A 112,302-nucleotide genomic window follows, 5' to 3' on the forward strand; every position below is an offset into this window, starting at 1 on the left:
CCATCTGCCGGGCTGAGCTCCAGCCCAGGGAGTGAGATGACGGCAGCCTTGTGATGGCTTTCTGTAACCGGGCATGAGGGCGCCCGGCCCGGAGGTCATGGCCAAGCACTTGGGCCGGCAGATGAGTTGTAGGCAGCGGCGAGGCAAACGCCATCCGCTCGTTCAGGATGCTGTTGACGGAGGAATGCTCGCCCGAGAGGGGCTCTCGCACCTTGGCGTGCACAATCACAGCCGCCAGCACCTCGTCTTTCACCCGCCGGATCAGCCACAATGGATGGCGGGGCGATCTCGGTTCTTCAACGAAACGCATCGGAATGCCCCAGCTTGGTCCGACCGATGCCCCAGAATTCAGCGTATGACGCGGAGAGTCATACGACGGTATCCGGATTCAAAGGTGTCTTCAGCTACTGAGTTGATAACTCAGTATCGCCTGCCACTTCCCGTCATCTGCAACCTCGGCAACAAGGCGCTCAACCCAACTTCTCGAATAAGTGTAATCGCCATGCGCCGAGTGGTAAACACAATATTCCTTTTTGGTATTTTGAGGAAAAGAATCGCCCTTACGCGGCCTTACTTCATGCAAGCGCCAAGCTTGGTTATGATTATGCAAGCTAAAAGCCCGCCCGGTTCGTCGCGAAACTTCCTCGCACACCACCTTAGGCTTATAAGGATGGGTTTCGTCCGCGGGTCGAAATTTGACCAAGACATTTCGAATCTCTTTGGCCTCAGCCGATTCCGACTGTACGAATTGGAAATGTGAGCGGCTCTTTGATGCGCTGTCCAGGGTATAGATCACACGGAACTGGTAATCCAGGTCGGTCAACTCCTCCTCGGTCAGACCGTCCCGCAGGCGGGCGTCGAGAGCCTCTATATGTTCGGGAATATCGTGCTTTTGGAGTTCGGCCACTTGGCCAAGGCTCAGTTTCGAGAATTGCAGGGCAAAGGCCAAATCGCCTTGCAGCGAGAGAGACTCACCAAACAGATCACGGATTATGCGGTCAAAATTCAAACAGCAGGCTTGAAAAAGGGGCAGCCACTTTGAATCGGCCTTACCCAGGATGTTGTGTTCGACAGCGTCCCGAATATCCTTGAGCGCATTCAAATTGCGTTTCATGCCATCAGAAAGTGGGCAGTCGTCACGCTTAACCATGTAGCTCAACGACCACGTCTTCCCTTCGGCATCGGTGATTGTACCCCGCTTCCGAATGTAGTGTTCGTGCAGGAGGTAAGTCCAAGCCACATTCGCCAAAATTGCGAACATTTCTGTCTTGAAAATTACGGTCGGACTGTTGAAAACTTGAACAGCAACAATCATTGCCTCTCGTGCCCGCACCAACCTCTCATCTTCGAAGGCATTCAAGCCGGTACGCGGGTCAAACGCTTTCTTTCTGGCGATGAATCCCTCGACAACCTCATCTGACGCGGCAACAATATTGTCAGACCTCTTAACCTCGGTAATGCGCGCGCTATTGACCGTTGCTTTGCGACCAACGTTCAGCATTGCCTGAATATCCTGATTGCGATACCCTCTATTCAGCAAGGCCTTCACTACCGGCTTTTCATTAGCAGTCAAAGAACCATTGCGGTTTCTTACGACCATGCCGCCAACCTTTCAGTCGTTGTGCATGGCAAGCATACTTCGGCAGGAGATTTGGATCAAAGGCATATCACCACACCTTGCATCACTCGACTTTCTGCCTATCGGGGCATACGATTTTTATGCCTACGGTGCGGCTTAGTCCATCTCAGGGCTCGCTTGGAAAGCCTTGAAGCCGGGTTGGTGGTAGGTTCAGGTGGGACATTAACCAGAGCTAGATTCTGTCAGAGACTTTCCGGACCGCCAGCAAAGATGGCGGGGACCCGCCCTGCCCTCGCCCCGATCGTTCGGCTATGCTCGGGGTCCCAACGGTTTGGCCGGGACGGTCGGACATGCGGATCGGATACTGGACGGCAGGCGCGGCGATGGCCGCCTTTTTCCTTCTGCCCGGCCCCGCCCGGGCACAGGGCACGCCGCCGCCGGCCGGCCCCCCGCAGGACGCGGGCTCCAACGCGGCAGAGGAGCCGCCGGAGGAGATTGTCATCATCGGCCGGCGGCGGCCGACGCCCGACTTCCAGGAGCAGTACGAATTCCACAAGGCGGAGTTCGAGCGGCTGCGGCAGATCTATGAGGAACCCCCACCCCCGCCCCGCTATTCGCCCGGGGAGCGGAAGCTGCGGGTGCAGGAGAGCATCTCCTCCACCCTGCCCGGCAAGCCCACCCTGCTGGACCGCGCGAACTGAGCGGCCCTCCCGCGAACAGGAACGGCCCCGATGCGGACATCGGGGCCGTCCTGACGGATGCGGGTCCTTGCCGCCTTACGGCAGCCTGGCCGTGAACGAGATGCCGACGGTCATCGGATCGTTCACGACGGCGGCGAGATAGTTCTCGATCACGCCCTTGACGTTCTTCTCGTTGGTGATGTTGCGGCCGAACAGGGCCACCTCGTAGGTCCGGTCCGGATTCTCGTAGCCGATCTTCAGCCCGCCCTCGAAGTCGCCCTTGCTGTAGAACTCCTCCGACTCGTACAGCACGAAGTTCGTGCGGCCGGTCATGTTCCAGTCGGTGAACAGGAACAGGTTGCTGCCGTCGGCCAGCGGCATGTTGTACCGGGCGGTCAGGCTGAGGATGTATTCCGGCGCGTTCGGGAACGGGTTGCCGTCGATCTTCGCGCGGCCGTTCACCAGCGGGTCCTTCACCGTGCAGACGCCGCCCGAGCAGATCGACGTGGTGACCTGATCGTCCTTGATCTCGGTATCGGTGTAGGTCAGGCCGGCGGTGATGATGAAGTCCGGCGTCAGGAAGGCTTCGGCATCCACCTCAAGGCCGTAGGCGACGCCCTTGTCCGCGTTCAGCAGACGGGCGGTGCCGTTGCCGTCGAAGGCGGTGAGCTGGATGTCGTTGACCGTGTAGGTGTAGACGGCGCCGTTCAGGCGCAGCCGGTCGTCCAGCAGGCTGCTCTTCAGGCCGGCCTCGTAGGAGAGGATCGTCTCCGAGGTGGCGGTCGTCGGGGCGCCGTTGAAGGAGACCGTGCGGCCCTGGATGGTCGGGCCGCGGAAGCCGCGGGCGATGCGGCCGAACACCGACACCTCGTCGGTCAGGTCGTAGAAGGCGCTGGCGTCCCAGCTCAGCTCGTCGTCCTTCAGCTCGACATGGCGGATGCCGGTGTAGGACGCCTGCGTGATCCGGCGGCCGTCCTCCACGCTGGTGAAGGTGCCGGCCTGCAGGGCGCGCAGGACGTTCATCTCCTTCTTGTCCTCGGTCCAGCGCAGGCCGCCGGTGAGCTTCAGGTCGTCGGTGATCCGGTAGCCGGCCTGACCGAACAGGGCCCAGGACCTGTTCTCGTTGCCCAGCGTGACGAAGCCGCTGGCGCCGCCCGTCTCGAAGAAATTGTACGGACGGAAGGTGAGCTGCTCGTCGGAATCGAAGTAGAAGCCGCCGACCTGCCAGTTGAGCGGGCCCGTCGTGTCGCTGGCGAGGCGCAGCTCCTGCGTCCACTGGTCCAGATCGTCGATGTTGCCCTGGGACTCGGCGAAGTTGCCGGCGGTGCCGTCGGTGTCGCCGCGGCTGTAGCCGTTCGTCGTCTCGTAGGCGGTGATCGAGGTCAGGACGACATTGCCGAAGTCGTGATCGACCTTCAGCGAGCTGCCCCAGCCCTCATAGGACTGGTCGTTGGCGTCGCCGTCGTTGTAGGCGACCTTGTCCTTGTCGTAGTTGCCGTTCAGCTTGTGGCTGCCCTTGGTCAGGGCGTAGCCGCGGAACAGGGTGGAGGTGGCGTCGAGATCGCGGCCGTGAACGTTCAGCAGGACGTCGGTGTCCTCGCCCGGGGTCAGCAGGAACTGGACGCGGGCGGCCTTGTCGTCGTAGCCGCCCAGCTTGGTGCCGTCGGCCGTGTTGTCCACCCAGTCGCCGCGGTGCTGCACCATGGCGGAGGCGCGGATGGCGAGCACGCCGTCGATCAGCGAGCCGCCGACACCGGCATCGGCCGTCACCGTGCCGAAGGTGCCGTAGGTGACGGTGCCGCGCCCCTGGGTCTCATGGCTCGGGGCGATCGAGTCGAACTTGATGATGCCGGCCGTGGTGTTGCGGCCGAACAGGGTGCCCTGCGGCCCGCGCATCACCTCGACCTGCTGCGTGTCGAACAGCGGCGAGCTTTTCAGCACCACGTTCTCCATCACCACATCGTCGATGATGATGGAGACGGGCTGCGAGGCGCCCAGGTAGAAATCGTTGTTGCCCAGGCCGCGGATGTAGAAGCGCGGGAAGATGCGGCCGGTCGAGGTCTCCGCATAGAGGCCCGGCACGCGGCCCGACAGCGCCAGCACGTCACCGCCGCCGGCCAGATAGTCGCGGAAGGTGTCGCCGGAGATGGCCGCCACGGACACCGGCACCTCCTGGAGGTTCTCGCTGCGCCGCTGCGCGGTGACGATGATCTCCTCCAGGGCCGGTTCCGCCGGCTGGGCGGTCTGGGCCGCGACACCGGCCGGCACGAGCAGCGCCAGGGCGGAAAGCCCGGCGTTCAGAGCATGCTTGAGCTGCACTTGGGTCCTCATCAGTCGGTTCAGGCGGCTGGACATCCAGGCCTGCAAGGCGGGCGGCCGCACGTCCGGGGGATGCCCTTTGCCCCGAACGCGGACGTGGACGGGCCGCCCCGCCGTTGGCGGCCCGGTTACTCCCGATCCGCGACGGAGCGATGACGAAAATGTTACAGCGATGAAAGTGGCGACGGGGTGTGGCTTCCGCACATCACCCCCGGCCGGGACAGCAGGCCTTCCCCCCTCAGCCCTGTCCCTGCCGTTCCGTCCGCAGCCGGGCCCAGTAGTCCAGGCGCTTGCGGATCTCCCGCTCGAAGCCGCGTTCGACGGGGTTGTAGAAGACCTGCCGCTCCATCCCGTCGGGGAAGTAGTTCTGCCCGCTGAAGCCATCCGCCGTATCGTGGTCGTAGGCGTAGCCGTGCCCGTAGCCGAGCTGCTTCATCAGCTTGGTCGGGGCGTTCAGGATGTGCATGGGCGGCATCAGGCTGCCCGTCTCCCGCGCCGCGCGCAGGGCCGCGCCATGGGCCTTGTAGGCGGCGTTCGACTTGGGCGCCGTGCCCAGATAGATGACGAGCTGGGCGATGGCGAGGTCGCCCTCCGGGCTGCCCAGCCGCTCATAGGCTTCCCAGGCGGCGATGGCCTGGGTCAGCGCCTGCGGATCGGCAAGCCCGACATCCTCCACCGCGAAGCGGCAGAGCCGGCGGGCGATGTAGCGGGGGTCCTCCCCGCCCGCCAGCATGCGGGCGAACCAGTAGAGCGCCGCATCCGTGTCGGAGCCGCGCAGCGACTTGTGCAGCGCCGAGATCAGGTTGTAGTGGCCTTCCTGCGCCTTGTCGTAGAGCGGCATCCGCCGCTGCACCGCCGCCGTCAGCCCCGTCGTGTCCAGCGCCGTGCCGTCGGGAAGCTGGAACAGCTCCTCGCACAGGTTCAGGCAGTAGCGGCCGTCGCCGTCCGCCATGGCCTTCAGCGCCAGCCGTGCATCCTCGTCCAGCGGCAGGGGGCGGCCCGTCTCCGCCTCCGCGCGTTGCAGCAGCTTCTCCAGCGCCGCCTCGTCCAGCCGGTTCAGGACGAAGACCTGGGCGCGGGACAGGAGTGCGGCGTTCAGCTCGAAGCTGGGATTCTCCGTCGTGGCCCCGACCAGGGTGACGGTGCCGTCCTCGACATAGGGCAGGAAACCGTCCTGCTGGGAGCGGTTGAAGCGGTGGATCTCATCGATGAACAGCAGGGTCCCCTGCCCCATCGCCCGCCGCGCCTTGGCCGCCTCGAACACCTTGCGCAGGTCGGCCACGCCGGAGAAGACGGCGGACAGCGGCTCGAAATGCAGGTCGGTGGACTGGGCCAGAAGCCGGGCGATGGTGGTCTTGCCGCAGCCAGGCGGCCCCCAGAGGATCATGGAGGTGAGGCGCCGCGCCTTGACCTGCCGGCCGACGGGCCCCTCGGGGGCCAGCAGATGCTCCTGCCCCACGACCTCCTCCAGCCGGCGCGGCCGCAGCCGGTCGGCCAGGGGGCGGGGAGCCTGATCCTCGAACAACGTACCCGACATGATCCTCACCGGGCGGCGGAAGGCAGCCGGGCCCCAGCATGCCCGCCCCGCCCGCGGGCGGCAAACGCCATTGCGTCAGCCGCCGATGGTGGTGGTCAGGACCTGATCGCCGCGCTGCACGTCGATGGTCCAGGCCCGCGCCCGGCGGGCCAGTTCGGCCGACAGATCGCGCACCCGCTCAATGGCCGTGCCGTTGATCCGCAGGATCACGTCGCCCGGACGCAGCCCCGTCATGGCCGCGGGCGAGCCACGGGCGACCTGGAGCACCACCACGCCCTCCTGTGCGCCGGAGAAACCGATCTCCTCGATCAGGGCGGGGTTCAGGTTGCCGACCTCCGCCCCGGCCAGCGGGTTCCGGCCCTGCAGGGTCGTCACCTCCCGCGGCGGGTCCTCCGGCGGGGCGATCAGCCCGAGCGTGAGCTGCTGTTCCTTGCCGCCGCGCAGCACGGTCAGCGTCGCCTTGCCGCCGATCGGCAGGGTGGCGATGCGGTAACGCAGGGCGTCGGGACCGTCCACCTCGCGCCCGTTCACGCCGGTGATGACGTCGCCGCGGCGCAGCCCCGCCTTGTCGGCCGGGCCACCCGGCCGGACCTGGTTGATCAGGACGCCACCGGGCCGCGCGAGATTGAGTCCGGCCGCGAGGTCGGCGGTGACCGCCTGCCCGTCGGCCCCGATCCAGGGCCGGACCAGCTTGCCGCCGGCGGCCACCGCGTCGATCACGGTGCGGACCATGTTGGAGGGGATGGCGAAGCCGATGCCGATGGAGCCGCCGTTGCGGGAATAGATCGCCGAATTGATGCCGACCAGCCGGCCGTCCATGGTGACCAGGGCACCGCCCGAATTACCCGGATTGATGGCCGCATCGGTCTGGATGAAGAAGTTGTAGTCCGACACGCCGACCGCCGTGCGGGCCACGGCGGAGACGATGCCGCTGGTCACCGTCTGGCCGACGCCGAACGGGTTGCCGATGGCGAGCACGAGGTCACCGACCTCCAGATCGTCGGAGTCCCGGAGCTGCAGGAAGGGCAGCCGTTCGCCCTTGGTGTCGATCCGCAGCACGGCGAGGTCCACCCGCTCGTCCTGGCTGACCAGCTTGGCCGGGAACTCCCGCCGGTCGGCCAGGACGACCTGGATCTGGTCGCTGTCCTGGATGACGTGCGCGTTGGTGATGATCAGCCCGTCGGCGCTGACGATGACGCCGGAACCGAGCGACGCCTCCATGCGCTCCCGCGGGACGCCGCCGAGGGCATCGCCGAAGAAGCGGCGGAACAGCGGATCGTCGAACAGGGGCGAGACCCGCTGGCGCACCGTGCGGGTGGTGTAGATGTTCACCACCGCCGGGATCACCTGCTTCACGACGGGCGCGAAGGAGAGCTGGATCTGTTCCCGGTTGTCCGGGACCGCGCGCTGCGCCGAGGCCGGAGCGGGAACGAAGCTTGCCGCGAGGAGGAGTGCGAGCGCGACACCGCCGCGGCCGAGGGGGGAGAGGAACCTGGGCATCATGGCCGCAATGTAGGCAACCGATCGCGGCCGAAAAAGGGCGATCCTTTCCGGTCGGGAGCGACCCCGGTCAGCGCCCGCCGCAGCGGTTCAGGCACGACTTCATCTCGGCCTGGCAGGTGGCGCCCATGCCGTAGGTCGTGTTGCCGTCCTGCGCCGATCGCTGGTCGAAGCAGACATCGGCCTCGCGGTTGCACTGGGCGAGACAGGCCTGATGGCCGTCGGTGGCGCCCTGCGCCTCCCGCCGGGCCGGGGGAGCCATGCAGGCCGTCAGCAGGACGGGCAGGAGAGCGGCAAGGGCGATCTGGCGCGGGCGCATTGGCGGAACCCCTCAAGGACTGATAGCGTCCCCGATACCGCGCCGGGCCGGGCCGCCGCAAGGCTGCTGTCCGGCACGGGCGCGCATGCCGCGGACCCGCCCGGGCGCGGATGACCACAGACCCGCGCCCGGATGCGCGGAAAGGAGCCTTGCATGCGTACCCTGGGCCTGATCGGCGGCATGAGCTGGGAGAGCACGGCCGTCTATTACCGCCTGCTGAACGGCATGGTGCGGGACCGGCTGGGCGGGCTGCATTCGGCCCGCCTGCTGCTGCTGTCCGTGGACTTCGCGGAGATCGCCGCCCTCCAGGCGGAGGGGCGCTGGAGCGTGCTGACGGAGCGGATGGTCGATGCCGGCCGCCATCTGCGGGCCGGCGGGGCCGAGGCGCTGCTGATCTGCACCAACACCATGCACCTGATGGCCGCGGCGGTGGAGGAGGCGGCAGGCCTGCCGCTGATACACATCGCCGACACGACCGCCGCAGCCTGCCGCAAGGCCGGAGTCCGCCGTCCCCTGCTGCTGGCGACCCGCTACACCATGGAGCACCCGTTCTATGCCGAGCGGCTGCACCGCCACGGGCTGGAGCCGCTGGTGCCGGGTCCCGAGGACCGCACCACCATCCACCGGATCATCTACGAGGAGCTGTGCCGGGGCGAAATCCGCGAGGACAGCCGCGCCGCCTACCGGGCCGTGATCGAGCGGATGCGGGCGGAAGGGGCGGACGGCGTGATCCTGGGCTGCACCGAGATCGGCCTGCTGATCCGCCAGGAGGACAGCCCCCTGCCCGTCTTCGACACGACGGAGATTCACTGTGCGGCGGCCGTGGACTTCGCGCTCGCCCCCGGCCCCTGACCGGACAGGTTCCGAGCGTGACGGGCACGCCCTGTTCCTGTTTTCCAGGCACGACCCCGGGCCGATGCCCGGAAGACCATGGAGGGGAGCATGATGGCGGACAGCCGCGACCGGCCGGGAACCCTGGGCAACGAATCCCCCGCCGACGTCGCAGAAGAGCAGTTCCGGGCCCGGCTGAGGTCACCCGACGGAAGCTCTCCGGCCGGTACGGCCTCCTCTACAGGCACGGTCGCGGCCGACACCCCCGTCCCGTCAGGGGCGGGGACCGGACAGCCGGAGACGGAAGCTGGCGGCGGGAAGACTTCTTCCCGACAGCCGACTTATCGCAGCGAGAGCGGCTTCGCCCAGTCCCTGAGCTGACGGCGGGAGACCGCGCCGGCCGCAAAGAGCATGGGACGCGGCTTTCTAGGTGCCGTCGGTCCGCAGCCGGTAGCCGACGCCCGGTTCGGTGACGATCAGGGCGGGCTGCCCCGGATCAGGCTCCAGCTTCTGGCGGAGCTGGTTGACATAGACCCGCAGATAGGCCGTGTCCTCGACATGCGCGGGTCCCCAGACTTCCCGCAGAATCTGCTGGTGCGTCAGCACATGGTCGGCACTGCGGGCCAGGACGAACAGCAGGTCCTGCTCGCGCCGCGACAGGCGGACCTCACCTCCGTCGCGTTCGACGACGCGGCGGTCCAGATCGATCATGACGCCACCCGCGACGACGACGGCCGGCCGGGGATCCTGCGGCGCACGGCGCAGCGCCACCCGGACCCGCGCCATCAGTTCGGCGATGCCGAAGGGTTTGGCGACATAGTCCTCCGCCCCGCGGTCGAGCGCCTCCACCTTGTCGGTCTCCCCCGTCCTGACCGAGAGCACCAGGATCGGAACCCGGCCGATCTCCCGGATGGCGCTGACCACCTCCTGCCCGTCCATGTCGGGCAGGCCGAGATCCAGGATCACGAGGTCGGGCGCTTCGGCCCGCACCAGGGCCACGGCCTCCGCTCCCGTCTCCGCCTCCAGGACCGCGTGTCCGTTGGCGGCGAGGCTGATGCGCAGGAAGCGCCTGATCTGTGCCTCGTCATCGACCACGAGGATGCGGCTCATGCAGGCCCACCTCCCGCCGGCACCGCTACGGCCACTTCTGCCGACATCTCGGCCGGCGCCGGCGGTGCCTCCTCCGGCACGGGCAGGCGCAGGACAAGGCAGGCGCCCACGCCATGCATGCCGTCCAGCACGCCGATGCTGCCGCCGTGCGCCTCCACGATGCCCTTGGCGATGGCGAGCCCGAGGCCGGTGCCTGCCGTCTGCTGGTCACCCCCGGCCACGCGGTAGAACATGTCGAACACCCGGTCCCGGTCCGCCACCGGGATGCCGGGACCCTGGTCACACACCTCGGCCACCACCCTGTCACCCCGCCGCCGTGCCCATACCGTGATGGCGCCCTGCGCCGGACTGTATCTGGCGGCATTGTCCAGCAGGTTGAAGAGGACCTGCTCCATCAGGACGGGGTCGAGCTGGAGCAAGGGCAGATCCGGGGCCAGATCCACCTTGATGCGCCGGCCCTTCAGCAACGGCTTCGCCCGCGCCAGCGCCCGGCCGACGATGTCCGCGAGGTCGGTCCAGTCCGTCTTCGGCTTCAGCCCGCCGCTGCCGAGCTTCGTCATGTCCAGCAGGTTCTGCACGAAGCGGTTCATCCGCTCCGCCTCCTCCTGGATGGTGCGGGCGAGTTCGCGCCGCGCATCGTCGTCCAGCTCGTGCTCCAGGGTCAGCAGGCTGCTGGCCGATCCCAGGATGGAGACCAGCGGCGTGCGCAGATCGTGCGAGAGGGAGGACAGCAGGGCGGCGCGGAGCTGCTCCTTTTCGCCGGCGATCTGGGCCGCCTCGATGTCCCGGACGAGCTGGGTGCGTTCCAGGACCAGGGCCGCCTGGTCGACCAGCGCGTCCAGCAGCCGGGCCTGATCGGCAGAGAGGCGGCTGCCGCCCTCGTACCCCTGCACGCCCAGCACGCCGACGGTGCCGCGCTGGGTCTTGAGCGGCAGGAACAGCCATTCGGAAGCGGGCAGCGTGTCGGACCCGCGCCCGGCCCGCTCGCCGTTGCTCCAGGCCCATTGGGCCGCGGCGGCGGCCCGCTGGTCCAGCCTGTCCTCCGGCGGATAGCCCGCGCGGATCGCAAGCTCACCGTCCAGCGGCAACAGCACGAGCGCCTTTGCCTTCAGCGTCGCCGCCACGTGATGCACCACGGCCCAGAGCACGTCGTCCTCGCTGGCGGCGGAGGCGACCTTGCGGGCGAAGTCGTAGAGGTTGGCGGTCCGCCGCTGACTGGTCCGGGACAGCTCGATCTGGGCGCGCAGCCGGGACGCCAGATGGCCGGTGAACACGGCAGCAACCAGGAAGAACCCGATGGTCAGCAGGTCCTCCGAGGTGTTGACCAGGAAGGTCTGCCGGGGTTCGGTGAAGAAGAAGTTGAAGGCGAAGAACGCCAGGACCGCCGTGACGATGGACGGGACCAGCCCGAACCGCGTGGCGATCAGGAGCACGGCGAGCAGATACACGAGACTGACATTGGCCACCGGCAGAACGCTGAAGACACCCCAGGACAGGGCCGTGGCCAGGATCAGCGCCACTCCCGCCCAGGCATAGGCCCGCCAGCCCCGCCGGTCCGATCCGGCCGGCCCCGCGAGCGCCTGTCCTGCCGCCCCCTGCCCCGACGGTTCCGGTTTCTCCTCCGTTCCGCCGACCAGAAGCAGGTCGTAGGCCGTGGCCCGCTTCAGCATGTCGTCCGTCGATGTCAGGCCGAAGCGGCGGCGCTGGCGGCTGCGCCCCAGCACGATCTGACTGACGTTGTTGGCCCGGGCCCAGCCGATCAGTTCTCCGGCGATGTCGTCGCCCGGCAGGACCACCGTCTCGCCCCCGAGCTGATGCGCCAGCCGCAGCGCCTCCGTGACATGGGCCTTCCTGGTTTCGGACAGGGTCTGGTGTCGGTGTGTCTCGACATAGGCGACGGTCCAGGGCGCCTGCCGGCGGTCCGCCATGCGCCGGGCCGACCGCACCAGGGTCGCCGCGTTCGGCTCCGGCCCGATGGCGACCAGGATGCGGTCGCGGGTCGGCCAGGGGCCGGCGATGCCGTTGCGGCGCATGTAGGAGAGCATCTGGGCATCGACCCGCTCCGCCGCCTGCCGCAGCGCCATCTCGCGCAGCGCCGTCAGATTGCCGACGGAGAAGAACTTCTCCACCGCCATGCGGGCCTGCGCCGGCACATAGACCTTTCCTTCCCCCAGGCGCTTGCGCAGCTCCTGCGGCGGCAGGTCGATCATCTCGATCTCGTCCGCCCCGCGCAGGACGCTGTCGGGCACCGTCTCGCGCACCTTGATCCCGGCGATGCGCTCGATGACGTCGTTCAGGCTGTCGAGATGCTGGACGTTGAGGGTGGACCAGACATCGATGCCGGCCGCGAGCAGCTCTTCGACGTCCTGCCATCGCTTGAGGTGCCGGCTGCCGGGAATGTTGGTGTGGGCCAGTTCGTCCACCAGGACCAGCGCCGGCCGCCGGACCAGGATGGCGTCCAGGTCCATCTCCTCGAAGGAGCGGCCACGATAGTCGATGCGGCTGCGCGGCACGACCTCCAGGCCGTGGACCAGCCGCTCGGTCTCCGCCCGGCCATGTGTCTCGACGATGCCGACGACCAGAGCGACGCCATCCCGCCGGGCGGACTGGGCCGCCTCCAGCATGGCGTAGGTCTTGCCGACGCCGGGGGCGGCGCCCAGGAAGATCTTCAGCTTGCCGCGCTGCTCCCGCCGGGCGTGCTCCAGCAGGGCATCGGGGGACGGGCGGTCCTGGTCCTCAGGTCTGGCCATGCATCTTCTCGGGGAAAGAAAAGGCGGGCGGAACCGGGTTCCGCCCGCGACACCGTCATCGGACCTCCGGACGGCCGGGTTCCGGATGGCCGGGTTCCGGCTGGCGGGGCGTCGGCGCCTGGGCATCCAGCGCGAGGTTGAGCTTTAGCACGTTGACGGACGGCTCGCCCAGGAAGCCGAAGACGCGGCCTTCCGTCGCCTGCCGGATCAGCTCCACGACCCGGCCGGTCTCCAGCCCGCGCGCGGCCGCCACCCGCGGCGCCTGCCAGAGGGCGGCGGCGGGAGAGATGTGCGGATCGAGGCCGCTGGCGCTCGCGGTCACCAGATCGACAGGGACCGGCCCGACGGCGTCCGGATTGGCTGCCTTGAGCGCCTCCACCCGTGCCTGCACGGCGGCGACGAGGGCGGTGTTGGACGGCCCGAGATTCGTGCCGGAGGAGTTGGCGGCGTCATAGCCGTCGCCGGCCGCCGAGGGCCGCGACCAGAAGTATTCCGGCCGGGTGAAGGTCTGACCGATCAGGGCGGAGCCCAGCACCGTACCATCGGCACGGTGGATCAGGCTGCCCGCCGCCTGCTCGGGAAAGGCCAGGCGGGCGACGGCGGTGACGGCCAGCGGATAGGCCAGCCCCGTCAGCACGGTCAGGGCCAGGATCATGGTCAGGGCGGGGCGCAGATGCGTCAGCATTGTCTCTCTCCTCAGACGAGGCCGAGGCTGGTGATGGCGAGGTCGATCGCCTTGATGCCGAGGAACGGCACGACGAGGCCGCCCACGCCGTAGAGGGCGAGGTTGCGCGCCAGCAGGGTGGCTGCCGGGGCCGGGCGGTAGGCGACACCCCTCAGCGCCAGCGGGATCAGGAACAGGATCACCAGGGCGTTGAAGATGATGGCCGACAGGATGGCGCTGGCCGGGCTTTCCAGCCCCATGATGTTGAGCGCCTGGAGCGGCGGGTAGGCCGCGACGAACAGGGCCGGAATGATGGCGAAGTACTTCGCCACGTCGTTGGCGATGGAGAAGGTGGTCAGCGCTCCGCGGCTCATCAGGAGCTGCTTGCCGATCATGACGATCTCGATGAGCTTGGTGGGATCGCTGTCCAGATCGACCATGTTGCCGGCTTCCCGCGCGGCCTGGGTGCCGGTGTTCATGGCGACACCGACATCGGCCTGGGCCAGGGCGGGAGCGTCGTTCGACCCGTCGCCGCACATGGCGACCAACCTGCCTTCCGCCTGATACTGCCGGATCAGCTCCAGCTTCTTCTCCGGGGTGGCTTCCGCCAGGAAATCGTCCACCCCGGCCTCCGCCGCGATGGCGGCGGCGGTCAGCGGGTTGTCGCCGGTGATCATCACGGTACGGATGCCCATCTCCCGCAGGGTGGTGAACCGCTCGCGGATTCCGGGCTTCACGATGTCCTTCAGGTGGACGACGCCCAGCACACGGGCGCCGTCCGCCACCACCAGCGGCGTGCCGCCGGACCGGGCGACCTGTTCCACCCGCTGGGCCAGTTCACGGCCCGGTGCGTAACCGATGGAAGACTGCGCCTCCACCCAGGCCCGCATGGTGTCCACCGCTCCTTTGCGGATGCACCGCGGACCGATGTTCACCCCGCTCATCCGCGTCTGGGCGGTGAAGGGGATGAAATCCAGACCCCGCGGATCGAAGGAATCCGCGGAGAAGCGGAACTTCTGGCGGGCGAGCGCCACGATGGAGCGGCCCTCCGCCGTGTCGTCGGCCAGCGAGGCGAGCAGGGCCGCTTCGCCCAGCTCCCGCTCATGCACCCCGCCGAGCGGCAGGAACTCCGTCGCCTGGCGGTTACCCAGGGTGATGGTTCCGGTCTTGTCCAGCAGCAGCACGCCCACGTCGCCGGCCGCCTCCACCGCCCGGCCGGACTTGGCGATGACATTGAACTTCACCAGCCGGTCCATGCCGGCGATGCCGATGGCGGACAGCAGCCCGCCGATGGTGGTCGGGATCAGCGTGACCAGCAGCGCGATCAGGAAGACGACCGGGATCAGGAAGCCGGAATAGCCGGCGAACCCTTGCAGCGTGACCGTCACCAGCAGGAAGATGATGGTCATGCCGACCAGCAGGATGGTCAGGGCGATCTCGTTGGGTGTCTTCTGCCGCTTGGCGCCTTCGACCAGCGCGATCATGCGGTCGAGGAAGCTCTCCCCCGGGTTCGCGGTGATGCGCACGACGATGCGGTCGGAGACCACCACCGTACCGCCGGTGACGGCGGAACGGTCGCCGCCCGATTCCCGGATCACGGGAGCGGACTCCCCGGTGATGGCGCTCTCGTTCACGGTGGCGATCCCTTCCACCACCTCCCCGTCGCCGGGAATGGTGTCGCCGGCCTCCACCACCACGAGGTCGCCGGCGCGCAGGGCCGTGGCCGGAACCTCTTCCCAGAAGGCGCCGTCCGCCGTGGTCGCACGCCTGGCCGTGGTCTCCGTCCGGGTCCGGCGCAGGCTGGCGGCCTGCGCCTTGCCGCGCCCTTCCGCCACGGCTTCGGCGAAGTTGGCGAACAGCACGGTGAACCAGAGCCAGGCCGCGATCTGGCCGGTGATGGAGGGATCTCCGCCGGTCAGCAGCAGCCAGGAGGCAATCTCGCGGGAGGCGAGGGCGCTGCCCCCTGTGACGAGGTCGCGGACGAAGATCAGGGTGGTGAGCAGGGCCACGACGGCGGTGACGAACATCACCGGATTGCGGACCAGCCGGCGCGGGTCCAGCTTGAGGAAGGCCTCTCCCAGCGCCTGCCGAGCGATCCGTCCGTCCAGGAGCGTCGCCTGGGTGGAGTTGAGGACGGGGGCGCTGTTGTCCTTCATGTAGCGCCGCCAGACGCGCCGGTGCGCGGCTTCGGCTCGTTTCACAGGGTCGGTCATGGGACGGCTCCGAACAGGGTGCCGGCGGTCAGGCTCAGATGCTCGGCAATGGGGCCGAGGGCGAGCGCCGGGAAGAAGGTGAGGCCACCGACGATCAGGATCGTGGCGATCAGCAGAGTGATGAACAGGGTGCCATGGGTCGGCAGGGTGCCCGGCCCGGCGGGTGCGGCCCGCTTGGCGACCAGCGATCCGGCGATGGCGAGGGTCGGCACGATCACCGCGAAGCGGCCGAGCAGCATGGCGAGGCCGAGGCCCGTATTGTGCCAGGGCGTGTTGGCCCCGAAGCCGGCGAAGGCCGACCCGTTGTTGCCGGTGGCGGAGGTGTAGGCGTAGAGGATCTCCGACAGGCCGTGCGGACCCGGATCCTGCACGCTGGCCAGCATCTGCGGCACGACGGTCGTCAACGCCGCCCCGCCCAGGATGCCCAGCGGGAAGACCAGCACGGCGATCACGGCCAGCTTGATCTCCCGCGCCTCGATCTTCTTGCCGAGATATTCCGGCGTGCGGCCGACCATCAGCCCGGCGATGAAGACGGCCAGGATGACGAAGACCAGCAGGCCGTAGAGCCCGGCGCCGACGCCGCCGTAGATCACCTCGCCCAGCATCATGTTCAGCATCGGCACCATGCCGCCGAGCGGCATGAAGCTGTCATGCATGGCGTTGACGGAACCGTTGGAGGCGGCGGTGGTGGCGACGGCCCAGAGCGCCGAGAGCGCGGTGCCGTAGCGGACCTCCTTGCCTTCCATGTTGCCATCGGTGGTCTCGACGCCCAGGGCGGTGACGGCGGGGTTGCCCTGCGCCTCGGCCCACCAGGTCACCGCCAGGCCGGCCACGAACAGGATGAACACAGCGGTCCAGAGGGCGCGCCCCTGGCGGGTATCCCCGACCATGCGGCCGAAGCTGTAGATCAGCGCCGCGGCGATCATCAGCAGATAGAAGCTCTCCAGCAGGTTCGTCAGCGCCGTCGGATTCTCATAGGGATGGGCGGAGTTGACGTTGAAGAAGCCGCCGCCGTTGGAACCCAGTTGCTTGATGGCGATCTGGCTGGCCGCCGGACCCTGGGCCAGAACCTGGTTGCCGCCCTCCAGCGTGGTGGCGGTGACATAGGCGTCGAAGTTCTGCGGCACCCCCTGCCAGACGAGGACAAGCGCCCCCAGGAAGGCGAGAGGAAGCAGGACGTAGAGGGTCGCCCGCACCAGATCGGCCCAGAAATTGCCGACGGTCTTTCCCGCACGCCGGGCGAACCCGCGGATCAACGCGACGGCCACGGCGATGCCGGTGGCGGCGGAGACGAAGTTCTGCACCGTCAGGCCCAGCATCTGGGAGAGGTAGGACAGCGTCGTCTCGCCCCCGTAGGACTGCCAGTTCGTGTTGGTGGTGAAGCTGACGGCCGTGTTGAAGGCGAGGTCCGGCCCGACCGGCCCCAGTTCCGCCGGATTCAGCGGCAGCAAGGCCTGGAACCGCAGCAGGGCGTAGAGCAGCAGCAGCCCCAGCAGGTTGAAGGACAGCAGGGCCAGCGTGTAGCCGGTCCAGTGCTGCTCCCGCGCCGGGTCGATCCCGGCGATGCGGTAGAGCCCGCGTTCCAGCGGTCCCAGCACGATGCCCGGCAGGGTGCGTTCGCCTTCGAACACCCGCGCCATGTAGCGGCCGAGCAGCGGCGTCACCGCCGCCAGCAGGCCGAGATAGAGGAGGATCTGGAGAAGTCCTTCCGCGGTCATGGCGTCAGAACTCCTCGGGGCGCAGGAGCGCGTAGACGAGGTACGCGAGCAGGCCGGCCGCCACGAGGCCGCCGGCGATCAGATCGACGATCATCGGGCGCCTCCGTCAGAGCCGGTCGCAGCCGTAGGTCAGCCCGGCGAAGGCGGCGAAGGCCGCCAGCACGAGGCCCAGAAAGATGATGTCAGCCATGGGATTCCCCCCTTGCGTGGTCTCACACGGGGGCAGGATCGGCGAGGGGCGCATAAAGGATCGAGACGGACTTCGCGCGGCCGCATAAAGGCGGCATAAAGACGACCCGAGGGGCAGGCGCTGCGGATGTCTGATCCGGATCAGCAGCGGCAGGACCGCGTGCCCTCGGCCAGATGGCCGGCGAGCCGCTGGAGATCAGCCTCCCGCACCGAACCGCGGCGCCAGACGAGGCCGACACGACGGACCGGCACGGGGGCCACGAAGGGCCGCAGCACGACCTGCCCGGCCGCCGTCAGCAGCGGGGCCGCCCGCGCCGGCAGAAGCGTGAGACCGAGCCCGCCGGCCACCATCTCCACCAGGGTCGGCAGCGAGGTGGCGGCGAAGCCCGGATCCTCCCGCGCGCCGGAAAGGCGGCAGACATCCAGCGCCTGATCGCGGAAGCAGTGCCCGTCCTCCAGCAGCAGCAGGACCTCTCCGGAGAGGTCGGACTGCCGCACCGCGGTACGCTCCGACAGGGGATGGTTCTGTGGCAGCGCAACCAGGAACGGCTCCTCGAAGAGGTCCACCGTCTCCAGTCCCGGCTCCGCCACCGGCAGGGCCAGAACGGCTGCATCCAGATCGCCCGCGCGCAGCCGGTCGAGCAGCCGCTCGGTCAGATCCTCGCGCAGATAGAGGCGCAGGTCCGGGTAGTCGCGCCGCAGGCCGGGCAGGACGCCCGGCAGCAGGTAAGGGCCGATGGTGGGAATCACGCCCAGCCGGAGGGCGCCGCACAGCGGCCGGCCCGCGGCCCGCGCCATCTGCGACATATCGTCCACGGCCGCCAGGACGTCGCGCGCGCGCCGGACCGTATCCTTGCCGGCCGGCGTCAGCAGCACGCGGTGCTTCGTCCGCTCCACCAGCGCGGTCCCGAGAAGGGATTCGAGCTGCTGGATCTGGGCCGACAGGCTGGGCTGGCTGACATGGCAGGCGGCCGCGGCCCGGCCGAAATGCAGCGTGTCGGCCAGGGCGACCAGATAGCGGAGCTGGCGCAGCGTGATGGCGGTCATCGCTTCTTCCTATCACGGCCAACGGAAATTTCGATTGGCAATTCCGCAGCGCAACCGCCAAGTTTCGAACGGTTCTAAAAACACGCTGCTTTGCAGCACGCGGAGCCTCGTTTCCAGATCCCCCTCTTTTCCCGACCTGAAATTGGAGCGTGAGATCATGCTGACCGTTGGTGACAAGTTCCCCGCCTTCGACCTGAAGGCCGTCGTGTCCACCGACCCGAAGACCGCCTTCACCCAGATCAACAACGAGACCTACAAGGGCAAGTGGCTGGTGGTCTTCTTCTGGCCGAAGGACTTCACCTTCGTGTGCCCGACCGAGATCGCTGCCTTCGGCAAGCTGAGCGGCGAGTTCGCCGACCGCGACGCCCAGGTCCTCGGCGCCTCCACGGACAGCGAGTTCGTGCATCTGGCGTGGCGCCAGCACCACGCCGACCTGAAGGATCTGCCGATCCCGATGCTCGCCGACATCAAGCGCGAGCTTTCCGGTGAACTTGGCATCCTGCACAAGCTTGAAGGCGTCGCTTTGCGCGCTACGTATATTGTGGACCCGGAAGGCGTGATCCGCTTCGCCTCGGTCCACGACCTCTCGGTCGGCCGGAACGTCAACGAGGTTCTCCGTACTCTTGACGCTCTTCAGACCGATGAGCTTTGCCCCTGCAACTGGCAGAAGGGCGACGAGGTTCTCAAGGCGGCCTGAGCCTCCTGACAGGCCACCAGCAGGCGGGCGCCCATCGGCGCCCGCCTGCGAACCTCCGAAATTCCGTCTCCATCCGTCAAGCCTGCGGTCTTCCGGCGCCTCTTCCGGTGCGCGTCCAGCGAAGGGCCGGGGCCGACGGATCATCAATCAAGGGGAACTGACCCATGTCGATCGAAGCGCTGAAGGCGCGCCTGCCCGATTACGCCAAGGACCTCCGGCTGAATCTCGGTTCCGTGCTGACGACCTCGTCGCTGAAGCCGGGGCAGGTCTGGGGTGCTGCCATCGCCGCCGCCTATGCCGCGCGCAACGACGACGTGACCCGGGCCATCGTGGCCGAGGCCGCGCAGCACCTGGACGCCGCCGGTCTGACCGCCGCCAAGGCCGCCGGCGCCATCATGGGCATGAACAACGTCTATTACCGCACCGTCCACCTGTCCGGTAACGCCGACTTCAAGAAGATCCCGGCGCGGCTGCGCATGAACGTGATCGGCAACCCGGGCGTGGAAAAGGTGGATTTCGAGCTGTGGTCGCTCGCCGCCAGCGCCGTCAACGGCTGCGGCATGTGCATCGAGGCGCATGAGCGCGAGGTGATGCACAAGGGCATGTCCACGGAGAACATCCAGGATGCGGTCCGCATCGCCGCGGTGATCCACGCCGTGGCCACGGTGCTCGACGCCGAGGCGGCGCTGTCCGGTCAGGACGGCTCCACCGCCGTAGCGGCCTGAGCGGACGGGAGGCGGCGGGTTCCCCCTTGTTCCCCGCCTTTCGTCCTCGACAACTCCGGGCCCCGGACGCACCCCGCGTCCGGGGCTTTCCTTTGCCCTCACGGCGTCCGCCGGCTCAGGCGGACAGGCGGGTGATGTCCAGCACCGCCTGTTCCGAGGTCAGGCGCAGTTCGGGCAGGCCCGGCAGCATCTCCTGCCGCAGCCAGTCGATGCGCTGACCGGGCGAGCCCGGCACCTCACCGAAGCGCTGTTCCCAGGCGGTCAGCTTGGTCACCAGCCCGCAGAGCATGGCCCCGATGGCGCCCTGGTAGGCGGACAGCACCCGCTGGCCCTGCGCGCCCGTGAGCGGGGTCGGCTGCCGCCAGTAATGCTGGAGATGCCGCTCCAGGTGGCGAAGACAGTCGTCCAGCCGCAGGGTCAGTTCCGCCAGCGCCCCCTGCACCTCCTGCACCAGCCGCATGTTGGCCGGCGTGCCGGTGACGACGGCGATCGCGGTCAACGCCCCCAGCCAGGCGGAGAAGTCCCCCAGAAGGTTCCGCAGGCCGCGGTCACAGCTCTGGTAATAGGCCAGCGACAGGGCGGCGTCGGCGTAGCGGGTCAGCAGCTCGGGCAGCGCCTGCCGGTCGATCCGGAGCCGGCGGGCGATGGCATCCAGGTTGGCGCGGACCGCCGCGCGGTGAAGCTGGACCAGCCCGTCATCCAGCGGCACCCCGGCCGGAACCGTGGCGCCGAAGACCCCGTCGGTCAGGGCGCGGGTGTAGGGGCGCAGATGGCCCGCCAGCTCCCGCCGCTTGCGCGGCGACAGCCCCACCCCTTCCCCCCGGGGCGGCGCGACCCGGAGTTCGCGGAGCGCCGTGCAGAGATTGAAGACATCGAACGAGGCCATGCGGGAGACCGCCTGCAGGAGCTTGGCGTCGCGTTCCATGGCGTCGGCCGGACCTGCCATGGCGCCGACCGCTGCCGCGATCTCCCGCCGGCCGCTGCCCGCACCGCCGGAATCGAACACCTCCACCAGGCTTTCCAGGCGGGCGGTCTTGACCAGCCGGGCCCCGGCGAGGCCCGCCGTCTCCAGCGGCAGCATGGCAAGCGGCAACACGTTCAGCGCGTCACGCGCCGCCTCCTGTGCGGACGCGGAGGCCGCGACTCCGTCGGCACGGAGCACCGGCACATCGCCATGCGGACCAAGCACCACAGGCATCGACAGGAGGGCTCCGCCAGACAGGGATCAGAGGGTGGCCTATACACCACGCCAGAAAAAGTGGATTTAAATCTGCGCACACGCTCCCGACGGGCGCAGGGCGCCGCGTGGTGTTCCAGGTGGCAATCCCGGCATGTCATGCAAGCGCGACACGCTGTCCGCGTTCCGGCGCCTGGGGGCGTCCCCTCAGCCGACCAGCCAGTTCCAGCCGACCCCGCCCAGGGCCCAGACGCCCAGGGCGCCCAGCATGATCCCGGTTCCCCGGTTGATCCAGAGCACCGAACGGCGGGTGATGCGGTGGCGCACCAGAGTGACGCCCCCGCACAGGATGAACCACCAGATGCCCGATCCGACGAAGATGCCGGCCACCAGCGTGACCGCCTGATAGGTCTCCAGCCCGCCGCTGAATCCCACGACCAGGGCCGTGATGCCCAGGATGGTGACGGGATTGCCCATGGTCAGGGCCAGACCGCTGCCCGTCGCCCCCAGCAGATTCCGCGCCTCCGGCTCCTGCGCCGGGGGGCGCGGCTCACGCAGGAAGCTGTGCAATGCCACCCCCAGCAGGAACAGCCCGCCGAACACCCGCAGCTCGCCCTCGTGCCCGATCACCAGCTCCAGGATGGCGTTGACGCCGAAGGCGGCGATGGCGCTGAACAGGGCGTCCGCGATGGCAGCCCCCATGCCCGTGGCGATACCGACGGCGATGCCGCGTTCCAGCGTCCGCCGGATGCAGAGCAGTCCGATGGGGCCGACCGGGGCGGCGATGGCGATGCCGAGTATGATGCCCCGGAGGAAGACACCGATCTCTGCAAGCAAAAGGTGAACTCCGTCTGGCCTGGACCTGATGCCGACTATGCCCTACCGGCCGTTGCGGCAGAATGGCGGACTGGGGGCGCGGCGATATAGAATTACGCGCATGGACGCTCCGTCATCCCCACCCGGACACTCTGTCGCCGGCTCCCGCCCTCTGGACGCCACGGGATGGCGAATCCTGCAGGAGCTGCAACGGGATGCCCGTCTGCCCTTCGCCGAACTGGGCCGCCGCGTCGGGCTGACCGCACCGGCCGTCGCGGAACGGGTACGACGGATGGAACTGGCCGGGCTGATACAGGGCTACCGGGCGGAGGTCAACCGCGCCGCCCTGGGGGCTGCCCTGACGGCCTTCGTCCGCATCCGGGCCTTTCCCGGGCGTGACGGCGCGATCGAGTCGTTCGCCGCGACCCGCGGCGAGGTGCTGGAATGCCATGAGGTGACGGGAGAGGACAGCTACCTGCTGAAGATCGCAGCCGGCAGCGTCCGCCAGCTCGACCGCGTGGTGACCGACCTCGCGCCCTTCGGCACGACCCATTCCCTGCTGGTGCTCAGCACCAAGGTGGCCGGCAAGCCTGTGTCCGGCGGCTGAACCGCTCCGGAGAGAACAACCCCGGCGATCTCATTTTCGGATGAATGCGCGCACAGCGGGTTGACTCTTTTCCGCGCACTGAAAGATAGTCACCTCCACCATCACTGGCGATGGTCATAGAACAACCGGTCGGGCGGCCTGGATGCCGTCACGCTCCGGAACGGAGGAACCCATGAACACCTGGAACCCCATGAGCCCCTGGAAGAGCGTTGCGAGCGGCCTCGCCCTTCTCTCCCTCACGGCCCTGCCCGCCGTGGCTGCGGAACAGTCGGGCACCAGCACGGTGAAGCTCACGAACCTCTACGGCGTGGAACAGACCGGCAGCCGCAACCCCGGTGCGGACGCTGCCTGCAAGAAGGCGTTCGGCAGCTTCGTCGGCAGCAGCATGACGACGACCTGGAAGGTCGATCCCAGCTCGATGATGATGTCGGCGGAAGCCACCTACGAAGGCGCGCAGGTGCGGATGTTCCCGCTGGGCATCGCCGGCACCTACAATTTCATGTCCGACGGGGTGCCGGAGTCGCTGGCCGCCAAGAAGATCAACCGGCTGATCTTCGCGCTGGACACCAGCTTCCAGAATCCCGCCGGCACCGTGCTGTTCCTGATGGACGAGAAGGACAACTGCGTGCTGTCGAGCCAGCCCGCCTCCTGACGCGGGCCTGACGGCACGGATGGCGCCCCGGCCCCGGGCGCCGTCCGTGCCGGTTTCCCTGGCCGCCCTCGCCGGCCGGCCCGTTCAGCCGACCACCAGATCGTCGCGGTGGATCACCTCGTCCCGGCCACGGTAGCCGAGCAGCGCCTCGATCTCTGCCGAGCGGCGCCCGGCCAGCCGGCGGGCATCCTCGGCCGAATAGGCGGACAGGCCGCGCCCGACCTCGCGCCCGTCCGGTCCCAGCACCTGGACCAGATCGCCGCGCTCGAACTCCCCCTCCACCGCCCGCACGCCGGCCGGCAGCAGGCTGCCGCCGCGGGCCAGCGCCGCCACCGCACCGGCATCCACGGTGAGCCGGCCATGCGGCTTCAGCGCCCCGGCGATCCAGCGTTTGCGCGCCGTCAGCGGCTCCGCCTGCGGCAGGAACCAGGTGGCCGGCGCCCCGCCCGCAGCGGGCGGTTCCAGCAGGGCGGCCAGCGGGTTCAGGCGCTTGCCCTTGGCGATGGCCATGCGGCAGCCGGCCGCCATGGCGATCCGGGCCGCCGCGATCTTCGTCACCATGCCGCCCGAGCTGTAGCCCGGCGGCGGTTCACCGGCCATGGCGGTGATCTCCGGCGTCACCTCTGTCACCACCGGGATGTGGCGGGCGTCGGGGTCCTTGCGCGGGTCGGCGGTGTAGAGCCCGTCGATGTCGGACAGCAGCACCAGCGTGTCGGCGCTGATCATCTGGGCCACGCGGGCGGCCAGCCGGTCGTTGTCGCCGAAGCGGATCTCCGCCGTGGCGACCGTGTCGTTCTCGTTGATGACGGGGACGGCGCCGAGCTTCAGCAGCGCCTCGATGGTGGCGCGGCCGTTCAGGTGGCGCCGCCGCATCTCCGTGTCATCGAGTGTCAGCAGCACCTGCGCCACGGTGATGCCGTGGCGCGCCAGCGTCTCCTGGTAGACGGCGGCAAGGCGGATCTGCCCCGTGGCGGCGGCCGCCTGCTTCTCCTCCAGCCGCAGCGGACGGCCGACCAGGCCGAGATGCTCCCGGCCCACGGCGATGGCGCCGGAGGTGACGACCACCACCTCCACCCCGCGGGCGCGCAGGACGGCGATGTCGTCGGCCACGCTGTCCAGCCAGTCGCGGCGGATATTGTGGTCGTCCACCAGCAGGGCCGAGCCGATCTTGACGATCAGCCGCCGCGCCCCGGCCAGGGGAGCGTCGGTGGAGACGGCGGGAGACTCGGCGGGAGCGGACATGGCGGCACGCGGGCAGGCTGGGGAGCCTCCGTTATCGGCGCGGAGTTCCCCGCCGGTCAATGCCGGCGATCGGGGGCCGTGCCGCCGCCGGCCCTATTCCTCGATCGGCGCGTAGCGGATGCGGCGCTCGATCTCCTCCGCCGCCTCGGCCTCGGCGCCGCGCGCCTCGCGGATGTGCCGCAGCAGCTCGAACAGCATCTCCTGCACGCCCTGGCCGGTGGCGCCCGACAGCAGCATCACCGGCTTCTTCGCCGAGCGGCGCAGCTTGGTGCGCTTGAACTCCAGCTCCTCCGGCGTCAGCGCGTCGATCTTGTTCAGGGCCACGATCTCCGGCTTCTCGGCAAGGCCGCCGCCGTAGAGCCGCAGTTCCCGCCGGATGGTGCGGTAGGCGAGCTGGACATCCTCCTGCGTGCCGTCCACCAGATGCAGCAGCACGCGGGTGCGCTCGACATGACCCAGGAAGCGGGTGCCGATGCCGCGTCCCTCGTGCGCGCCCTCGATCAGGCCGGGGATGTCGGCCAGGACGAACTCCTCCTCCCCCGCCTGCACGACGCCCAGGTTCGGGGTCAGCGTGGTGAAGGGGTAGTCGGCGATCTTCGGCCGGGCGCGGCTGACAGCGGCAAGGAACGTGCTCTTGCCGGCGTTGGGCAGGCCGACCAGCCCGGCGTCGGCGATCAGCTTCAGGCGCAGCCAGACCCAGCGCTCCTCCCCCGGCCAGCCGGGGGTGAACTGCCGCGGCGCGCGATTGGTGGAGCTCTTGTAGTGCTCGTTGCCGAAGCCGCCGTCCCCGCCCTTCAGCAGCACGATCCGCTGACCGACCTCCGTCATGTCGGCCAGCACCGTCTCCTGGTCGTCATCCAGCACCTGGGTGCCGACCGGCACCCGCAGCACCGCGTCCTCGCCCTTGGCACCGGAGCGCGACCGGCCCATGCCGTGGCCGCCGCGCTTGGCCTTGAAGTGCTGCTGGTAGCGGTAGTCGATCAGGGTGTTGAGACCGTCCACAGCCTCGATGATCACATCGCCGCCACGGCCGCCGTTGCCGCCGTCGGGTCCGCCGAACTCGATGAACTTCTCACGCCGGAAGGCGACGGCACCGGGACCGCCGTCGCCGCTCTTCAGGTAGATCTTGCACTGGTCGAGGAACTTCATGGTCGGGACTTTCGGGACGCGCGGGCAGAGGAACTGGATAGGCGGAACCGGACCGGGCCGCTGCCCCAGCATAGCGCAGGCCCGGCCGGAGGGGAGACGGCACGGACGGAAAAGAGAGACGGAAGCGATGGGGCGGCAGGGGCCGGGGGACGCCGCCGGAGCGACGCGCACCACGGACGCTGCCTGCCCCGCAAACGCAGATCGGGGGAACGGTTGCCCGCTCCCCCGACCGCAAGTCCCGTGATCCCCGAAGGGGACAGGCGTTACTCGGCGGCGACCGCCGGAACAGCCTCGTCCGCCCCAGGGACGATGGAGACGAAGGTACGGCCCTTGAGGCCGGTATGGAACTTCACGGTGCCGTCGGCGGTGGCGAAGATCGTGTGATCCTTGCCCAGGCCGACATTGGCGCCCGGATGGTACTTGGTGCCGCGCTGGCGGATGATGATGTTGCCCGACAGCACCTGCTCGCCGCCGAACCGCTTCACGCCCAGACGACGGCCCGCACTGTCGCGGCCGTTGCGGGAGCTGCCGCCTGCCTTTTTATGTGCCATGGATTGGTACTCCTGCTTTCCTGGACGGCGGTCAGGCCTGGATGCCGGTGATTCGCAGCACCGTCAGGTCCTGGCGGTGGCCGTTCTTGCGGCGGTAGTTCTGGCGCCGCTTCTTCTTGAAGATGATGATCTTCGGGCCGCGCGACTGGGCCACGACCTCGGCCGTGACGGCAGCGCCCTGGACCACCGGGGTGCCGATGGTGGTCTTGCCGGCGTCGCTGACCATCAGCACGTCGTCGAGCGTGACGGTGGCGCCGGCATCGGCGACCAGCTTCTCGACCTTGATCACGTCGCCGTTGGCGACCTTGTACTGCTTGCCGCCGGTGCGGATGACTGCGAACATTGTGCCCACCACTGATCGGATCAGGTGCCTGACCGATCACCCGTGACCGGCGGCCGCCTTCCATAAATACGAACGACCGGGCTCCCCTGCCGGCAGGCAGCGGTCCGACCCGTTTCCAGAGGGAGCGGACTATAACGTCCCCCACCGCCTTGTCAACGCCGATCCAAGAAGTCGATCCACAGGGTCGATCCACCGGCCCGATCCATGGAACCGATACAGGGCCAGGAACGGGCACGGCGGCGCGCGCCGGCCCTCTCCGGGGCGGTCGCCCTATGCCGGTTGCAGCAACGGCGCCAGCGCATGGACCCGGAGCTGCCGGGCCGGCACGGCGTCCCGCGCCGCTTCCACCACGTAGCGATGGTGCGTGAACAGGATGACCTGCGTCCGCCGTCCCAGTTCGGCCAGGGCCCGGATGCCCGGCGCCGTCCGCTCCTCGTCGCTGGTGATGAAGAGGTCGTCGGCGATGAAGGGCAGCGGCTCCCGGTTCTCGATGTGGCGCTCCACCGACGCGATCCGCAGGGCCAGATAGAGCTGGTCCCGCGTCCCCTCGCTGAGCCCCGTCACCGGCACCCGGCGGCCGTCGCGGCGGTGGGCGATCGGCACCGGGTGGGCCTCGTCGGCATAGTCCACCGAGAGCCGGACGATGGGGTCGTCCCCGGTCCCGGCCACCGCCGCGAAGATCGCGCTGGCCCGGCTGATGAGCGGATGCTCGTTCTCCCTCCGGTAGCGCTCGATGGCCCGGTTGAGCAGCATTCCGGCCGTGCGGGTGCGCAGCCACTGCTCGACCAGGGCGCCGATCTCCGCCGCGGCGTTGTTCATCTCCCCCGCGGCGTCGGCGGCTCCCTCGCTCTTCTCCAGGGTCCGCTGGTCCGCCCTGGCGGTCGCCAGCTCCTGCATCGCGGCCTCAAGCTCCGCCTGGAGGCGCGCGATCTCCGGCTCCAGCCGCTGGCGTTCCGCCATCGCGGCATCAAGATCGACGGTGGCGGCCTCGGTGCGGAGCCTGGCCCCGTCCAGCCCGTCCCCCGCCTCCAGCAGCCGGCCGGTCAGATCGGCGATCTCCCGGCGCAGGCGGCGCCGCTCCGCCGCGGCGCGGGTGGCTGCGATCACGTCCAGCGCCGGGTCCAGCCCGTGCCGCTCGCGCAGGGCGACGACGGCATCGTCGGCGTCGCGCGCCGCCAGCTCGGCCTTGCCCGCCTCCTCCTCCGCCGCGGCGAGCCGGCTCCGCGCCTCGGCGATCCGGATGCCCAGGTCCCGGTTCTCGGCCAGCCGCTTCTGCATCAGCGGGACCAGCTCGGTCGGGTCCGCCGCCGGGTCGATGTCGCCGGCGGCCCCGCCCAGGTCGTGCAGCAGGGCGGCGACACGGGTCCGGTAGGCGTCCGTCGCCTCCTGCATCTGGTCGCGGCGGTGGCGCTGCTCCACCTGCCCCTTCTCCTCCAGCGCCACCTGCTGCCAGAGCGCGAGCGCGGCTTCCGCCTCCTCCGCCGTGGCCGCCGGCGACAGGCCCAGCCGCGGCGCGGCCTCGGCCCAGAGCGTCTTCCAGTCCTCCAGCCGGCGCTGCACGTCCTCCAGGGCGCGGCGGCGCTCGGTCTCTTCCGTCCGGGCATCGGCCAGCGCCTTGCGCGCGGCGGCGGCCTCGGTCCAGGCCGCCTTCGCCCGGCCGACCGCGGCCTTCACGGCGTCGCGCAGTTCCGGTGCCGTCAGCCGTCCGGCGTCGGCCAGGGACAGCCGGTCCGCCAGGACCAGCAGCCCGCGGTGCAGATCGCTCTCCGCACGGCGCCGCGTCGCCAGCGCCGCTTCCGCCTTGCGGACGCCGCCCAGCCGATCCAGCGCGGCCTGCCGCCGCTCCAGCCAGCCCCTCATCTCGTCGGGCGATCCGGGACGCAGGCCGGTCGGCAGCCATGCCGCCTCCCACCCGGCCGCCCAGGCGGCCAGGGCGTCGGTGGTCTCCGCCGCCGTGGCGACGACCGTCCGCAGTTCCGCCTCCGTCTTCTCCAGCCGGCCGCGGAGCTGCCGGTCCCGCTCCACCCGCGCGGCCTCGCGCTCCTTGCGGTCCACCAGACCGTCGGCGTGGCGCACCGACGCCTCGTAGGCGTCCGCCAGCGGCGTGCCGGCGCGGAAGGCGTCGATCTCCTCCGCGGCGACCGGGCCGCCCTCGACATGGTGGCGGCGGATCAGGCGCCAGCCGGTGTCCCGCCGCTCCCGCGCGGCGGCGACGGCCGTCTCCGTCGGCACCTCCCCCCCGGCCTGGAGGGTCCGCAGGTCCAGGGCGATGCCGTCCAGCTCGGCCTGGAGCCGGGCGCGGGCCTCCTCCAGCTCGTCCCGCCGGCGGGCAAGCGCGCTCCGGCGCGCCTCGACCTGGTGGAGGGTTTCCAGGGACGGGGGCGCCAGCGCCAGCAGCGTCTCCGGCTGCCAGTCGCCCCGTCCCACGGCCAGCAGGGCGTCCGCCAGCTCCCGCCGGGCCAGATCGAGCGCGGCGTCCGCCTCGCGCAGCGGGGTCCAGACGTCGCCCATCTCCCGCAGCCGCTCGAAGCCCGCCTCAAGGTCGGCCGGGTCGGCCGGGGTTCCGGCCGCCTCCAGGGCCGCCGTGGCGCGGGCCGTCCGGCGTTCCGCCTCGCGCAGTTCCTCGGCCGCGTTCCTGTGGTCGGCGTCCAGGGTGGTGCGCCCGGTGCGCAGCGCCTGGATGCGGGCCACCGTCGCCGCGTCCGGCAGCAGTGCCGCGACGCTGGCGGGATCGCGGCCCGGCAGCCCCAGCCGGCGCAGCAGGTCGGCGATCCGCTCGGCGCCGGCGGCGAGGTCGCGCTTCCGGTTCGGGATCGACTCCATGAAGCTGCGGTACTCGCCCAGGCCGGAGACCAGTGCGTTGATCGTCTTCTCGTGCTGCGCCCACGGGCCGATGCCGCCCAGCGCGTCGAGCGCGGCCTTCGCGGCCTCGCGGTTCTCCCGCCGGGCGCGGAGCTGGTCGGCCCGGGTCCGCTGCGTCTCCAGCGCCTGCCGCCAGTCGGCCTCGAATCCGTCATCGAGGTCGGGGCCGTCCCCCAGGGTGCCCAGCAGTGCCTCCAGCGCCTCGATCCGGCGGAGCAGGGGCAGCACGCGGCACAGGCGCTCGATCCGGTTGCGCTCGGCCTGGAGGGCGGAAAGCTCCGCGGCGATGCGGTCGCGCCGGGCCTGCGCCTCATCGGCGGCGCGGACCGCCTTCGTCCAGTCCTCCGTCCGCAGCCCGTCGTTGCGGCAGCGCCGTTGCGCGTCCTCGAAGCGGGCGAGGGCGGCGAAATAGGGCTTCTTCGCGGAGGCGCGGGCGTTGGGGGCGCCGATCTCGTCGGCGGCCGTCTTCAGCGCCTCCGCCACGGCGGAGAGACCGGCCGTGCCGCTGCCCGCCTCGAACAGGCTGCGGCCGATGTCGCCCCGGGCGTCGAGCATGGCGTCACCGCCTTCGCGCAGGCGGCGGTGGTCCAGGCCGAACAGCCGCTCGAACTCCTCCCGCGTCGTGCCGCCCAGGAACGGGGCCAGCACCGCTTCCGGCAGGGCGGCACCGTCGGCGGACAGGATGGTGTCGCCCCGACCCTTGCGCCGGCGGAAGCTGATGGCGCGACCCTCCCGGTTCACCAGGGTGGCGCCGATCCGCAGGCTGCCCGTGTCATGGCGGAAGGCGTAGTCGGTGGTGTGCCCGAAGCCGAACAGCAGGTCGTAGATCGCCTGCAGGGTCGTGGACTTGCCGGCCTCGTTCGGGCCGTGGACGACGTGCAGCAGCACGTCCGGCCCGGAGAGGTCAAGCTCCCTGTCCTCGAAATGGCCGTAACGCTCCAGAGCGAGCCTGTCGATCCGCACCGTCGCCTCCCTACCGCGACCCGTCCAGCAGATGGTGCAGCAGCGTGGCCGCCGCGCCATCGAGCACCGAGGCCAGACGCGCCTCGTCCAGGTCCTCCAGCCCGACCAGCCGGCGCGCCGGCGCCGGCACCTTCGCCAGCGCCTGTTCCAGGTCCTGGCGCAGCTCGGCCATCTCCAACGGATCGGCCTTGATGGCCTCGACCGTGCGCAGCAGCTCCGCGAAGGCATCGGCCGAGGGGGGGCCGTCGCGGCCCGGCTCCGCCGTCTCCACGACGACGCGCTCGATCCAGACGTCGCCGGCCCGCTCGGCCAGGGCGGCGCATTCCGCACGGGTGCGCTCCAGGTCGCCGGCGATCCGGCGGTGCGCCGCGGTGCGGCCGGAGAGCGTCAGCCGGACGGCCAGGGCCCGGCCGTCCGCCGCCTCCAGCTCCGTCACCAGCCCCCTGCCGATCCGCCCGCAGGCGTCGTCGAACGTGTCGCAGCCGGTCAGATCCGCCGTCACGCGGGCCCAGCGGACCACATCCGCCGTCACGGCCTCCGCCGACCGGATGGTCTGCCCCTCCGCCGTGACCAGGGTGAAGCCCTTGGCCCCGGTCTCGTTCGCATGGCGGCCCTGGAGGTTGCCGGGATAGACCACCCACGGGCTCTGCGACACCACCTCGCGCCCATGCACATGGCCCAGCGCCCAGTAGTCGTAGCCGCGGGCGGTCAGATCGCGCAGCGCGCACGGCGCGTAGGCCGCGTGCCCGGGCCGGCCGTCCAGCGAGGTGTGCAGCAGGCCGATGTTCAGCAGGCCGGGCCGCGGCGCCGGATAGTCCAGCGCGATGTTCTCCGGCACCGCCCGGTTCGGGAAGCTCTGGCCGTGGACGGCGACGCCCAGCCCCGGCGGCTCCCAGGTTTCGGGCCGGGCGCTGCCGAAGAGGTGCACGTTCGGCGGCAGGTTCAGGGTCCGCGTCACGACGCTGACGGCATCGTGGTTGCCCTTGATGATGCCGACCGGGATGCCCGCCCCGTGCAGCCGCGCCATCTGCGAGACGAAGAAGAGGCCGGTGGAGAAGTCCCGCCAGTCACCGTCGAACAGGTCGCCGGCGATCAGGAAAAGGTCCACCCGCTCCCGCAGCGCATGGTCGATCAGGCGCTCGAAGGCGCGGCGCGGGGCCTTGACGAAATCGTCGGCGCGATGCTCCGCCCGCAGGCAGAGACCCGCCAGCGGGCTGTCGAGATGGATGTCGGCCGCGTGGATGAAGCGGAGCATGGTTCAACCCTGGGGGAACATGGCCGTCCGGTACAGCCCGCAGTCTCTGAAAAATACCGCCCGCCGCAAGTCTTTCCTGCAGGGGCGCGGCGTGCCGCCGCCCGGGCGCCGTCTCACCCCGCGTCCGGGGCGTGGGCGAGGCGGTCGGCGGCGGCCAGATCGTCGGGGGTGTTGACGTTGAAGAAGGGGTCGATGCCGCCCCCGGGACCGACGTCGAGGGGGGCGAAATCGACGGGGATCACGGGACAGCGCGCCAGGAACGCGCCGACGCTGCGTACCCCTTCCCGGTACAGGGCCCGGCGCAGGTCGGAGCGGAGGGTCACCGGCCAGCGCGCCACCACGGGATGCAGCCGGGGCGGAATCCACCCGCTGCCGTCCGGACAGGAGCGGGCGACGGCCACGATGCGGGGGGCCACGGCACCGGAAGCCTGCGCGCCGGCAGAGGCCGCGGCAAGGCGGGCGACGAGGTCCGCCGGCAGGAACGGGCAGTCGGTGGGCACGCTCACCAGATGCGTCGCGTCCAGCCCCTGCGCCGCGATCCAGTCGAGAGCGGCCAGGATGCCGGCCAGGGGGCCGGCCCCGTCTTCATCTCCCGCCGCTGGCGCTCCGTCCGCGCCGGCATCGGGCAGCACCGGCAGTCCGGTCAGCGGCGGGCGGCTGCGGAAGCGCCCCGGATCGCCGTTGGCGCTCAGCACCAGCCGGTCAACCTGGGAGCCGAAGCGGGCGACGATCCGCTCCAGCATCGGGGTGCCGCCGACCGCAACCAGCCCCTTGTCGCCGCCGCCCAGGCGGCGGGCCCGCCCGCCCGCCAGGATGACGCCCACCGTTCTCACGGGCGCGCGTCTCACGGGGGCGCGGCGCCCACCGGCCCGTCCCCCACGGGTGCCAGGGCAACCCGCAGGTCGAGGGCCTGCCGGCGCAGCGCGTCCAGACCGGGCAGGGCCTGCGCCGCCGCTGCGCGCAGCGCCGGGTCGGACGCCTGCGCGGCGAGCTTCTCCAGCGTGTTCACCTGCCGCATCAGGCCCTGGGCACGGTCGCGCAGGAAGCCGTCCTGGAACGCCGGGTCCTCCAGGGTGGCGAGCCGGTCCTGCACCGCGCGGTCCTCCGGCAGCGGGGCTGTCGGCAGCGCGACCGCGAGCCGGCGGGCGACCACGGCAAGGTCCCCGTTCAGCCCCGCCAGCCGGTCCCCCGCGGCCTCGGCGAGCGCACGCACCTCGGGCCGCACCGTCCGGGACAGGGCAAGCTCCACCTGCGCCAGCTCCCCCAGGCCCCGCTGGTAGGCCTGTTGCAGGTGCGTGGCGTCGAAGCCCGCCGCGGCCGCAGGAGCCTCCGGCCGGGCCTGCCCGGCGGCTGCCGTCAGGACCGGAGCGGCGGCCAGGGCCGCGGCCAGCAGCAGGGCCGGCGCCCGGCGTTCCCTCCACCCCGTCATTCTTGTCATCCTCGTCCCGCCACCGGCGGCCCCCCGTGATCGTGCACCCTCTTCCGCAGAACACGGCCAGCCGCGCGACGGCCCGGCCACCGGCTCCGCACGGAGGCGACAAATTCCGGTCCGTCGGGATGCGGGGAACCAGATGTGCCGGCCCAGGTTGACAGGACAGGGGCCGCCCGCCGAACGGGGATCGTCGAACGGGGGCCGGCCAGAGCATCCGGTCAGTCCAGCAGGGTTGTCATGTCCCAGGCTCCCGCCCCGCCCGCGCCCGACAGCGCCGATCCCGTCGGCGATGCCCACGACCGCCGCCGGGTCGAGCTGGTCGCCTTCTTCTTCCTGGCCTTCGTGATCTGGCCGTTCCTCGCGGTGGCCGTGGTCGGCGGTTACGGCTTCCTGGTCTGGATGTACCAGCTCGTCATGGGCCCGCCCGGGCCGTCGCAGGTCTAGGGGGTTCGCCATGCCCGGTATCGACCTTGCGCGGCGGCGCTTCCTGCGCGGCGGCCGCTCCGTCCCCGACCCCGTCCGGCCGCCCTGGTCCGTGGACCGGGCTTTCACCGATCTCTGCACCCGCTGCGGCGCCTGCGTGGCGGCCTGCGGGCCGGGGCCGCTGACGACCGGCGACGGTGGCTTCCCGGCGATGGATTTCGGCCGCGGCGAGTGCAGCTTCTGCGCCGCCTGCGCCGACGCCTGTCCGGAGCCGCTGTTCCTGCCGCGGACCCTGCCGCCCTGGCGGCTGCGGGCGGAGATCGGTCCTGGTTGCCTTGCCGCCGGGGGCACCTACTGCCGTAGCTGCGGCGACGCCTGCCCGGCCGGCGCCATCCGCTTCGCCGTGCGCCTGGGCGGCCGGGCCGACGCCGAGGTCGCGTCGGACGCCTGCACCGGCTGCGGCGCCTGCGTCTCCGCCTGTCCCGCCGGCGTCGTGACGGTGACCGCCGCAGAGCCCCTGACCGGGGGGGCCCTGTCCGGGGAGGCCGTCCATGGGACCTGAGGATATCGGGGAACTCCACATCGCCAGCCTGCTGGTCCAGCGCGATCCCGGCCAGGCCGGCATGGTCCGGGACGGGCTGGCCGGGGTGCCGGGCGCCGAACTCCAGATCGAGGAGGGGGCGAAGGCGATCGTGACGGTGGAGGGGGCGAGTGCCGGGGACATCGCCGAGGCGCTGACCCGGATTCAGCTCCTGCCGGGCGTGATGTCGGCCGTGATGGTGTTCCACCACCAGGAGGCGGGGGAGCCGGACGGCGGTGCGGAAAGAGGGGTGCCATGACCGCCATGCAGACGATCCCGACCGGGCTGTCCCGGCGCGACTTCATCAAGGCCCAGGCGGTGGCCACCGCCGCCGTGGCCGCCGGCATCAGCCTGCCGGCCTCGGCGCAGGCCCCGCTCGCGGTGGGGGAGGCGGCACAGCTCCGCTGGTCGAAGGCGCCCTGCCGCTTCTGCGGCACGGGCTGCGGGGTCATGGTGGGGGTCAAGGACGACCGCGTGGTCGCCACCCACGGCGACATGCAGGCCGAGGTCAACCGCGGCCTGAACTGCGTGAAGGGCTACTTCCTCTCCAAGATCATGTACGGCGCCGACCGGCTGACCACGCCGCTGCTGCGCATGCGCGACGGGCGCTATGCCAAGGACGGCGAGTTCATGCCGGTGACCTGGGACCGCGCCTTCGACGAGATGGCGCGGCAGTGGAAGCGCGTGCTCAAGGAGAAGGGGCCGAAGGCCGTCGGCATGTTCGGCAGCGGCCAGGCCACGATCTGGGAGGGCTACGCCCAGTCCAAGCTGATGCGGGCGGGCTTCCGCTCCAACAACCTGGACCCCAACGCCCGGCACTGCATGGCGTCGGCCGCGGTGGGCTTCATCCGCACCTTCGGGATGGATGAGCCCATGGGCTGCTACGACGACATCGAGCAGACCGACGCCTTCGTGCTGTGGGGCAGCAACATGGCGGAGATGCACCCGATCCTCTGGACCCGGGTCACCGACCGCCGCCTGTCCGCCCCGCATGTGAAGGTGGCCGTGCTGTCCACCTTCGAGCACCGGACCTTCGATCTGGCCGACGTGCCGATGGTCTTCCACCCCGGCACCGATCTGGCGATCCTGAACTGGATCGCCAACCACATCATCAGCACCGGCCGGATCAACAAGGACTTCGTCACCCGGCACACCACGTTCCACGAAGGCACGACCGACATCGGCTACGGGCTGCGCCCCGAGCACGAGCTGGAGATGCGGGCGACCCATGCCCGCGAGGCCGCGGACGCGAAGCCCTGCGACCTCGCCCGCTACACCGAACTGGTCAGGCCCTACACGCTGGAGCACACGGCCCGGCTCACCGGCGTGCCCGAGGAGCGCCTGCTGGCGCTGGCGGAACTGTATGCCGACCCGAAGACCAAGGTGGTGTCCTTCTGGACCATGGGCTTCAACCAGCATGTCCGCGGCGTCTGGTGCAACCACCTGGTCACGAACATCCACCTGCTGACGGGCAAGATCTCCGAACCCGGCAACGGCCCCTTCTCCCTGACGGGGCAGCCCAGCGCCTGCGGCACGGCGCGGGAGGTCGGCGTGTTCGCCCACCGGCTGCCGGCCGACATGGTGGTGACGAACGCCGACCACCGGCGGCGGGCGGAGGAGATCTGGAAGGTCCCCACCGGCCTGCTGAGCGGCGAGCCCGGCTACCATGCCGTGCTGCAGGACCGCATGCTGAAGGACGGCAGGCTCAACGCCTACTGGGTGATGTGCAACAACAACCTCCAGGCGGCCCCGAACACCGCGCAGGAGACCTGGCCCGGCTACCGCAACCCGGACAACTTCATCGTCGTCACCGACGCCTATCCCACGGTGACGGCCATGGCGGCCGACCTCGTGCTGCCGGCCGCCATGTGGGTGGAGAAGGAGGGGGCCTACGGCAATGCCGAGCGGCGCACCCATTTCTGGCACCAGCTCGTCCCCGCCCCCGGCGAGTCACGCTCCGACCTCTGGCAGCTCATGGAGTTCTCCCGCCGCTTCACGACGGACGAGGCATGGCCGGAGGAGATCCTGGCCGCCAATCCCGCCTACCGGGGCCGCACGCTCTACGACGTGCTGTTCGCCAACGGGGAGACGAACCGCTATCCCCTGTCGGACATCGAGGCCGGCTATGCCAACCACGAATCCGAGCATTTCGGCTTCTACGTCCAGAAGGGGCTGTTCGAGGAATATGCCGCCTTCGGCCGGCACCACGGGCACGATCTGGCGCCCTTCGATACCTATCACGAGGAGCGCGGGCTGCGCTGGCCCGTGGTGGACGGCAAGGAGACCCGCTGGCGCTACCGCGAGGGCCTGGACCCCTATGTCCCCGCGGGCGAGGGCGTGCGCTTCTACGGCATGTCCGACGGCAAGGCCAAGATCATCAGCTACCCCTACGAGGCCCCGGCCGAATCCCCGGACACGGAGTTCGACCTCTGGCTGGTGACGGGGCGGGTGCTGGAGCACTGGCACTCCGGCTCGATGACCATGCGGGTGCCGGAACTCTACAAGGCGTTTCCCATGGCGGTGGTCTTCATGCACCCCGACGACGCCCGGGCGCGCGGCCTGCGCCGCGGCTCGGAGGTCGAGGTGGCGTCGCGCCGCGGCATGATCCGCACCCGGGTGGAGACACGGGGCCGCAACCGCCCGCCGCGCGGGGTGGTGTTCGTGCCCTGGTTCGACAGCGCGCGGCTGATCAACAAGGTGACGCTCGACGCCACGGACCCGATCAGCAAGCAGACCGATTTCAAGAAATGCGCCGTGAAGGTGGTGCCGGTGCAGGCATAGGGAGGGGGACGGGAATGCGCGCAGCCGTGCGGATGGCGCTGCTCTCGGGCGGGCTGGTGGTCGCGTGCGCCGCGGTGGCGGTGCAGGGAAGGGCGGCCCAGGAGGGCACGGGCCGGGCCGGTACGGACACGCCCTTCCGGCCGCCGGTCGGCTTCACCGACGAAGCGGCGGCCCCGCCCCTGGCCAAGGAAATCACCGACGACCGGCGGCGGGCCCGCAACTACCCCGAACAGCCGCCGGTCATTCCCCACAACATCGTGGGCTATCAGGTCAATCTCCAACTCAACCAGTGCCTGACCTGCCACAGCCGGCAGTATACGGAGCAGGTCCAGGCGCCGATGGTCAGCATCAGCCACTACCAGACGCGCGAGGGGCAGACGCTGGGGGCGGTGGCGCCGCGGCGCTATTTCTGTACCCAGTGCCATGTCCCGCAGACCGACGCGCGGCCGGTGGTGGAGAACCGCTTCCGGCCCTTCGATGCGCTGGTGGAGCCGACGCCCGACAGCGGGAGCGGGCGATGAGGCTGCCCGGATTCCTCCTGCGACCCTGGCTGCGGTCCTGGCAGGTGTTCTCCCGGCCGGCGACCCGGCTCAGCCTGGGCTTCCTCACGCTCGGCGGTTTCCTGGCCGGAGTGCTGTTCTGGGGGGGCTTCAACACCGCGCTGGAACTGACCAACCGCGAGGCGTTCTGCGTCGGCTGCCACGAGATGCGCGACAACGTCTTCGAGGAACTGAAGACCACCATCCATTTCAGCAACCGCTCCGGCGTGCGGGCGAGCTGCCCGGACTGCCATGTCCCGCACGAGTGGACGGACAAGATCGCGCGCAAGATGCAGGCCTCGAAGGAGGTCTGGGGCACGATCTTCGGCAGCATCGACACGCGCGACAAGTTCGTGGCGAAGCGGCGGGAGCTGGCCGAGCACGAATGGGCCCGGTTGAAGGCGAACGACAGCCTGGAATGCCGCAACTGCCACAGCGCGGCCTCCATGGACATCACCCGGCAGGGCGCGCGGGCGGCACGGGTCCACGAAGCCTTCCTGTTCACCGGACAGCGGACCTGCATCGACTGCCACAAGGGCATCGCCCACCGGCTGCCGGACATGCACGGCGTGCCGCCGGGCTGGAGCGAAACGGTGGCCGGCGGCCCCGCCGCGGATGGCCCCTGGCCGGCACCGGCTGCCATACGCTGAGGCCGGGGCCGGCAGCCGCCGCGGCTCTCGTTCAGAGGGCCGGTTTCAGGAGAATGCCCGCTCCCCCTCGTAGCAGCCCGCCAGGGGGGCCGCTTCCCCGGCGATGCGCGCCAGCGTCGCCGCCATGTGGCGGGGCGGCGGTGCCGTGGCGGCGACCGGCGGGCCGTCGGCCGGTCCCAGGTGGAAGGAGACGGTGCGCGCGTGCAGATGCAGCGGGACGGGCGGCGGCTGTTCGGCGCCATAGATCGGATCGCCCAGGATCGGAAAGCCGGAACAGGCGCAGTGGGCCCGGAGCTGGTGCATGCGCCCCGTGCGCGGGGTCAGCTCCAGCCAGGACAGCCGACCGTCCGTCGCCAGCAGGCGCCAGTCCGTCAGGGCCGGCTTGCCGTCGGGATCGACGACGACCTTGGAGCAGCCGGGAATGTGGACCTTCAGGAGCGGCAGGTCGATCCGCCCGGCATCGCCGCGAGGGCGGCCGAGAACGACGGCCCAGTAGGTCTTGCCGACATGGCCGTGCAGGAACAGCCGCCCCAGCCGGGCGGCCACTTCGGCGTCGCGGGCCAGGACCAGGCAGCCGCTGGTGTCCTTGTCCAGCCGGTGCGCCAGCCGCGGCGGCTCTTCCCGTTCGAAGGCGATCCAGGGCAGGTACTGCTCCAGATGCTCCACGGTCTTGGTGCCGTAATGGACCGGCAGGCCGTGCGGCTTGTCGAGGATCAGGACGTCCGCATCCCGATGCAGGACGCGGGCCCGGATCTCCCCGGCGGTATATGGCATGACCGGCTCCCGGCGGTTCTGGCGGCCGGGGTTATAGCCGGATCGCCCCGCTGCGTCAGCGGGAGAGAGGGGGCATCCGCACCGGCGGGCGGAACCGGCCCCTTGACCTTCCAGTCACTGGAAGGTCCATCTGTAAGGGGCATCGGAGGATCGAGCATGACCGCACTGCCCCGCAAGGACCCCGTTCCGGCCCCCGCCGCGACCCTGGCCGCCACGCCCCTGGCCGCCACCACGGCCCGGCTGGACTTCCCCGTCACCGGCATGACCTGCGCCGCCTGCGCCGGCCGCATCGGCAAGGCGCTGTCGCGGCTGGAGGGCGTGGCGGACGCCACCGTCAATCTGGCGACGGAGCGTGCCTCCGTCGCCTTCGATCCGACACGAACCGGAGCGGCAGCCCTGCTGAAGACGGTGCGCCGGACCGGGTTCGACGCCCCGACGCAGACCCTGGACCTGGAGATCGGCGGCATGACCTGCGCCTCCTGCGTCGCGCGGGTGGAGAAAGCGCTCACGCGGGTTCCCGGTGTGCTGGCGGCCGACGTGGCCCTGGCGACGGAGACGGCGCGGGTCACCGTCCTGGGCACACCGCCCGAGGCGCTGGTGGCCGCCGTGGAGCGCGCCGGCTATCAGGCGGCCCCGCGCCGGGACGAGGCGCAGGCGGACGCGGATGCCGCCGCGGAGGTCCGGGCCCGGCGCGAGCGGGGGCGTGTGCTGGCCGCCGCGGTACTGACCCTGCCGCTGGCCCTGCCCATGCTGCTCCAGGCCGCGGGCCTGCACGTCATGCTGCCGGGCTGGGTGCAGCTTGTCCTGGCGAGCGTCGTGCAGTTCTGGCTGGGCGCCCGCTTCTACGCCGCCGGCTGGCGGGCGCTGCGAGCCGGCAGCGGCAACATGGACCTGCTGGTGGCACTGGGCACCAGCGCCGCCTATGCGCTGAGCGTCTGGGAACTGGCCGTCGCAGCCCCGTCCGCGGGTGCGCCGCATCTCTACTTCGAGGCGTCGGCCGTCATCATCACCCTGGTGCTGCTGGGCAAGTACCTGGAGGCGCGGGCCAAGCGCCAGACCACCGCCGCCATCCGCGCGCTCTCGGCCCTGCGGCCGGAGACGGCGCGGGTCGTGCGCGACGGGCGGGAGGAGATGGTGCCGGCCGCCGCGGTCCGTGTCGGCGACACGGTGCTGGTCCGCCCCGGCGAACGCATCCCGGTGGACGGCATCGTCCGCGAGGGCGCCAGCCATGCCGACGAATCCCTGCTGACGGGCGAGAGCCTGCCCGTGGCGAAGGAGCCGGGCGCGCGGGTGGCGGGCGGCTCCGTCAACGGCGAGGGACGGCTGCTGGTGGAGACCACGGCCGTCGGGGCGGAGACGGTACTGGCCCGCATCATCCGGCTGGTGGAGAGTGCGCAGGCGGCGAAGGCGCCGATCCAGCGGCTGGTGGACCGGGTGGCCGCCGTCTTCGTGCCGGTCGTGCTGGGCATCGCCCTGGTCACCCTGGCCGGCTGGCTGCTGGCGGGGGCCGCGGTGGAGACGGCGGTGGTCGCCGCCGTCTCGGTGCTGGTGATCGCCTGTCCCTGCGCGCTGGGCCTCGCCACGCCGACCGCCATCATGGCGGGCACGGGTGTGGCCGCCCAGGCGGGCATCCTGGTCAAGGACGCCGAGGCGCTGGAGCGCGCCCATGCCGTGGACACGGTGGTGTTCGACAAGACCGGCACCCTGACGGAAGGCCGCCCCGCGGTCGTGGCGCTGGTGCCGGCCGGGATCGCGGAAGCCGACCTGCTCAGCCTCGCCGCGGCGGTCCAGTCCGGCAGCGAGCATCCGCTGGCCGAGGCGGTGCGGACGGCCGCCGCGGCCCGGCATCTGGCGGTGACACCGGCCGCTGACCTGCGCGCCCTGCCCGGCCGCGGCGTGGCCGCCACCGCGGCGGGGCGCGACCTCCGCCTGGGCAGCGCCCGGCTGATGCAGGAACTCGGCATCGACCTCGCCCCGCTGGCCGACGCGGCGGCCCGGCAGCAGGCGGAGGGACGCACCGTCTCCTTCCTGGCGGACACGGCCGGTCCCGTCCTGCTGGGCCTGCTGGCCTTCGGCGATGCGCCCAAGCCGACTGCGGTGCAGGCGGTCGAGCGGCTGCACGCGGCGGGGCTGCGCACGGTGCTGCTGACCGGCGACAACCGCGGCAGCGCCGAGGCCACGGCCCGCCGCCTGGGCATCCCCACGGTGCTGGCGGAGGTCCTGCCGGAGGACAAGGCGGCCGCGTCGCCGCCCTGAAGGCGGAGGGCCGGACCGTCGCCATGGTCGGCGACGGCGTCAACGACGCCCCCGCCCTGGCCGCGGCCGATGTCGGGCTGGCCATGGGCGGCGGCACCGACGTCGCCATGCAGGCGGCGGGCATCACCCTGATGCGGGGCGACCCCGCCCTGGTGGCGGATGCGCTGGCCGTCTCCCGCCGCACCTACGCCAAGATCCGGCAGAACCTGTTCTGGGCCTTCGCCTACAACGTGCTGGGCATCCCGCTGGCGGCACTGGGCCTCCTGAGCCCCGTGCTGGCGGGCGCGGCCATGGCCTTCTCCAGCGTCAGCGTGGTGACGAACGCCCTGCTGCTGCGCCGCTGGCGGCCGGAGGCCTGACCCCGGCGCCGGGGTCTCGGGCGATTCGCCGTCGGCGCCCCCCGCGACGCCCTCCGGCGGTCGGGATCGGGGTCGCGCCGGGCCGCCACCCCGGTCGCGCGCACCAGGCCGGCCCCGCGGCGGCCGGGATCGCGGCCGCCGCTCCCCCGCCCCTCCGGGCACCATTCGATCGCGCAAGCCACGGATCAGGCAACGAACGGTCCGCCGGGGCGGGCCTGTCGGTCCGAAAGCAACATACCGCATCGCAGCAAGGACAGAGGAGATCCGCCGGACGGCTCGGCAGGCGGGCCGGCCACGCCCGCAATGACCGCCCTTGAGCCTTAAGAAGAAAGGACTTTCCAGGACAGCCCCGGAACACGAAATTCTCGGCAAGCCATCCCCGGAGACAGCCCGCAGGCTCCCGTTTTATCGCACCCGCGAACTGTAGCGTGCCGGCAACAACCCCCGACAATCGAAAGAGCCATGCACGACTGAGTCGAAATCGGCTCAAAGTTTCACAAAGCTGTAACACCATTCGGGAATACGGGCAGCGGAATTCGGAAGCCTCATGGCCACCCGGACCCGAATCACATTTGGGGGCTACGTAATGACCATGCAGACCAAGCGGGCTGCCGCAGCCTTGCGGCGGCATCTGAACGTGTTGAAGCTGGGCACCGGCGCCATGGCGCTGGCTGTTGCCTCGGCCTGGGTCGTCCCGGCGGTCGCGCAGGAGACCACCTCCTCGATCCGCGGCCAGATCTTCACCGCTGAGGGTGAGCCCGCGGCCGGCGTGAACGTCGAGATCATCCACACCCCGTCGGGCACCCGGTCCTCGGCCGCGGTGAATTCCCAGGGCTCCTTCCTGGCGACGGGCCTGCGCATCGGCGGCCCCTACACCATCCGCTTCACCGGCAGCGGCATCCAGACCCAGCAGGTCGAGAACGTCTTCATCACCCTGGGCGAGCCGTTCTCCCTGGACCTGGTGCTCCAGAGCGGCCAGCAGCAGTCGGTCGAGGAGATCGTCGTCACCGGCCAGCGCACGACGGCCCTGGTGATCGGCTCCGGCACCCAGTTCGACCGCCGCGCGATCGAGAACACCCCGACCGCGACACGCGACCTCAAGGACGTGATCAAGCGCGACCCGAAGGTCAGCCTGGACCCGACCAACGGCAACGCGATCACCATCGCCGGCGCCAACAACCGCTTCAACAGCCTGACCGTCGACGGCGTGAAGCAGAACGACGATTTCGGCCTGAACGCGAACGGCTACCCGACGCAGCGCGTGCCGATCTCGCTGGACGCGATCGACCAGCTCTCCGTTCTGACGGCGCCTTATGATGTCGAGTACTCCGGCTTCACCGGCGGTACGGTCAACATCGTCACCAAGTCCGGCACGAACGAGTTCACCGGCTCGCTGTTCTACTACTACTCCGATGACAACCTGTCGGGCGATCGGAGCAAGGACAACAAGAACATCATCTCGCCGTACAAGGACAAGACGTACGGCGGCTCGATCGGCGGCCCGCTGATCGAGGACAAGCTGTTCTTCTTCGTGAACTACGAGAAGTACAGCGGCGACAGCTCGATCTCCTACGGCCCCGAGGGGTCGGGCGCCGGCCAGACCGTGCGCGGCATCACCCAGGCCGAGTACGAGCAGGTCGCCGAGATCGCCCGCCGCGTCTATGGCTACGATGCCATGGGCCTGGGCGAGCCGCAGCCGGAGTCCGACGAGAAGATCCTGGCCAAGGTGGACTGGAACCTCACGGACGATCACCGTATCTCCGCCGCCTACCAGCGCGACGAGGGCAACAACTACGTCACCTCGTCCAACAACACCCGTCTGGGCTACGATTCGTACAGCTACGACCGTTCCCAGAAGATGGAGAGCTACTCGCTCCAGGTCTTCTCGGACTGGACCACCGATTTCTCGACCGAAGCCAAGGTCGGCTACAAGAAGGTGGACAGCCTGCGGCCGACCACCTCGCCGCTGAACTTCTCCTCCATCATCATCCGCGATCCGGGTGGCAGCCAGTTCGTTCTCGGCACCGAGTCGAGCAGCCAGTCCAACGTCCTCGAAACCGAGACGCTGTCCTACAAGCTGAAGGGCACCTACCTGCTGGGCGACCACAAGGTCGAGGCCGGCTGGGAGCGTGACGATTACGACTACTACAATCTGTTCGTGCAGCGCAGCCTCGGCGAGTTCGAGTTCAACACGATCGCCGATTTCGAGGCCCGCCGCGCCTCCCGCTTCCGCTACAACAGCGCTGCCGGGACGAACAACCCGCTCGATGCTGCCGCCGACTGGGGCTACAAGGTCGACAGCCTGTTCGTGCAGGACGAGTGGAACATCACCCCGGACTTCACGCTGACGGCCGGCCTGCGCTACGAGTACTACAGCTCTGACGACAAGCCGCGCCTGAACACGAACTTCGTCAGCCGCTACGGCTTCGGCAACGACGAGAACCTGGACGGCCGCGACCTCTGGCTGCCCCGCGCCGGCTTCAACTGGAAGGTCCAGGAAAGCACCACCCTGCGCGGCGGTGTCGGCCTGTTCAGCGCGCTCGGCCCGACCGTCTGGATGTCGAACAACTACAGCAACGACGGCATCACCCAGGTCGGTGTTGACATCCGCCGCGCCAACACGACGCCGGCCAACTCCATCCTGAACAACGTCGATCCGAATTCCTCGGCGGTCGTGCCCGCGGCCGGCCAGCTCCTGGCCTCCGGTAGCGACAGCTTCGTCAACGCGCTGGACCCGGACTTCAAGATCCCGTCCACTTGGCGCGCCAGCTTCGCGGTCGACCAGGTGTTCGACCTCGGCCCGCTCGGCAGCGACTACGTCGTCACCGCCGAGGCGATCTACTCCCGCGTCAAGGAGGCGATCAGCTACACCGACCTGCGTCTGGTCAAGGTCGGCACCGCGCCGGACGGCCGTCCGATCTACCAGTCGCGCGCCGACGGCCGTCCGTCGATCGGCACCAACAGCGACCTCATGGTCACGAACACCGACGAGGGCGAAGGCGTCGTCCTGACCCTGGGTCTCGCCAAGACCTGGGAGACGGATTACGGCGACTTCGACCTGGGTGCGGGCTACGCCTACCAGAACATCGACGAAGTGCACGCGCTGACCAGCTCGGTCGCCTCGTCGAACTATGAGAACGTGGCCGTCAGCGATCCGAACGATCCGGGCTCCGACACCAGCGACTACGAGGTGAAGCACCGCTTCACCACGAGCGTGAGCTGGTCGAAGGCCTTCTTCGGCGACTTCGAGACGACGCTGAGCCTGTTCCACGAGAGCCGCGAGGGCCGGCCCTACAGCTACGCCTTCCGCTGCGGTTCCTCGGGCGGCAACGCCAACCCGTTCGGCGATCCGGCCTGCACCAACAACAACCGGTCCCGCCAGCTCTTCTACGTGCCGTCGGGTGCGAACGACCCGCTGGTCACCTACGCCCCCGGCTTCAGCTACGATCAGCTCCTGCCGTACCTGGAAGAGAACGGCCTGACCAAGTACGCCGGCCGTATCGCCCCGCGGAACGGCTTCACCAGCCCGTGGGTGCATACCTTCGACCTGCACATCGCCCAGGAGATCCCGGGCCTGCTGGAAGGTCACCGCGGCGTCTTCACCTTCGACATCCGCAACCTCGGCAACATGCTGAACAAGGACTGGGGCCGACTGGAGCAGGTCTCCTTCTCCGCCGGCCGCACGGTCGATGTGCTGGAGGCCCGGATCGTGGACGGCAAGTACGTCTACGCCCCCGGTTCCGCCGGCCTGAAGGACCCGAACTCCCAGGTCAGCGCACGTTCCTCGGTGTGGAGCATCCTCGTCGGCGTCCGCTACGAGTTCTGAGCACCGACACCAGTACCCAGCCTCTGGGGGCGGCCTTCGGGCCGCCCCTTTTCTATGGGCGGTTCCCGCGACGGTGACCGCCGCCGGACCGCGGCGCCGGTCAGCCGGCGCCGGGCAGCACGCGCAGGGGAATGCGGTGGCGGGCGCAGAAGACGCGCAGGGTCGGCACCAGTTCGCCTTCCACCGTGCCGCGGTAGAGGCCCGCCCCCTGGTGCGCCAGACCGAACTCCCGCAGTTCCGGATGATGGCGCAGCACCGGCCCGGCTTCGACCCGCAGGTCCGCAACCGGCCCCAGGCTGCGGCGCCAGTGCAGCCATTGCAGATAGCGCCGGTAGGACGGCCGCACCGATCCCATCGCCCGCAGCGGATCTTGCGTCGCCTCGTAGGCGCGCACGATGTCGCCCGGCAGCAGCTCGGCCGTCAGCCAGTCGCGCGGCGCGAAACTGGCGGCCGTCGCCGCCTCGATCGCCTTCAGCCGGGCGCCGGTGGCGATCCTGCGCCGGCCGGTGCCGGGACCACGCTCGGCCCCTGCCTTCCAGCCGCCCGGCGCGCGCCCGGCCTTGCCCTGGCGCTCCTTCTCGGCCTGCTGGCGTGAATGCAGGGCGTAGCCGCGCGCCCAACGGCGGACGAGCGCACGGTGTTCGTGGCCGCAGGGCTCGCCCAGGCGGCCCTCGTGCTCGGCCGCCGTCAGCCGGGCACGCAGACCGGGGATCTTCCAGGCCGGAACGTGGGAGGCAAAGGTGTCGTCCGGGCCGGGGGGAACGGTCCTCATGGCCCGGCTCCGCTCCGGTCGAGGCCCGTCCGCTCCGCCGCGCGCGACAGCAGCAGGCAGGGCAGCCCCGCCGCAGCCGCCACATCCACCCAGGGGGCGAGGCGCAGGGCCGCCACCCGTTCCCCCGGCCGCACCGGGATGGCAAGGCGGTCGCCGGCCGGCATGCGGTCGGCAAGGCGCAAGAGCGGGCGCCGCTCCCGCGACAGCAGCCGCACCTCCAGCCGCCCGCCCGACCGGCGCAGGTCCAGCGCGAAGCCGGCCAGGGCGGTGATGGCCCTCCCGTCCAGCGGCACGCGGGCCGTGGCGCCCTCGGCCAGTTCAATCCGGCGGGTCGTGTGCGCGTTCTCCACGTCGAGCACCAGGAGATCCAGGCGGACGAGATCGTCCTCCAGCTCCGCCCGCGCCGGCAACGGCACGACGGTGAGCGGCAGGGCGAGCGCCAGCGCCAGCAGCGCCGTGGCACCGTCCGGCCACCGCCCCGCCCCCCGTCCGCTGCGTCGGTCCCAGTCCATGGCCCATGCTTAGCACGGAAGCGGCAGGGCGGCATCCGCGCGGGTGGCGCGGGCACCGGGAGCGGTCCGCGGGCACCCGGGGGGTTGGCGGGTGCCGCCCACCTGCGCTAGGAGGGGGCGCCAGTTCCGGGAGAGATCATGTCAGCCTGCCCCTGCGGCTCCGGCCGTCCCCTTGATGCCTGCTGCGGCCCCCACCTGTCGGGCGCCGCCCTGCCCCCGACCGCGGAGGCGCTGATGCGCTCCCGCTACGCGGCCTATGCGACCGGGGCCGTGGACTATCTGGAGCAGACCCTGCTGCCGGAGACGCGCGGCGACTTCGACCGCGAGCAGACCGCCAACTGGTCCGGCACCAGCGAATGGACGGGCCTGGAGGTGCGCGCCACGGAAAAGGGCGGGGCCGGCGACGAGGAGGGCTGGGTCGAATTCGTCGCCCGGTTCCGGACCGACGGCAAGGATTATGTCCACCACGAGACCAGCCGCTTCGTGCGCCGGGACGGGCGCTGGTTCTATGCCGACGGGATCATCGGCACGAAGCCACGGTCTGCCCCCAAGGTGGGGCGCAACGACCCCTGCCCCTGCGGCAGCGGCCGCAAGTTCAAGAAGTGCTGCGGCGCCTGAGCGCTCCCTGATCCACAGGGAAACGCCCCCGCGGGAGAACCGCGGGGGCATCCGTCCGGAACAGCCGCCCGGCGCCGGGTCTCAGTCGAACAGGTCGCGGCGCAGGCGGCCTTCCGCGTCCCAGCGGGCGATCTGGCGGGTGGCCGCGTCCGCATCCATGCCGCGGTGACGCGCCAGGATGGTGTGCAGCGCCCGGTCGAGTCCGGCGCCCAGGGTGCTGGCCCGGCCGCAGGCGTAGAGCACGGCCCCCTTTTCGTCCATCCACTCCAGGAATTCCGCCCCGGCCTCGATCAGACGGTCGGGGGCGTAGCCACCCTCCGGCTCACGCGAGAAGGCCGTATCGAGGCGGGCGAGCACGCCACGGCGCATCCAGCCCTCCAGCAGGTCGCCGTAGAAGAAGTCCGCCTTGCGCTTGCGGTTGCCGAACACCAGCCAGACCGGCTGCCGTGCTCCCGTCTCCTCGCGCTCGGCCAGGAAGCCGATGAAGGGGGCGATGCCGCAGCCGGCGCAGAGCAGGATCATGGGATGATCCGCCTCCGGCGACGGCGGGTTGAAGGCGGGATGCCGGCGCAGGGTCGCGTCCAGCCGGTCGCCCGGTCGCAGCCCGCGGCAGAGCAGACCCGACGCCTTGCCCAGGCTCTCGCTGCCGTCCGCCTCGCGCCGCCAGGTCAGACCGACCGTGAGCAACAGGTGCTCCGGCCCCTGGCCCGGCGCCGCCGAGACGGAATAGGGCCGTGGCGGCTCCCCCGGCCCCGGCGACACCATCAGCAGGTCGCCGGAGCGGTAGTCGAGCGGTCCGTCGCCCTGGAACAGCAGGCTCCAGGCCTCATGCGTATCCGGGTCTGCGGGGTCGTTGAGCTGCCGGCGGGAGACCAGGGTCAGGGACAGCGGGCGGTCGGCCTCCGGGGCCGCGACGCTGCCGGTATCCACGCCGATCCGGGTGCCCACCGCCGCCAGCCAGTCCCGCCACGGCCCCATGGCCTCCCCGTCAACGCAGGCCATGCCGACCGCTTCCACAGCACCCGCCGCCAGCAAAGCATCGCGCACCGCGATGCCGCCGGCGCAGTAGTCGGGATAGCGGCTGTCGCCCAGCGCCAGCAGCGCGAAAGGCACCCCCTTGAGGTCCGTTCCCCGGAGCCTCTGCAGGAAGGCCCGGCCCTGGTCCGGAATCTCGCCCTCGCCGGTGGTGGACACGACCAGCAGGACCTGCCGGAAGTGCTTCAGTTCCTCCGGCGCCAGCGCGGCCAGCGCCGCACAGGACACCTTGCCGCCGCCGGCCGCGAGCGCGGCGGCCGTGGCTTCCGCAAGCCGCGCGGCGCGGCCGGTCTGGCTGGCGAAGGCGACAAGAATATCGGCATCCGCACCGCCCGACCGGCGGCGGGCCTGCCGCCAGCGCCGGACCCAGGGCAGCACCCCGGTCACCGTCAGTCCGAGCAGGGCGACGGAGGCCAACAGGTTGACAAGGCCCGACCAGCCGCCGGCCCAGGTCCCCTCGTGCAGCTCATGGATCAGGCCCGGCCCGCCCTCCATCGGGGCCACGGCGCCGCCGCCGACCAGGTAGGCCACGCGGCCGTCGGGCGTGCCGGTGAGGAGCATCACCCCGTTGCCCATCCACCGCGCCCAGACGAGACCGGACAGGTCGGCGGCGGGCGCCGCCTGCTCCAGCGCGCGGGCGATGCTGGCCGGCGCGGCGGAGGGCGGGAGCTGCGGCCGGGCGGGACCGCCGATGTGCAGGATCATCAGCACCGCCGTCAGCGGCGTCAGCAGCACCAGCGGGAACAGCACCCAGCCGATGCCGCGGTGCCAGCCGGCGAGCGTGCGGTTCAGCCGCGGCCAGGCCAGGACGGGGCCGATGATGATCAGCAGGGTCATGGCCCAGGTGGCGATCTCCACCAGCAGGCCGGCCTCCAGCAGCAGGTCCTCATGGAACCGCTTGACCAGCCCGAAGAAATCGGCGCCCTGCTGCGGCGCGGACACGGCCGCCCCCGTCGCCAGATCATAGGTGTCGCGCACGCCGCCGGGCTTGGCGAGGACAAGCGTATGCCCGTCGCCGCCGATGACCGCCATGCGCGCGGCACCCCCTGGATCGACCCGGTCGAGCAGCCCGACCAGGGCCGCCGTATCGACCGGCGCAGGGGCCGCGGCGTCACGGGGAACCGCCTCCAGGATCGGCTTCACCGCCAGCACGGCGCCGGACAGGATGATCAGCACGAACAGCGGCGTCAGGATCAGGGCGACCCAGCGGTGGGCGATCAGCAGGATGGATTTCAGGTCATGAGCGGACATCGGCCGCCTCCCTTGCAGGCGCGATGTCGCGGCGGTATCCGCCGACGGCGTGGCGCAGTGTTGGTGACGGCAGTGTCGGTGATGCAGGAAAGACTCCCCGGCGCCGGAGATCCGGCGCCGGGGTGACCCTCATCTGAACCGGCAGGCTTACTGCCCGCCGGTCCTGTCGGTCTGTGCGGCGGGCGGCGGCGAGGCCGGCGGCTGCGCGGCGGGCGCCTGCCCCCTCATGCCCGGCCCCATGCCCTGACCGGGACCCATTCCCTGGCCGGGGCCCATGCCCTGACCCGGCCCCATGCCCTGACCCATGCCGCGGCCCTGGCCCATCCCCTGGCCCGGGCCCATCCCCTGGCCGGGAGCCATGCCCTGGCCGGGACCCATGCCACGCCCCTGGCCCATGCCCCGGGCGGGCATGGCGGGCGGTTCGTCGGGCAGGGTGACGCCCTGCTCCTTGGCCCGGGCCTGCATCCGGGCATGGTGCTCCTGCCGGATCTGCTCCCGTTCCTCCATGCTCCGCGCCTGCCGCATGCGGCTGCGCAGATCCATCCGCTCCTGCGGCGTCATCAACTGACTGCCGTAGAGGGGGGTATCGTCCGCTTCCGCCACCGGGGGAGACGCCGGCGGCTGGGACTGGGCCATGGCGACCGATGCCGCAGGAAGCGACAGGGAGAGCGCCAGGAACGACGCTGTCAACACGCGCATGGGATTGCCTCCGTTCTTCGGGGTTGGACCCGGCGGGAAGGGTCGCACTCAGAACAGCCGCCGGGCCTTGAGATCTGTCAGGAAACGGTCTCCCTGCGACAGAATAACCAGCACAGGGCAACCGGCTTACTCCGGGCTCATTCATCCTCGAACACCCCCTGCCCCGCCCGGTCGTGGCAGGCCTCGCAGTTGGCCTTGGAGCGGATGTGGGGGCGTTCCCAGATCTGGGGCCGGAAATCGTGCTCGCGCAGCCACCAGCGCTGCTCGGTGATGCGGATCGTATCGGTATCGCCCCGACGTGCGGCATTCGCGGTCAGATAGGCGCGGATGTCCGCTGCCACCTCCGCCGGCAGGCTGGCATCCTCGCCGAAATGACGGGGCAGCGTGTCCATGAGGCGGTCCCAGCCCGCGGCGGGCAGCAGGGCCGCGGGAAAGGCCATGTGGCACTGGCCGCATTCCTTGAGGGTCGCTGCATGGGTGACGGGGCGGGCCGCCCCGTCACGGTCGTGCCCGCCGCGGTCGGCAAGGGAGGGGCTGGCGAAGAGGGGGGCGGCGGCCGCGATCAGGGCGGCGGCGGCGAAGGCATGGCGCAGGCTCATGGGAGAGGGTCCTGTATCCTGAAAGGCTGGCGGGAAGGCGGGCGCTGCGGTGGACGCGCGGCCGGCCTTACTGGCTGGCGAGGAAGGTGATGTAGTCGCCCTTCTCCTGGGCACTGCACTCGCGGCCCAGCACGCCCGGGCAGTCGCGGCGGAAATGCTTTTCGACGTAGTCGGCATCCGTGAACCGCCAGGGACTGACCGAAACGGCGACCGGCTTGATCGCCCGGCCGGTCTTGCGGTGCTGGCCCGTGGCACGGGGGTCCGCCGTATGGCAGGCGGCGCAGCCGTCAGCCTCGGCCCCCGCCACCTGACCGAGATAGACCGCCCGGCCGCGTTCGGCGGAGAAGCCGGTGAAGGCGGGATCCTGGGCCTTCGCCTGCGCCGCATAGGAGGCCAGAAGGGCATCGCGGCTGGCGGCGTCGTCACCCGCGGCCAGGGCCGGGCCGGCGACCAGCAGAAAGGCGGCGGCGACCAGCGGACGGAGCCGGCGGGAACGGACGGAAGCAGCGGAAGGGAAAGCGTCGTTGGTCATGGGAGCCTTCGGGGAAGCGGTGGCAAGGGTCGTCCGGCCAACCTGAACGCCGGCTGAACGGGCAGGTCCGCCGCGGGGCGGTCCGGTGGAAAGGGAGGGGTGGAAAGGCCTGGAGAACCGGGCCGTCCCGGACGGAGGCGCGACCGGGCGCCGCGCCCCCTTTGCCGTCCGGGGTCAGGCGTGTTTGCGCCCGGTGAGCATGGCGCGGACGAGATTTTCCCGGTGCATCAGACCCGTCAGCAGGACGCCGGCGACATGCAGGCCGACCAGGACGAGGATTCCGGTGGCGGCCGCCTCGTGGATCTCCTCCAGGTCATGCTCCCGGATGAAATCGCCGGGAACGCCGTACTGGAGGCCAACGCCGGTCGCCGTGGTGAGCAGCAGGCAGGCGAGCAGGGCGACGATCATGGCCCCGCCGGCCGGCGTGTGGCCGATGTAGCGCCGGGCATGACCGCCGATCAGATCGCGGCAGTAGGCCAGAAAGCCTGCCGGCGTCGGCACGAAGTCGTCGAAGCGGGCATGCGGGCTGCCGGCCAGCCCCCAGAAGGAGCGCACGGCCACGATGGTCAGCACCGTGAAGCCGGCCGCGAGGTGCGCCGTGGAAGCGTCGCCCGAGCTGATCCAGGCGACCGCGACAGCCAGGGCGAGCGTCCAGTGCGAGACCCGCACCAGCGGGTCCCAGACCCGGACGCTGGCCGGGGGCGGCTCGGCAGCATCCGGAGTGATGGCCTCTGACATCACAGTGTCAGGCTGGTTGATGGTGGTCATCAGCGGTGCCCCCACCCGTCCTTGCCGCTGCGCTCTTCCTTCAGGATGTCGCCGGTCCGTGCATCGACATAGAGTTCGCGGCGGTTGCCGTTCGCGTCGCGCGCCTTGATCTCGTAGATGGCGCCGGTCTTGCGCTCGACCTCGCTGACGTCGGTGTAGCCCTGCTTCGCCAGCAGGTCGATGAGCTGGGGAATGGGCATGGGCGCCGGAGCCTGGGAGGAGACCGCCGGGGAAGCGGTGGTGGTCGCCGGACCGGTGTCCTGAAGAATCTCCTTGGCGACGGCATAGCCGCCGACCAGGACGGAACCGGCCAGCAGGGTCGCGGCGGTGAGTTTGGCATAGATCATGGTCGTCCTCCGGGGGATGGGGGAAAGGTTGCGATGCCGTGGAGACTGCCCGGGGTCGCCTGAACCTGCTCTGAACACTCCGTTCAGCGTGCGTTCAGCATCAGAGGTGCTGAGTGGAGGCATGCAGAAGAAGACGATCCTCGCCCTCACGGGCCTTGCCCTCGGCGGCTTTCTCCTGACCGCCGCCCCGCTTCCCCTGCGCGCGGACGACGACCATCGCCGCGATCACGACCGCGCGCGCGAGGCCGTGCTGCGGGGGGAGGTACTGCCGCTGCGCGACATCCTTGAGCGCGCGGAGGCGGAGTTCCCCGGACGCCTGCTGGAGGCCGAACTGGAAGACGACCACGGCCGCCTGACCTATGAAGTGAAGCTGCTGACGGAGGACGGGCGGGTGCTGGAACTGGTCTATGACGCGCGCGACGGCACCCTTCTCGGCGTCGAGGGCCGCGACCTGGAACGGCGCCGTGGGCATCGCGGCTGGCGGGAGCAGGACCGATGAGGGTGCTGGTCGCGGAGGATGACGAGGCCCTGCGCCGCCAGCTCCGGGACGCGCTGGCAGCCTCCGGCTATGCGGTGGATGAAGCGCCCGACGGGGAAGAGGCGGCCTTCCTGGGAGAGACCGAACCCTATGACGCCGTGGTCCTGGACCTGGGCCTGCCGGTCCGGGACGGTCTGTCCGCCCTGCGCGGCTGGCGCCAGCAGGGCATCGTCACGCCGGTGCTGATCCTGACGGCGCGCGGCACCTGGCAGGAGAAGGTGGAGGGCATCGACGCCGGCGCCGACGACTACCTGGCCAAGCCCTTCCGGATGGAGGAACTGCTGGCCCGGCTGCGCGCCCTGATCCGCCGGGCCGGCGGCCATGCCGCGGCGGACCTCCGGTGCGGCCCGGTGCTGCTGGATACCCGCACCGGCCGGGTCAGCGTGGACGGTCGTCTCGTCTCCCTGACCGCCCACGAGTTGAAGGTGCTGGACTATCTGATGCACCACCAGGGCCGCGTCGTCTCGCGCACCGAGCTGACCGAGCATGTCTACGCCCAGGATTTCGACCGCGACAGCAACACGATCGAAGTCTTCGTCGGCCGGCTGCGCCGCAAGCTGGGGGTGGACGTGATCCGCACGGAGCGCGGGCTGGGCTACCGCATGGATGCGGGGTGATGGCGTCGGGATCGCTGAACGGACGCCTGCTGGCGCTGGCCGCGGTCTGGGTCACGGCCGCCCTGGTGATCGCCGGGATCTTCCTCACCGACCTGTTCCGCCGCCATGCGGAGGCGGATCTCGCCCGGCGCATGGGCCACCAGCTTGACGAGCTGGCGGCGGCGCTGGAGATCGGCGCCGACGGCCGGCTGGCTGTCACCCGCGACCCCGGCGATCCCCGCTTCCACCGGCCCCTGTCGGGGCTCTACTGGGAGGTGATGGTCGGCGATGCGGAGGTGCTGCGCTCCCGCTCGCTCTGGGACCAGACCCTGGCGCTGCCGGTGGACCGGCCGGCAAGCGGTGAACTGCACCGGCATGAGCTGACCGGCCCGGCCGGTGAGCGTCTGGTCGCCTGGGAGCGCACGCTGGAGCTTTCCGGGATCGACCTGCCGGTGCGCGTGGCCGTGATCGCCGATGCGGCCGATATTCAGGCGGCGACAGCCGACTTCTCTCAGGTGCTGGCCCTGTCGCTGGCGATCCTGGCCGCAGGGCTGATGGCGGCGGCGCTGGTCCAGGTGCGGCTCGGCCTCGTGCCGCTGCGCCGCATGCGTGCGGCCCTGGCGCAACTGCGGGCGGGCACGGCGACGCGGCTGGAGGGACGCTTCCCCGACGAGGTGCAGCCCCTGGCCGACGACCTGAACCAGCTCCTGACCGAAAACGCGGCCATGGTGGAGCGGGCCCGGGCCGAAGCGGCCGATCTGGCGCACGCCCTGAAGACCCCCCTCGCCGTCATCGCCAATGCCGTCTCCGGCGGCGGGGAGGATGCCGCCGGCGTCGTCGCCCGCGAGGCCGACCGGATGCAGCGCCAGATCGAACGGCATCTGGCCCGCGCCCGGGCCGCTGCGGCCGGGCGCACCCTGGGCAGTGCCGGAAGCCCTGCACTGGCGACCCTGCGCCCGCTGGCCGCGGCGGTGCAGCGGCTCCATGCCGACCGCGGCATCCGGATCGATCTTTCCGGCGACCCCGCCATCCGCATCCGGGGCGATGCGCAGGACGTGCAGGAGATGGCGGGCAACCTGATCGACAACGCCGCCAAGTGGGGCCGGTCGCTGGTCCGGGTGGGCGTCACCCGGATCGGGACGGTTGCCGTCGTGACGGTGGAGGATGACGGCCCCGGCATCCCGCCCGGACGGCGGGCCGTCCTGCCGGAACGTGGCCGCCGGCTGGACGAGACGGTTCCCGGAACGGGCCTGGGGCTTGCCATCAGCGACGAACTGGCCCGCCTGCATGGCGGCACCCTCCGTCTCGACGACTCCCCGCTGGGGGGACTGCGGGTCACGTTGGAACTGCCGGCCGTGCCGCCACGGGTCCCCGGCAACGCCCCCTGAACCCGCCGGTCAAGGCGAACCGGCGCCTGAAGACCCCTTTCCTGGAAATGTCCGGAAGTACAGGTCTTCGACAGCCCACCCCACCCCGGAGGATTTCCCCCTTCTGTACAGGGCCAAGTATATACCGTCGGACAGGATGCCCTTCCCCCCACTGTCCCTTCGTCATTCCGGGGACAATCTTAGGCCAATCTTAAGGGGCGATGCGCCTCAATCGGGCATCCAATCCGGGGGGAGTCCTGCCATGCCGCGTCTTGTCGATGTTTCCATCCGTATCCGAATCTTCGCCGCCTTCGGGCTGGTCCTGTTCGTCACCCTGGCCCTGGGCGGCTTCGGCCTGGTCCAGCTCTCCAGGATCGACGATGCCGCGGACGTCGTGGTGGGCAACTCTCTGCCCTCCGTTTCCGAGAGCAACGCCATCCTGAAAGGGGTCCTCAACTACCGCCGCCATCAGGCGGCGATGATGCTGAACGATGATCCGCAGGTCCGTGCCGAGCGCAGGCAGCGTCTTGTCGAAATGTCGGCCGATCTCGCCGCCCGGCGCAAGGCCTATGAGGCCCTGATCACCACGGACCGCGACGCCTTCGAGCGGTTCGACCGGGCCTGGGCCCGGTTCCTGCCGCTGGCGGCAGAGATCGACTCCCTGATGGAGGCGGGGAAGCGGGACGAGTATCTGGCGATCTACAACGGCCCGGCCCGGCAGGCGCTGGAAGAGGCTCTGGTCGCCCTGGAAGAGGCCGTCGGGATCAATGAGCGCGACGGCAAGGACGGGGGCGATGCCATCATCGCGGCCAGGGAGAGCGCAACCTTCGGCACCATCGTCGCCCTGCTGGCCGCCGCCGGCCTGTCCATCGGCGCCGGCCTTCTCACCGTCACCACCGTGGCCGGTCCGGTCAACCGCCTGACCGACACGATGAACCGGCTCAGCCGCCGCGAACTGACGGCAGCCGTGGACGGTACGGACCGCAAGGACGAGATCGGCGCCATGGCCCGGGCCGTGCAGGTCTTCAAGGACGGGCTGATCGAGGCCGAGCGCCTGACCGCCGCCCAGAAGGCGGAAGAGAAGGCCAAGGCCGCCCGCACCGCCCGGATCGACAGCCTGATCCGCAGCTTCGACGGCACCTCCAGCGAATCGCTGCGCGCCGTCGCCGCCGCCGCCACCGAACTGGACGCCACCGCCCAGAGCATGGCCGCCATCGCGGACGAGACCGGGCGTCAGGCCAGCTCCGCCGCCTCGGCCGCGGAGGAGACCACGGCCAACGTGCAGACCGTCGCCTCGGCGGCGGAGGAGATGGCCGCCTCCATCCAGGAGATCAACCGGCAGGTCAACCGTGCCAAGGGCGTGGCCCAGCGCGCGGCGGAGAGCGTGCAGGAGACGAACGTCACGGTCGAGGGCCTGACCGCCGCGACACAGAAGATCGGCGAGGTGGTCAGCCTGATCCAGGCGATCGCGGCCCAGACCAACCTGCTGGCGCTGAACGCCACGATCGAGGCGGCCCGCGCCGGCGAAGCCGGCAAGGGCTTCGCCGTCGTCGCCAGCGAGGTGAAGAACCTCGCCGGCCAGACCGCCAAGGCGACGGAGGAGATCGCTGCCCAGATCTCTGCCGTGCAGAAGGTGTCGGCCGAGACCTCCACCGCGATCCAGTCCATCGGCACCATCATCGAGGAGGTCAACGGCATCTCCGCCACCATCGCCGCGGCGATGGAGCAGCAGGGCGCCTCGACCAACGAGATCAGCCGCAACGTGACCCAGGCCGCGGCCGGCACGCAGGAGGTGTCCGCCAACATCGGTCAGGTGACGCAGGTCACCGGCCAGGCCGGCGCCGCCGCGACCCAGGTGCTGGGCGCCGCCGGCGAGCTGGCCCGGCAGTCGGAAACCCTCAAGCAGGAGGTCGAACGCTTCCTCGCCGCCATCAAGGCCGCCTGATCCCGGAAGCTCCGCCCGGGCCCCATGGGCTCCCGCGCCCCGCCCCCGGCCTCCGGGGGCGGGTTTTTTCTGTCCGGAGGGCGCGGTCTCACGAATAGACGGGCGCGAAGTTCCCCGCCTGTCCGGTCGCCCGGCCGGCATCCCAGAAGGGGGAGAAGGCCCGCAACCGGGCGACGATGGGCGGCACGGCGGCGATCACCCGGTCAACCTCGGCCTCCGTCGTCTCCCGCGAGAGGGAGAAGCGGATGGCACCGTGCGCCGCCGTAAAGGGCACGTCCATGGCGCGCAGGACATGGCTCGGCTCCAGGCTGCCACTGGTGCAGGCGGAGCCCGACGAGGCGGCGATCCCCGCCTTGTCCAGCAGCAGCAGAATGGCCTCCCCCTCGATGAACTCGAAGGCGATGGTGCTGGTGTTGGGCACCCGTTCGGCCTCTCCGCCGACCGCGAAGCAGTGTCCGACCGCGCCCAGGATGCCGTGCTCCAGCCGGTCGCGCAGGGTGCGGATGCGGTCCGCGTCCTCGGCCACGGAGCGGGCGGCAAGCTCGGCCGCCATGCCCAGCCCGACGATGCCGGGCACGTTCTCCGTTCCCGCCCGGCGGCCGCGCTCCTGCCCGCCGCCGCGCAGCAGGGGCCGGAAGCGCGTGCCCTTGCGGACATAGAGCGCGCCGATCCCCTTCGGTCCGTGCAGCTTGTGCGCCGACAGCGACAGCATGTCGATGCCGGTCCCGGCGACGGAGACAGGCAGCTTGCCGACCGCCTGCACGGCGTCGGTGTGGAAGGTGGCTCCCACCTCCTTCGCCAGTTCGGCCAGTTCGGGGACCGGATTGACGACTCCCGTCTCGTTGTTCGCCCACATCAGGCTGACCAGCGCCACATCGGGGCGCAGCGCCCGGCGGTAGGCTTCCAGGTCCAGGCGCCCGTGCCGGTCCACGGGCATGATGCGGACCTCGATGCCGTCCGTCTTCTCCAGATGTTCCAGCACGCCCAGGACGGCATGGTGCTCCACGGCGGAGGTGACGACCGCCCGCCGCTCCGGCTGCGCCCGCAGGGCCGAGTGGATGGCCGTGCTGTTGGCCTCCGTCGCCCCGCTGAGGAAGAGGATCTCGTGGTCGTGGGCGGCGCCGACCAGGGCCTGCACCTGTCCCCGCGCCGTGCGGATCGCGGCCCCGACCGCCTCTCCGAAGCGGTGCATGGAGGAAGGATTGCCGAACAGCTCCGTGAAGCAGGGCAGCATCGCCTCCAGCACGCGGGGGTCGGTGCGGGTGGTCGCGTTGTTGTCGAGATAGACCGGGGTGTCCATGGCCTCTCCCCTCCCCTTCAGACCGGAATCACGATGACGGGGGCGCCCAGCTTCTCCGTCACCCGGGCGGCAAGGCCATCGACGGTCATCCGGGCCATGCGGCAGCCGGCGCAGGCGCCGGTGAGCCGGACATGGACATGGCGGCCGTCCACATCGACCAGCTCGCAGTCGCCGCCGTCGGCCAGGAAGGTCGGGCGGGCCTCGGCGATGGCCTCCTCGATCAGGCGGATGCGCTGCACCAGGGTCAGCTTCGGCCCCGGCGTCACGGGGGCCGGCGCCAGCGCCGGCGGCGCGGGTTTCGCGGGGGGCGCCGTGGGAACCGCCTTCACCGGCGGCGACAGGGAGACGAGCGCGCCGGCCGGCTTCAGCGCGGGCCGGGCCGGGGCGCCGGCGAAGGCCTCCGCCGCGCCGAGCAGGCCCTCGGCCACCATCTCGGCGTTCACCGCGGCCAGCACCTCCTCCATCCGCTCGTTGCAGGCGCCGCAGCTCCCGCCCGCCTTGGTGTAGAAGGTGACCTGCTCCATGCTGGTCAGCCGGTTCGTCCGCACCGCCCGGCGCAGCATCGGCTCGTCCACGGCGAAGCACTTGCAGATCAGGGCGCCCTCGTCGTGGTCGTCGTCGATCGCCACGCCACGGTAGTGGGCGATGGCGGCGTGCAGCGCCTCCGCCCCCATGACGGAGCAGTGCATCTTCTGCGCCGGCAGCCCGCCGAGGAAGGCGGCGATGTCCTGGTTGGTCAGCCGGGCGGCGTCGTCCAGGGTGCGGCCGATGACCAGTTCGGTCAGGGCGGAGGAGGAGGCGATGGCCGAGCCGCAGCCGAAGGTCTGGAAGCGGGCGTCCTGGATCACCTCCGTCGCCGGGTCCACCTTCAGCATCAGCTTCAGCGCATCGCCGCAGGTCAGCGACCCCACCTCGCCCACCGCGTTGGCGTCGGCCAGGACGCCCGCGTTCTTCGGCTCGAAGAAGTACGCCTTGACCTTGTCCGTGTAGTCCCACATTGGCCGGTTGCCTCCCGCGTGCCCGTTCGCGTCATCGCCCGTTGCCGGCGATCCCAGCCCGGCAGGGATCCCGCCGGATGGGGGTGCCGGCCCGTGGCAGGATCGTCAGTGGCAGGATCTCGTGGAACAGGTGCAGCCGCCGCCGGGGGCGGCGTTCTCGAAGACGAAGCCCGCCCCCTCCAGCCGCTCGACGAAATCCACCGTCACCGCGTCGAGCAGCGGCACGGAATCCTGATCGACATAGACGTCCAGCCCCTCGAACCGGATCACGGCGTCGGCGTCGCCCGGCCCCTCCTCCAGTTGCAGTCCGAACTGGAGACCGGCGCAACCCGCCGGGCGCACCATGATCCTGAGGCCGGCCGCCTGTCCGGCGGCGGCCTCCACGGCCGTGCGGGCCGCCTGTACCGCGCTGTCCGTGAGTGCCACCATCGCAAACCTCCGTCCCGTGTCAGGGGCGTCCGTACCGCCCCGGGCAAGGACGTGAGGCAATCGGCGTGCCAGAGGCGAACCCCAGGGAATCCGCGGGGTCCGGCAGTGTCGGCAACGCGACAACGGGGCCTTCGCCACCGGATGTCGGATTCCCGACAGCGACACAGGTCGCGGCGCGGCGCCGGTGGAACTGCGCCCGCTCCGGGGGCGCAGCCCCCCGGCCCGCCGCTTGCAGGGTCCCCGGCGGAGACGACGACGCGGGGGGAGACCGACCATGCCGCCGCCCTATGGACCCGACCTGTCCCCGTGCGGGGCGGACAGCCTCGACACCTACCTGTTCGGACGCATCCTCGCCCTGGCGGCGACGGCCCCGGCCCGCCCGCTGACGGCGGCGACGGGCCTGACGCGCGCGGCGCTGGAGCGGCTGCTCCGCCGCCATCTGCCGGACCGGCTGGCGCTGCTGGACGCTGTGCCCCCGGATGCCGGCACCGGGGAGGACGCGCCGGAGGAGCCGGACCTGCGCCAGCTTCTCCTGGAGCACGGGGCCACCGGGGCGGAGGAGGAGGTCTGGCTGGCGGCCATCGTCGCCCGCCGGTCGCTGGAGCCGAACCATCTCTGGCAGGATCTGGGGCTGGCCAGCCGCGCCGACCTGAACGCCCTGTTCCGCCGCCACTTCCCCGCCCTGGTCCGGCGCAATGCGGGCGACATGAAGTGGAAGAAGTTCTTCTACCGCGAACTCTGCCGGCGCGAAGGCATGCTGATCTGCAAATCCCCCAACTGCGAGGTCTGCACCGATGTCCATGCCTGCTTCGGGCAGGAGGACGGGCCGGCGCTGCTGACGGGGCTCTGGCGCTGACGGAGCCCCCCGTGCCCCCGCGCCTGTCCCTACGCCTCCCCGTGCTTCTGGCAGCCCTTGGGACAGACGCGGGCGCAGGCGCCGCAGCCGATGCAGTTGCCGGCATCGGCCACGACCATGACCTTGCGCAGGAACTCCTCGTCGTCGTCGCCGTCGGGATCGGCGTCCACCAGCTCGTCATCCTCCGTCACGCCCTTCAGGCTCATGACGGCGCGGCTGCACACCTTGAAGCAACGGCCGCAGCCGATGCACTTCGTCTGGTCGATGGAGAGAAGGTAGGCGGGCGTCCAGGGAGCGCCGCCGCGGGTCAGGAACACCGCCATGCTCAGCCCTCCGCCGCGCGCAGGCGGGCCCGCGCCGCCGCCAGCCCCTCATACCGCCGCGCCTAAGCATTGACACATGGGAGCCACGGATAGCTGGTGAGGGAGCGTAGACGTTCTGGTGTGGCGGTGAGGGCGTTCCAGGCGTCGCAGCAGGCTTGGACGACGGCGTCGTAGTCGTCCAGGATCTGGTGGGACAGAAAGCGCTCGCGCAGGTACAGCCAGACGCGCTCGACCGGGTTGAGTTCGGGGCTGTAGGGCGGGAGCGGGACCAGCGTGATGTTGTCCGGGACGACCAGCGCCCGCGCTCCGTGCCAGCCGGCCTGATCGAGCACGAGCACCGCCTGGACGTCCGGTTCCAGGCTCCGGGAGAAGCCGTCCAGGAACAGGCTCATGACGGCAGTGGAGACGGTCGGCATCACCAGCGCGAAGTCGGCGCCGCTGGCTGGGCAGACGGCGGCGTAGAGCCAGGCCGAGGTGAAACGCTTGTCGCACAACCCGAGTGGGCGCTGCCCGCGCTCCCACCAGCGGTGTGCGGTGCGGCCCTTCTGGCCGATGCGGGCTTCGTCCTGGAACCAGAGTTGAAGGCGACGCTCCGGATGCGCGGCACCTGCGGCCTTCAGGGCTTCGCGCAGCCCCTTTTTTGGAAGGCGGCCTGGGTCTTGGCGTCGGACTGCGGATGGCGGGGCCGCGTCTTCTGCTTCGACAGGTTGAGCCGGCGGACGATGCGCGACAGGCTGGCCGGATGCAGCGTCTTGGCGAAGCGTTCGGCGATCACCTCGCACAGGATCGGCAGGGTCCATTCCACGCAGCCATGCCGCTTGGGATCGGGGCCGGCGAGGATGATGGCCTTGAGCGTCGCCTGCTCGCCTTCGCTCAGCCACTCCGGCCGGCCGGGCAGCGGGCGGTCGTAGAGCCCGGCTACGCCTTCCGCGTTGTAGCGCACAACCGCGTCGCGCAGGGCTTGGCGGTCCATGCCGGCCAGCCGCGCCGCTTCCGCCCGGCTCACCCCCTCCAAGGCATGGGCGATCGCGAACATCCGCGCCGCCACCCGCCCTTTGCTCTCCCGCCGCGCCAGGGCACGCAATTCGCTGGCGCTCAGGTCTTCCCGGATCGGCAACGCCGCTGGCATTCGCTCCTCCCCATCGCGATGGGGAATCGAATCACGGATTGCCAGCCTTGGGAATCCCTCTCAGTGTGTCAGCGGCTCCGCTCGCCGGTATTAGGCGCTCGCGAGCCACCCCTTGTTCTGCAAGGTCTGAAGGGCGATGCCGATCTGGCGTGGCGAAAAACGCTTCTTCCGCTCGTTCCACGCATAAACCTTGGCCATCGCATCCTCCGCGCTAATAGCGTTCTCGCGTGTCGTCACCCAGTGCACAGTTGCGAGGAGTTCCAGGCCGAACGGTGTCTCAAACCCCTCGACGAGTTCAGCCACACGATCAAGCCGAGCAGTTGTATCCTGTTTGTCCGACAAGAAGGACTCCGCGTCCTTCACCGCGCCGGGGACCAGCTCAAGCTGCTTGTCGGGCGCATCGCCACCATCGGCATATCCCGAAACGAGGTGCCCCTCGACCGCATGAAGAACGTGGCGCAAGTTCTCGGCATAAGGACCATACGGTGCCTTCGCGTATTTGAGGCGGAGAGGCTCGCCTGCCTCCTGCATGAAGTACATGAGCTTATGTAGTTCAAGCAGAGTTACGAACGGGTCCATCAGTCCGCCAAGATAGCGGTTCATCAGAACCACCAGTGCGGCTCGTCCGGGGCTCATCGTTGGAACTTCCTGCGACTTGGTTGTGACCGGCGCATTGTTGGGCTCAAAGACAATAACGTCCAAGTCCGGTAGGTCACGCAGCGCTGCTTCGATCCGGGGACGAACGTCCTCCCAGTTAAGCCCACCAAGGCCGCTCCCAAGCGGCGGGATGGCGATTGATCTGATGCTACGCTGCCGAACCTCTTCGGCAAGGGCGACAAGCCCGGAATCGATGTCATCCATCCGACTTTTCCCGCGCCAATGCCGCTTCGTCGGAAAATTGATGATGTACTTGGGATTCGTGAAGGTGCCCGTATCGAAGACGAACATCTTCCCCGGCTGAACTTCGTCGCGCTTGCAGGCCGCTTCATATGCCTTGAAATTCGCAGGAAAGGCGTTCTTGAACTGAAGAGCGATGCCACGGCCCATGATGCCGACGCAGTTCACCGTGTTGACGATCGCTTCTGCGTCCGCCCTCAAGATGTCTCCTGTCGTATATCTGATCATGGTCATCCCCACCTTAGTAATACCATTCACGTCGGATTTCGACGTTCGGCCGGTGGCCGGCCCCGTTCATTGCAGCATAGACCCGCTGAGCGACCCCCTGTGAGTAGACGCCGATTCTTTCGATCAGGTGCCAAGGAAAGGCCTCTTCGACGAGAAACTCGGCTTGTTTACCTTCCTTAACTGATCGCGAAACCCCGTTACCAGACCACTGGCGAGCTTGGACAGCATCCCAGTTGATCTCGCCAAGGGCGGCAATATCCGAGCGATCCTCAAAGTAGTAGGCGCCCGCATTGGACAGCGTGAATGCCCAACGCTTGTTATGGGCGTTTGCCCACGCGACCGCGTCTTTAAGATCAGCCTCGAGATGAACGATCGGCTCCTGGCCGCCCTTATAAGACAGCTCTTCGTTCCGGCGAAAAATCAAGTAAAGCATCACTGATCGTGGACAAAAATAAAACGGTGTACATTGGCCCACATACAAGCCTGAGTGACATGAGAGGCGAAGCTGATTGAGACGGCGAGATTTGATGTTGCTCATGCCTATGGTGGTGCCAGTTCCCTTTCGCTGGTTCATCTGAGCGTCCGACCACAGAAAGCCATCTGACAAGATCGAAGGAATTCGATCATGATGAACGATGTGGTAGATCTTGGGGTGGCTTGGCATCGGCATTTTTCAGAGACCATTCTCATATCATTCGCCATTGATCATAGGTTTCTTGGAAAGAGCAGCTGCATCTTCCGCCGCCATCCGGTCCATGATCCAATGATCAACATCGCTCAAATTAAACTTTCATAGCCGCCCAACCCGCTGAGCAGGCAAGCTCTTAGCTTCGATCCGGCGGTACACCATGTCCTTCGCAACCCCCAGGGGGGCTACTTCATCAACGGAAACCCATGATTCAGTCATCCGCCGCCATCCCCGTTGGCCCGTGTATATCGGCTTGACTAAGCAAGAGTCGATAAAACTCGTATAGCCCGACCGGGCGTTCCCCTAGCAGGCTGCTGAAAGGCCCCCTGGCACCGGCTTCCGGCGCGTGATTCTCTGACCTTGGGTGTGGGGATGCACGGGCGTCGGTCGGACCGGGGCGGGATGTTCAGCTCCGTGTCGCTGGAGGACCGGCTGCCGCCCAGCATCCGTTGCGGCTGATCCGGCGGGTGGGGGAAGAGGTGCTGGCGGCGATGGACGGCGACCTCGCCGGGCTCTACGCCGCGCCGGACTTGTCCCTCGGTCCCGCCGGAGCAGGGCGACGCCGCTGCTGCTCCAGGCTTGCTACGTCGAGGTCTGATGGAGCCGTTGGACGACAATCTGCTGTTCCGGCGGTTCGTCGGGCTCGGGATCGGCGATGCGGTCTGGCTCCCGGCGGTGTTCCAGGAACCGTGACCGGCTCATCACCTGCGGCCCGGGTTTTCCCTCTCCCCGGGGCCAGTCAGCCCCCGGAGCCTCACACCGTGAAGCTCTCCCCGCAGCCGCAGCGGGCCTTTTCGTTGGGGTTGCGGAAGGTGAAGCCCGACTGGAAGCGGTCCTCCACATAGTCCATCTCGGAGCCGAGCAGGAACATGGTGGCGGCGGGGTCGATCAGGATGGTGACGCCCTTGTCCTCCACCACCTCCTCGAACTTCTTCCGGTCCTTGGCGTATTCGACGAAATAGCTCATGCCGGAGCAGCCGCGCGCCTTCACGCCGACGCGCAGGCCCAGGATCGGCTCGCTGCTGCGCGCCATCAGCAGCCGCACGCGCTCGGCGGCCGCGTCCGTCAGCGTCAGCGCCTTGGGGCGTTCCTTCAGGGTCGTGCTCATGGCCTCCGTCCTCCTCTCCGCCTGAAGATCAGAACATGTCCAGGGCCACCCGGGCCTCGTCGCTCATCATCCCGGGGTGCCAGGACGGCTCCCAGACGATGTCCACGCTCACCGAGCGCACGCCCGCCACGGCCTCCACGGCGCGCTCCACCGTGCCCGGCATCTCCTCCGCCACGGGACAGCCGGGGGCGGTGAGGGTCATCTCGATGCGGACGTCGCCGTCGGCGTCCACCTCGCATTTGTAGACAAGGCCCATCTCATAGATGTTCACCGGGATTTCCGGGTCGTAGACGGTGCGCAGCGCCTCCACGACGCGGTCGTGCAGCGGCGCGTCGGGCGGCAGCCGCTCCTCCGGCGGGATCTCCACCGGGTCGCCCATGGACAGGCCGGGCGCGATCGGCCGCATGGAATTCATCATCATCCCATCCCTTCCTTCTTCTCAGAAACCCGCGCTCTCGCTGGATGCCTTGCCTTCGCCCTGAAGGGCCGCGTGCATCGTGTGCCAGGCCAGGGTCGCGCACTTCACCCGCATGGGGAATTCGCGCACCCCCGACAGCACCTGCAACTTGTCCAGGGCCTCCTCGTCCACGGGGCCGTGCGTGCCCCACTGGTCCTCGTCCTTGGTGCACATGTCATGGAAGCGGCCGAACAGCGCCTCGGCCTCCGCCACCGGCCTGCCCTTCAGGATCTCCGTCATCAGGCTGGCGCTGGCCTGGCTGATGGCGCAGCCGCGCCCGTCGAAGCCCGCATCCGTGATCACGCCGTCGTCGCTGACCGTCAGATAGATGGTGATCTTGTCGCCGCACATCGGGTTGTCGCCCCGCGCCGTGCGGTTGAAGGTGGCCGGCCGGCCGAAGTTGCGGGGGTGCCGGCCGTGGTCGAGGATGACTTCCTGGTACAGATCGCGCAGATCGTCGAACATCAGCCGAAGAACTCCTTGCAGGCCCGCACCGCGTCGGCCAGCGCCTCCGCCTCGGCCTCGGTGTTGTAGAGCCCGAAGGAGGCGCGGGCCGTGGCGCCCACCCCGAACCGGTCCATCAGCGGCTCGGCGCAGTGCCGGCCGACCCGCACGGCCACGCCGGCCCGGTCCAGCAGCGTGCCGATATCGTGCGGATGGATGCCGTCGATGGTGAAGCTGATGATGGCCGCCTTGCCGGGGGCGGTGCCGACGACGCGCAGCCCCTCGATCCCCGACAGCCGGTCCATGGCATGGGCCAGCAGGCGCTGCTCGTGCGCCAGGATGGCGTCCATGCCCAGCGCCGTCACATAGTCGATGGCGGCGCCCAGTCCCACCCCCTCGATGATCGGCGGGGTGCCGGCCTCGAAGCGGTAGGGCGGCTCGCGGAAGCTGGTGCCGGCGAAGCTGACGGCGCTGATCATGTCGCCGCCGCCCTGCCAGGGCGGCATGGCCGCCAGCAGTTCCGCCTTGGCGTAGAGGGCGCCGATGCCGGTCGGGCCGTACAGCTTGTGGCCGGTCATGACGTAGAAGTCGGCGTCGATGGCCTGCACGTCCACCGGCATGTGGACGGCCGCCTGACTGCCGTCGAACAGCACCGGCACGCCCCGCTCATGCGCCATGCGGGCGATCTGGCGGGCCGGGTTGACGGTGCCCAGCACGTTGCTGGCATGGCTGACGGCGAGAAGCCGGACCGCCGGGTCGCGCAGGAGGCCCTCCAGCGCGTCCAGGTCCAGGCTGCCGTCGTCCAGCACGGGCACGACCTTCAGCACAATGCCGGTCTGCGCCTGGAGCAACTGCCAGGGCACGATGTTGGCGTGGTGCTCCATCTCCGACAGGACCACCACGTCGCCCGCCTTCAGGTGGGCACGGCCCCAGCTCTGGGCCACCAGATTGAAGGCTTCGGTGGCGTTGCGGGTGAAGACGATGGTCTCCCGCGAGGGCGCGTTCAGGAAGCGGGCCAGCCGGTCCCGCGTCGCCTCGTAGAGGTCCGTCGCCCGCTGCGAGAGGAAATGGACGCCGCGGTGGACGTTGGCATAATCCTCCTCCAGGAAGCGGGTCATCGCCTCGATCACGGCCCGCGGCTTCTGGGCCGAGGCGGCATTGTCCAGATAGACCAGCGGCTTGCCCGGCCGGCCCGGCTTCTCGTGGATGCGGCGGGTCAGGATCGGGAAATCTTCCCGCACCCGCGCCACGTCATAGGGCGCGTTGTGGTCGTGGGCGGGCGTGGTGCGGTGGGCGGTGGCACCCGTCATGGTCTCAGCGCTCCCCCAGCCAGCCATGGACGGCGGCCTTGAAGTGCTCGCGCACCGCCTCCACCGGGATTTCCTCCAGCGCCTCGTCCAGGAAGGCGGCGATCAGCAGGGCGCGGGCGCGCTCCAGCGGCAGGCCGCGGGAGCGCAGGTAGAAGAGCTGCGCGTCGTCCAGCTCGCCGGCGGTGGCGCCGTGGCTGCACTTCACGTCGTCGGCATAGATCTCCAGCTCCGGCTTGCTGTCGATCTCCGCCTGGTCTGACAGCAGCAGGGCCCGGTTCAACTGGTAGCCGTCGGTCTTCTGCGCGTCCGGCCGGACGATGATCTTGCCCTGGAAGACGGCGCGGGCCTGCCCGTCGATCACGCCCTTGACCACCTCGCGGCTGGTGCCGCGCGGCTTGGCGTGGTCGATCAGGGTGGTGATGTCGGTGTGCTGCGTGCCGCGCACGGCATAGGCGCCGCTGATGCGGCAGGTGGTGCCGGTGCCCTCCAGCACGCTGCGCCCCTCGTGCCGGGAGAGTGCCGCCCCCAGGTTCAGGATGAAGGTGTCGTAAGTGGCGTCGCGGCCGACATGGGCCGTCGTCGTGGCCAGATGGATGGTGGACAGGCTCTCGCGCTGGATCTTGTAGTGGTGCAGCCGGGCGCCGGCGCCCAGCACGATCTCCGCCACGATATTGCTGAAACAGGTGGCGCTGCCCAGCCCGACATGGTGCTCGACGAGGGTCGCCTCGGCGTTCTCCTCGGCCAGGACCAGGATGCGCGGGTGCCAGGCGGCGGGCAGGCCGTCGTCGCTGCTCAGGAAGACCAGCTCCACCGGCTTCGCCACCACCGTGCCGCGGGCCAGCCGCAGCACGACGCCGTCCGTCAGGAAGGCGAGATTGAGCGCCAGCAGAGGGTGCCCGTCCAGCGTCGCCGTGCGGCCCAGATGTTCGGCCACGCCGTCGGGCGCGCGGACCAGCGCCTCGCCCAGGCTCTCCAGCGTGGCGCCGGGCGGCAGGCCGCCGATGTCGGACAGGTCGGGCCGGTAGCGGCCGCCCAGGAAGACCATGCGGTGGCTGCCGCCGTCCGGCGCCACGGTCGGGATGGACGCGGCCGGGACGGGGGCGGTCAGCGCCGGGGCGAGGCCGAAGCTCTGCCGCTCCAGCGGGCGCAGGCTGGTGAACTTCCAGGATTCCTGCCGCGGGGTGGGGAAGCCGGTCTTGACGAAGCGGTCCAGGCCGGCGGCGCGCAGCTCGTCCAGCCAGGGCAGGCCGGCGCCGGGCAGCGTCGCCGCATGCGCCTTGAACTGCTCGACATAGCTCTGGAGAGCGGGGGTTTCGGATGCCATGGCGGACACTTCCTCAGGCGGCCTCGTTCACGCCGAACTCGGCATAGCCCTTCTGCTCCAGCTCCAGCGCCAGCTCCTTGCCGCCGGTCTTCTGGATGCGGCCGTGGGCCAGCACATGCACGACGTCCGGGACGATGTAGTCCAAGAGGCGCTGGTAGTGGGTGATGACCAGCATGGAACGGTCGGGTCGGCGCAGGCTGTTCACGCCGTCGGCGACGATCTTCAGCGCGTCGATGTCCAGCCCGCTGTCGGTCTCGTCCAGGATGGCCAGCTTCGGCTCCAGCACCGCCATCTGAAGCACCTCGTTGCGCTTCTTCTCGCCGCCGGAGAAGCCGACATTGACGGCGCGCCGGATCATCTCGTCCGTCATGTTCAGCGCGCCGGCCTTCTGCCGGATCAGCTTCAGGAACTGCATGGCGTCCAGTTCCTTTTCGCCCTTCGCCTTGCGCAGGGCGTTCAGCGCCTCCTTCAGGAAGGTGGTGTTGCTGACGCCGGGGATCTCCACCGGGTACTGGAAGGCCAGGAAGACGCCGGCGGCGGCGCGTTCCTCCGCCTCCTTCGCCAGCAGGTCCTCGCCGTCCAGCAGCACGCTGCCCTCGGTCACCTCATAGCCCTCGCGCCCGGCCAGAACGTAGGAGAGCGTGCTCTTGCCCGACCCGTTGGGCCCCATGATCGCATGCACGGTGCCCGGCTCGATCGTCAGGTCGATGCCCTTGAGGATCGGCTTGCCGTCCACGGTGGCGTGCAGGTTCTTGATTTCGAGCAGCGGCATGTCTCTGATCCCCGATCGCGGCCCGGTGGCCGCAGCGTTTCCTCGATAATGCCCGGAGCGGCGCCGGGCCCTGGTAAGTGCGGGTGGGGGGAGGGTGGTCAGCCCACGCTCCCCTCCAGGCTGATAGCGACGAGCTTCTGGGCCTCCACCGCGAACTCCATCGGCAGCTCCTTCAGGACCTCCTTGCAGAAGCCGTTGACGATCAGGCCGACCGCGTCCTCCTCCGCCAGCCCGCGGGAGCGGCAGTAGAAGAGCTGATCCTCGCTGATCTTGGCGGTGGTCGCCTCATGCTCGACGCGGGCGCTGCGGTTGCGGTTCTCGATGTAGGGCACCGTATGGGCGCCGCAGCGGTCGCCGATCAGCAGGCTGTCGCACTGGGTGTAGTTCCGCGCCCCGTCCGCCTTCGGCAGGATCTTCACCAGACCGCGGTAGGTGTTCTGCGCGCGGCCGGCGGAGATGCCCTTGGAGACGATCGTCGAGCGGGTGTTCTTCCCGATATGGATCATCTTCGTGCCGGTATCGGCCTGCTGCATGTTGTTGGTGATGGCGACCGAATAGAACTCGCCTACCGAATTGTCGCCCTGGAGGATGCAGCTCGGATACTTCCAGGTAATGGCCGATCCGGTCTCCACCTGGGTCCAGGAAATCTTCGAGTTGCGGCCGCGGCAGGCGCCGCGCTTGGTCACGAAGTTGTAGATGCCGCCCTTGCCGTTCTCGTCGCCCGGATACCAGTTCTGCACGGTGCTGTACTTGATCTGCGCATCGTCCAGCGCGATCAGCTCGACCACGGCAGCGTGGAGCTGGTTCTCGTCGCGCTGCGGCGCCGTGCAGCCCTCCAGATAGCTGACGTAGGAGCCTTCGTCCGCGATGATCAGGGTGCGCTCGAACTGGCCGGTGTTTTTCGCATTGATGCGGAAGTAGGTGGACAGTTCCATCGGGCAGCGCACGCCCTTGGGGATGTAGACGAAGCTGCCGTCGGTGAAGACGGCGCTGTTCAGCGTGGCGTAGAAATTGTCCGAATAGGGCACGACCGAGCCCAGATACTGGCGCACCAGCTCGGGGTGGGTCTGGATCGCCTCGGAGATGGAGCAGAAGATGATGCCCTTCTCCTCCAGCTTCTTCTTGAAGGTGGTGGCGACGGACACGCTGTCGAACACGGCGTCCACGGCCACGGCCGGAACGTCGCCCGCCCCCTCCACGCCGGCCAGGATTTCCTGCTCGCGCAGGGGGATGCCCAGCTTCTCGTAGGTGCGCAGCAGCTCGGGATCGACCTCGTCCAGGGACTTCGGCTTCTCCGTCACCTTCGGCGCGGCGTAGTAGTAGGAGTCCTGGAAGTCGATGGGCGGATACTTCAGCATCGCCCAGTCCGGCTCCGTCATGGTCAGCCAGTGCCGGTACGCCTTCAGCCGCCATTCCAGCAGCCACTCGGGCTCCTGCTTCTTGGCCGAGATGAACCGGACGATGTCCTCGTTCAGCCCCTTCGGCGCCATCTCCGATTCGATGTCGGTGAAGAAGCCGTACTTGTACTTCGTCTCGGTCAGGTTGCGCACCTGTTCCAGGGTCTGATCCGTGGCCGCCATGTCTCTCCTCCGAACCCCTTCGTTTCCGTCAGCCGGCCAGTGCCGCGCGCCGCACCTTGTCCTCGGACCGGGGGTCCGTGGCCAGGGCCGGAGCGATGCCGAAGTCCGGTATGGACGGTAGTGCCATGTCTGCCAGCGACACCCCGTCGAGCGCGCGGCGCACGGCTTCGTTCACCTTGTCCCAGCTTCCCCGGCGCGGGCACAGCGACTGCACCCCGCAGGCGCCCTCCGCCCCGTCCACGCAGTCGGTCAGCGCGATGGGGCCGTCGATGGCTTCGATGATCTCCGCCACGGTGACGTCCGTGTCTTCGCGCAGCAGGGCGTAGCCGCCCGCCGCCCCGCGCTGGGAAGCCAGGATGCCGCCGCGGGCGAGCTGTTTCAGCAGCTTCTGCACCGTCGGCACCGGCAGGCCCGTGCGCTCGGCCAGCGAGGCGGCGGTATGCACCGGCGCGTCGCTGCGCGCCATGGCGGTCAGAACCACCACGGCATAATCCGTCAGCTTGCTGAGCCTGAGCATCCGCCCTCCCGTTCCGGGGGGTCCTCTCCCGGACCGGCCCGGGAAGGGCGCTCCGGAAATCGGACCAAACTGGTACACATTAAGTGCGACCATATGGACCGGAAGTCAAGGTCCCGGGGCCGGTCCCCCATGCATCCCCGCGGCGGGAGCCCTGCACCCGGAGGGGGAACGATCCCCGCCCGGACGGACGCGAAGATAATCCGATTTCCCGGCAAGGAAAGGGCCCCGCGGCACTGCCGCACGGCTATCGCATTTGCCCGAGGATGGTTCGGGCATAGTCGTCGGACCATCCGGCGCGTTTTCTGCGGAGGCGGATGGAATCCTGGTTGTTGGCGGAGCGGACGACGTTGAGTGCGAGTTTTCGGAGTGTGGCGAGGTTTTCCGGGCCATGGTCCTTGCGGTTACGGGCGCGGTCTTCGTCGAAGGAGGTGTCGAGCACCCAATGGACGGCGGCCTCGATGCTCCAGTGGGCGCGGACGGCGCGGGCGAGCGTCTTGGGCTCCAGCGCGGCGGAGGAGAGATAGAGGGTTCGGGTGGCGGTAGTGCGGCCGTCGGGGCTCGTGACCGTGCGTTCGACCAGGCCCAGGATCTTCAGGCCCGGCAGTACGGCCTCGTCGGGGAAACGTCGGTCGGAGGCGAGCCAGGCCACGTCGTGGCTTACCCAGTGGCGGCGCACCTCGATACGACCGTGGTCGGCATCGGTGGTGACATGGGGCACGGCCAGAACCGTTGCCGGGTCCGCGAAGTAGCGCTCAACCTCGGCCCGTAGCGCAGGGCGGTTGTCTTTCAGCGGAAAAAGCCAGTCGCCGCCCCGCTCCAGGATGGTCTGCGCCGTCCGCTCCTGCGCGTGCAGAGCGTCACCGGTTACCAGCACACCCTTGAGATCGAACAGTTCCAGCAACGCCCGCGCCGCCACGATCTCGTTCTCGCCCGCGGCCACCGCCCGCTGCCCCACGATCATCCGCGCGCCGGACGCAAACGCGCTCACCACATGTAGAGCCGAACGCCCCGCCGCCCGGTCGAAGGAGCGCCGTAGCGTCTTGCCGTCAATGGCCAGGACCCCGGCCCCATCCTCCCCCAGATGATCAAGGAACTGCTGGAAACAGCGGGAAAACGCCACCGGGTCCAGAAGCCGGAATACCCGTGAAAACGTGTCGTGGCTGGGCAGCCCGCCGGGAAGCTCGAGGAACTCCTCGAACAAGGCCCGCCGGTCCCGCGCGAAGGTCGCAAAGTCCACGCAGCTTTCCGCCCCGCAGATCGACGCCGTCAACGCAATCGTCAGAACATCCAGAAGAGCGTGACGCCGCGCATTCCCTGTCCGCGGATCGGGAAGACCTTGAAACGAAATCCGAAAAATTCCAGCCATCGACCCCTCCCATAAATCAGGGCCGACATACAGAATCCATTTCCCAACACCGCGCTACAAAACTTTCCCTAATGCGATTCCCGTGGGCACTGCCGGCGGGGCCCTGGTGGGGCGGGAGCGATGGGGGAGGGGCGTCAGCGGCTGCCGGCGTCCGCCTTGCTCCGGGTCGGGTCGTCGGACCGGCTGCCGGTCAGGCCGCGCTCGTCCGCTTCCCGTTCCGCGGTTTCGCGCGCAGCGTCCACGCCGGCCTGGAGCGCGTGCTTGGCCACGTCCGTCGCGTCCCGTGCCGTTCCCTCGCCGCGCTGCCAGAGATCATCAGCCAGGCGGTCGCGGTATTGGCCCAGCCATTCGTCTTCGGTCCGGGTGGAGGGCAGGGTGGCCCCGACCGCGGCCCCCAGGGCGAGGCTGAGCAGCCCCGCAGCCAGCGGATGCTCCTCCACCATGTCCCAGAAGGACTCGGTGGCATAGCCGGCACGCTGGCCGGCATCGTGCATCAGCCCGCTGGCGCGGTCGCTCCAGGAGCCGCCGCCCTGGCCGGCGCCGTAGCTCGCGTAACTCGATCCGGGGCCGTACAGGTCATCCCCGTACAGATCCTCGTCACGCGAATCATAGTCGGCGATACGGTCGTAGCCGGCGCCCGTATCGATGTTCCGGCCCGAGCGGCCGGAGAAGCGGTCGCGGGCGTGCTCCATCGCATCCCCGGCCCGGTGCCGCACCGCCTCGAAGCGGTCGCCGGCCCGTTCGCGCAGATGCTCCGCGCCTTCGCGCAGGCTGCTCATGGCCTGCCCGATCCGGCCGCCTTCGTGGTCATGCATCCCGCGGGTGCGGTCGCCGGCCCAGCGCCCTTCGCCGCCGAAGGCGGAACCGCCGTAGCCGGCCCGCCCCGTCTCCGCCGACCGGCCACCGCCGGACAGCAGCATCCAGCCGACCCCGATGCCGATCAGGGCAAGGGGGACGGTGTTGTCCTGGAGCATGCCGCCCCAGCCCCGCTCGTCCTCTCCATATCCACCCCGGCCGTACAGGCCGGTGTCGTCGCCGAAGCTCCGGGCGTACCCGCCCTGGTAATCGTAGCTCATCTCGCTCCTCCCTTGGCCGGTGCGGCCGTCAGCGGCCGATCTGGGCCTTGGCCCAGCGTCCGTCCTCCTTCAGCGTCTCCACCGTGCGCCGCGGCTGCAGGTTATCGGCCGACAGCTTGCTGCGGCCGGACAGGACCATGATCCCGCCGATCAGCAGCACGGCGCCGCCGACGATCAGGGCCGCGGCCCAGGGCTCCACGACGGTGGCCAGCGCCAGCGTCGCCGACAGCAGCAGGAAGATCAGCCCCAGGAAGCAGACCGCCCCGCCGACCGTCAGGTTGATGGCGCCGCGGGTGGCCTGGGTTGCCTTCTCCGACAGCTCCGCTCGGGCCAGTTCCACTTCCTTGCGGACCAGATCACCCGTCTCCTGCGCCAGATCGGTCAGCAGGGCGGTCAAGGGGCGCTCAGTGCGCCCCGCCTCGGGCCGGCCGTCCAGCCGGTCCTCGGGACCGGGCGCCCCGGACCCGCCGTGCGCGCTTTCGGTGCTCATGGCTTGCTGCTCCCCTGCGAGGTGGCCGGCTTCTGCGAGGATGCTCCGTCCTGAGCGCTTTCACGCTTCCCGGCGGTGCCGGATGCAGCCTTGCCGGAGGTTCCGCCGGCAGCGGCTCCCGAACCGGAAGTCATTGTCCCGGACGGGGTGGTTCCGGCGCTGCCGAGGCCGGTGCCGAGCCCGCCACCTGCACCGCCCGGTCCGGCGCCCGTGCCGGTTCCGCTGCCGCCGGGTGTGCCGGCGCGGCTGCTGCCGGTATCGCCCAGCCCGCCCGGACCCGTACCCCCCGGGGCGGCACCCTGCCCGCCTGCGCCCGCATGCATGGGCGCGGTCGCTCCCACCGGGCTTTCGACATTGCGCCCGCGCAGACCGTCCGCGGCGGGATAGTGCGCGTACTCGTCGGCCCGCGACGACCGGGTACGCAGGGGGCGCGTGCGCTCGTCCATGCCACCGCTGGCGCCGTAGCTGCCCACGTCGTCATCCCGGTCAGGGGTGTAGGCACGGCCGCCGGCCCCCCGCTGGCCGCTGGACCCGGACCATCCGCCGCCGCTGCCATAGGATGCCCCCGCATAGGGGGTTCCCTGGCCGGATATCCGCGCCCGGCGCCGCTCGCCCGAGGCGCGCAGGAACCGCCCCAGTGCCACCCCGGCCAGCATGGCGCCGCCGATGAACATCTCCGGCTGCCGGCGGGCGAAGGTCTCCGTCCGCGACAGCAGGTCCTCGAAGCCGTACCGGCTCACCTGCTCGGCCAGATCCTCCACCTGTTCGGCGGCCATGCCGACATAGCGGGCAGGGAAGCCCTGGTCCTGGTCTCGGAGCTGGCGCTCTGTCTGGCGCAGCGCCGTCGCGATGCCGCTGATCTGGTCGGCAGCGAAAGTCTGCTGCCGTTCGTACTGGCCGCGGACCTTGGCACGGGCCGTCTCGGTCAGCCGCTCGCCCGTCTCCCGGGCCCGTTCCGACAGTTCATGGGCCATGCCCCCCGCCGTCGCTCCGCCCTTCGTGTCGGACCCGTTGCCAGCGGACCCCTTGCCCGCGGCCGTCTGCCCGCTGCGGGTCCGGTCGGTCGTCTCCTGCGACCCGCCCTGGGGCGTCGAGCCGGTCCTTTCGCCCATCGCCATCTTCAGGCCTCCTCGTTCCGGTGGTCGGCCGCCGGGCTCGCGCCGGGCAGGCGCCGGATGGCGCCGCACGGTCCCCGACGGCCGACGGATCGCCCCGACAACAGGAGGTCCGGGGTTTCGTTCCGGAGCCGGAGGCCCGACCGGGCAGGCATGCCACGGGCGGATGACCGCTGCGGTGCATCACGGCGCCGGTGCGGGTTGACCCCCGCGGTCCCGGGGCGCACGCTGTGCCTGTGCCAAGGGGAGCGGAGGTTCCCGGAGGCCACCACCCGACGGGTCGCAAGACCGTCGGAAACGCGGCTGGATTTAGAGCGGCAGGGTCCCCGCCCTCGTGCGGTTGAAAGCGATCCCAGCCCATCCGGCTGAAGCCTGAACGGCGTGAGGGCGGGAAGTGGCTCCACTTCCCGCCCTCGCCGTTTCACCGGCAGGGCAGCAGCCCCCGCTGGACACGGCGATCCCCGGTCCTCAATCCCTGGCCACCGATCCCCGCCCCCAGACGTCCGGCAACCCACGGCCCACGGCACCCGGCAAGACGCCCACAAAGAAGATGCAAAATCTTTCTATCTCTGCGGCTCTGTCCATACTCCAGGATAAAGGAGCAAACCCCGGGTTTAATACCCCGCTTGCGCAGCGACTCAACTGTTCTGGGGCTAAGAAGGGGTAGTTCCCGGTTTTCTTAATCCTCGGTTCATCATCCAGGCCAATTTTGGCCCTAGAAAGACTGCAAAGCGGGCGCCTTCCTGTCACGCTCCTCTTTCCTGATGGGGTATGATCCCCGTCGGTCAGGCGGGCAACCGGCCTGTCCCGGGCATCCGGCGGCAGGACAGGACGGCCGACCGGTATTCTTCAGCGCCGGTATTCTTCAGCGCCGGTATTCTTCAGCGGTGGAGTCCCTCCAGTGACGCATGCGGCTGGCATCAGCGGAACGGTGGCGATCGGACGGACCCTCGGGGCCGCTTCCGACGTCGCCGTCGGCTCCGGTCCGTCCCGCTCGGTCCCGGGCCGGGGCGCGGACGGACTGCTGACCGGGGCCGTCTGCCTGCTTGCGGCCGCGGTGCTGCTGGTGAGCTGTGCCGATCCCGGCAGCCGCCCGCCGGAGCCGACCCCGGTGGCGCTGACGGTTCCGGGGCCGCCCCCGGCGCCGCCCGCCCGGGTGCCGACCTCGCCCGTGCCCCGGCCGAAACCGCCGGTTCCGGTGACGCAGCTTGCCGGTGTGCCGGCGGCCCTGCCCGGTCCGTCGGCAGCCCCGCCACACCTCCAGGAGACATCCTTCGATCCGAAGACCCTGGTGGGCATGACCGAACAGGAGACGATGCGCCTTCTGGGGCAGCCCTCCTGGACGGAGGAGATCCCGCCGGCCAAGACCTGGCGTTACGCCAACGACCGGTGTGTCCTGCGCGTGTTCTTCTTCATGGAGATGACGACGCGCGACTTCCGAACCCTTTCCTATGAACTGACCAGTACGGACGACCAGCCCAATGTCGCTCAGCAATGCTTTGCCGAACTCGTCGCCCAGGCCTGGCACCCCTGACCACATGCCGGCGCCGGCCCCCGTTGCCCGCGTCGCCCTGGTGGACGACGACGACCTGTTCCGGGAATCCCTGGGCATGAACCTCACGGACGAGGGGTTCGAGGTCGTGCCGTTCGACCGTGGCCATACCGCGCTCGACTACTTCGCCGGGGGCGGCACCGCCGACCTGATCCTGCTGGACTGGCGCATGCCCCGGATGGACGGGATCGAGACCCTGCGCCAGCTCCGCGCCCGCAACATCGACATCCCGGTGATCTTCCTGACGGTGCTGTCCGACCAGATCTACGAGGAGACGGCCCTGACCGGCGGTGCCGTGGACTTCGTGGAGAAGTCGCGTTCGCTGCCGATCCTGCTGAAGCGGATGCAGCTCATCATCCAGGGCCGCAAGCCCGGCGGGGAAGAGGGACCGGGCGCCCCGTCCGCCGCGACGGATGCCGCCGGCGCCGGTGGCCAGATGTTCCGGCGCGGGCCGCTGGAGCTGAAGCTGGAGGTGGCCCGCGCCTTCTGGGCCGGCAGCCGCATCGACCTGACGCTGACCGAGTTCAACATCGTCAAGCTGATGTCCACCCGTGCCGGCGAGGACGTGTCCTACCGCGACCTCTACGATCTGGTGCATGGCAAGGATTTCGTCGCCGGCTACGGGCCGGCCGGCTACCGGGCCAATGTGCGCGCCTTCATCAAGCGCATCCGGCACAAGTTCCGCGCCGTGGATGCCGGGTTCGACGAGATCGAGAACTATCCCGGTTTCGGTTACCGCTGGTCGGACCGGCACCCGGCCGAGTATGTCGGCGGCATCGGTGGCCGGGACCGCGCATGAGCCGATCCGGCCGGGGCTGGCGCGGCACAGGCCGCTGGCTGCTGCGGTCGCTCGCCGGTCGGCTGGTGCTGGTCTCGATCGTCTTTCTGGCGGTGCCGCTGCTGATCTACGAGCAGTTCCGCAACGCCGATGCGGAGAAGCAGATCCTGCTGCTGCGCAGCGCGCAGCAGCAGGGCCAGCTCATCGCCCGCGCGGTCGAACCGCTGCTGGCCGGTCTGGACGGCCCGTCGCTGGCCGGGTTGGGCCAGACCCTGACCCGATTCTCCGACGAGAACACCCGCGTGCGTGTGCTGCTGCGGCCCAACGCGCCGGGCGGCGTCACCGGCCGGGGATTCTACTACGTCGCCTCCGCTCCGGCGGTGCCGACCGCCATGCTGGACCTGGAGCGCGAGCGGCTGATCGAACAGGGCGTCCTGGTCCGGCTGGCCGCGTCCTGCGCCGGTGACCAGGCGCTCGCCATTCCGGTGCCGACGGAGAAGGGCGGGGTGGAGCTTCTGACCTCCATCACCCCGATCAAGACGGAGATGGGCTGCTGGGCCGTGGTCACCTCCCACGCCGCCGCCGCCTATCTCGGGCTCGGCATGGGCCAGCCCTACTGGCGGACGCCGGAGGTGCAGGCGGCGGCCCTGGTCTACATCGCCATGGCGGCGCTGGTGCTGGTGCTGCTGCTGGAGGTCTGGCGCAATCTGCGCCGTTTCGGCGAGCTTGCACGCGACATCGTCATGCACCGCGGCCCGGCCGGCAGCTTCTCCGAGCAGAACACCGTACCCGAACTGGAGCCCGTGGCGGAGGATTTCGACCGGCTGGTGGCGACCCTGCACAGCTCCGCCGTCAATCTGCGCCGCGCGGCAGAGGACAACGCCCACGCCTTCAAGACACCGATCGCCGTGATCCGTCAGGCCGTGGAGCCGCTGAAGCGCCTCATTCCCCCCGAGGATGTCCGCGGTCGCCGCGCCATCGACATGATCGAGGGCTCGGTGGAGCGGCTGGACGGGCTGGTCTCCTTCGCCCGCCGCATGGACGAGACGGCGGCCGACCTGCTGGAGCCGCCGCGCCAGCGGGTGGACCTGTCCGCCCTGCTGGAGCGCGTCCTGCTCGGTTACCGCAACGTGCTGGAAGAACGGGGGGTGACGCTCCTGCCGCGGATCGAGGGCGGCCTGGTCGTCCGCGCAGGAGAGGAACTGCTGGAAACGGTGATCGAGAACGTGGTGGACAATGCGCTCAGCTTCTCTCCCGCCGGCGGCTCCCTCCGGGTCGCCTGCAAGCGGGAGGGCGCGCGCATCCTGCTGTCCGTGGACGATGAGGGGCCGGGCGTTGACCCGGCCAACATGGAGCGGATCTTCGAGCGCTACTTCAGCCAGCGCCCGGTCGCTCCCGGCACGGCACTGGCGGAGCCGGCGGGAGCATTGCCGGACGGCATGCCCCACTACGGCATCGGCCTCTGGATCGTCCGCCGGAACGTGGAGGCGGTGGGCGGCCGGGTGGACGCGGAGAACCGGCCGGACGGCGGCTTCGGCATCCGCATCCGGCTGCCCGCCGTCTGAGCTTCAGCCCGCCGACGGCAGCCGGCGGGCGGCGGCGATCTCCTCGACATGGCCGCGCAGATCGGCGTCTTCGTCCAGCAGGCGGTGGAAGTCGCGCCGGTCCAGCACCAGCAGCCGGCAGTAGGCCAGCGCCACCACGTCGGCGTTGCGCGGCCGGTCGTCCAGCAGCGCCAGCTCGCCGAAGAAGTCGCCCGACCCCAGCCGCACCGGCTGGGCCAACCCCGGCAGCGTCACCGCCACGGCGCCGGAGGAGATGAAGTACATGCTGTCGCCGCGCTCGCCCCGGCGCACCAGCACCTCGCCCGGCATGGCAAGGCTGGGTCGGAGCAGCCGCTCGATCCGGCCCAGCCGGTCGGGCGCCAGCCCGGCGAACAGCGGGACGCGGCCGATCAGCTCGGTCGTGGACAGACCCAGATCCAGCCGCGGCGGCTCCTCCACCTGGGTCCGCCGGCGGCGCAGGTCGCGCTCCAGGTCGGCCAGGATCTCGCGGCTGATGATCGCCTCGTCGAACAGCCGGCGCATGGTCCGTTCCTCCACGCGCAGGGCGGCCCGGGTCAGGTAGCGGACCTGGACCTCCTCGACATAGGCCGGGTACTGCAGGCGCAGGGCGTCCAGCGCCTCCTGCACGGCGGCCTGGCGGGTCTGCAACACCTCGGTCAGGGTCGTGGCGGCATCACGGCCCAGCATGGGAGCCAGCAGCTCGTCGGTGAAGCGCTTGAGCCCCTCCACCACGATGCGGACGACGACGAGCTGCGCGAAGCGTTCCGACAGCTTCAGCGCCAGATAGCGGTCGGCCCCCAGCCGCCGCTGCACCCAGAGAGCCCGGCGCAGCCCACGGGAGAGCTTCACCTCCTTGCGGGCAGCCCCTTCATAGCCCTCACGCCGGGCGGCCTTGACCCCGTCCTGGAGCCGGCCGGCGTTGGCCACCAGCGACTGCACGGTCCGGCGTGAGATCACGCCGTCGCGGAACAGGGTCAGGTACAGCTCCTCCTCGCGCCGGGCCAGCGTGCTCAGCCCGATATAGACGCGGTCGTCCAGCGACAGGCCGCCGTGCCGCTCGTCCAGGTCGATCTGCTCCTGCGCCAGCGCAGCCCCGCGCTCCAGCAGCGGGGCCACCGCCGGGGCCGGGTTGATGTGGAAGTCGCGGGCGATCGTTTCCACGTCCTGGCGGACCCGGCTCAGCGACAGACCGAAGGCGCGGTTGCGCAGGGCCTCCTCCACCGGCGACAGCCGGTTCAGCCCGACCAGCCGGATCAGCGGCCGCAGGGTGGTGCCCTGCACGAACAGGGTGAACAGCACGAAGCCGGTGGCGACGACGGCCACCATCTCCTGTGTCGGCTCGGGCACCCGCCGGTTCTCCGTCACCGCCAGCGCCAGGGCCAGCGACACGGCCCCGCGCAGCCCGCCCCACAGCATCACCGCCTTGTAGGGGCCGCTGATCCGGTCCGCGGCGCCGATGGCGGTCAGGCCCGGCAGCATGCCGTAGATCACCAGGGCGCGGGCCAGCAGCGCACAGACGACCAGCGCCGCCAGCAGCAGCATGTGCCCCCACTGCGCCTCCATCAGCGTCGGCGGGATCAGCATGGAGGCCAGCAGGAAGATCAGCGAGTTGGCCCAGAATCCCAACTGTCCCCAGACATTGCGCAGGCCCTCCCAGCTCTCCGGGCTGATCCGGGTCCGCCCCTCCGAGGCGATGACCAGTCCGGCCGTCACCACGGCCACCACGCCGGAGACCTCCAGGTAGCGCTCCGCGATGATGAAAGCCAGATAGGCAAGGCTGACGGTCAGGCTGATCTCGCTCTGCGGCAGGTTGCGCAGCGGCGTCACGATGATCCCGACCAGCCAGCCCATCAGGACTCCGACGGCGATGCCGCCGAAGAACTTCACGAGGAAACTCAGGGCCGCTCCCGCCCAGTCGGCCTCGGCCATGCTGCCGGCCGGTCCGCGCGCCGTCAGCATTCCCAGCAGCAGGGTGAACAGGGCGATCGCCGCGGCGTCGTTGAACAGGCTCTCGCCCTCGACCAGGATCGACAGCCGCCGCGGCGCGCCAAGGTCCCGGAAGATGCCGACGACGGCTGCCGGGTCCGTCGTGGCGACGATGGCGGCCAGGGTCAGGCAGACGATGATGGCATGGGTGCCCAGGGTGCCTTTCCAGACCCACCAGGCGCCGGCCATGCCCAGCCCGGCGATGATGGTGCAGAGCACCACCGCCACCACGGCCAGGATCATCACCGGCCAGAGATCGTCCAGCAGGCGCCGGACATCCACCGACAGCGCCGTCTCGAACAGCAGCACCGGCAGGAAGATGTAGAGGAAAGCGGAAGAGGAGAGTTCCAGGTCCGACAGCGCGGTCAGGAAGTCGCCCGCCGGCCCCAGTTCGCCGGCAGTGCCGCCGCCGGTGATCCACAGCCGGCTCACCCCCAGCGCCACGCCGACCGCCGCCAGCAGCACCGTGTAAGGCAGGCGCAGCCGGCGCGCGAGCGGCGGCAACAGACTGACCAGCGCCAGCAGGCCGGCCACGGCGAGCAGGGTAGGGATGAGAGTACCCATGGCGGGGAAAGAGTCCGCAACGACGGAGCGATGTCCGCACTATAGGAGACGCGGACGACCCCGCAAGCGACGCCTGCGCCAGGGAGCCGTGAGATTTCAGGGGGACGGGACGGATCGTCCGCCTTGCTCCGGCCCCATTCCCGCTCCCGTTCCCTGCCGCCGACTCCCGGACCGGCATCCGCGCTGCCGGATCAGGCCAGCCGGTCGATCTGCGTGTCCGTCAGGTTGCCGGGCACGACCACCAGCGGGATTTCCAGCGTGCCGGCCAACTGCCCGGCCAGCCAGGAGATCAGTTGCCCCTTGCGCACGGAAGGCGGGGCGGCCCCGACGACCAGGGCATGGATGTCGCCGTCCTCCCGGATGGCGGCCAGGATCTCGGCCCCCAGGGTACCGCTGCGGATCTGCACCTCCGGCCGCAGCCCCGTCAGGTCATGCACCTCCGCGGCCATCCGGTGCAGCAGCCGCTCGGCCTCCTCCCGGCGCTCCTGCTCCATCGCCTGGGCGATGCTCATCCACTCCCCGAACTCGGCCGGTTCCGTGACGTGCAGCAGGGCGAGCAGCCCGCCGACATTGGCGGCGCGCAGCGCGGCGAAGCGCAGCGCGGCGCGGGACTGCGGGCTGTCGTCCACGCAGACCATGAACTTGAACCGCTCCGGCGCGCTGGCGGCGTCCGCCGTCCGGGAGGCCGTCCGGGATGCGGCCGAGGGAGCGGGCAGGGCCCCGGACAGAGCCGTGGCGAGGGGGGGAAACGCCAGCGGCGGTCCCTGCGGCGCACCGGGCGCCGGGCGCATCGTCAGCATGCGTCCTCCTCCGCTCAGATGCCGCCGGCCACGTACTGGCGCAGGCTCTCGACCTCCTGGGTGGTCTCCTCCAGCCGGTGCTTGACCACGTCGCCGATGCTGATGAAGCCGACCAGCCGGCCACCCTCCATCACCGGCAGATGGCGGAAGCGGCCGGAGGTCATCTTGGTCATGACGCTGGCGACCGTGTCGGACGGGGCGCAGCCGACGACCTTGCGGGTCATCAGGTCCGACACCTTCCTCTCCATCACGGCGGCTCCGTGCTCGCCCAGGCCGCGCACGATATCGCGTTCGGAGATGATGCCGGCGATGCCCCCGTCATCGTCGATGGCCAGCGCGGCGCCGATGCGGTTGACGGTCAGCAGGCGGACGACGCTGCCGACCGTTTCGGACGGGCGCGTCGTGATGATGGCGGAACCCTTGGTTCTCAGGATCGCGGACACATGCATGGGCCGTCCCCTTCCTTCCCTGTTCCGGACCGCCGCCGTTCGGGACGGTCCCTGTCTCCCGGATCGTCGTCCTCTTCTGGGGGCGTCTTCGGCGCGCCCTGGATCGCGGTCTCTGGCGGACCGCGCTCGTTGTCGCGGTCTCTGGCGGACCGCGTTCTGGTCACTGCCCCTTGCGGGGCGTTTCCCGGCCGGTTCCGGCATCGGGGGCACCTGTTGCAATCAGGGAACGCCATGCTGCGGCGCACGCGCAAGCGCTTTATGACGCTGCCGGGTCAGTCCTGTCGGAAAGGAAGCGATGGCGGCAGCTGGCGGGAGCGGGGCTTTCCCTGCGGCAGACGTGATCCGGACCTGTCCGTTACAGGCCGTCAGGTCCGGCAGGGCCGTTTCGTCAGGGCTTTGTCTCTGGAACTCCCGGGTCAGGATCGTTCCGGGATGCCCGCCATGAAAAAGAAGGGCGCGCCACCGGGGCGCGCCCTGCGCAGGAAGGGGAGCGGATCAGCGCATGCCCTGCTGGGCGGTCTGGCGCGGGATCAGCGACAGGCAGTTCTCCACGATCTGGTAGCACTGGCCCAGCCGCACGGACCCGGAGGAGGCACCGCCATAGACCACCTGGGTCACGGCGCCGTTCTTCAGGGTGAAGGTGGCCTCGCAGCTCCGGCTCTCGATCTCGGGATAGTCGTTCCAGCCCCAGCCCGGGCCATAGCCCCAGTAGGGTCCCCAGCCGTACCAGGGATGCCATGCGCTGTAGCCGTGCATGGTCGCCGGCCGCGTGATGATGCGCTCGCTGGAATAGGTGAAGTAGTCAACGTTATCGACCGACGCCCGGCGCTCGGGCACACCCGCGCAGGCCAGAAGCGTCTGCACCGGCATGCCGATGAAGGCCTGCTGGGCATAGACGGCCTGTTCCGCCTGGGGGTTGGCGCACGCCGCGAGGCCGACCGCGGCCAGCCCGCACAGCGCCGCCGTCGCCAGGGCGCTGCGCGCGGGCTTCATCGTTTGGGCATGACCAGACTGCATGGTGACCGCTCCTGTGAACCGCTGCCCGGAACCGTCCCGATCCAGGCCCGAGCCCCCATCCCACACAACACCTTGCATGGAATATCGGCATGACAAGGGCCATGATCCAGATCATCCGGAAGAGCGGGACAGGCCGCGCTCCCGTGGCGGTGCCTCTTCCCGTCCGGGGCGTCAGGCCGCCGCCGTCAGCTCCTCGGCGCTGCTCAGATCGACGGAGACGAGCTGGCTGACCCCGCGCTCGGCCATGGTGACGCCGAACAGCCGGTCCATGCGGGCCATGGTCAGCCGGTGGTGGGTGATGATGAGGAATCGGGTGTGCCCGCCCCGCGCCATCTCCTCCACCATGTCGCAGAAGCGGCCGACATTGGCCTCGTCCAGCGGCGCATCCACCTCGTCCAGCACGCAGATCGGCGCCGGGTTGCAGAGGAACACGGCGAACAGCAGGGCCAGCGCCGTCAGCGCCTGCTCGCCGCCGGACAGCAGCGACAGAACCTGGAGCTTCTTGCCCGGCGGGCTGGCGTAGATCTCCAGACCCGCATCCAGCGGGTCCTCCGCCTCGGTCAGCTTCAGGTGCGCCTTGCCGCCGCCGAACAGGCGGGTGAACAGGTCCTGGAAGTGGCCGTCCACCAGCTCGAAGGCGGCCAGCAGGCGCTCGCGCGCCTCCCGGTTCAGGCTGGAGATGCCCTGGCGCAGCCGGGCGATGGCGGCGATCAGGTCCTCCCGTTCGCCCTTCATCACGTCGATCTGGCCCTCCAGCTCCGCCACCTCCTGCTCGGCGCGCAGATTGACGGGGCCCATGGTCTCGCGCTCGGCGATCAGCCGCTCCAGCCGCGCCTCGACCGCGGCGGCTTCGGGCTGCTCCTGCGCGGGGTCGATGCCGGCGACGTCCAGAACCTTCTCCGGTTCGCAGTCCAGCCGCTCCTGCACCCGCTCGCGCAGGGTCTGCATCGCCTGACGTGCGGCGGCAACAGCGGCCTCGGCATGGGCCCGGGCCTCGCGCGCGTCGGCAAGCTGCGTCTCCGCCGCCTTCAGCTCGCGCTCCACCTCCGCGACCTGCACCTCCAGCGCGACCAGCTCGTCGGCGGCGCGGCGGCGCAGCCGTTCCGCCTCGGCGATGCGGTCCAGCAGGTCGCCGCGCTCCGTCTCGATGGCAGCCGGTCGCTCGGCCAGCCGCTCCAGCTCGGCCCGGGTCTCCTCGGCCCGCTCCTGAAGCTCCTCCAGCCGGCCGCCGGTGCCGTCCAGCCGGGTCCGCCAGGACCGCTCCTCCTGCGCGATGGCGGCAAGGCGGCGCTGGCGCGCCTCCGACTCGCGCAGCAGCCGGTCCAGGGCGTTCTGGCGCTCGGCCTGGATGGCCCGGCGCTCGGCCAGCCGGGCGCGCAGTTCGGCCAGCCGGTGCCGGGCCTCCGCCGGGTCGGGCAGTTCCGCCAGGGCGGCGCGGGCCTCCTCGCGGGCCTCCTCGACCTCGGCCCGGTCCGCCTCCAGCGACTCGACCGCCTCGGCCTGCGCCTGCAGGCGGGTGGCCAGGGCGGCGGCGGCCTGCGCCAGCTTCGCGTGGCGGGCCTGGGCCTGCCCCAGGGCGGCGAAGGCCGCGCGCACCGCGTCGCGCGCCTGCCGGTCACGGCCGGCGGCGGCCTCCACCGCGGCGCGCCCGTCGGCCAGGGCGCGCTCGGCCGTCTCTTCCGCCTCGGCCAGTGCCTCGCGGGCGGCGTCCAGCCGCTCGTCGGCGGCCTCCAGCTCCAGTTCCAGCTCGGCCAGCCGGTTACGCTGGCGCAGCCGCTGTGCCGCCGCGGTCTCCGCCCCGGCGGTGACGGTCAGCCCGTCCCAGCGCCAGGCATGCCCCTGGCGCGTCACCAGCACCTGGCCGGGCCGCAGCCGGGGCGCCGCCGCGGCTCCTGAGGCGGCATCGGTCACCACCCCGACATGGGCGAGGCAGCGGGCGAGCGCCGGCGGCGCCTTGACATGGCGGGCCAGCGGCTCGGCGCCCGGGGGCAGGGGGGCGGAATCGGGCAGGGCGGGCAGGGTGCGCCAGTGGACCGGGGCGGCCTCGTCCAGCGGGGCGGTCAGGTCCTCCCCCAGCGCGGCGGCCAGGGCCTGTTCATAGCCGGGGGCGACCGTCACCGTGTCGATCACGGGCGGGAACAGGTCGCCCGACCGGATCTTCAGCAGCGCGGCCAGCCCGTCGGCCTCCGCCTTCAGCTTGGCGCGGACGGAGTCGGCCTGCTGCACCGCCTCGCGCGCCCGGGACTGGACCGCCTGCGCCTCGGCCCGCAGCGCCTCGGCGCGGGCCTCGGCCGCGGCCTTGGCGGTTTCCGCCGTCTCCGCCTCCTCCCGCATCAGTTCCAGCCGCGTCTCGGCCTCGGCGACTTCCGCCTCGGCCTCAGCCGCATCGCCGCCGACGGTGTCATCGCGGGCCAGTGCCTCGCGGGTGGCCTGCTGTTCCTCCAGCCGGCGGCGCAGGGTCTCGGCGCGGCCGTCCAGCTCCCGCACCTGCCGGTCCAGGGCGGCGCGCTTCGCCTCCTCCGCGGCCAGCCCCTCCATGGCGCGCGACAGCTCCCGGTCCAGCCCCTCCACCCCGTCCTTCGCCTCGATCAGCGCCGTCTGCGCCTCCTCGTTCAGCAGGGCCTCCTCGGCCTGCGCCTCGGCCAGGGCGTGGCGCTCCTCCGCCAGCCGGTCCATGGCCTGCCGCGCATCGGCGGCGAGCGCCCGCTCGCGGGTCAGGTCGCCGTCGATCTGGGCCAGCCGGCGTTGCAGGGCGGCGAACGCCTCCTGCGCCCGGCGCTCTTCCGCATCCAACTGCTCCCGGGCCAGCAGCAGGCGTTGCAGCGCCGCGGCGGCGGCGGCCTCGGCCTGCCGCTTCGGTTGCAGCCCGGCGGTCATCTCGGTGCGCAGGGTGGTGGCCTGGGTCGCCGCCAGCATCAGGGCGCGGACGGCGTTCTCCGCCTCGGCGAAGCCGGCCATCGCGCGGTCGAGCTGGCCCTGGGCCTGGGTCCATTTCAGATGCAGCAGCACCGCCTCGGCGCGGCGGATATGGTCCTGGAGGTTGCGGTAGCGGGCGGCCTGCCGGGCCTGCCGGCGCAGGCCCTGGAGCTGGCCGTCCATGGTCGTCAGGACGTCATCCAGCCGGGTCAGGTTCGTTTCCGCCGCGCGCAGGCGCAGTTCCGCCTCGTGCTTGCGGGCGTGCAGGCCGGAGATGCCGGCCGCATCCTCCAGCAACTGGCGGCGGTCGGTCGGGCGGGCGTTGATCAGGGCGCCGACGCGGCCCTGGCTGACCAGGGCCGGGCTGTTGGCGCCGGAGGCGTTGTCCGCGAACAGGATGTGGACGTCGCGGGCGCGCACGCCCTTGCCGTTGATCCGGTAGTCGGAGCCCGAGGCGCGCTCCAGCTTGCGCGTCACCTCCAGCTCCGGCCAGTCGTTGAACTGGGCCGGGGCGGTGCGGCCGGCATTGTCGAGCGAGAGCGTGACCTCGCAGATGTTGCGCGCGGGCCGGGTCGCCGTGCCGCCGAAGATGACGTCGTCCATGTCGGCGCCGCGCATCTTCTTGGCCGAGGTCTCGCCCATGACCCAGCGCAGCGCCTCCACCAGATTGGACTTGCCGCACCCGTTCGGACCGACAATGCCCGTCATGCCGGGCTCGATCTGAAGCTCGGTCGCGTCCACGAAGGACTTGAAGCCGGAAATGCGGAGTCGGGTGAACTGCACCGTGGTCTCTGCCCTGCCTCTCTTGTCCCGCGCGGGGGCCGGTTTATCACCAGCGATGCTCCGGACCACGATGCTCCGGACCAGCGATGCTCCGGCGCCGGGCGCCGTTCTAGCGCGGCCCGGTTAACGCGGCGCGCATGGCAGCCCGGTGCACCGCACCTCATGGCCCGGCAGGGCCGGCGGTGCGGGGCACCGCCGCGCCCGCCGTCCGGTCATTCCGCCTTGCGCTTGGCGCCCAGCTTGACCAGCGCGTTGATCAGCTCCTCCTCCCGCGCGCCGTCGATCACGACCGCACCGTCGTTCAGGATCAGGGTCGGGGTGCCGCTGATGTTGTACTTCTTGATGCCGTCCAGACGGGTCTGGAGGATATGGGTCTCAAGCTGCTTGTTGCTCAGGCAGGCTTCCTGCTGCTCCGGGGTCAGGCCGGCCATCCGCGCGGTCTTGCCGACCTCCGCCAGCGGGTCTTTGGCCGCGAACCAGGCCTTCTGAGACTTGAACAGGGCTGACAGCATGGAGAAGTACCGCTCCGGCGCGACGCAGCGGGAGAACATCGAGGCCGTCAGCGCCACCTGGTCCATGGGGAAGTCGCGGAAGATCAGCTTCGCCTGCCCGGTGTCGATGAACTCCGCCTTGATGCGCGGCAGGATGTCGGTGTGCATGTGCGCGCAGTGCGAGCAGGTCAGCGAGGCGTACTCGATGATCGTGATGGGGGCCTTCGGATCGCCGATCACCTTGTCCTCGGTCGCCCGGGCGAGATCGAAGCCGGGCAGGGAGGCGGGCTGCTGGGCCAGGGCCGACGGGCCCGCCAGCAACGGCAGGGCCACGATGCCCGCGGCCAGGGCGAGCGCCCCGAGGAACCCGCGGCGGGTCCAAGTGCTTCGAAGATTTTGGCGCACTATCGCCTCCTGAACACAAGATGTTGGAATATAGACTCCGGTTCTCCGGAGCCGCAAGCGGCAGGGTCAGCGCGGGGCGGAGCCGTGGACGGCCCGGCCCAGCCGTTCCAGGGCGTCGCGCAGGTCGGGGTCGGGCACCTCGGCGGTGCGGCCGGCGATGGCCGTCTCCTCCTCAGCCGACAGCCGGCGCAGCGGTCGCGCAGGCGCGGACGGCTTGAGGGCCGGCCCGCCATGCACCAGTTTCAGCCGCACCACCGCGCGCCAGCCGAAGAAGGCGTTGATCCGTTCCAGCACCTGGGGTTCCTCATGCTGGAGCAGCAGCGCCACCGGGCTGGACACCCGGAGGTGCAGCACCGCCTCGTCGCGGCGTCCCTTGGGGAAGGCGAGCTTCAGCGGGGTGGTCTGGTCGGCCAGTCTGGGTCCCACGATGGTGGCCCATTCGGTCAGCAGGCCACCGAACGCCAGCCCGTTCTTTCCCAGGGCCTTGCCCGCGATGGTGGCGACCTGTCGTCCGATCCTCTGGGGTCCGCTCATGCCACCTGCCTCCACCTCGTCCCGCGCCGGTAAGAAAGCAGAAGCCGCCCCGCCTGACCAGCGCCCAGGCGGGCTTCCTGACGCCGGGAGCCGCCGCGACCGGGGGGCGCGGCTGCTCTCCTGGTACGACCGCCACCGCCGGGTCCTGCCCTGGCGCGCCGCCCCGGGGGAGCGGGCCGACCCGTACCGGGTCTGGCTGTCGGAGATCATGCTGCAACAGACGACCGTCGCCACCGTGGGCCCCTATTTCCAGGAGTTCCTGCGCCGCTGGCCGACCGTGCTGGACCTCGCCGCGGCGGACCTCGACGATGTGCTGCGGGCCTGGGCCGGTCTCGGCTACTACGCCCGTGCGCGCAACCTGCACCGCTGCGCCGTCGCCGTGGCGCGGGACCATGGCGGGCGCTTTCCGGACACTGAAGCGGAATTGCGGCACCTTCCGGGCATCGGGGACTATACGGCCGCGGCCGTCGCCGCCATCGCCTTCGACCGCCCGGCGGCGGCCGTGGACGGCAATGTCGAGCGCGTGCTGGCCCGCGTCTTCCGGGTGGAGGAACCGCTGCCCGCGGCCAAGCCGCGGCTGCGCGCCCTGGCCGGGGCGCTGGTGCCGGAGGCGCGGGCGGGCGACCACACCCAGGCCCTGTTCGATCTGGGCGCCACGATCTGCACGCCGCGGCGGCCGCGCTGCATCCTCTGTCCCTGGCAGCCGGACTGCGCCGCCTCCGCCGCCGGCGTGCAGGAGGACCTGCCGCGCAAGGCGGCCAAGGCGGAGAAGCCGACGCGGCGGGGCACCGCCTTCCTGCTCTGCGACGGCGACGGGGCGGTGCTGCTGCGCCGCCGGCCGGAGACGGGCCTGCTCGGCGGCATGATGGAGGTGCCGTCCACCGACTGGACGGGAACGGTTCCGGGAGCCGACGCCGTGCGGGCAGCGGCGCCCCTGCCGGGGATCGGCTGGCGCCCGGTGCCGGGGACGGTCCGTCATACTTTCACCCACTTCCACCTCGAACTGGAGGTGCTGGCGGGCCGGGTGCCGCAGCCGGCACCGTCCGTTCCGGGGGCGGTCTGGGTGCCGCGGGCGGGGCTGGAGGCGGAGGCGCTGCCGACGGTGATGCGCAAGGTGCTGCGCCATGCGCTGGCGGCGGACGCGGCCGGGCCTGACGGAGACGGACTGGCCGGAGACGGGCTGGCCGGAGACGGGCTGGACGAAGACGAAGGAGCGGACGGGTGAACGGAAGCGACCGGGTCGGGCGAAGGGCGCTGCTGGCGGGGCTGGCCGGACTGCCGCTGCTGTCCCCGCTCGGGGCAGCGGCGGCCAGGACCGCAGAGGGCGTGGCGGAGGGCGCCGCGGGCGCGCCGGTGGACCTGTCGCTGGTGCTGGCGGTGGACGCTTCGGCCAGCATCAGCCGCAATGCCCTGGACTTCCAGTTGCGCGGCCATGCCGCCGCTTTCCGCGATCCCAGGGTCGCCGCCGCCGTCGCCCGTGGCGGCCACGGGCGCATCGCCGTGACCCTGGTGCAGTTCGCCGGCCCCGACACCCTGACGGCCCTGGTCCCCTGGCGGCTGGTGTCCGATGCCGCCGACTGCACCGCCATGGCCGATGCCATCGACGCGGTTCCCGGCATTGCCATGGGCGGCAGCACCGCGCTGGGCAGCGCCATCGTTGCCGCCGTCGCGCTGATCGAGCGCGCGCCCTGGCGGGCCGCGCGGCGCAAGATCGACCTGGTCTCCAACGGTTTCAACAATGCCGGGATCGATCCGTTGAGCGCCCGCGCCCACGCCGCGGCGGCCGGGGTGACGGTGAACGCGCTGGCGATCCTGGACGAGTTCGACTGGCTGGAATCCTATTACGCCGAGAACGTCATCGCGGGGGAGGGCGCCTTCGTCCGCACCGCCGCCGGCGCGGACGACTTCGCCGCCGCCTTCCTCTCCAAGCTTATGGCGGAGATCGCCTGAGGGCCGGGGGCTGCCCGGTGCTTCAAGTGCGTCAATTGCGCCCGTGTAATTACACTGTCGGACATTTTGCCTGATCGCAAACGGCCCTTGCGAATTCTTTGACGCTCAGGCGCCATGCCGGGAAATTTCCGGAACGGCAAAAGACATGTGCGGGATAATTTTGCGTCCGCGGGGGCGCCGGCATGGCTCGGCTGCGTCGGTAGCATTGCGCAAGTAATTGATTGGAAAGGATTGGTAACTATCTTTCGCCTTGTCGTCGGCGGGCCAGGAAACGGATCGGCCCGTCATCGCAAGAGGAGGTGCGCCATGCGCACGTTGATCTGCGCTGCTGCCGCGGCTCTCTGCGCCGCCGTTCTCGCCGGCCCGTCGCTGGCGATGGAGACCCAGACCGCCATGCTGCCGCCGGGCCCGGCACCTGCCGCCGTGCCTGCGACGCGGCCGGCCGTGACGGTCAGCCTGCACGAGGCGCGCGCGGAGATCGCCGCCCAGATGAAGGCGGAGCTGCGCCAGCATCTGCGCCGCCTGGGCGAAAGCCTGAAGAGCACCGAGGTTGCGGAGGAGTCCGCCCCGCGCGCGACGCCCTCCGCCGCACCGGCGGGCAGCCCTGCTGCCTCGCCGTTCTGACGCGGGACCGGGCGGTTTCCGCCCGGGGGTCCCGTGTCGTTTCCCTGCCCGTGAAATCCACTCGGCCGCGGCGGCCTTACCGCCGCGGCCTTTTCTTCTGCCCGTCTTTTCCTGGGGCGGGACCGGACGAAGTCCCTGCAAGCCTGTTCCCGAGGGGGAGGGAGGACGCCATGCGCAGCCACGGAACGATCAATGAAGACCGTCGCGGCCTTGCGGCCGTGCTGGGCCTGCTGGTGGGGATCATCGCCGGGGTGGCGCTGTTCGCCTGAGGCAGCATCCGCGCCCCGTCGTGCTCAGCGGGCGGCGATGGTCAGGGTGATGGTGTCGCTGTAGGTGCCGGCGGTCAGCGAGCGGAAGGCCACCGGAACGAGCACCCGGAACTGCCGGGTGCGCAACTCCGGCTGGGCATAGCGGCGGGTCAGTTCGACCGGCGCCCGAAGGGTGTCCAGCAGCAGGTCGCCGTAGGAGATGGCATAGCCGACGCCCTGCCCCGTCTCGTTCACCATGCGGCCTTTGTTCTCGGACTCGATGGTGACGGTATAGCCCAGGCCGTGGTTGCAGGACTCCCCGACAGACCCCACCGCCTGGAAGAAGGCGCCGTTCTCCATGTCGATCGCGCTGCCATGGTCGGTGACGACCAGATAGCAGCTTGTGGCCACGGTGCCGTGCAGGGGCACGGTGCCCCGCTGGGAGACGGCTGCGGCCGACGGGGACGTGCTCAGCATCAGGCCGAGCAGCGCCCCGGACAAAAGGCCGGAGAGGGCGCGGACAGGCGGAGGGTGGGCGTGGAGCGGTGACATCGTGACAATCCTCGGTTCGTGCCGCCGGTTCGCGGCAGGCGACCGCCGGTTTGCCCGGTCGGTCGCATCGGCGGGTGTCCCGCCGGTCTTGCCGCATCCGTTGCAACACGGATGCCAGACGCAGCTCCGCCGACGCGGGGCCTTCCCGGCAACGAGGTTAATTCCCCGTTAGGATTGTGGTCGCGTCGTTGCAATATGCATCGTACCCTGCATTGCGCATTGGCCCGGCCTGATCCGCGCACTGCATTCTGCAACGGATCATGCCGGCTCTGTCTGGAACTCCAGCACCACCGTCCCCAACGGGGGAAGCGTGAGCGACAGACTGTACGGCCGTCCGTGCGCCGGCACCTCTTCCGTCCGCACGCCGCCACCGTTGCCGACATTGGAGCCGCCATAGCGCTCCGCGTCGGTGTTCAGCCGCTCCGCCCACCAGCCTTCAGCCGGGACGCCCAGCCGGTAGCCCTGACGCGGCAGCGGCGTGAAGTTGCAGACGGTCGCCGTCATCCGGCCCGCGCCGTCCTTGCGCAGGAAGGCCAGCACCGAGGTTTCGCTGTCGTTCGCCTCCAGCCACTCGAAGCCGGCGGGATCGCAGTCCAGCCGGTGCAGCGCCGGCAGTTCCCGGTACAGGTGGTTCAGGTCGCGGATCAGGCGCTGCACGCCCTCATGGTCGGGCAGGCCCAGCAGAAACCAGTCCAGGCCGCGGTCGTGGCTCCACTCCCGCTCCTGGGCGAACTCGCCGCCCATGAACAGCAGCTTCTTGCCGGGGTGGGTCCACATGAAACCGAAATAGGCGCGCAGATTGGCGAATTTCTGCCAGCGGTCGCCCGGCATCTTGTTCAGCAGGCTGCCCTTGCCGTGGACCACCTCGTCGTGGCTCAGCGGCAGCACGAAGTTCTCCGAGAAGGCGTAGATCAGCCCGAAGGTCAGGTTGTGGTGGTGCCAGCGTCGGTGGACGGGGTCCTTGCTCATGTAGTTGAGCGTGTCGTGCATCCACCCCATGTTCCACTTGTAGCCGAAGCCCAGCCCGCCCAGGTAGGTCGGCCGCGACACCGCCGGCCAGGCGGTGGACTCCTCGGCCACCGTGATCGCGCCCGGCTGCTCGCCATAGGCCAGTTCGTTGGTCCGGCGCAGCAGCTCGATGGCGTCCAGGTTCTCCCGCCCGCCGAAGCGGTTGGGCACCCATTCCCCCGCCTTGCGGCTGTAGTCCAGGTACAGCATGGAGGCGACGGCATCCATCCGCAGCCCGTCCAGATGATAGCGGTCCAGCCAGAACAGGGCGTTGGCCAGCAGGAAGTTCTGCACCTCGCGCCGGCCGTAATTGTAGATCAGGGTGTTCCAGTCCTGGTGGAAGCCCTGGCGCGGGTCGGCGTGCTCGTACAGGTGGGTGCCGTCGAACAGGCCCAGCCCGTGCGGGTCGGTGGGGAAGTGTCCGGGCACCCAGTCCAGCAGGATGCCGATGCCCGCCCGGTGCGCCGCCTCCACGAAATACCGGAAATCCTCCGGCGTGCCGAAGCGGCTGGTGGGGGCGAACAGCCCGACCGGCTGGTAGCCCCAGGACCCGTCGAAGGGATACTCGGTGACGGGCAGCATCTCGATATGGGTGAAGCCCATCTCCGCCACATAGGGGATCAGCTCGTCCGCCAGCTCCCGGTAGGTCAGATAGCGGTTCTCCGGTCCCCGCTTCCAGGAGCCCAGATGCACCTCGTAGATGGACATGGGGCTATGCAGGTCCGAGGTGTCGGGACGCCGCTCCAGCCAGTCGCCGTCCGCCCAGGTCCAGGGTGGCGTGCCATGGACGACGGACGCGGTGCGTGGCGGAGCTTCCGCCTGGAAGGCCATCGGATCGGCCTTCAGCGGGAGCATCGTGCCGTCCGGCCCCTTGATCTCGAACTTGTAGAGGTCGCCGCGCCCGGCATGGGGCACGAAGATCTCCCAGATGCCGATGCCGTGGTGCAGCCGCATCGGCAGCCGGCGGCCGTCCCAGTTGCAGAAATCCCCCACGACGGAGACGCGCCGGGCGTTCGGCGCCCAGACGGCGAAGGCCGTGCCGGCCACGCCGTCGATCTCCGTCGGGTGCGCCCCCAGCCGCTCCCACAGGCGCAGATGTGTTCCCTCGGCGAACAGGTGACGGTCCAGCTCGCCCAGCCAGGGGCCGAAGCGGTAGGCGTCCTCGAACTCCATCGCTCCGGTGCCGAAGTCGATGCGCAGCCGATAGGCCCGCTGCGGCCCGTCGAGCGCGGCCAGCCAGAAGCCGTGCGGGTGGACGCGCCGCGCCTCCGCCAGCGTCGTGCCGGTTGCGGCGTCCACCACCTCGACCGTGCGGGCGTCGGGGAACAGCCCGCGTACCTGCCAGGTGCCGTCCGGGCCGTCATGCGGGCCCAGCACGCTGAAGGGATCGCCATGGTCGGCATGGACCAGGGCATGGATGGCGGCCTCGAACGGGGCATCGACCAGATCGGCCGTGTCCCGGGACGGGCGGTCATGGCGGTCCGGGCTCATTGCGGCATCTCCAGTGGGCGGTCCAGCACGGCGAGCGCACCGCGGATCGGGATGGGCAGCCAGGTCGGGCGGTTGCCCGCCTCGTAGGCGATCTCGTAGAAGGCCTTCTCGAGCTCGAACAGGGCGCGCAGCCGGTCGGCGCTGCCGTCCTGCGGACAGGCGGAGCAGGCGCCGATGGCGCCGTCATAGCCCTCCAGGAAGGCGGTGCGGGCGGCCTGGTTCCATTCCCGCGCCAGGGGACCCAGCCGGTCGATGGCGTCGGCATGCACCTCCGCCAGCCGGAACATGGCCCCCCAGGCCGCATAGTCGAAGGAGCGCAGCATTCCCGCTACGTCACGCAGGGGGGAGTGCTTGCGCCGCCGCTCGGCCAGGGTCTTCGTCGGTTCGCCTTCGAAGTCGATGATGAACCAGTCCGTGGCCGAGCGCAGCACCTGGCCCAGATGGTAGTCCCCGTGGATGCGGGTCTTGGTCAGCCCGTCGATGGGGCGGGCAAGGGCGTGGACCCGCTCGAAGACCTCCTCCTCCCGGCCCAGCAGCAGGTCGGCGGCGGCGCGCGCCTCGTCCGGCAGGCCGTCGCGGGCGGTACGCAGGGCATGCAGGCCCGCCTCCACCTGCCGCATCGCCGCCTCGCGCCAGTCCTCCATGTCCGCCGCCCCGGCCGGCTCCGGATCGAAGCCGGGATCGCCGGTCGTCGTCGCCAGGGCGCAGTGGAGCTGGGCCGTCCGTTCGCCCAGGGTCCGGGCGAGGGTCAGGTACATGCCGAAATTCTCCCCCTCCACCTCGGCCAGGACAGGCGGCACGGCCCCGGACTCTCTGCCCGCGGTCAGATGCAGGCGGGCGTCCTCCAGCTCACGGGTCAGATAGTCCAGGGTGAAGGTCCAGCCGTTGCCCTGGTTGCGGACGAAGCCGGTCAGCACGGCCAGCGCCGTGCCGTCGCCCTCCAGCCTGTGCTCGATGGTGCCCAGCAGCGGCGGGGTGTTGGCATAGGGCACCCGCTCCGTCAGGAAGCGGGCCATCTCCAGCTCCGGATGGCTGCCGGGCTCCAGCCTGCGGTAGATCTTCAGCACGATCTGGTCGCCCAGCAGGACCGAGGTGTTGGACTGTTCCACCCCCAGGGTCCGCACCTCCGGCGGTTCGGTCACGGAGAAGCGCACCTCGTCCAGCCGGTCGGTCGGCAGGAACAGAAGGCTGCCGCGGGTCGCCGGACGTTCCAGCCCTTTCCGTACCGCTTCCACCAGCGCCAAGGCGAAGCGCGACGACTGCATGGCGTCGAACGCGGCCCCCAGGCGCGCGCCCCGGCGGGTGCGCGCCACGGTGAACGGGAACAGCGGCCAGCCTGGCGTGCCCGCCTGCTCCTCCCAGGACATGGCGAGCGGCAGGAAGTAGGGCACCGGCTCCGACGAGGCGGTGTGGGACACGTCGATGCGGGTCAGCAGATAGCTTTCGCCGCCGCCCGTCGGGTCGGGCAGTTCCGCCGTGCCGGTGACACGCACCCCGGTGACGCGGGCATCCTTGGCGCCGAACCAGCGCTGCTTCGGCACGAAGGCGGGCAGCGCCTCCGTCTCCAGGTCGCGGATGCCGCGGCCGGTGACGACCTCGCGCCAGCCGTCGCGCAGCACCAGGGTCACGAAGTCGGGCAGCGGCTCGGGCACCGGCTCGTGCCAGGTCGGCAGGGCGGCCTGGCTGGACAGGACGAACCAGTAGAAGCCGTAGCCGGGCAGGGTCAGCAGATAGGGCAGGTCCCCGATCGGCGGGAAGGCGCTGCGGCCGATCATCTCCACCGGGACGCAGGTGCGGTGCTGACGCAGGTCCAGTTCCACCGCCTGCGGGGCGCGCGACAGGTTGGCGACGCAGAGCACCACCTCGCCCTCGTATTCGCGCAGATAGGCAAGGACCTTGCGGTTGCCGGGGTAGAGGAAGCGCAGGCTGCCGCGGCCGAACGCCCTGTACTGCTGGCGCACGGCCACCAGCCGGCGCATCCAGTTCAGCAGCGAGGTGGAGGAGCGGGCCTGTGCCTCCACGTTCACGGCCTGGAATCCGTAGACCGGGTCCTGGATCGTCGGCAGATACAGCCCCGCCGGATCGGCGCGGGAGAAGCCGCCGTTGCGGTCGGGCGACCACTGCATCGGCGTGCGCACGCCGTCGCGGTCCCCCAGATAGACGTTGTCGCCCATGCCGATCTCGTCGCCGTAATAGATCACCGGCGTGCCGGGCATGGAGAACAGCAGGCTGTTCAGCAGTTCGATCTTGTGCCGGTCGTTGTCCATCAGCGGCGCCAGCCGTCGCCGGATGCCCAGATTGATGCGGGCGCGCCGGTCGGTGGCGTAGAAGTTCCACATGTAGTCGCGTTCCTTGTCGGTCACCATTTCGAGCGTCAGCTCGTCATGGTTGCGCAGGAACACGGCCCACTGGGCGTTGGCCGGGATCTCCGGCGTCTGGCGCATGATGTCGGTGACCGGATGCCGGTCCTCCATCGCCAGCGCCATGTAGATCCGCGGCATCAGCGGGAAGTGGAAGGCCATGTGGCATTCGTCGCCGCCCACCTCGGGATTGCCGAAATAGGGCAGCACGTCCTCCGGCCACTGGTTCGCCTCGGCCAGCAGCATGCGGTCGCCGTAGTGGCTGTCCACCTCGGCCCGGATGCGGCGCAGGATCTCGTGGGTCTCGGGCAGGTTCTCGCAGTTGGTGCCCTCGCGCTCGATCAGGTAGGGCACGGCGTCCAGGCGCAACCCGTCCACCCCCATGTCCAGCCAGTAGCGCATGACGTTCATCACCTCCCGCAGGACGCGGGGGTTGTCGAAGTTCAGGTCCGGCTGGTGGCTGTAGAAACGGTGCCAGAAATAGGCCTTGGCCTGCTCGTCCCAGGTCCAGTTGGACTTCTCGGTGTCCAGGAAGATGATGCGGGTGCCCTGGTATTTCTGGTCGGTGTCGGACCAGACGTAGAAGTTCCGGTGCGGATGCCCCTTGGGCGCCCGGCGGGCGCGCTGGAACCAGGGATGCTGGTCCGATGTGTGGTTGACCACCAGCTCGGTGATGACGCGGATGCCGCGGGCATGGCACTCGCGCACGAAGTTGCGGAAGTCCCGCAGCGTGCCGTAACGCGGATTGACGTCGCGGTAGTCGGCGATGTCGTAGCCGTCATCCTTCAGCGGCGAAGGATAGAACGGCAGCAGCCAGAGGGCGGTGACGCCGAGTTCCTGGATATAGTCCAGCTTCTGCGCCAGCCCGGCGAAATCGCCGATGCCGTCGTTGTCGGCGTCGTGGAAGGCCTTGACGTGGGTCTGGTAGATGACCGCGTCCTTGTACCAGAAGCGGTCGCTGCGATCGATCATGCCGGGAGCCGTGGTCTGCGGGCGGGACACTGCCACTGAACAGAAGTGGCGGGGGATAGGTTGCCCGCCACCCCCGTCGCGGCGCGGGGTTCGTCGGATATCCAACGGCATGTGGGGACGGACGGGCCGGATCGTAACCCTTTCGCGGCCGGCCGCTGCCCTTCGTCGCGCCGGAACCGGGCGGGACCGGGCCGCAGCCCGCATCGAAGGTCGGGGTTCTGCGCGGCTTGCGGGTCCGCTGCCGCCGGCCTATACGCTTGCTGGTTACCCCCAACGATCCGCAAGCCCGTCAGGTGCGCGATGCCCCCGTCCAGGTCCCACATCCTGATCAGCGGCGGCGACGCCACCTACTATCCGATGCTGCTGGAGCTGATCGCCTCGGTCCGGCGCTTCCCGCAGGGACGGGACTGCCCCTTCGGCATCGTGGATGCCGGCCTGACGGCTGACCAGCGCGCCCACCTCGAAGCCATCGGCTGCACCGTGGTCACGGCGCAATGGCACTACGACTTCCCGGCCGGCCGCATCCGGGACCGCGGCTATCTGCGCGCCAACATCGCCAAGCTGTTCCTGCCGGAGTATTTCCCCGGCTACGAGGTGCTGGTCTGGATCGACGGCGACGCCTGGGTTCAGGACTGGGAGGCGGTGGACCTCTACATCCGCGCGGCGCGGCGGGGGCGCTTCGGCATCGTCGCCCAGACGGGCCGCTACCGGCAGGGCGAGCTGACGGTGAAGTGGCTGCTGGGCGGCATCGCCCGGGTGCGCTCCATCCTCTACAAGAACGGCCGCCGTGCCGGCCTGCCCGCCGATATCCTGCGGCCGCTCGCGGTCAGGGCCACGCTGAACGCCGGGGCCTACGCCCTGCGGGCGGACGCGCCGTACTGGGCCGCCTTTCAGAGATGGCAGGACCGGGTGATCCACAAGGGGCACATCTTCACCTCCGATCAGCTCGCCATGGCGCTGGCCGTCTATGTCGACGGGCTCCCGCTGGAGCTGTTGCCGGACTGGTGCAACTACATGGGGCCGTGGCGCTTCGATCCGGCGGCGGACAGGCTGGTGGAGTTCTTCCTGCCGCACCGGCCGCTGGGCATCGTGCATCTGGCCGGGCTCGACCGGATGCGCCGCGATCCCGCCTGCACGCTGTCCGTCCTGGATCTGGAGGACCGGCCGCACGAGCTGACGCTGCGCTATCCGGAGTGGGAACGGCGGCAGGCCGCGGTCGCTTCCGTCATCGCGTCCGGGACCGTGGGCGCAACGGCACGCGCTCCGGCCGAACCGGAACCTGTCTGAGGCGGGCCGCGATCACCTGACGGGGGTTCAGGGGCCGCCGAAGCGGTAGCGCAGGCCGGCCAGGGCGGACCAGCTCTGAAGATCATTGCCGGCATCGGTGCGGCCGGGGTCCAGAGCGATATCGCTGAAGCCGGTGTAGCGGCCGTCCGCGAAGAAGGAGAGCTGCTCGCTGAACGGCATCGAAAACCCGACGATGCCCTGGTAGGAGATGATGTCATCCCGCCCGACCAGGGTCGCCCCGTCCAGCCGCCCGGCGTCCAGCTCCAGCCGCGTCAGGCCCAGGCCGACGCCGACATAGGGGGTGACCCAGCCGCTCAGGTCGATATCGAGGAGAGCGTTGGCCATCACGCTCTGCCGGTCCAGCCGGTCGGCGCCGGCGGGCAGGTCGGTCACCGAGCCGCGGTCGGCGCGGCCGTGCATGTATTCGACTTCCAGCCGCAGCATCTCCATCGGGCGCCAGCCGGCGGCAATGCCGCCGGACAGGGGGCTGCCCAGGGTCAGGGCGCTTCCCAGATTGAGATCGCTGCTGACCGGCAGGCCGGACGCAGAGCCCAGGCCGCGGTCCCAGCCGGTCGTCGATTTCAGGTAGAAGCCGTCATCCTGTGGCGTCGTGGACGCAGCGTCCTGCGCCCGGACCGGCTGCGCGGGCAGGGAGGCGAGAAGGAAACCTGCGACGATCCAGACACGCACGGCCCAGGCACGCATGGCGCGGACTCCGAATGGCGCTTCCTGTCCAGGGATGCTGTTTCCCGCTGGAGAAACGGGGCGCCCGCCCGTCCGGACCCGTGCCCCGTATCGGGCTGGCCGATCATACGGCTACGGTTCCGGCACGACAGGATATAGGGTTTCCTGCGTCGGAACGGAAGACACCCGGAAGGACTGCACCGCCCTGACTTATCGGGGGGCGACGCGGACCGCCGTCGGTGGTACGCTGGACCTGTCGGGCAGGACGCGCGCTGCCAGGCCCAGCGATGCCAGGCCCAGCGATGCCAGGCCCAGCGGCGCCGGACAGCACACCCGCCGGCCCGGGACGGGTCAGGACGGCCGGCTGATGCGCCAGAGCGCGGCCGGGTTGTTCCAGGGCTCCAGGGTCAGGTTCTGCCACTTGCCGTACCAGAACCAGCGCCCGCCGCTGAACAGATCCTCCACCTGCACCGCGGCATCGTCGGGCAGGCCCAGCTCCCACAGCGGCACCTCGAACGGCACCTGATAGGCGCCCTGGTCGGGGTTCAGGCTGACGGCGCAGAGGATCATCGAGCCGCTGTCGCGCGGGTCCGCCTTGCCGAAGTAGAGAACCCCGTCGTGGTGCGCCGTGTAGAAGCGCAGGTTCGTCAGGTGCTGCAAGGCCGGCTCCTTGCGGCGGAGCTGGTTCAGGTGCCGGATGTAGCCGCGGATGTTCCGGGGATCGTCCCAGTTCCAGGCGCGGATCTCATACTTCTCGCTGTCGAGATACTCCTCCTTGCCCGGCAGCGGCGTGCCCTCGCACAGCTCGAAGCCGCTGTACATGCCCCAGACGCTGGACAGCATGGTGGCCAGCACGGCCCTGATCCTGAACATCGCCGGGTTGCCGGAATGCAGATAGGGCGGGTTGATGTCCGGCGTGTTCACGAAGAAGTTCGGACGGTAGTACTCCTTCGCCGGCCCCTGGGTCAGCTCCACCAGATAGTCGGTCAGCTCCTGCTTGTGCCGCCGCCAGGTGAAGTAGGTGTAGCTCTGCGTGAAGCCCAGCTTTGCCAGCCGCTTCATCATCTTCGGCCGGGTGAAGGCCTCGGCCAGGAAGATCGTATCGGGGTGGCGGTCCTGCACCTCGCGGATCATCCATTCCCAGAAGGGCAGGGGCTTGGTGTGGGGATTGTCCACCCGGAAGATCTTCACCCCCTGCGCCACCCAGAACAGCACCACGTCGCGCAGGGCGAACCAGATGTCCGGCAGGGCGTGCCGGTAGAAGTGGACGTTGACGATGTCCTCGTACTTCTTGGGCGGGTTCTCCGCGTACCGGATGCTGCCGTCGGGGCGCCAGTCGAACCAGTCCGGATGCTCCTTGATCCAGGGATGGTCCGGGCTGCACTGGATGGCGAAGTCCAGCGCGATCTCCAGCCCGTGCTCCTTCGCCGCCCGTACCAGCCGGCGGAAGTCGTCCAGCGTGCCCAGCTCGGGGTGGATGGCGTCGTGCCCGCCGGCCTCGGAGCCGATGGCGTAGGGGCTGCCCGGATCGTCCGGCCCGGCGGTCAGGGAGTTGTTGCGGCCCTTGCGGTTGCTCCGGCCGATCGGGTGGATCGGCGGGAAGTACAGCACGTCGAATCCCATGTCCCGGACATAGGGCAGCTTGGCGATCACGTCGTCGAAGGTGCCGTGCCGTGCCGGATCGTCCGACATGGAGCGGGGGAACAGCTCGTACCAGGAGGAGAAGCGGGCCGCCAGCCGGTCCGCCACCACCTCCAGCGTCTGCGAGTGCGAGCGGTTGGTGCGGGGGCCGAACCGCGCCATGTCCGCGGCCAGGCTGTCGCCCAGCAGCAGGTCGGCCAGCCGCAGCCTGTCCTGGTCGGGCACGCCGCGCAGGTGCTCCAGATGCGCGGTCAGCGTGGCCTTGCCGCGACCCTCGGCCCCCTCCACCGCCTTTTCCAGAATCCCGCGCCCCTCCACCAGTTCCAGCGACACGTCGCGGCCGGCGTCGCGCTTCTTCACGAAGTCGGCGCGCCAGGTGGCGAACAGGTCGCGCCACGCCTCGATGCGGTATTCGTAGCGGGCGTTGCGGCTCAGCGGGACGCGGCCCGCCCAGCGGTCGTTGTCGATGAAGACCATGGGCGCTTCGGCCCATGCCGCCTCTCCGGCCACGCGGTACTGAACCACCGCCGCGATCCTGTCGTGCCCGTCGGCGAAGATGTCGGCCCACACCTCCATGATGTCGCCGACCACGCGCTTGACGGCGAAGCGGCCGCCGTCCACGCAGGGGTAGACGTCCTCCACAGCCACGCGGTCCTCCGCCAGGGCGGCCAGCCGTGCGAGGCTGGCGCCGGGGTCGGGGGCGATGGCGGGCTTCGCCGGGCGGCCGCGGAAGACGCGCAGCTCCAGCGGCTCCAGCACCACGGGAACGCCCGGCCGCAGCACGGCCGGAGCCTTCGACGGCGTGACGTCCTCGAAGCTGCCGCCGTCTCCCGCGGCCAGCAGGATCGCCGGGTCCAGGGAACGGGGGCCGTCCGTCTCCGGGTTCAGCAGCAGCAGCGCACTCTCCCCGCTGGCCGGGTCGCTGCGCAGCAGCGCCACCACGGGATCGTGCGCGCCGGTGATCCGGCGCAGCGGCCCCTCCCTGTTCAGGGCGGGCACGGACGCCTTCATGGCGTTCACGTCGGCGATGAAGCCCGACAGGTCCAGCCGCGGTTCCGCAGCCTCGGCCTGCCAGTCCTGCGGCCGCGTCTCTACCACGTTGAGCCGGCGGGTGAAGCCGTACTCGAAGCCGGCCGGCAGCATCACGCCCGAGGATACGGCTGCCGAGAACAGGTAGCGCATCTTCGCCAGCGCCGCGAGATGGCGGGGGTCGCCGGTGCCGGTTTCCGCTGCCAGCCGCTCGGTGTCGTGGCTCTCGGGGAAGGCGATCGTGGGGGCGATGGAGCGGTACAGTTCATACTGCTCCAGGAACCAGTCGGAGCGGAAGTCCCACCATTTCGCGCTGTTGAACAGGTAGTCGAAGCCGGCATCCGCCAGCGAGGCCACCTGCTCCGGCGTGCAGCCCAGCGTCTCGGCGAAGAAAAGCACCTCGGGATCGGTGCCGCGGGCCGCCTCGATCAGGGCGCGCCAGACGCCCGCCGGCACCTGGTAGGCGGCGTCGCAGCGGAAGCCGGCGGCCCCCAGTCCGACCTGGTGCCGCACCCAGTCCGCCCAGTAGCGGATCAGCCCCTCGCGGGACTCCTGCCGGCTGTAGTCCAGTTCCGCCAGATCGCCCCAGACCGTGACATCCGTCGGGTCCTGCGGGTTGACGGCGCCGGGGCTGCGCAGGGAACCGTCGCGGTTGCGCACGTACCAGTCGGGATGCTGCTCCGCCAGCAGGGCGTCCTTGGCCGTGTGGTTCACCACCAGATCCAGCATGACCGTCAGCCCGTGCCGGCGGGCCTCGGCGAAGAAGTCCCGCAGCAGCGTGTCCGTGTCGGCATCCGTGTCGCCGCGGAACAGCTCGTTCAGCCGGTAAGGGTCCTTCACGGCGTACAGGCTGCCGGAGAAGCCGGGATAGTGGACGGGGTTCAGGAAAACCCAGTCGAACCCCATCGCGGCGATCCGGGGCAGGTGGCGTTTCCAGTCCTCCACCGTTCCCGCCAGCAGGGGGAACAGGTTGTAGATGCGGGGACCGGCGCCGGCGGGGCGTGTCGTCGTCGCCGGAGTCGGGCGGGCGTTGCCGGGGGATTCCCGGCGGGTCTGGGCGGTCAGGGACATGGCGGCGACCTCTGCTCCGGCTGGCGGGCGTAGGGGGACGTCGCAGGCAAGACGTCGGGCGGTGTGGCTGGCGCCGGACGGGCGCCGCGGTCCGGGCAGGGACCGCCTCACCGGGAAAACCCGCCAGGGGCGGGGCGGTTCCCGCGACCGCTGGCCGCATGACGAACCCGGCCGGCTGGATCCGGCTGGGCGGAACCGCTGGATTGCCGGCGCCGGCGGCGTCAGACTGGCCGGGGGCGGAGGAATGTCGGGAACGACAGGAAGGAAATGCGGATGGCTCTGGAGATACCTGACCGGTTCCGTCTCGACCGGCTGCCCGAACGGCAGCCCCGTTTTGCCGACAAGGCTGACTATGAGAAGACCCAGAAGGCCCTGCAGGAGCGGATGGCCCGGATTCAGTTCTCCTACTTCTGGCAGGGGCTGCGTGCCGTCATCGTCTTCGAGGGCTGGGACGCGGCGGGCAAGGGCGGTGCGATCCGCCGGATGACGGCGGAACTGGACCCGCGCGGGTTCCATGTCTGGCCCATTTCGGCCCCGACGGCCGACGAGCAGGGCCGGCACTATCTCTGGCGGTTCTGGCAGCGCCTGCCCACGCCGGGCAGCGTCGCCATCTTCGACCGCTCCTGGTACGGCCGTGTGCTGGTCGAGCGGGTGGAGGGGCTGGCGAAGCGGGAGGACTGGACCCGCGCCTACGACGAGATCAACGCCTTCGAGAAGATGCTGACGGACGACGGCATCCGCGTGATCAAGCTGTTCCTCAGCATCAGCCCGGAGGAGCAGGGCAAGCGTCTGCGCGAGCGGCTGGAGAAGCCGTGGAAGCGCTGGAAGCTGACGCCGGACGACCTGCGCGCCCGCGCGCGCTGGGACGAATATGTGGCGGCGGCGCAGGAGATGTTCGTCCGCACCTCCACCCCGGCGGCCCCCTGGACCCTGATCCCGGCGAATTCCAAATGGTGCGCCCGCATCGACATCCTGCGCACCGTGGCGGACGCGCTGGCCGAAGGGGTTCCCATTGATCCGCCGCCGCTGGACCCGGCCTTCGCCCGGCTCGCGGAAGAGGCGCTGGGCGACAAGGGATGACGGTCCGCCGGCCGGATGCCTCCGGCGGGTCCCCGACATGGAACCGCCGCCACGGACAGTCTGTCCGGGCGGCGGTTTCCGATGGCGGTTTCCGGTCGGAAGGGGCGGGCGGCTGCCGCCCCTTGGGTCACTTCTTCGGTTGCGGCGCCGGCTGCTGGGGAGCGGCTTGGCCCTGCTGGGCCGGCGGCTCCTTCGCGGCGGCTTCCTTGAGTGCCTTCAGGATGCCGGCCGAAGCGGTCTCGGCCGTGGCCCGCTCGCTCTCCATCGCCTCGTGCGAGAAGACGCCCAGGGTGCGCTGGGCCGACAGGTACATGACCAGGGAGACGAAGACCTTGCCCTCCTTCATCTCGCACAGGGCCGAGCCGGTGCGGAAGGTGACCTGCTTCACCGTCTCCACCGTGCCCAGGGTCGGGGTGAAGGTGCCCTGGCAGGTCTTGGCCAGGCTGTCCACGTAGGTCTGGCTGATCTTGGCGAGGTCGCCCGCTTCTTCCCGGATCGGGAAGTTGCGGATGGCGCCCAGCACCTTCTGGCCGATCTGCCAGGCGAAGTCGCCCGGGCGCTGCTCCGGCGGCATCTTGTCCACCGGAAGGGCGCGCGCGTCCTTCAGGCCGGCATCCAGCAGCAGCTTGGCGAGCTGCGGCGGCATCGCCGGCGGCGGCGGCGGGAGCTTGAGCGTGCCGGCGGCGGCCTGGTCCACGCAGGCGGACAGGTCGCTGAGCGCCTTCGAGGTGCCCTTGAGCTGGAACGCCACGCCCTGACCGGGCAGCATCACGGTCAGCACGTTGCCGGTACCGATCCCGCGCGCGATCTCTTCTTCCTGGCCGGTGTTCAGGGCGACCAGCTCGGGCGCGACGACGGCCCCGTTGATCTCCTTGTCCAGCTTGGAGTCGATCTTGATCTGTGCCTTGAAGCGGGCGCCGGGGGGCATCTGGGCCCCGGGCGCGCCGATCATCAGGTTGGTCTTCTTGTTCGGACCCTGAAGCATGATCAGGATCAGATTGTTGTCGAACCGGTTCTCCGCGGCGCACAGCTTGAAGCTGCCGTCGGAATAGACGTCCGGCGCGATGTCCCAGGTGCCCTGCGGCACGCCGGTCTTCTCCGGCGGCTTGGACGGGGCGCGCTGGGCCTGGGCCTGCGGCGCCGGGCGCGGCTGCTGCTGCGGCTGTGCGGCCGGGCGCGGCTGCTGGGCCGCGGGGGCCTGCTGCGGGCGCTGCGTGATCGTTCCCGCGGCGGTCGAGCCCGAGGGCGTCGACTGCACCGTGCCCGGCAGGATCAACCCGCCGCCGGAGCCCGGCTGCTCGGTCTGCGGGGTGGACTGGGCGGCGGCGCTGGCGGCCACGGTGAGCGCGGCGCCGGCCAGGAGCAGGCGCGCGAGCTTCAGCGAAACATGAGGAACCACGGAAGAAGGACCCTTCTCGACACTGGCGCGAGGGACCCTAGGGCAGGCCCAACCTGCACGCAAGGGGCCTGCACGCGGAACCGGCATGCCGGCACGGGCATTCCGGCGAATGCCACGCCGCCGTCGTTCCGGTGCCACACCATCGCCGCATTTCCCCGCTGCCGGGCGCCCCTGCAGGCAGGCTGCCGTCTCCTCCAGGCGGCTCTCCCCGCCGGTCCGCCCCAGGCCGCCCCAGGCCGCCCCAGGCCACACCGGGACACGGGCCGCGACGCGCCCGGGACTCGGGCCGACCGGCTCCTTCCGGGGAGGCATCGTTGCCGTTGCGCATCGATCACCGTCTCCCGCCGGTTTCCGGCCGGTGCGGCGGTGTGGTCTTCACGAGGTCTTAACAGACCGCCGTCAATACTGATTGCGGACAGGGCTCCGTTGCCATCCTGCCCGACCTGCCCCCTCCGGAGCCGGCGCATAAGGGGCCGTCGGCCGACCGGGTTCGGCTGCAGGGCGGAATTGATGAAAATTGCGCACAATTCGCGTCCTGATTTCCATCGAACCGGAATAATTACGGCTGGAAAGCATCTTTATTCCGGGGTAGAACGTCCGTACAGCATTCGGAGGGGGCGGATGCGTCTGGTCGCTGTTCTGGCTTTCACGCTGTTTCTCTCGGCGCCCATGCTGGCGGATGAGACGCTGGCGCCGGAGGAGGTCGGGCGGTTCATCGCCGCGGCGGAACAGATCGCTGCAGCGGAACAGATCGCCGCGGCGGAACAGGTCGCCGCGCCGGGCCCCGCCGGTCCCGCGGCTCCCCAAGCCCACCCCTTTTCCCGTCTTCTGGCGGACACAGCGGTGATCGAACCGATCATCGCCCGGCACGGTTTCAGCGAACGCCGCTGGCGGTCGGTGGGCAACCGCGTGCTGGCCGCACACCGGGCGGAGCAGATCCTGCGTCCCATGGCGGCGGCGGCTGCCGCGCCCGTGCGCAAGCGGCCCGACACCCCTTACGACGCCCGCGTGATGCAGGCCTCGGCCACTGCCGCGGATCAGGTGGCTCTGCGCAGCGTGGCGCGCGAGATGCGCAACGATCTGGCCGCCTTCGCCCGCGATACGGAGGCCGACCGCAAGGCCATCGCCCCGTTCCGGGACCGGCTGGATGCCCTGATCCCGCGCTGACCTGATCCCGCCCAGCCCTGCCCGGGCCGGGGCGGGTCCCGGTGTCGCGCCGTGCTACGCCGGGACGTGCTCCAGCGCCTGTTCCAGATCGGCGATCAGGTCGTCGGCATGTTCGATGCCGCAGGACAGGCGCAGCAGATCCTGGGGGCAGGGGCTGTCCGGCCCCTCGATGGAGCCGCGGTGCTCCACCAGGCTTTCCACCCCGCCCAGCGAGGTGGCCCGGGTCCAGATGCGCAGGGCCGCCGATGCGGCCACCGCCCCCGCCGCCCCGCCCTTCACCCGCACCGACAGCATGCCGCCGAAGCCGCCGCGCATCTGGCGCGCGGCCACCGCGTGGCCGGGATGCGTCGGCAGGCCGGGGTAGAGCACGGCCTCCAGCTTCGGGTGGCCGGCGAAATGCTCCGCCAGCCGCTGCGCCGTGGCGCAGGCGCGCTCCACCCGCAGGCCCAGCGTCCGCATCCCGCGCAGCAGCAGCCAAGCCTCGAACGGGCCGGGGATGGCGCCCTGGTTGGCGCGGATGGCGGCGATGCGCTCCCAGAAGCCGTCGGCGCGCGCCGTTGCCAGGGCACCGCCCAGCACGTCGCTGTGGCCGTTCAGGTACTTGGTCGCCGAATGCATGACGATGTCGGCGCCGTGCTCGACCGGCCGGGTCAGCAAGGGCGTCGGCACCGTGTTGTCCACGGCCAGCCGCGCCCCGGCCCGGTGGGCGATCTCGGCACAGGCGGCGAGGTCCGTCACCTCCCAGGTCGGGTTGGCCGGGGTCTCGGCCCAGATCAGCCTGGTCCGGCCCGGCCGCACGGCAGCGGCCACGGCGGCCGGATCGCGCATGTCCACGAGGTCGAGCCCCAGGCCCCACTGCGCGGCGAAGCCCTTCAGCCAGTTGCGCAGGCCCCAGTACATCACCTGCGGCGCGATCACATGGTCGCCCGGCTCCAGCGCCTGGAACACGGCCGTGGCCGCCGACATGCCGGAGGAGAACAGCAGCGCCTGGGCCGCGCCCTCCAGCGTCGCCAGCAGCGTTTCCGCTCCGTCGAAGGTGGGGTTGAAGGGCCGGGCGTAGCTGTGCCCGCCGGGATAGGACAGGTCGCCCGCGCGCAGGAAGGTGGTGGCGGGATGCACCGCCGGGACGACGCCGTGCGTCGCCGGGTCGTGCGCGCCCTGTGCCCGGGCCAGCAGCGTGTCGGGATGGGTCGGGTCGGGGCGCATGGCGGTCTCGCGGATGCCGGAAGGACGGCGTCCGGTTTAGCGCGCCGCCCGCCCCGCTGCCAGCGGGAAGCGTTCCACCAGCCGGAACGGCTCCCCCCGCCGCTCCTGCCGGAACAGGGCGAGGTCGCGCACCGGCAGCGGCAGCCGGCGCAGCGGGGCGAAGACCGCCTCCAGCGCCGTGTCCACGGCTGCGGCTGCATCCGGGGGCACGGGGTCGGTCAGGGTCATGTGGAAGCGGAACTCCCCCAGCACGTAGGGATAGCCCCAGCGCTCCAGCATCGCCTGCTGCCCCGGTGTCAGCCCCGCGGCCAGCCGGCGCGCCAGCTCTGCCGGCGTCGGCGGGGCGCGGAACCCGTCCAGCCCGCGCACGCAGGCGGCGGCGAGCCGGTCCAGGTCCAGGCAGTCCGCGGCCGGAACCAGGGCGCGGAAATCGCCCAGCCGGGCCGGGCGCAGCGGCGGCGCGTCGAACGGCGCCAGCCCGGCCGCAAGCTCCGCCACGGCGGCGCGCAGGTCCGTCTCCGTCCGGCCCGCGGCCAGGGCGAAGGGGGGCTTCAGGGTAGCGTGGAAACCGTAGCCGGCCGCGGTCGCGGTCAGCCGGGCCAGGTCCGCGGCCGGAATCCCGGTGTCGGGCCGGGGCGGCGTCTCCCCCGTTTCCGGGTCGCGGCCCAGCCAGGCCGTACCCAGGCGCCAGTGCGGACCGTCGTGCGGCGGCGCGTAGTAGACGGCCCAGCGGCCGGTGTCCTCCGTGCTGCCGGCGCTCACAGCACGCGCCGTCCGCCGCGCCAGACGCGCCGGACCACCGGCCCGTGGTCCGTCTCGCGCACCTGCACCAGATCGGCCCGCAGGCCGGGGGCGATCTCGCCGCGGTCGTCCAGGCCCAGCGCCCGCGCCGGCGTCCGGCTGACCATGGCGACGGCCGCCGGCAGGGCGATGACCCTGTCCCCGGACAACCGGAAGACGGCCTGCATCAGGCTGGCGGGCATGTAGTCGGACGACAGCATGTCCAGCAGCCCGGCCCGTGCCAGTTCCAGGGCCGACACGTTGCCCGAGTGCGACTGGCCGCGGACGACGTTCGGCGCGCCCAGCACGGTCAGCATCCCGTGCTCCCGCGCCGCCGCGGCGGCGGCGGCCGTCGTCGGGAATTCGGAGATGACGAAGCCCAGGGCCTTCGCCTCCGCCACATGCTCCGGAGTCTCGTCGTCATGGCTAGCGACGGGGATGCCGCGGGCGCGGCAGGCGTCCGCCAGCAGGGCGCGGTGGCGGGCGGCGTGGCGCGCCTGCCGCTCTCGGCTCTGGTCGATGGCCGCGTCCACCTCTGCCGCCGAAGCGCCGAACGCTTCCTGGTAGCGGCGGAACTTCGTCAGGTCCGTGAACTGGCGCTGACCCGGCGTGTGGTCCATGACGGAGACCAGCCGCACCGACGGGTCGCCGGCATGCGCCTCGAACAAAGCGGGCAGGTCGGGGTCCGTCACCTCGCAGCGGAGATGCAGCAGATGCTCCGCGCGCAGGTGCCCCGCCTCCCGTGCGGCGGCAAGGCCGGGGATGGCGGCCGCGGCGATGCCGGCCCAGTCGCGGCCCGGCCCGGCACCGATGCAGAGCGCGTCCAGCACCGTCGTGATGCCCGCCGCGGCCACCTGCGCGTCGTGCGCCAGCACGGCGGAGAAGGCGGGCCAGACGACGCCGGGGCGCGGCGTCAGATGCTTTTCCAGATTGTCGGTGTGGATCTCCACCAGCCCCGGCAGCAGCAGGTCGCCCTCAAGGTCGAGCGCGCCGGGCGGGGGGCGGCGATCGCCGTCGATCGCGGCGATGGTTCCGCCGGCCACGGCAACGCTGCCGGGGACGACGGCATCGGCCAGCACGAGGCGGGCATTGCCCAGGATCATCGTATCGGAGACTGGATCGGACAAGACGGGTCGGGGATCGTGCCGGAAGGGAACCGCGCGGAAGCGCGGGTGCGCACCATACGCCCTTCCCGTCCGCTCCGCGACCCCGGCCGAACGGCGTAGTGCGTGCAACCGGACGGGTAGGCGCGGGGCAGGGACCGGCATCACGGCCCCACGGCGATGCCCCGCCCGGTCGGGCTACGCCGTGCGGTCGGACGGGATTGAAGAAGAAGAGCCTCCGGAACCTCGGCAGCCATCTCTCGTTAAGGCCGCGAACAGGTTTCCGGCGGCGATACCCCGTCCCGACAGCCGATCCCGGCATCCAGGCCCCGTTCCGTCCTGTGGCGAGTCCGCTGCCGGAGACGGGAGCGGCCATCCGGCGGAGGCCGGTCGATGCCGGGCGGGACGGGTCCGCCAAGACGAGGACCCCATGGCGAAATCCATCCTGATCACGGGCGGCGCCGGCTTCATCGGCTCGCATCTGGCCGACGGACTGCTGGCCGCGGGCCATCGGGTGCGGGTCCTGGACTCCCTCTCGCCGCAGGTTCATGCCGACGCGGAGCGGCCCGCCTATCTCGATCCCGGGGTGGAACTGCTGCGCGGCGACGTGCGCGACCCCGGCGCGGTGTCGCGCGCCCTGACCGGGGTGGATGTCGTCTACCATTTCGCCGCCATGGTCGGCGTCGGCCAGAGCATGTACCAGGTCGCCGACTACACCTCGGTGAACGATCTCGGCACCGCCGTGCTGCTCCAGGCCCTGATCGAGCGGCCGGTCGAGCGTCTGGTCGTCGCCTCCTCCATGAGCGTCTACGGCGAGGGGCTGTACCGCTCGCCCGACGGCCGCGTCGTGGAAGGGGTGGAGCGGGGCCGCGCCCAGCTATCCCGCGGGGAGTGGGAGCTGCGCGACGCCGACGGCGCGCCGTTGCAGCCGGTGCCGACGCCGGAGAGCAAGCGCCCCTCGCTCGCGTCGGTCTATGCGCTGGGCAAGTACGTGCAGGAGCGGCAGTGCCTGCTGGTCGGCGCGGCCTACGGCATCGCCACGGTGGCGCTGCGCTTCTTCAACGTCTACGGCACCCGTCAGGCGCTCTCGAATCCCTATACCGGGGTGCTGGCGATCTTCGCCTCGCGCCTGCTGAACGGCAACCGGCCGATGATCTTCGAGGACGGGCGGCAGAAGCGCGACTTCGTGCATGTGCGCGACGTGGCCCGCGCCTGCCGGCTGGTGCTGGAGCGGCCGGCCGCGGCCGGGGAGGTGCTCAACATCGGCTCCGGTCAGGCCATCGCCATCGACGACCTTGCCGGCCGGCTGGCGGGCATCGTCGGGCGGCCGGACCTCGTGCCGGAGATCACCGGGCGCTGCCGCGTCGGCGACATCCGCCACTGCTTCGCGGACATCGGCAAGGCCCGGGCGGTGCTGGGCTACGAACCCGGGGTCGGGCTGGAAGAGGGGCTGACGGAGCTGGCGGACTGGCTGTCCGGGCAGATCGCCGTGGACCGGGTGGAACAGGCGGCGCGCGAGCTGGCCGCCCGGGGGCTGACGGTATGAGCTGCCGCGCGGGTGCCGGCCTCTCCGGAACGGACCTGTCGGCGGGGGCGGCGCTGGCGCGGCTGCCCGGTCCCCCCGACCGGCCGGTGCTCATCACCGGCGGCGCCGGCTTCGTCGGCACCAACCTCGCCGACCGGCTGGCGCGGGAGGGGCGGCGGGTCAT

At 70.4% G+C, this 112,302-nt stretch carries 99 protein-coding genes and 1 pseudogene (1 of these 100 only partly in view); 33 read left to right on the top strand and 67 right to left on the bottom strand.

All coding sequences use genetic code 11. The annotated features are described in order from the left end of the window. Window positions 1-400: 400 nt before the first annotated feature. A complete protein-coding gene (locus tag RC1_RS20620; protein ID WP_083759224.1) occupies window positions 401-1,600 on the bottom strand; it encodes a DUF3644 domain-containing protein in 1,200 nt (399 codons plus the stop codon). Window positions 1,601-1,962: 362 nt separating this feature from the next. Here RC1_RS20620 and RC1_RS02010 point away from each other — a divergent pair, with 362 nt between their 5' ends. Beyond that, window positions 1,963-2,280, top strand: coding sequence for a hypothetical protein (locus tag RC1_RS02010; RefSeq protein ID WP_012565656.1), 318 nt, complete (start codon window positions 1,963-1,965; stop codon window positions 2,278-2,280). Between the two features lie 75 nt (window positions 2,281-2,355). On the opposite strand, the gene RC1_RS02015 is transcribed toward RC1_RS02010, so the two are convergent. From RC1_RS02015 to RC1_RS02030, 4 genes are all read right to left on the bottom strand, one after another. Beyond that, window positions 2,356-4,590, bottom strand: a complete 2,235-nt coding sequence (locus RC1_RS02015) for a TonB-dependent receptor (RefSeq protein WP_041785862.1) — start codon at window positions 4,588-4,590, stop codon at window positions 2,356-2,358. 226 nt (window positions 4,591-4,816) lie between these two features. Next, a complete protein-coding gene (locus tag RC1_RS02020) occupies window positions 4,817-6,115 on the bottom strand; it encodes a replication-associated recombination protein A (RefSeq protein WP_012565659.1) in 1,299 nt (432 codons plus the stop codon). 75 nt (window positions 6,116-6,190) lie between these two features. Further along, window positions 6,191-7,618 (bottom strand): DegQ family serine endoprotease, encoded by a 1,428-nt coding sequence (locus RC1_RS02025; RefSeq protein ID WP_012565660.1) that lies wholly within the window; start codon window positions 7,616-7,618, stop codon window positions 6,191-6,193. Between the two features lie 67 nt (window positions 7,619-7,685). After that, window positions 7,686-7,934, bottom strand: a complete 249-nt coding sequence (locus RC1_RS02030) for a hypothetical protein (RefSeq protein ID WP_012565661.1) — start codon at window positions 7,932-7,934, stop codon at window positions 7,686-7,688. A 153-nt stretch (window positions 7,935-8,087) separates the two neighbouring features. Here RC1_RS02030 and RC1_RS02035 point away from each other — a divergent pair, with 153 nt between their 5' ends. Beyond that, a complete protein-coding gene (locus RC1_RS02035; protein ID WP_012565662.1) occupies window positions 8,088-8,786 on the top strand; it encodes an aspartate/glutamate racemase family protein in 699 nt (232 codons plus the stop codon). Window positions 8,787-9,191: 405 nt separating this feature from the next. On the opposite strand, the gene RC1_RS02040 is transcribed toward RC1_RS02035, so the two are convergent. The 8 genes from RC1_RS02040 to RC1_RS02065 all read right to left on the bottom strand — a co-directional run bounded on the left by RC1_RS02040 (window position 9,192) and on the right by RC1_RS02065 (window position 18,456). After that, window positions 9,192-9,875, bottom strand: coding sequence for a response regulator (locus RC1_RS02040; protein WP_012565663.1), 684 nt, complete (start codon window positions 9,873-9,875; stop codon window positions 9,192-9,194). Then, window positions 9,872-12,625: a sensor histidine kinase gene (locus RC1_RS02045; RefSeq protein WP_012565664.1), complete on the bottom strand. Its 2,754-nt coding sequence runs from the start codon at window positions 12,623-12,625 to the stop codon at window positions 9,872-9,874. Before RC1_RS02045 ends, RC1_RS02040 begins: the two co-directional genes overlap by 4 nt. Window positions 12,626-12,680: 55 nt before the next feature. Further along, the gene (kdpC, locus tag RC1_RS02050) at window positions 12,681-13,310 is read right to left on the bottom strand and encodes a potassium-transporting ATPase subunit KdpC (protein ID WP_012565665.1); all 630 of its coding nucleotides are present in this window, start codon (window positions 13,308-13,310) and stop codon (window positions 12,681-12,683) included. An 11-nt stretch (window positions 13,311-13,321) separates the two neighbouring features. Then, entirely contained in the window at window positions 13,322-15,445 is a 2,124-nt protein-coding gene (gene kdpB, locus RC1_RS02055; RefSeq protein ID WP_148213517.1) for a potassium-transporting ATPase subunit KdpB, read from the bottom strand. Between the two features lie 53 nt (window positions 15,446-15,498). Then, complete coding sequence (gene kdpA / locus RC1_RS02060; RefSeq protein ID WP_012565667.1) at window positions 15,499-17,220, bottom strand: potassium-transporting ATPase subunit KdpA; 1,722 nt, start codon at window positions 17,218-17,220, stop codon at window positions 15,499-15,501. A gap of 4 nt (window positions 17,221-17,224) precedes the next feature. Further along, window positions 17,225-17,314, bottom strand: coding sequence for a K(+)-transporting ATPase subunit F (gene kdpF / locus RC1_RS20625; RefSeq protein ID WP_083759226.1), 90 nt, complete (start codon window positions 17,312-17,314; stop codon window positions 17,225-17,227). Window positions 17,315-17,326: 12 nt separating this feature from the next. After that, complete coding sequence (locus tag RC1_RS21650) at window positions 17,327-17,464, bottom strand: hypothetical protein (protein WP_012565668.1); 138 nt, start codon at window positions 17,462-17,464, stop codon at window positions 17,327-17,329. Window positions 17,465-17,550: 86 nt separating this feature from the next. After that, window positions 17,551-18,456 (bottom strand): LysR substrate-binding domain-containing protein, encoded by a 906-nt coding sequence (locus tag RC1_RS02065; protein WP_012565669.1) that lies wholly within the window; start codon window positions 18,454-18,456, stop codon window positions 17,551-17,553. Between the two features lie 157 nt (window positions 18,457-18,613). On the opposite strand from RC1_RS02065, the gene RC1_RS02070 reads away from it, so the two are divergent. Further along, window positions 18,614-19,153, top strand: coding sequence for a peroxiredoxin (locus RC1_RS02070; RefSeq protein WP_012565670.1), 540 nt, complete (start codon window positions 18,614-18,616; stop codon window positions 19,151-19,153). 164 nt (window positions 19,154-19,317) lie between these two features. Continuing rightward, the gene (ahpD, locus tag RC1_RS02075) at window positions 19,318-19,878 is read left to right on the top strand and encodes an alkylhydroperoxidase, AhpD family (RefSeq protein WP_012565671.1); all 561 of its coding nucleotides are present in this window, start codon (window positions 19,318-19,320) and stop codon (window positions 19,876-19,878) included. A gap of 115 nt (window positions 19,879-19,993) precedes the next feature. On the opposite strand, the gene RC1_RS02080 is transcribed toward ahpD, so the two are convergent. Together RC1_RS02080 and RC1_RS02085 are read right to left on the bottom strand one after the other, a co-directional pair. Then, window positions 19,994-21,076 carry a hypothetical protein gene (locus RC1_RS02080; protein WP_012565672.1) on the bottom strand — a complete coding sequence of 361 codons (1,083 nt, stop codon included), beginning with the start codon at window positions 21,074-21,076 and terminating at the stop codon, window positions 19,994-19,996. A 186-nt stretch (window positions 21,077-21,262) separates the two neighbouring features. Beyond that, window positions 21,263-21,892: a LysE/ArgO family amino acid transporter gene (locus RC1_RS02085; protein WP_012565673.1), complete on the bottom strand. Its 630-nt coding sequence runs from the start codon at window positions 21,890-21,892 to the stop codon at window positions 21,263-21,265. Between the two features lie 100 nt (window positions 21,893-21,992). On the opposite strand from RC1_RS02085, the gene RC1_RS02090 reads away from it, so the two are divergent. Both RC1_RS02090 and RC1_RS02095 read left to right on the top strand, forming a co-directional pair. After that, window positions 21,993-22,478 carry an Lrp/AsnC family transcriptional regulator gene (locus tag RC1_RS02090; RefSeq protein ID WP_012565674.1) on the top strand — a complete coding sequence of 162 codons (486 nt, stop codon included), beginning with the start codon at window positions 21,993-21,995 and terminating at the stop codon, window positions 22,476-22,478. Between the two features lie 172 nt (window positions 22,479-22,650). Continuing rightward, a complete protein-coding gene (locus RC1_RS02095; protein ID WP_012565675.1) occupies window positions 22,651-23,130 on the top strand; it encodes a hypothetical protein in 480 nt (159 codons plus the stop codon). Window positions 23,131-23,214: 84 nt separating this feature from the next. Here RC1_RS02095 and proB read toward each other — a convergent pair whose 3' ends face one another. From proB to RC1_RS02135, 8 genes are all read right to left on the bottom strand, one after another. Continuing rightward, window positions 23,215-24,372, bottom strand: coding sequence for a glutamate 5-kinase (proB, locus tag RC1_RS02100; RefSeq protein WP_012565676.1), 1,158 nt, complete (start codon window positions 24,370-24,372; stop codon window positions 23,215-23,217). A 93-nt stretch (window positions 24,373-24,465) separates the two neighbouring features. Then, window positions 24,466-25,521 carry a GTPase ObgE gene (gene obgE, locus RC1_RS02105; RefSeq protein WP_012565677.1) on the bottom strand — a complete coding sequence of 352 codons (1,056 nt, stop codon included), beginning with the start codon at window positions 25,519-25,521 and terminating at the stop codon, window positions 24,466-24,468. Between the two features lie 263 nt (window positions 25,522-25,784). Next, window positions 25,785-26,072 carry a 50S ribosomal protein L27 gene (rpmA, locus tag RC1_RS02110; RefSeq protein WP_012565678.1) on the bottom strand — a complete coding sequence of 96 codons (288 nt, stop codon included), beginning with the start codon at window positions 26,070-26,072 and terminating at the stop codon, window positions 25,785-25,787. Between the two features lie 31 nt (window positions 26,073-26,103). Next, complete coding sequence (gene rplU, locus RC1_RS02115; RefSeq protein WP_012565679.1) at window positions 26,104-26,415, bottom strand: 50S ribosomal protein L21; 312 nt, start codon at window positions 26,413-26,415, stop codon at window positions 26,104-26,106. A gap of 270 nt (window positions 26,416-26,685) precedes the next feature. Continuing rightward, window positions 26,686-30,240 carry a YhaN family protein gene (locus RC1_RS02120; protein WP_012565680.1) on the bottom strand — a complete coding sequence of 1,185 codons (3,555 nt, stop codon included), beginning with the start codon at window positions 30,238-30,240 and terminating at the stop codon, window positions 26,686-26,688. 10 nt (window positions 30,241-30,250) lie between these two features. Further along, window positions 30,251-31,495: a metallophosphoesterase family protein gene (locus RC1_RS02125; RefSeq protein ID WP_012565681.1), complete on the bottom strand. Its 1,245-nt coding sequence runs from the start codon at window positions 31,493-31,495 to the stop codon at window positions 30,251-30,253. 113 nt (window positions 31,496-31,608) lie between these two features. Continuing rightward, window positions 31,609-32,328: a molybdenum cofactor guanylyltransferase MobA gene (mobA, locus tag RC1_RS02130; protein WP_012565682.1), complete on the bottom strand. Its 720-nt coding sequence runs from the start codon at window positions 32,326-32,328 to the stop codon at window positions 31,609-31,611. Window positions 32,329-32,339: 11 nt separating this feature from the next. Then, the gene (locus RC1_RS02135; RefSeq protein WP_012565683.1) at window positions 32,340-32,924 is read right to left on the bottom strand and encodes a DUF4142 domain-containing protein; all 585 of its coding nucleotides are present in this window, start codon (window positions 32,922-32,924) and stop codon (window positions 32,340-32,342) included. Between the two features lie 240 nt (window positions 32,925-33,164). Here RC1_RS02135 and napE point away from each other — a divergent pair, with 240 nt between their 5' ends. The 6 genes from napE to RC1_RS02165 are packed head-to-tail and all read left to right on the top strand — an operon-like array spanning window position 33,165 to window position 37,900. Beyond that, entirely contained in the window at window positions 33,165-33,371 is a 207-nt protein-coding gene (gene napE, locus RC1_RS02140) for a periplasmic nitrate reductase, NapE protein (protein WP_012565685.1), read from the top strand. A 10-nt stretch (window positions 33,372-33,381) separates the two neighbouring features. Further along, window positions 33,382-33,912 (top strand): ferredoxin-type protein NapF, encoded by a 531-nt coding sequence (napF, locus tag RC1_RS02145; RefSeq protein ID WP_012565686.1) that lies wholly within the window; start codon window positions 33,382-33,384, stop codon window positions 33,910-33,912. Next, on the top strand, window positions 33,902-34,189 hold the full coding sequence (locus RC1_RS02150) for a chaperone NapD (RefSeq protein WP_012565687.1): 288 nt from the start codon (window positions 33,902-33,904) through the stop codon (window positions 34,187-34,189). The genes napF and RC1_RS02150 overlap by 11 nt, the downstream gene beginning before the upstream one ends. Next, entirely contained in the window at window positions 34,186-36,711 is a 2,526-nt protein-coding gene (gene napA, locus RC1_RS02155; RefSeq protein WP_012565688.1) for a nitrate reductase catalytic subunit NapA, read from the top strand. The genes RC1_RS02150 and napA overlap by 4 nt, the downstream gene beginning before the upstream one ends. Before the next feature lie 14 nt (window positions 36,712-36,725). Then, the gene (locus RC1_RS02160; protein ID WP_012565689.1) at window positions 36,726-37,232 is read left to right on the top strand and encodes a nitrate reductase cytochrome c-type subunit; all 507 of its coding nucleotides are present in this window, start codon (window positions 36,726-36,728) and stop codon (window positions 37,230-37,232) included. Then, window positions 37,229-37,900: a NapC/NirT family cytochrome c gene (locus RC1_RS02165; protein WP_012565690.1), complete on the top strand. Its 672-nt coding sequence runs from the start codon at window positions 37,229-37,231 to the stop codon at window positions 37,898-37,900. The genes RC1_RS02160 and RC1_RS02165 overlap by 4 nt, the downstream gene beginning before the upstream one ends. Before the next feature lie 45 nt (window positions 37,901-37,945). Here the strand turns inward: RC1_RS02165 and RC1_RS02170 are convergent, their stop codons facing one another. Continuing rightward, the gene (locus tag RC1_RS02170) at window positions 37,946-38,674 is read right to left on the bottom strand and encodes an RluA family pseudouridine synthase (protein ID WP_012565691.1); all 729 of its coding nucleotides are present in this window, start codon (window positions 38,672-38,674) and stop codon (window positions 37,946-37,948) included. 156 nt (window positions 38,675-38,830) lie between these two features. On the opposite strand from RC1_RS02170, the gene RC1_RS02175 reads away from it, so the two are divergent. The 3 genes from RC1_RS02175 (at window position 38,831) to RC1_RS02180 (ending at window position 45,115) form a co-directional block, all read left to right on the top strand. After that, window positions 38,831-40,930, top strand: coding sequence for a heavy metal translocating P-type ATPase (locus tag RC1_RS02175; RefSeq protein ID WP_419760915.1), 2,100 nt, complete (start codon window positions 38,831-38,833; stop codon window positions 40,928-40,930). Window positions 40,931-40,953: 23 nt separating this feature from the next. Continuing rightward, entirely contained in the window at window positions 40,954-41,289 is a 336-nt protein-coding gene (locus RC1_RS22610; RefSeq protein ID WP_419760916.1) for an HAD-IC family P-type ATPase, read from the top strand. 586 nt (window positions 41,290-41,875) lie between these two features. Further along, on the top strand, window positions 41,876-45,115 hold the full coding sequence (locus RC1_RS02180; protein ID WP_012565692.1) for a TonB-dependent receptor: 3,240 nt from the start codon (window positions 41,876-41,878) through the stop codon (window positions 45,113-45,115). 100 nt (window positions 45,116-45,215) lie between these two features. Here RC1_RS02180 and RC1_RS02185 read toward each other — a convergent pair whose 3' ends face one another. Then, entirely contained in the window at window positions 45,216-45,887 is a 672-nt protein-coding gene (locus tag RC1_RS02185; protein ID WP_012565693.1) for a hypothetical protein, read from the bottom strand. Continuing rightward, window positions 45,884-46,399, bottom strand: a complete 516-nt coding sequence (locus tag RC1_RS02190) for a hypothetical protein (RefSeq protein ID WP_012565694.1) — start codon at window positions 46,397-46,399, stop codon at window positions 45,884-45,886. The genes RC1_RS02185 and RC1_RS02190 overlap by 4 nt, the downstream gene beginning before the upstream one ends. Window positions 46,400-46,537: 138 nt before the next feature. Between RC1_RS02190 and RC1_RS02195 the strand changes: the two genes are divergently transcribed. Continuing rightward, window positions 46,538-47,017, top strand: a complete 480-nt coding sequence (locus tag RC1_RS02195) for a YchJ family protein (RefSeq protein ID WP_012565695.1) — start codon at window positions 46,538-46,540, stop codon at window positions 47,015-47,017. 81 nt (window positions 47,018-47,098) lie between these two features. On the opposite strand, the gene RC1_RS02200 is transcribed toward RC1_RS02195, so the two are convergent. The 6 genes from RC1_RS02200 to RC1_RS02225 form a co-directional block, all read right to left on the bottom strand. After that, window positions 47,099-49,303 (bottom strand): PepSY domain-containing protein, encoded by a 2,205-nt coding sequence (locus RC1_RS02200; RefSeq protein ID WP_012565696.1) that lies wholly within the window; start codon window positions 49,301-49,303, stop codon window positions 47,099-47,101. Window positions 49,304-49,450: 147 nt separating this feature from the next. Then, complete coding sequence (locus RC1_RS02205) at window positions 49,451-50,002, bottom strand: hypothetical protein (protein WP_012565698.1); 552 nt, start codon at window positions 50,000-50,002, stop codon at window positions 49,451-49,453. A 137-nt stretch (window positions 50,003-50,139) separates the two neighbouring features. Beyond that, the gene (locus tag RC1_RS02210) at window positions 50,140-50,601 is read right to left on the bottom strand and encodes a cytochrome c (RefSeq protein WP_012565699.1); all 462 of its coding nucleotides are present in this window, start codon (window positions 50,599-50,601) and stop codon (window positions 50,140-50,142) included. A gap of 67 nt (window positions 50,602-50,668) precedes the next feature. Continuing rightward, window positions 50,669-51,133, bottom strand: a complete 465-nt coding sequence (locus tag RC1_RS02215) for a DUF1924 domain-containing protein (protein ID WP_012565700.1) — start codon at window positions 51,131-51,133, stop codon at window positions 50,669-50,671. A gap of 174 nt (window positions 51,134-51,307) precedes the next feature. Further along, complete coding sequence (locus RC1_RS02220; RefSeq protein ID WP_012565701.1) at window positions 51,308-51,871, bottom strand: cytochrome b/b6 domain-containing protein; 564 nt, start codon at window positions 51,869-51,871, stop codon at window positions 51,308-51,310. A gap of 29 nt (window positions 51,872-51,900) precedes the next feature. Then, window positions 51,901-52,248, bottom strand: coding sequence for a PepSY domain-containing protein (locus RC1_RS02225; RefSeq protein WP_012565702.1), 348 nt, complete (start codon window positions 52,246-52,248; stop codon window positions 51,901-51,903). A 121-nt stretch (window positions 52,249-52,369) separates the two neighbouring features. Here RC1_RS02225 and RC1_RS02230 point away from each other — a divergent pair, with 121 nt between their 5' ends. From RC1_RS02230 to RC1_RS02245, 4 genes are all read left to right on the top strand, one after another. Next, window positions 52,370-52,747: a PepSY domain-containing protein gene (locus tag RC1_RS02230; protein WP_012565703.1), complete on the top strand. Its 378-nt coding sequence runs from the start codon at window positions 52,370-52,372 to the stop codon at window positions 52,745-52,747. Next, window positions 52,744-53,403: a response regulator transcription factor gene (locus RC1_RS02235; RefSeq protein WP_012565704.1), complete on the top strand. Its 660-nt coding sequence runs from the start codon at window positions 52,744-52,746 to the stop codon at window positions 53,401-53,403. The genes RC1_RS02230 and RC1_RS02235 overlap by 4 nt, the downstream gene beginning before the upstream one ends. Further along, window positions 53,403-54,770, top strand: coding sequence for a sensor histidine kinase (locus RC1_RS02240; protein ID WP_012565705.1), 1,368 nt, complete (start codon window positions 53,403-53,405; stop codon window positions 54,768-54,770). Before RC1_RS02235 ends, RC1_RS02240 begins: the two co-directional genes overlap by 1 nt. A 241-nt stretch (window positions 54,771-55,011) precedes the next feature. After that, window positions 55,012-56,694 (top strand): methyl-accepting chemotaxis protein, encoded by a 1,683-nt coding sequence (locus RC1_RS02245; RefSeq protein WP_012565706.1) that lies wholly within the window; start codon window positions 55,012-55,014, stop codon window positions 56,692-56,694. An 88-nt stretch (window positions 56,695-56,782) separates the two neighbouring features. Here the strand turns inward: RC1_RS02245 and nifS are convergent, their stop codons facing one another. From nifS to RC1_RS02260, 3 genes are all read right to left on the bottom strand, one after another. Further along, window positions 56,783-57,994, bottom strand: coding sequence for a cysteine desulfurase NifS (nifS, locus tag RC1_RS02250; protein ID WP_012565707.1), 1,212 nt, complete (start codon window positions 57,992-57,994; stop codon window positions 56,783-56,785). 17 nt (window positions 57,995-58,011) lie between these two features. Further along, window positions 58,012-58,992 (bottom strand): Fe-S cluster assembly protein NifU, encoded by a 981-nt coding sequence (gene nifU, locus RC1_RS02255; protein WP_012565708.1) that lies wholly within the window; start codon window positions 58,990-58,992, stop codon window positions 58,012-58,014. Between the two features lie 105 nt (window positions 58,993-59,097). Next, on the bottom strand, window positions 59,098-59,421 hold the full coding sequence (locus tag RC1_RS02260) for a HesB/IscA family protein (RefSeq protein WP_012565709.1): 324 nt from the start codon (window positions 59,419-59,421) through the stop codon (window positions 59,098-59,100). A 274-nt stretch (window positions 59,422-59,695) separates the two neighbouring features. On the opposite strand from RC1_RS02260, the gene RC1_RS02265 reads away from it, so the two are divergent. Beyond that, window positions 59,696-60,277 (top strand): nitrogen fixation protein NifQ, encoded by a 582-nt coding sequence (locus RC1_RS02265; protein ID WP_012565710.1) that lies wholly within the window; start codon window positions 59,696-59,698, stop codon window positions 60,275-60,277. 29 nt (window positions 60,278-60,306) lie between these two features. Here the strand turns inward: RC1_RS02265 and fdxB are convergent, their stop codons facing one another. The 4 genes from fdxB to darT all read right to left on the bottom strand — a co-directional run bounded on the left by fdxB (window position 60,307) and on the right by darT (window position 63,524). Further along, window positions 60,307-60,600, bottom strand: a complete 294-nt coding sequence (gene fdxB / locus RC1_RS02270) for a ferredoxin III, nif-specific (protein ID WP_012565711.1) — start codon at window positions 60,598-60,600, stop codon at window positions 60,307-60,309. Window positions 60,601-60,662: 62 nt separating this feature from the next. Then, a protein-coding gene (locus RC1_RS20630) for an IS630 family transposase (RefSeq protein WP_085978985.1) occupies window positions 60,663-61,729 on the bottom strand; the annotation gives its coding sequence in 2 pieces (ribosomal slippage) (window positions 60,663-61,241 and window positions 61,244-61,729; 1,065 coding nt in all). Between the two features lie 90 nt (window positions 61,730-61,819). After that, entirely contained in the window at window positions 61,820-62,860 is a 1,041-nt protein-coding gene (darG, locus tag RC1_RS02285; protein WP_234703817.1) for a type II toxin-antitoxin system antitoxin DNA ADP-ribosyl glycohydrolase DarG, read from the bottom strand. A 7-nt stretch (window positions 62,861-62,867) separates the two neighbouring features. Beyond that, window positions 62,868-63,524, bottom strand: coding sequence for a type II toxin-antitoxin system toxin DNA ADP-ribosyl transferase DarT (gene darT / locus RC1_RS20635; RefSeq protein ID WP_083759232.1), 657 nt, complete (start codon window positions 63,522-63,524; stop codon window positions 62,868-62,870). Between the two features lie 606 nt (window positions 63,525-64,130). Here darT and RC1_RS22615 point away from each other — a divergent pair. Then, window positions 64,131-64,248 (top strand): annotated as a pseudogene (locus RC1_RS22615) (transposase); the annotation flags it as partial. A gap of 48 nt (window positions 64,249-64,296) precedes the next feature. On the opposite strand, the gene RC1_RS02290 reads toward RC1_RS22615, so the two are convergent. The 12 genes from RC1_RS02290 to RC1_RS02345 form a co-directional block, all read right to left on the bottom strand. Further along, complete coding sequence (locus RC1_RS02290; RefSeq protein WP_012565716.1) at window positions 64,297-64,650, bottom strand: HesB/IscA family protein; 354 nt, start codon at window positions 64,648-64,650, stop codon at window positions 64,297-64,299. 28 nt (window positions 64,651-64,678) lie between these two features. After that, the gene (locus tag RC1_RS02295; RefSeq protein ID WP_012565717.1) at window positions 64,679-65,071 is read right to left on the bottom strand and encodes an SUF system Fe-S cluster assembly protein; all 393 of its coding nucleotides are present in this window, start codon (window positions 65,069-65,071) and stop codon (window positions 64,679-64,681) included. A gap of 18 nt (window positions 65,072-65,089) precedes the next feature. Next, window positions 65,090-65,572 (bottom strand): Fe-S cluster assembly sulfur transfer protein SufU, encoded by a 483-nt coding sequence (gene sufU / locus RC1_RS02300; protein WP_012565718.1) that lies wholly within the window; start codon window positions 65,570-65,572, stop codon window positions 65,090-65,092. Further along, window positions 65,572-66,861: a cysteine desulfurase gene (locus RC1_RS02305; protein ID WP_012565719.1), complete on the bottom strand. Its 1,290-nt coding sequence runs from the start codon at window positions 66,859-66,861 to the stop codon at window positions 65,572-65,574. Before RC1_RS02305 ends, sufU begins: the two co-directional genes overlap by 1 nt. Window positions 66,862-66,865: 4 nt before the next feature. Next, on the bottom strand, window positions 66,866-68,185 hold the full coding sequence (gene sufD, locus RC1_RS02310) for a Fe-S cluster assembly protein SufD (RefSeq protein WP_012565720.1): 1,320 nt from the start codon (window positions 68,183-68,185) through the stop codon (window positions 66,866-66,868). A 13-nt stretch (window positions 68,186-68,198) separates the two neighbouring features. Then, window positions 68,199-68,957: a Fe-S cluster assembly ATPase SufC gene (gene sufC, locus RC1_RS02315; protein ID WP_012565721.1), complete on the bottom strand. Its 759-nt coding sequence runs from the start codon at window positions 68,955-68,957 to the stop codon at window positions 68,199-68,201. A gap of 98 nt (window positions 68,958-69,055) precedes the next feature. Further along, a complete protein-coding gene (gene sufB, locus RC1_RS02320) occupies window positions 69,056-70,537 on the bottom strand; it encodes a Fe-S cluster assembly protein SufB (protein ID WP_012565722.1) in 1,482 nt (493 codons plus the stop codon). A gap of 28 nt (window positions 70,538-70,565) precedes the next feature. Continuing rightward, the gene (locus RC1_RS02325) at window positions 70,566-71,054 is read right to left on the bottom strand and encodes an SUF system Fe-S cluster assembly regulator (protein WP_012565723.1); all 489 of its coding nucleotides are present in this window, start codon (window positions 71,052-71,054) and stop codon (window positions 70,566-70,568) included. Between the two features lie 244 nt (window positions 71,055-71,298). After that, window positions 71,299-72,420 (bottom strand): ISAs1 family transposase, encoded by a 1,122-nt coding sequence (locus tag RC1_RS02330; protein WP_012565724.1) that lies wholly within the window; start codon window positions 72,418-72,420, stop codon window positions 71,299-71,301. A 134-nt stretch (window positions 72,421-72,554) separates the two neighbouring features. Then, window positions 72,555-73,496, bottom strand: a complete 942-nt coding sequence (locus tag RC1_RS19790; protein ID WP_012565725.1) for a hypothetical protein — start codon at window positions 73,494-73,496, stop codon at window positions 72,555-72,557. A gap of 28 nt (window positions 73,497-73,524) precedes the next feature. Next, entirely contained in the window at window positions 73,525-73,986 is a 462-nt protein-coding gene (locus RC1_RS02340) for a phage holin family protein (RefSeq protein ID WP_012565726.1), read from the bottom strand. After that, entirely contained in the window at window positions 73,983-75,104 is a 1,122-nt protein-coding gene (locus tag RC1_RS02345) for a hypothetical protein (protein WP_012565727.1), read from the bottom strand. Before RC1_RS02345 ends, RC1_RS02340 begins: the two co-directional genes overlap by 4 nt. An 898-nt stretch (window positions 75,105-76,002) precedes the next feature. On the opposite strand from RC1_RS02345, the gene RC1_RS19795 reads away from it, so the two are divergent. Genes RC1_RS19795 through RC1_RS02365 form a run of 3 tightly spaced genes read left to right on the top strand, consistent with a single transcriptional unit; the run spans window position 76,003 to window position 78,996 of the window. After that, window positions 76,003-76,635 (top strand): hypothetical protein, encoded by a 633-nt coding sequence (locus tag RC1_RS19795; protein WP_012565728.1) that lies wholly within the window; start codon window positions 76,003-76,005, stop codon window positions 76,633-76,635. Between the two features lie 4 nt (window positions 76,636-76,639). Then, window positions 76,640-77,452 carry a response regulator transcription factor gene (locus RC1_RS02360; protein WP_012565729.1) on the top strand — a complete coding sequence of 271 codons (813 nt, stop codon included), beginning with the start codon at window positions 76,640-76,642 and terminating at the stop codon, window positions 77,450-77,452. Beyond that, window positions 77,449-78,996, top strand: a complete 1,548-nt coding sequence (locus RC1_RS02365; RefSeq protein WP_012565730.1) for a sensor histidine kinase — start codon at window positions 77,449-77,451, stop codon at window positions 78,994-78,996. The genes RC1_RS02360 and RC1_RS02365 overlap by 4 nt, the downstream gene beginning before the upstream one ends. 3 nt (window positions 78,997-78,999) lie before the next feature. Here RC1_RS02365 and RC1_RS02370 read toward each other — a convergent pair whose 3' ends face one another. From RC1_RS02370 to RC1_RS02400, 7 genes are all read right to left on the bottom strand, one after another. Beyond that, the gene (locus tag RC1_RS02370; protein WP_012565731.1) at window positions 79,000-81,546 is read right to left on the bottom strand and encodes a cation:proton antiporter; all 2,547 of its coding nucleotides are present in this window, start codon (window positions 81,544-81,546) and stop codon (window positions 79,000-79,002) included. 191 nt (window positions 81,547-81,737) lie between these two features. Beyond that, the gene (locus tag RC1_RS02375; protein ID WP_012565732.1) at window positions 81,738-82,346 is read right to left on the bottom strand and encodes a universal stress protein; all 609 of its coding nucleotides are present in this window, start codon (window positions 82,344-82,346) and stop codon (window positions 81,738-81,740) included. Window positions 82,347-82,360: 14 nt separating this feature from the next. Next, a complete protein-coding gene (locus RC1_RS02380) occupies window positions 82,361-82,795 on the bottom strand; it encodes a CBS domain-containing protein (RefSeq protein ID WP_012565733.1) in 435 nt (144 codons plus the stop codon). Window positions 82,796-83,290: 495 nt separating this feature from the next. After that, window positions 83,291-83,812 carry a hypothetical protein gene (locus tag RC1_RS02385; protein WP_012565734.1) on the bottom strand — a complete coding sequence of 174 codons (522 nt, stop codon included), beginning with the start codon at window positions 83,810-83,812 and terminating at the stop codon, window positions 83,291-83,293. 171 nt (window positions 83,813-83,983) lie between these two features. Beyond that, window positions 83,984-87,511 carry a chromosome segregation protein SMC gene (gene smc / locus RC1_RS02390; RefSeq protein ID WP_012565736.1) on the bottom strand — a complete coding sequence of 1,176 codons (3,528 nt, stop codon included), beginning with the start codon at window positions 87,509-87,511 and terminating at the stop codon, window positions 83,984-83,986. 212 nt (window positions 87,512-87,723) lie between these two features. Then, window positions 87,724-88,407 (bottom strand): DsbA family protein, encoded by a 684-nt coding sequence (locus RC1_RS02395; protein WP_012565737.1) that lies wholly within the window; start codon window positions 88,405-88,407, stop codon window positions 87,724-87,726. 66 nt (window positions 88,408-88,473) lie between these two features. Beyond that, on the bottom strand, window positions 88,474-88,941 hold the full coding sequence (locus RC1_RS02400; RefSeq protein ID WP_012565738.1) for a DUF721 domain-containing protein: 468 nt from the start codon (window positions 88,939-88,941) through the stop codon (window positions 88,474-88,476). On the opposite strand from RC1_RS02400, the gene mutY reads away from it, so the two are divergent. The 3 genes from mutY (at window position 88,940) to RC1_RS02415 (ending at window position 91,515) form a co-directional block, all read left to right on the top strand. Further along, a complete protein-coding gene (mutY, locus tag RC1_RS02405) occupies window positions 88,940-90,166 on the top strand; it encodes an A/G-specific adenine glycosylase (RefSeq protein WP_012565739.1) in 1,227 nt (408 codons plus the stop codon). The genes RC1_RS02400 and mutY overlap by 2 nt on opposite strands. Further along, window positions 90,163-90,891 carry a DUF1194 domain-containing protein gene (locus tag RC1_RS02410; RefSeq protein ID WP_012565740.1) on the top strand — a complete coding sequence of 243 codons (729 nt, stop codon included), beginning with the start codon at window positions 90,163-90,165 and terminating at the stop codon, window positions 90,889-90,891. Before mutY ends, RC1_RS02410 begins: the two co-directional genes overlap by 4 nt. A 306-nt stretch (window positions 90,892-91,197) precedes the next feature. Then, window positions 91,198-91,515 carry a hypothetical protein gene (locus RC1_RS02415; RefSeq protein WP_012565741.1) on the top strand — a complete coding sequence of 106 codons (318 nt, stop codon included), beginning with the start codon at window positions 91,198-91,200 and terminating at the stop codon, window positions 91,513-91,515. Between the two features lie 293 nt (window positions 91,516-91,808). Here the strand turns inward: RC1_RS02415 and RC1_RS02420 are convergent, their stop codons facing one another. The 3 genes from RC1_RS02420 to treS all read right to left on the bottom strand — a co-directional run bounded on the left by RC1_RS02420 (window position 91,809) and on the right by treS (window position 98,146). Further along, entirely contained in the window at window positions 91,809-92,315 is a 507-nt protein-coding gene (locus tag RC1_RS02420) for a hypothetical protein (protein ID WP_012565743.1), read from the bottom strand. Between the two features lie 258 nt (window positions 92,316-92,573). Beyond that, window positions 92,574-94,814, bottom strand: coding sequence for a 1,4-alpha-glucan branching protein GlgB (gene glgB / locus RC1_RS02425; RefSeq protein WP_012565744.1), 2,241 nt, complete (start codon window positions 94,812-94,814; stop codon window positions 92,574-92,576). Continuing rightward, entirely contained in the window at window positions 94,811-98,146 is a 3,336-nt protein-coding gene (gene treS, locus RC1_RS02430; protein ID WP_012565745.1) for a maltose alpha-D-glucosyltransferase, read from the bottom strand. The genes glgB and treS overlap by 4 nt, the downstream gene beginning before the upstream one ends. 300 nt (window positions 98,147-98,446) lie before the next feature. Between treS and RC1_RS02435 the strand changes: the two genes are divergently transcribed. Next, window positions 98,447-99,433, top strand: coding sequence for a glycosyltransferase family protein (locus RC1_RS02435; protein ID WP_012565746.1), 987 nt, complete (start codon window positions 98,447-98,449; stop codon window positions 99,431-99,433). A gap of 27 nt (window positions 99,434-99,460) precedes the next feature. On the opposite strand, the gene RC1_RS02440 is transcribed toward RC1_RS02435, so the two are convergent. After that, complete coding sequence (locus RC1_RS02440; protein WP_012565747.1) at window positions 99,461-100,138, bottom strand: outer membrane protein; 678 nt, start codon at window positions 100,136-100,138, stop codon at window positions 99,461-99,463. A 330-nt stretch (window positions 100,139-100,468) separates the two neighbouring features. Next, window positions 100,469-103,858, bottom strand: a complete 3,390-nt coding sequence (locus RC1_RS02445) for a maltotransferase domain-containing protein (RefSeq protein WP_012565748.1) — start codon at window positions 103,856-103,858, stop codon at window positions 100,469-100,471. A 273-nt stretch (window positions 103,859-104,131) separates the two neighbouring features. On the opposite strand from RC1_RS02445, the gene RC1_RS02450 reads away from it, so the two are divergent. Then, complete coding sequence (locus RC1_RS02450) at window positions 104,132-104,938, top strand: polyphosphate kinase 2 family protein (protein ID WP_012565749.1); 807 nt, start codon at window positions 104,132-104,134, stop codon at window positions 104,936-104,938. A 127-nt stretch (window positions 104,939-105,065) separates the two neighbouring features. Here RC1_RS02450 and RC1_RS02455 read toward each other — a convergent pair whose 3' ends face one another. Next, window positions 105,066-106,337, bottom strand: coding sequence for a hypothetical protein (locus RC1_RS02455; RefSeq protein ID WP_012565750.1), 1,272 nt, complete (start codon window positions 106,335-106,337; stop codon window positions 105,066-105,068). A gap of 621 nt (window positions 106,338-106,958) precedes the next feature. Here RC1_RS02455 and RC1_RS02460 point away from each other — a divergent pair. Further along, entirely contained in the window at window positions 106,959-107,504 is a 546-nt protein-coding gene (locus tag RC1_RS02460; RefSeq protein ID WP_012565751.1) for a hypothetical protein, read from the top strand. A 54-nt stretch (window positions 107,505-107,558) separates the two neighbouring features. Here RC1_RS02460 and RC1_RS02465 read toward each other — a convergent pair whose 3' ends face one another. The 3 genes from RC1_RS02465 to RC1_RS02475 are packed head-to-tail and all read right to left on the bottom strand — an operon-like array spanning window position 107,559 to window position 110,617. Next, complete coding sequence (locus RC1_RS02465; protein WP_012565752.1) at window positions 107,559-108,710, bottom strand: trans-sulfuration enzyme family protein; 1,152 nt, start codon at window positions 108,708-108,710, stop codon at window positions 107,559-107,561. 36 nt (window positions 108,711-108,746) lie between these two features. Further along, entirely contained in the window at window positions 108,747-109,472 is a 726-nt protein-coding gene (locus RC1_RS02470) for a DUF1045 domain-containing protein (RefSeq protein WP_012565753.1), read from the bottom strand. Continuing rightward, entirely contained in the window at window positions 109,469-110,617 is a 1,149-nt protein-coding gene (locus RC1_RS02475; protein WP_234703818.1) for an alpha-D-ribose 1-methylphosphonate 5-triphosphate diphosphatase, read from the bottom strand. The genes RC1_RS02470 and RC1_RS02475 overlap by 4 nt, the downstream gene beginning before the upstream one ends. A gap of 406 nt (window positions 110,618-111,023) precedes the next feature. On the opposite strand from RC1_RS02475, the gene RC1_RS02480 reads away from it, so the two are divergent. Continuing rightward, the gene (locus tag RC1_RS02480; protein ID WP_012565755.1) at window positions 111,024-112,139 is read left to right on the top strand and encodes an NAD-dependent epimerase/dehydratase family protein; all 1,116 of its coding nucleotides are present in this window, start codon (window positions 111,024-111,026) and stop codon (window positions 112,137-112,139) included. After that, on the top strand, window positions 112,136-112,302 hold the start of the coding sequence (locus tag RC1_RS02485; protein ID WP_083759233.1) for an NAD-dependent epimerase/dehydratase family protein. It continues 979 nt past the right edge of the window; only the first 167 of its 1,146 coding nucleotides appear in the window; it begins with the start codon at window positions 112,136-112,138; its stop codon lies beyond the right edge, outside the window. The genes RC1_RS02480 and RC1_RS02485 overlap by 4 nt, the downstream gene beginning before the upstream one ends.

Source organism: Rhodospirillum centenum SW, assembly GCF_000016185.1.
Classification (GTDB): Bacteria; Pseudomonadota; Alphaproteobacteria; order Azospirillales; family Azospirillaceae; genus Rhodocista; species Rhodocista centena.

Bases quoted from the DNA above. Each gene is read 5' to 3' on its own strand.
- RC1_RS02015 (WP_041785862.1), bottom strand. From the start codon at position 4,590: ATGAGGACCCAAGTGCAGCTCAAGCATGCTCTGAACGCCGGGCTTTCC.
- RC1_RS02265 (WP_012565710.1), top strand. From the start codon at position 59,696: ATGCCGCCGCCCTATGGACCCGACCTGTCCCCGTGCGGGGCGGACAGC.
- RC1_RS02400 (WP_012565738.1), bottom strand. From the start codon at position 88,941: ATGAGCGGACCCCAGAGGATCGGACGACAGGTCGCCACCATCGCGGGC.
- kdpA (WP_012565667.1), bottom strand. From the start codon at position 17,220: ATGACCGCGGAAGGACTTCTCCAGATCCTCCTCTATCTCGGCCTGCTG.
- RC1_RS02340 (WP_012565726.1), bottom strand. From the start codon at position 73,986: ATGAGCACCGAAAGCGCGCACGGCGGGTCCGGGGCGCCCGGTCCCGAG.
- RC1_RS02480 (WP_012565755.1), top strand. From the start codon at position 111,024: ATGGCGAAATCCATCCTGATCACGGGCGGCGCCGGCTTCATCGGCTCG.
- RC1_RS02360 (WP_012565729.1), top strand. From the start codon at position 76,640: ATGCCGGCGCCGGCCCCCGTTGCCCGCGTCGCCCTGGTGGACGACGAC.
- RC1_RS02025 (WP_012565660.1), bottom strand. From the start codon at position 7,618: ATGATGCCCAGGTTCCTCTCCCCCCTCGGCCGCGGCGGTGTCGCGCTC.
- fdxB (WP_012565711.1), bottom strand. From the start codon at position 60,600: ATGGCGGTGTTCCTGACCCGCGGCGGCGCTCCCTGGACGCCCGCCTAC.
- RC1_RS02185 (WP_012565693.1), bottom strand. From the start codon at position 45,887: ATGAGGACCGTTCCCCCCGGCCCGGACGACACCTTTGCCTCCCACGTT.
- RC1_RS02295 (WP_012565717.1), bottom strand. From the start codon at position 65,071: ATGATGATGAATTCCATGCGGCCGATCGCGCCCGGCCTGTCCATGGGC.
- RC1_RS02205 (WP_012565698.1), bottom strand. From the start codon at position 50,002: ATGCGCGTGTTGACAGCGTCGTTCCTGGCGCTCTCCCTGTCGCTTCCT.
- mutY (WP_012565739.1), top strand. From the start codon at position 88,940: ATGCCACCTGCCTCCACCTCGTCCCGCGCCGGTAAGAAAGCAGAAGCC.
- sufU (WP_012565718.1), bottom strand. From the start codon at position 65,572: ATGTTCGACGATCTGCGCGATCTGTACCAGGAAGTCATCCTCGACCAC.
- nifS (WP_012565707.1), bottom strand. From the start codon at position 57,994: ATGGACACCCCGGTCTATCTCGACAACAACGCGACCACCCGCACCGAC.
- RC1_RS02030 (WP_012565661.1), bottom strand. From the start codon at position 7,934: ATGCGCCCGCGCCAGATCGCCCTTGCCGCTCTCCTGCCCGTCCTGCTG.
- RC1_RS02220 (WP_012565701.1), bottom strand. From the start codon at position 51,871: ATGTCAGAGGCCATCACTCCGGATGCTGCCGAGCCGCCCCCGGCCAGC.
- treS (WP_012565745.1), bottom strand. From the start codon at position 98,146: ATGATCGATCGCAGCGACCGCTTCTGGTACAAGGACGCGGTCATCTAC.
- RC1_RS02095 (WP_012565675.1), top strand. From the start codon at position 22,651: ATGAACACCTGGAACCCCATGAGCCCCTGGAAGAGCGTTGCGAGCGGC.
- kdpC (WP_012565665.1), bottom strand. From the start codon at position 13,310: ATGCTGACGCATCTGCGCCCCGCCCTGACCATGATCCTGGCCCTGACC.
- napA (WP_012565688.1), top strand. From the start codon at position 34,186: ATGACCGCCATGCAGACGATCCCGACCGGGCTGTCCCGGCGCGACTTC.
- RC1_RS02210 (WP_012565699.1), bottom strand. From the start codon at position 50,601: ATGAGCCTGCGCCATGCCTTCGCCGCCGCCGCCCTGATCGCGGCCGCC.
- RC1_RS02065 (WP_012565669.1), bottom strand. From the start codon at position 18,456: ATGACCGCCATCACGCTGCGCCAGCTCCGCTATCTGGTCGCCCTGGCC.
- RC1_RS02415 (WP_012565741.1), top strand. From the start codon at position 91,198: ATGCGCACGTTGATCTGCGCTGCTGCCGCGGCTCTCTGCGCCGCCGTT.
- sufB (WP_012565722.1), bottom strand. From the start codon at position 70,537: ATGGCGGCCACGGATCAGACCCTGGAACAGGTGCGCAACCTGACCGAG.
- RC1_RS02080 (WP_012565672.1), bottom strand. From the start codon at position 21,076: ATGCCTGTGGTGCTTGGTCCGCATGGCGATGTGCCGGTGCTCCGTGCC.
- RC1_RS02135 (WP_012565683.1), bottom strand. From the start codon at position 32,924: ATGACGGGGTGGAGGGAACGCCGGGCGCCGGCCCTGCTGCTGGCCGCG.
- RC1_RS02305 (WP_012565719.1), bottom strand. From the start codon at position 66,861: ATGACGGGTGCCACCGCCCACCGCACCACGCCCGCCCACGACCACAAC.
- RC1_RS02445 (WP_012565748.1), bottom strand. From the start codon at position 103,858: ATGTCCCTGACCGCCCAGACCCGCCGGGAATCCCCCGGCAACGCCCGC.
- proB (WP_012565676.1), bottom strand. From the start codon at position 24,372: ATGTCCGCTCCCGCCGAGTCTCCCGCCGTCTCCACCGACGCTCCCCTG.
- RC1_RS02435 (WP_012565746.1), top strand. From the start codon at position 98,447: ATGCCCCCGTCCAGGTCCCACATCCTGATCAGCGGCGGCGACGCCACC.
- RC1_RS02150 (WP_012565687.1), top strand. From the start codon at position 33,902: ATGGGACCTGAGGATATCGGGGAACTCCACATCGCCAGCCTGCTGGTC.
- RC1_RS21650 (WP_012565668.1), bottom strand. From the start codon at position 17,464: ATGCGCCCCTCGCCGATCCTGCCCCCGTGTGAGACCACGCAAGGGGGG.
- RC1_RS02125 (WP_012565681.1), bottom strand. From the start codon at position 31,495: ATGCTCCGCTTCATCCACGCGGCCGACATCCATCTCGACAGCCCGCTG.
- kdpB (WP_148213517.1), bottom strand. From the start codon at position 15,445: ATGAAGGACAACAGCGCCCCCGTCCTCAACTCCACCCAGGCGACGCTC.
- RC1_RS02040 (WP_012565663.1), bottom strand. From the start codon at position 9,875: ATGAGCCGCATCCTCGTGGTCGATGACGAGGCACAGATCAGGCGCTTC.
- RC1_RS02380 (WP_012565733.1), bottom strand. From the start codon at position 82,795: ATGCATGTGTCCGCGATCCTGAGAACCAAGGGTTCCGCCATCATCACG.
- RC1_RS02450 (WP_012565749.1), top strand. From the start codon at position 104,132: ATGGCTCTGGAGATACCTGACCGGTTCCGTCTCGACCGGCTGCCCGAA.
- sufD (WP_012565720.1), bottom strand. From the start codon at position 68,185: ATGGCATCCGAAACCCCCGCTCTCCAGAGCTATGTCGAGCAGTTCAAG.
- darT (WP_083759232.1), bottom strand. From the start codon at position 63,524: ATGCCGATGCCAAGCCACCCCAAGATCTACCACATCGTTCATCATGAT.
- RC1_RS02035 (WP_012565662.1), top strand. From the start codon at position 8,088: ATGCGTACCCTGGGCCTGATCGGCGGCATGAGCTGGGAGAGCACGGCC.
- RC1_RS19790 (WP_012565725.1), bottom strand. From the start codon at position 73,496: ATGAGCTACGATTACCAGGGCGGGTACGCCCGGAGCTTCGGCGACGAC.
- RC1_RS20620 (WP_083759224.1), bottom strand. From the start codon at position 1,600: ATGGTCGTAAGAAACCGCAATGGTTCTTTGACTGCTAATGAAAAGCCG.
- RC1_RS02375 (WP_012565732.1), bottom strand. From the start codon at position 82,346: ATGCTGACGATGCGCCCGGCGCCCGGTGCGCCGCAGGGACCGCCGCTG.
- RC1_RS02385 (WP_012565734.1), bottom strand. From the start codon at position 83,812: ATGCAGTCTGGTCATGCCCAAACGATGAAGCCCGCGCGCAGCGCCCTG.
- RC1_RS02175 (WP_419760915.1), top strand. From the start codon at position 38,831: ATGACCGCACTGCCCCGCAAGGACCCCGTTCCGGCCCCCGCCGCGACC.
- RC1_RS02370 (WP_012565731.1), bottom strand. From the start codon at position 81,546: ATGGGTACTCTCATCCCTACCCTGCTCGCCGTGGCCGGCCTGCTGGCG.
- RC1_RS02020 (WP_012565659.1), bottom strand. From the start codon at position 6,115: ATGTCGGGTACGTTGTTCGAGGATCAGGCTCCCCGCCCCCTGGCCGAC.
- RC1_RS02200 (WP_012565696.1), bottom strand. From the start codon at position 49,303: ATGTCCGCTCATGACCTGAAATCCATCCTGCTGATCGCCCACCGCTGG.
- RC1_RS02165 (WP_012565690.1), top strand. From the start codon at position 37,229: ATGAGGCTGCCCGGATTCCTCCTGCGACCCTGGCTGCGGTCCTGGCAG.
- RC1_RS02460 (WP_012565751.1), top strand. From the start codon at position 106,959: ATGCGTCTGGTCGCTGTTCTGGCTTTCACGCTGTTTCTCTCGGCGCCC.
- RC1_RS02170 (WP_012565691.1), bottom strand. From the start codon at position 38,674: ATGCCATATACCGCCGGGGAGATCCGGGCCCGCGTCCTGCATCGGGAT.
- RC1_RS02195 (WP_012565695.1), top strand. From the start codon at position 46,538: ATGTCAGCCTGCCCCTGCGGCTCCGGCCGTCCCCTTGATGCCTGCTGC.
- RC1_RS02235 (WP_012565704.1), top strand. From the start codon at position 52,744: ATGAGGGTGCTGGTCGCGGAGGATGACGAGGCCCTGCGCCGCCAGCTC.
- rpmA (WP_012565678.1), bottom strand. From the start codon at position 26,072: ATGGCACATAAAAAGGCAGGCGGCAGCTCCCGCAACGGCCGCGACAGT.
- RC1_RS02240 (WP_012565705.1), top strand. From the start codon at position 53,403: ATGGCGTCGGGATCGCTGAACGGACGCCTGCTGGCGCTGGCCGCGGTC.
- RC1_RS02070 (WP_012565670.1), top strand. From the start codon at position 18,614: ATGCTGACCGTTGGTGACAAGTTCCCCGCCTTCGACCTGAAGGCCGTC.
- RC1_RS02090 (WP_012565674.1), top strand. From the start codon at position 21,993: ATGGACGCTCCGTCATCCCCACCCGGACACTCTGTCGCCGGCTCCCGC.
- kdpF (WP_083759226.1), bottom strand. From the start codon at position 17,314: ATGATCGTCGATCTGATCGCCGGCGGCCTCGTGGCGGCCGGCCTGCTC.
- ahpD (WP_012565671.1), top strand. From the start codon at position 19,318: ATGTCGATCGAAGCGCTGAAGGCGCGCCTGCCCGATTACGCCAAGGAC.
- sufC (WP_012565721.1), bottom strand. From the start codon at position 68,957: ATGCCGCTGCTCGAAATCAAGAACCTGCACGCCACCGTGGACGGCAAG.
- RC1_RS22610 (WP_419760916.1), top strand. From the start codon at position 40,954: ATGGTCGGCGACGGCGTCAACGACGCCCCCGCCCTGGCCGCGGCCGAT.
- RC1_RS02465 (WP_012565752.1), bottom strand. From the start codon at position 108,710: ATGCGCCCCGACCCGACCCATCCCGACACGCTGCTGGCCCGGGCACAG.
- RC1_RS02365 (WP_012565730.1), top strand. From the start codon at position 77,449: ATGAGCCGATCCGGCCGGGGCTGGCGCGGCACAGGCCGCTGGCTGCTG.
- RC1_RS02045 (WP_012565664.1), bottom strand. From the start codon at position 12,625: ATGGCCAGACCTGAGGACCAGGACCGCCCGTCCCCCGATGCCCTGCTG.
- rplU (WP_012565679.1), bottom strand. From the start codon at position 26,415: ATGTTCGCAGTCATCCGCACCGGCGGCAAGCAGTACAAGGTCGCCAAC.
- RC1_RS02215 (WP_012565700.1), bottom strand. From the start codon at position 51,133: ATGACCAACGACGCTTTCCCTTCCGCTGCTTCCGTCCGTTCCCGCCGG.
- RC1_RS02225 (WP_012565702.1), bottom strand. From the start codon at position 52,248: ATGATCTATGCCAAACTCACCGCCGCGACCCTGCTGGCCGGTTCCGTC.
- RC1_RS02180 (WP_012565692.1), top strand. From the start codon at position 41,876: ATGACCATGCAGACCAAGCGGGCTGCCGCAGCCTTGCGGCGGCATCTG.
- obgE (WP_012565677.1), bottom strand. From the start codon at position 25,521: ATGAAGTTCCTCGACCAGTGCAAGATCTACCTGAAGAGCGGCGACGGC.
- RC1_RS02420 (WP_012565743.1), bottom strand. From the start codon at position 92,315: ATGTCACCGCTCCACGCCCACCCTCCGCCTGTCCGCGCCCTCTCCGGC.
- RC1_RS02345 (WP_012565727.1), bottom strand. From the start codon at position 75,104: ATGGCGATGGGCGAAAGGACCGGCTCGACGCCCCAGGGCGGGTCGCAG.
- RC1_RS02245 (WP_012565706.1), top strand. From the start codon at position 55,012: ATGCCGCGTCTTGTCGATGTTTCCATCCGTATCCGAATCTTCGCCGCC.
- RC1_RS02160 (WP_012565689.1), top strand. From the start codon at position 36,726: ATGCGCGCAGCCGTGCGGATGGCGCTGCTCTCGGGCGGGCTGGTGGTC.
- RC1_RS02010 (WP_012565656.1), top strand. From the start codon at position 1,963: ATGGCCGCCTTTTTCCTTCTGCCCGGCCCCGCCCGGGCACAGGGCACG.
- RC1_RS02440 (WP_012565747.1), bottom strand. From the start codon at position 100,138: ATGCGTGCCTGGGCCGTGCGTGTCTGGATCGTCGCAGGTTTCCTTCTC.
- RC1_RS02230 (WP_012565703.1), top strand. From the start codon at position 52,370: ATGCAGAAGAAGACGATCCTCGCCCTCACGGGCCTTGCCCTCGGCGGC.
- RC1_RS02325 (WP_012565723.1), bottom strand. From the start codon at position 71,054: ATGCTCAGGCTCAGCAAGCTGACGGATTATGCCGTGGTGGTTCTGACC.
- RC1_RS02260 (WP_012565709.1), bottom strand. From the start codon at position 59,421: ATGGTGGCACTCACGGACAGCGCGGTACAGGCGGCCCGCACGGCCGTG.
- napE (WP_012565685.1), top strand. From the start codon at position 33,165: ATGTCCCAGGCTCCCGCCCCGCCCGCGCCCGACAGCGCCGATCCCGTC.
- nifU (WP_012565708.1), bottom strand. From the start codon at position 58,992: ATGTGGGACTACACGGACAAGGTCAAGGCGTACTTCTTCGAGCCGAAG.
- napF (WP_012565686.1), top strand. From the start codon at position 33,382: ATGCCCGGTATCGACCTTGCGCGGCGGCGCTTCCTGCGCGGCGGCCGC.
- glgB (WP_012565744.1), bottom strand. From the start codon at position 94,814: ATGAGCCCGGACCGCCATGACCGCCCGTCCCGGGACACGGCCGATCTG.
- RC1_RS02290 (WP_012565716.1), bottom strand. From the start codon at position 64,650: ATGAGCACGACCCTGAAGGAACGCCCCAAGGCGCTGACGCTGACGGAC.
- darG (WP_234703817.1), bottom strand. From the start codon at position 62,860: ATGACCATGATCAGATATACGACAGGAGACATCTTGAGGGCGGACGCA.
- RC1_RS02330 (WP_012565724.1), bottom strand. From the start codon at position 72,420: ATGGCTGGAATTTTTCGGATTTCGTTTCAAGGTCTTCCCGATCCGCGG.
- RC1_RS02190 (WP_012565694.1), bottom strand. From the start codon at position 46,399: ATGGACTGGGACCGACGCAGCGGACGGGGGGCGGGGCGGTGGCCGGAC.